The sequence below is a fragment of the Streptomyces sp. NPDC019937 genome (genome assembly GCF_040631655.1).
Taxonomy (GTDB): domain Bacteria; phylum Actinomycetota; class Actinomycetes; order Streptomycetales; family Streptomycetaceae; genus Streptomyces.
This window is the reverse complement of record NZ_JBEYAL010000011.1, coordinates 113,051-227,010: the sequence shown is the minus strand read 5'-3', so window position 1 is coordinate 227,010 and position 113,960 is coordinate 113,051. Positions and strand designations below refer to the sequence as shown.

Genomic DNA, 113,960 nt, shown 5'->3' with positions numbered 1-113,960 from the left:
CCCGCTGGGCATCAGTCAGTGACAACGGCGGAATCTTCGGACCCGGACGACTCATACCGAACCAACGACAAACCTCCGACTCAGGTCACTAGCCGGCCCGCGCCGTGAACGCCGCGTACGCGGGCTCGTCGAAGAGGACGAAGCGCACCTCTTCGACGGCCGTGTCCGCGGCGCGGACCGTCTCCACCGCGATCCGGGCGCCGTCGTCCATCGGCCAGCCGTAGATCCCGGTGGAGATCGCAGGGAACGCCACCGTCCGGGCGCCCAGTTCGTCCGCGACGCGCAGGGACGCGCGATAGCAGGACGCCAGCAGGCCGGAGCGGTCCTCGGTGGCCGACCACACCGGGCCCACGGTGTGGATGACCCAGCGGGCGTCGAGCCGCCCCGCCGTCGTGGCCACGGCCTGACCGGTGGGCAGCCCCTTGCCGTAGTGGGAGGCGCGCAGGCTCCGGCAGGCGTCGAGGATCTCGGGCCCGCCCTTCCGGTGGATCGCGCCGTCCACCCCTCCGCCGCCGAGGAGGGAGGAGTTCGCCGCGTTCACGATGGCGTCGGCGTGCTGCGCGGTGATGTCGCCGTGGACGAGGGTGATGGTGGTCATGGCTCCATCGTGGGCCACGGCCGGTCGGTCCGTCCCGGTGTCAGGCGGCCACGCCGAGGGCCGCCGTGTGCGCCTCCAGGCGCTCGGCGGTGAGCGCGGTGGCCGCCGCGTCCTCGCGCGAGGTGGCGATGACCAGGGCCCAGCCCGCCAGGGTGTGGGCGCGCTGGTGGAGGGCGGCGACATGGGCCGGGTCGGCGGCGGCCGCGGTGGGTTCGGCGCGCAGCGGGGCGCGGCCGTCGCGCAGCCGTACGACCTGGCCGGCCAGGCGCTCGGCGGCCTCGTCCAGGGCCGGGTCCGGGGTGAGGGCGCGCAACTCGTCGGTCACGGTCAGCAGCGCGGTCAGATGTCCGGCGAGCCGAATGTCCAGCTCTTCCTCGCGGGAGCGGTGCGGGAAATCGGGCTGGGGCTCGGCCATGGAGTGGACCGACTTGGTGCGGATCGGCTCGTACATGGATGGCCTCCAAACGTTCAGGAGGCCATCCTAACTTGGACGCCGTCTAAAGTTGAGTCTTCTACAGATATCCGGTCACGGGATCCGTCGGGATCCGGCTCAGGGCTGGCCGTAGCCGTCGAGGAACCGCCCGATCCGGGTCACCGCGTCGGCCAGGTCCTTCTTCGCCGGGAGGGTGACGATGCGGAAGTGGTCCGGCTCCGGCCAGTTGAAGCCCGTACCGTGCACGATCATGATCTTCTCGGTCCGCAGCAGGTCGAGCACCATCTGCCGGTCGTCCTTGATCTTGTAGACCTTGGGGTCCAGCTTCGGGAACGCGTACAGCGCGCCCTTGGGCTTCACACAGCTCACGCCCGGGATCTGGGTCAGCAGCTCGTACGCCGTGTCGCGCTGCTCCAGCAGCCGTCCGCCCGGGAGCACCAGGTCGTTGATCGACTGACGGCCGCCGAGGGCGGTGGCCACCGCGTGCTGGGCGGGCATGTTGGCGCACAGCCGCATGTTGGCGAGGATCGTCAGCCCCTCCAGATAGCTGGCGGCATGGGCCTTGGGGCCGCAGACCGCGAGCCAGCCGCTGCGGTAGCCCGCGATGCGGTACGCCTTGGAGAGCCCGTTGAACGTGAGCGTCAGCAGGTCCGGGGCGATCGCGGCGGTCGGGGTGTGGGTGGCGCCGTCGTAGAGGATCTTGTCGTAGATCTCGTCGGAGCAGACGATCAGCTGGTGGCGACGGGCGATGTCGGTGATGCCGCGCAGCATCTCTTCGCTGTAGACGGCGCCCGTCGGGTTGTTCGGGTTGATGATGACGATCGCCTTGGTGCGGTCGGTCACCTTGCGCTCGATGTCGGCGAGGTCCGGCAGCCAGTCCGCCTGCTCGTCGCAGCGGTAGTGGACGGCCGTGCCGCCGGCGAGCGAGACCGAGGCGGTCCACAGCGGATAGTCGGGGGAGGGGACGAGGACCTCGTCGCCGTCGTCCAGCAGCCCCTGCATCGACATCTGGATCAGCTCGGAGACGCCGTTGCCGAGGAAGATGTCCTCGACGTCGAGGTGGATGCCCTGGGTCTGGTAGTGCTGCATCACCGCGCGCCGGGCGGAGAGCAGGCCCTTGGCGTCGCCGTAGCCGTGCGCGCCGCCGAGGTTGCGCAGCATGTCCTCGAGGATCTCCGGAGGGCATTCGAAACCGAACGTCGCCGGGTTGCCGGTGTTGAGCTTGAGGATGCGGTGACCCGCTGCCTCCAGTCGCATCGCCTCCTCAAGAACCGGGCCACGGATTTCGTAGCAGACGTTGGCGAGCTTCGTGGACTGGATCACCTGCATGTCGGCCACCTTACGGCGGAGCACCCGGCCACGCTCGGTGTTTTTCGCCACGTGGACGGTGTACGGGATCGCTCCCGGGTCCGGCCGGGAGCGTCGCGCCCCTGCGGCGCTCATCGGTAACGAGTGAGTTACCCCCGTTAATTTTCGCGAACGAGGGGTTGGCCTGGGCGGAACCGATGGCTATCGTTCACGCACCTCACCCAATCGTTCAGCTGAACGAAACGAGCCGGGAAGGCGTCCCGTCCATGTCCGAGACCTCCCACCGAACAGACCCCGGGGCGGCCCGGATACCCCGGCGGTCGGTGCTCGCCGCGGCGGCCGCGGGCGGCGGCGCCCTCGCCGGATCCGCCCTGCTGACCGGCTGCTCCGGTGCCGCGTCCGCGTCCCCGACCGAGGCCGTGCCCACCCGCGGCCCGGCCGGTCGCCCCGACCGCGGCGGCACCCTGCGCATCGCCCGGCCGCCCGCCTCCGACGCCGAGACCCTGGACCCGGCGAGCGCGCTGTCCGCGTACGAATACCTCGGCGCCCTCTACAACCGGCTCGTCCGCGTCGACAAGGACGGCAAGGTCGCCCCCGACCTCGCCGAGTCCTGGGAGCCCGACGCAAAGGCGACCACCTGGACCTTCCGGCTGCGCCGCGGCGTCACCTTCCACGACGGCTCCGCCTTCACCTCCGCCGACGCCGCCTACACCCTGCGGCACATCCTCGCCACCGCGACCGCCTCCCCGCAGGGACCGGTGCTCGCCCCGCTCGTCGATCCGAAGCGGCTGCGCACCCCCGACCCGCACACCCTCGTGGTCCCGCTGAAGAGCCCGCACGCCGAGTTCCCCAGCCTGCTCACCCACTACAACTGCTACGTCGTCCCCGACGGCAGCGCCCGCTCCATCGGCCGCACCGGCATCGGCACCGGCCCCTTCAAGCTGGCCTCCTTCACCTCCGCCGGGCCCGGCCGGGTCGTGGCGTACGAGGACCACTGGGCCGGGCGCCCGGTGCTGGACGCCATCGAATTCTTCTCCGTCGCCGACATGCAGGCCCGGGCCAACGCCCTGCTCGCCGGCCAGGTCGACCTGCTCTCCCAGACCAACCTCGACTTCGCCACCGCCCGCGTCATCGCCGCCTCCAGCCGCGCCACGATCGCCCGGTCCAAAAACGCCCAGTGGTACGTGCTGCCGATGCTCACCACCGAGAAGCCCTTCACCGATGTGCGGGTCCGGCAGGCCATGAAGCTCGCCTACGACCCCGAGCACATCCGCAAGGTCGCCCTCCAGGGCGCGGGCACGCTCGGCTGGGACAACCCCGTACCGCCGAACGACCCCGCCCACGTCGCCGCCCACCCCGCCCACGACCCCGAGCGGGCGCGCCAACTGCTCAAGCGGGCCGGGCACGAACGGCTCGCGGTGGACCTCTACACGTCCTCCTACGACCCGATCTTCACACCCATGGCCCTCGCCTACCAGGAGTCCGCGGCCCGCGCCGGGATCCGCGTCCGGATCAGGACCGCGGCCGCCGACTCGTACTACACCCAGATCTGGATGAAGAAGCCGCTCATGGCCACCTACTGGTACACCGGGCGCCCCATCGACCAACTCCTCAACCAGGTCTTCCGCGGCGGCTCCTCCTACAACGAGACCGCCTGGTCGGACAAGGAGTTCGACGCGCTCCTGGACCGGGCCCGCCGCGAGACCGACGACGGCCGCCGCCGCGAGCTGTACGGGCAGGCGCAGACCCTGGTGATCGAGCGGGGCGGGGCGATCACCCCGATGTTCGCCGACCGGCTCACCGGCATCTCCCGGAAGGTGCGCGGCTACGCCGAGCACGGCTTCGAGTTCGACTACCGCGGCATCGGCCTGAAGGGGGCGTGAGACGCGTGTTCACCTTCATCGCCCGCCGCGTCGTCGCCGCGTTCGGCACCCTGCTGCTCTCCTCCGTCATGGTCTTCCTGGCCGTCCAGGCGCTGCCCGGCGACGTCGCCACCCAGGTGCTCGGCAAGGACGCCACCCCCGACGCGGTCGCCGCGCTGCGCAAGCAGATGGGGCTCGACCAGCCCGCCTGGGAGCGCTACGCCGACTGGATCAAGGGCGCCCTGCACGGCGACTTCGGCACCTCGCTGGTCACCACCAAGCCGGTCGGGAGCGAGGTCGCCCAGTACCTCGGCAACTCCGCCCTCATCGCCGTCGTCACCGTCCTCTTCGCGGTCACCGGCTCGCTCGTGCTCGGCATCCTCGCCGGGCTCTACCGCGACCGCTGGCCCGACCACGTGATCTCCACGGTCAGCCTGGTCGGGATGTCCATCCCCGAATTCGTCGTGGCCACCCTGCTGGTGCTCGCCTTCTCCGTCACCGTCCCCGTGCTGCCCGCCGTGGTGCTGTACGGGCCGGGCGCCTCCATGGGCGAACTGCTCCCCGCCGTCTGGCTGCCCGCCGCCTCGCTCGCGATCGTGATGGCCGCGTACATCGTGCGGATGGCCCGTACGTCCGTCATCGACGTCATGGCGGGCGAATACGTCACCACCGCCCGACTCAAGGGGCTGTCCACCTGGCGCGTGGTCACCCGGCACGCCCTCCCCGGCGCGCTGCTGCCCACCCTCCACGTGATCGCGCTCAACGTGGCCTGGCTGATCGGCGGCGTCGCCGTCGTGGAGAACGTCTTCAACTACCCCGGCATCGGCAAGCTGCTGCTCACCTCCGTGCAGAACCGCGATCTGCCCGTCATCCAGGCCATCGCCCTCATCAGCGCCGTCGTCTACGTGGTCTGCAACCTCGCCGCCGACCTCGGCTCCATGGCCCTCAACCCCAAGCTCCGCACCCGAGGAGGGAGGATCCGATGAGCGTGCTGAAGACGCCTGCCGCGGCCCCCGTTCCCGCGCCGTCCGCCCGGTCAGGGGGCCCCGGCTCCGCGGCCGCCCGCGCCTGGCGCACCGTACGCACCTCCCGCCCCGCCGCCATCGGGCTCGCGATCGTCGCCGTCCACCTCGTGATCGCGCTGTTCGCCCCGCTGCTCACCCCGTACCACCCCACCGTCGGCGACGCCTCGCACGCGCTGCTCGGCCCCAGCGCCGACCACTGGGCGGGCACCGACCAGTACGGCCGCGACGTGCTGACCCGGGTGCTGTACGGCGGGCGGTACGCGCTCGGCGTCTCCGTCACCGCGACCCTCCTCACCATCGCGCTCGGCACCGTCCTCGGCTGCGCGGCCGCCCTGCGCGGCGGCTGGCTGGACGATGTGCTGATGCGGATCCTGGACGCGGTGCTGTCCATCCCCGCGATCCTCGTCCTGCTGGTCATCGTCACCGCGCTGGGCACCGGCTCCGGGGTGATCGTGCTGGCCATCGGCGTCATCTGCGTCCCCCAGGTGGTACGGGTCGTCCGCGGCGCCGCGCTCGCCGTCGTCCCCCAGGACTACGTCACCGCGGCGCGCGCCCGCGGGGAGGGGACCTGGGCGATCCTGCGCCGCGAGGTGCTGCCCAACATCACCGACGTGGTGTGCGTCGAATTCGCCATGCGCGCCTCATGGGTCGTGCTGCTGATCTCCTCGCTGTCCTTCCTCGGCTTCGGCGCCGACCCGCCCACCCCCGACTGGGGGCTCATGGTCTCCGAGAACCGCACCGCCATCACCGTCGTACCGCTGGCCAGCCTCGCGCCCATCATCGCCCTGGCCACCCTCGTCGTCGGGCTCAACCTCGCCGCCGACGGGCTGTCCAAGGCGTGGGGCGTCGACCGCATCCGGGAGGGCTCCTGATGAGCGCCATCGTCTCCGTCACGGGTCTCGGCGTCGCCTACCGGTCCGGTGGGCGGGAGATCCCCGTCGTCCACGACGTGAGCTTCGACCTGTCGCCGGGGGAAACCCTCGCCCTCGTCGGCGAGTCCGGCAGCGGCAAGTCCACCGTCGCCGCGACGCTGCTGGCCCACCTGCGGCACGGCTCACGGCTCACCGGTGGCACGGTGCGGGTCGACGGGCGGGACGTCTTCGCCCTCCCGCCGCGCGAACTGCGGCGGCTGCGCGGCGGTACGGTCGCCATGATCGCCCAGAACGCGGGCCAGGCCCTCACCCCCTCCATGCGCGTCGGACGGCAGATCGCCGAGGCCGGCGGCGACACGCCGGTCACCGACCTCCTCGAACAGGTCCGGCTGCCGCGCCCCGCAGAACTCGCCCGCCGCTACCCGCACGAACTCTCCGGCGGACAGCAGCAGCGCGTCGCCATCGCCATGGCCATCGCCACCCGCCCCAAGGTGCTCGTCCTCGACGAGCCCACCACCGGACTCGACGTCCTCACCCAGCGCTCCGTCCTGGACCTCGTCGGCTCCTTGCGCGACGAACTCGGCCTCGCCGCCGTCCTCGTCAGCCACGACCTGGGCGTCGTCGCGCGGATGGCCGACGAGGTGTGCGTGCTGCGCTCGGGCCGGGTCGTCGAAGCCGCCCCCACCCGGCGGCTCTTCGCCGCCCCCGCCGACCCCTACACCCGCCGCCTGCTCGCCAGCGTCCCCCGGCTGTCCGACACCGGGCTCGCCCTCGTCGGCGAGGACGGCACACGGGAGGTGCGTCCGAAGCGGCCGGTGCCGTCGGACGCGGGTCAGGCGGTGGACGTCCGGGACGTCACCATCGACTACGGCTCCTCGCGCGCCGTCCACGGCGTCTCCTTCCAGGTGCGGCGCGGCGAGGTGCTGGCCCTGGTCGGCGAGTCCGGCAGCGGCAAGTCCACCCTGGCGTGGGCGCTCGCCGGACTGCGCGCCCCCTCCGGCGGTGCCATGACCCACGACGCCGGTGACCTGGGAGCACCCGGTGACCTGGGCGCCTCCGCGCGGCGGCGCCCCCTCGAGCTCCGGCGCAAGATCCAGCTCGTCTTCCAGAACGCCGACACCTCGCTGAACCCGCGCCGCTCGGTCGGCGACGCCGTACGGCGGCCCCTGCGCTTCTTCGGCGCCGCCGGTTCGCGCGACGAGGCGGCTTCGCGGGCCCGCGGGCTCATCTCCGACGTCCGCCTCGACCCCGACTTCGCCGACCGGCTCCCCGCCCAGCTCTCCGGCGGCCAGCGGCAGCGCATCGGCATCGCGCGGGCGCTGGCCGGTGAGCCGGACGTGCTGATCGCCGACGAGATCACCACCGCGCTCGACGTCTCCGTCCAGGCCGACGTGCTGCGCCTGCTGGACGATCTGCGCCGCGAGCGCGACCTGGCCTGCCTCTTCATCAGCCACGACCTGGCGGTGGTGCGGGGGATCGCCGACCGGGTGGTGGTGCTGCGGCACGGCGTGGTGGTGGAGGAGGGTCCGACGGACGCGGTCTTCGCGGATCCGGGCCACCCGTACACGCGGCAGTTGATGGCCGCCGCGCTCGAACCCGACCCGGACGCGGAGCCTGTGGTCGAGGCGGCCGACGACTGGTCCGACGCCGCCGAGCCGGGCGAGGTCTGGGACGAGCTGGGCGACGGCCACCGGGTCCGCAGATGGCGGACTGCGGCGGTCGTGGGTGACTGAACCATGGGGCGCCGTCGTGGGTGAGCCCCAGCTCGTTGCCGTAACCATCAATTGAGGAACCCCGACGGTGAGAGCCCGGTCCGCGAGAGCGGCGCCGGTTGAGTGCGCAAAAAAGGGAGAAGCGTGAGGTACCGCGAGACGTTCGACCGTGAGGTGCGGGTCGAGGACGTATGGATTCCGACCCGCGACGGAACGCGGCTGCACGCCCGCATCTGGCGGCCCACGGACGCGGAGACCGCCCCCGTACCCGCCCTGCTGGAATACCTCCCGTACCGCAAGAGCGACTGGACCGCCCCCCGCGACGCCCAGCGTCACCCCTGGTACGCCGGCCACGGCTACGCCTCCGTACGCGTCGATCTGCGCGGCAGCGGCGACTCCGAGGGCGTGATGCGCGACGAGTACGACGAGACCGAGCTGGCCGACGGCGTGGACGTCGTCAACTGGCTGGCCGAGCAGCCGTGGTGCACCGGCAAGGTGGGGATGTTCGGGATCTCCTGGGGCGGGTTCAACTCGCTGCAGATCGCCGCCCTGCGCCCCGAGCCGCTGAAGGCGATCGTGACCGTCTGCTCCGCCGACGACCGTTACGACAACGACGTCCACTACATCGGCGGCGCAGTCCTCGGCATCGACATGCTCGCCTGGGCGGGCACGATGCTGGCGTTCACGGCCCGCCCCCCGCACCCCGCCTCCGTCGGCGAGGACCGCTGGCTGCCGATGTGGCGGGAACGGCTCGACGCGCTGGAGCCGTATCTGCACACCTGGCTCGCCCACCAGGAGCGGGACGCGTACTGGCGGCACGGCAGCGTGTGCGAGGACTACGCGGCGGTCGACGCCGCCGTGCTCGCGGTCGGCGGCTGGGCCGATCCGTACCGGGACACCGTGCTGCGCCTGGTGGAGCACCTCGACGCGCCGGTGCGCGGGCTGATCGGCCCCTGGTCGCACCAGTACCCGGACCGGGGGCTGCCGCCGGGCCCGGCGATCGGGTTCCTCCAGGAGACGCTGCGCTGGTGGGACCACTGGCTGAAGGACGAGCCGACGGGCGTCATGGACGAGCCGCTGCTCCGCGCCTGGATCAACGACCCGGTGCCGCCCGCCACCTCGTACGAGACGATGCCCGGCCGCTGGGTCGGCGACGATGCCTGGCCCGCCCCGTCTGTGACCTGGGACGAACGCCCCCTCGGCGGCTCATCCGAGGAGCCGGTGATCGTACGCTCCCCGCTGCACACCGGCCTCGACGCGGGCCGCTACTTCCCCTTCGGCAACGCCACCGATCTGCCGCCGGATCAGCGCGAGGAGGACGGCCGTTCGGTGTGCTTCGACTCGGCACCGCTCACCGAGCGGGTGGAGATCCTGGGCCGCCCCCGCGTACGACTGCGGCTCGACAGCGCGACCCGGCGCGCCCATGTCATCGCGCGCGTCTGCGACGTGGCGCCCGACGGCTCGTCCACCCTCGTCACCCGTGGCGTGCTCAACTTGATGTCCCGGCACGGCCGGGAGCAGGCGGTGGAGTGGGAGCCGGGGCGTTACGAGGACGTCGAGTTCGAGCTGAACGGGACCGGCTACGCCTTCCCGCCCGGGCACCGCGTCCGGGTCGCGATCTCCGACGCCTACTGGCCGTGGGTCTGGCCGCACGGCGAGCGCGGGCAGCTGACCGTACGGCCCGGCGAGAGCGCGCTGCTGCTGCCCGTACGGGACCCGGGCGCGGACGCGGCGCGGGCGCCGATCACCTTCGAGGAGCCCGAACAGGCCCCGCCGCTCGCGGTCACCGTCGAGACCCCGGCCGAACCCCGCCCCGAACGCACCGTCACCCATGACGTCGCCACGGGCGAGTGGGTGCTGGACGTGGACCCCAACTACGGTGGTTCGCGCACCTACCCGGACGGGCTGCGGTACGAGGAGAGCGCCCGCGAGACGTACCGCATCCGCTCCGGCGAACCGCTGTCGGCCGTGGCAAGCTCGCGGTGGACCATCCGGCTGCGGCGCGACGGATGGGACGCGGAGATCCACACCGCGACCGAACTGCGCGCCACGGCGGACGAATTCATCATGGACAGCAGCGTCGAGGCACGGGCGAACGGAGAGACAGTGGCCAACCGCGCATGGCAGCAGACGATCCCGAGGACGTCCGCGTGACGTCGTCCTCCGATCGGCCTTCCGACCGCCGCCCCCCGCGCCGCGCCGTCGCCGCCTCGGCCCGCACCCGGCAGCCGACCGAGGTACGGCGCCGACTGATCGTGGAGGCCGCCGTTCCGCTGATCGCGGAGCGGGGCACCGCGGGGGTCGGGGTGCGCGAGGTCGCCGCCGCGGCGGGGGTGTCGGTCGGCACGGTCACGTACCACTTCGGGAGCGTGCAAGAAGTCCTCTCCGAGGCGATGGTCCTGCACATAGAGCGCTACTACGCCGCCCTCACCGAGGCCGCCGACCACGCCACCAGCGGCGCGGAGGGGCTGCGGCTGCTCATCGACGCGCTCTTCACGGACGACACGGACCAGCACTGGCGGATGTGGTTCGACTACTGGAACGCGGGCGAGCGCGACCAGACCTTCGCCCGCGGCCAGGCCGAGCGGTACGAGAGCTGGCACGGCGAGATCCGGTCGCTGGTGGAGCGGGGCTGCGCCGAGGGCGACTTCCGCTGCGAAGACCCGGCGGACTTCACCTTGCGCTTCTCGGCCCTCGCCGACGGCCTCGCCCTGCGGCGGCTCCGGCAGGTCCCGGCGCTGAGCGTCGAGGACGCGCGACGGCACCTGTGGCGCTTCGTGGAGGCGGAGCTGGCCGGCCGCTGAGCTGGAGGTCTCAAGCTCCCCCTGGGTCCCATTTGTCCGCCGCGCGGGGGATACTGGCGCAATCGACTACGGGGGGCGAGCCACGTGAGGCAGGAGCCGGACCTCGGAAAGCTCGGACCCGTACCGCGGCGCTTTCGCCGCTCGGTGCGCGGGGTGGTGGGCCTCGCGTGTTTCCTCCTCGCCCTGTTCTGCTGGGTTTCCGCGGCTTCGTTCTGGCGCATTCGATGTGAGCACGAGCGCGGCGGAACACCGCCGCGCTCGCGCTCCGGTGGCCGAAGGCCGGAAGATCAGCCTGCGCAGAGGGTCACCTTGACCGTGTCACCGGTGTCCACGGTCTGCGGGCGGTGGGGGCTGACCCCGATCACCGAGCCCGGCTTGCAACTGCCGGTCGCCGCCTTGGCGTACTCGCCCTTGACGCGCATCTTGAGGAACTGCACTCTGACCGTCTCCTGGCTCCAGCCACCCATGTCGATGGGGAGGGTGGCGCCGTCGTCGAACTTGTAGAGCAGAGTGGTGTCGGCGGCGGCTGCGGTGGCGGTCGTCATGGCGGCGGACTCAGCATGCGTCGATCCCTCCCGCACGTGACGCGGGCGGGGTGGCATAGTCGTCCCGGGCCAGGGCGTAGACGGTGCAGGGGCGGTCGAGGACGGTGTCCTCACGCAGCGGGGTGAACCCGAGGCGGTGGGCGACGGCCACCGAAGCGTCGTTGCCGTGGTGGATCATGGCGGTGATCTGCTTGAGCCCCAGGGTGCCGAAGCCCCACCGCAGAACGGCTCGGGCCGCCTCCATGGCGTAGCCCCGGCCCCAGTGCGCGCGGGCGAAGGTCCAGCCGATCTCGGTTTCGCCGAACTCCTCCCACCAGTTCAGGCCGCTGCGCCCGATGGCCTCACCGGTGCTCCTCAGCTCGACCGCGCACAACCCGTGGCCGCGCTGCGCCCACTGCCGCTGGATGGCCCCCAGACGCGCCGCCGCCTGCTCCGGGGTATAGCTGCCGACGAACCGGTTGACGTCGTCGTCCGCGTGGAGACGCACCCACCAGTCGGTGTCGGCATCGGTGAGCGGGCGCAGCCGGAGGCGTTCCGTTTCGATCACTGCCGACAGGTCCTCTCGCTGATGTCTGCTCATGGCACGGAGACGATGAGCGTACGGCGCCCTGTTGCTCGGTGGGTACGGCGCCGAGGCGTGCGCGGCGGCACTCGACTGGGTTCGCCGCGTGTGGTCCCCGGCGGCACTCGACTGGGTTCGCCGCGTGTGGTCCCCGGCCACACCGTCCGGGAAGCTGGCCTCATGATGAACAAGGCTGGTGGGGTTCGAGGTCAGTCGGTTTGCCCAGGAAAGTACGCACGGGTCGAGAGGGAGAGGCGCTTTTTGCTGGGCGAGGCTCCAGCGCCGTCATCGGCGACAGTCACCCGTGTGATCACCGATCGGTATCTGGTCGGAACACGTCTGCGGCTTCGACGGGCTGATCTCTCAGACGGAGGTCGCGAATTAAAGCTGACCCAAAAAGTGCCCATCCCTCATCCGGGCGCTGTTCAGGGCCTGATCACGAACACCTACTTGTCGCCGGCCGAGTACGACCTGCTCGCCTCACTGCCGGCCGCGGTGCTGTCCAAGACGCGTTTTAGCGTGCCTCCCCTGGGCGTCGACGTTTTTGACGATCCGCTGCACGGCTTGGTCCTGGCGGAGGCTGAGTTCGCCACAGATGAGGAGGCGCAGTCCTTTGTGCCTCCTCCGGCGTGCGTGGCCGAGGTGACCAACGATGTTCGCTTCACTGGAGGCTGCCTTGTCGAGGCCTCTCGGCAAGACGTGCTGGGGTGGCTGACGGAGTACGGGATTCGGCCAGAGTGACATAGACGGATGGCATTCCCCGTCAGGGCCCAAGGCGAGGACTCTTCCTCGACGCGGCGGCTGCCTTGTCCTCACAGCCGCTGAACATGTCGAACGGGCACCTGGGCGGCGCGGGCTCACTTGCTCTGGACCGGCGGGCAGTAGCCGGTGTCCGAGCCGATGCTGTTGATGGTGGCGTTGTCGCGGGGGTCGTTGCCGTAGTCGATCTGGTTGGTGCACTTGGTGTTGGGGTCGGCGGGGACGCCCTTGGACGTGTCGCCCTTCTGGACCGGCGGGCAGTAGCCGGTGTCCGAGCCGATGCTGTTGATGGTGGCGTTGTCGCGGGGGTCGTTGCCGTAGTCGATCTGGTTGGTGCACTTGGTGTTGGGGTCCGCGGGGATGCCCTTCGACGCGTCGCCCTTCTCGGGCGCCGGGCAGGTCCCGGTGTCCTCACCGATGGAGTTGATCTCGGCGTTGGAGCGGGAGTCACCCGCGTAGTTGATCTGGTCGGTGCACTTCATGCCGGACTTCTTGGCGGTGCCCGACGACGCGTCGTTGGCGGAGCCCCCGGTCTCGCTCTTGGCTTCGGGGGAGTGCGGGGCGCTCGCGGAGGCGGACGAGTGGGGGGCGGACGACGAGGCGCTGTCGTTGCCCTGACAGGCCGTGAGCCCGAGCGCGGCGACGGCGATCACCATGGCGGAGGCGGCCCTGCGGGCGGTGCGGGAGCGGCGAAGCGTGGTGGTGTGCGACATGTTCTTGTCCGTTTCTCTCTCATCGCTCGAAGTGGTGCTTCGGGCTCGTGAGAACAAGACTGTCGGCCGCCGCTGTCGAACCGTCGCCGTACTGCTAACGCCCGGCTAACGCTCCCGGACGCATGGCGTGAGCGCCTGACCGGGAGAGCCGGCGCGACCGGCTCAGGCGACGGAGACGGTGATCAGGACCGGTTCGGCCGTACCGGCGTCGCGGAGGGCGTCGGCGAAGACCTCCGCCGTCCACGCGGCGGCATCCGGGGACCACTCGTGGGCCCCGCACCGGAAAGCCAGCTCCTGTCGCATCCCCTCGGCCTGCACCTCCCCGGCCAGAGGCCGCGCCAGCCCCGTCTCTGTGCCGGGGGCGTCGGCCGTCTCGATGTTCATCCGTTCGTACACCCGCGCCCGCGCCCCCTCGCATACCTCGTCCGCCCGGCCGCACAGCCCGGCCGAGGGCCGCGCCGACACCGTCACCGCGAGCCGGGCCGCGCCGTCCGGGTCGGCAAGGGCGAACCAGTCGGCCACGGTGGCCAGTTCGGCGCGGACATCCGCCGTGCCGTGAAGCGGTACGAGCGCGTGCAGACCGGTCAGGCGAACGGCGCCGACGCGGCGCAGCGCGTCGGCGAGGACGGTCACCACGGGCAGCAGCGGCAGCCGCCGTCCGCGCGCCCGCCCCGGGAGGCGGGCCTGCAGCCACGCCAACTCGCGCACCCGGCCGTCCTGGGTCCAGTCGCCCCCGGCGTCGTTGTGCTCCCACAGTTCCGCGTTGGCCGCCGCCGCCCGGCCGAGCAGAGTCGAGCTGAAGCCGTACGCGGTGGCCCGCTTGGTGGCCAGGCTGAAGACGTCCTCGTCGAGGTCGTATGCGGCGCTCGCGCGCTCGAACCAGGGATGCCGGACCAGAGTCCCGTGCAGCCCCACGATGAGCGTGGGGTCGTTGGCGGCCCCGCGACCGGCATCCCTCATGTCGTCTCCTCGGTGGCTCAGAGGCCGCAGCGAACCGTCACGGCCTTGGTGACCGCCTTCTCAGGCGAGTCGCTGACGCCAATGATGTCCACGTCGATCAGACTGCGCCACTGCCGCTTCTGCGCGTTCGCGCAGGTCTTGCGGACATTCGCCCGGCGAGAGCTGCCGCCGCCCGACTTGACGGTCTTCTGGCCCTTCGCCACCGAGCGCCACCGGCCGCTTCCCTTCTTCATCTGCAGCCAGATGGTCACCTTGGCCTTGGTGCCCGCCCCGCTGACCTTGATCCACCAGCCGTGGGCGGACGCGGTCCTGGGCGGCGTGCTGGAGACGTGAACGCGGTCACCGTTGGTGATGTACGTCCCGACCTCGGACGGTGCGGCAGGCGCGGCCATCGCCGGTGTGGCCGTCAGGCCCCCGGCGATGAGCGCGGCCGACGCGGTTGATACGAGAAATATGCGCATGCGCATGAAACTTCCCCCTGTTGTTCCCCGTTTGATGTGTGATCTGATGGGTTGTCGCCACACGGAGGCAATGGTTACTCGTGAGTCATGGGGCGGACAACGGAATTTGTGGAGCAGCAGGCGCCCGCTCGGCGCCTTCGCCCGTCTTGTCGGCACCGCCATCGTCATCGTGTGTGGGCAAGCGACTGCCCCGGCTCTCCGCGACCCGCAGTGCGTCGCGCAGTGCTTCGCACAGCCGTTCTGCGAGGAAGCGGACCTCCCGGACGTCGACCTTCCGTTCATTGAGCAGCGCGTCGGCGTGGCCGAGGAGTTCGGCGCCCATGGACAGTTGAAGGTCCTCGATCTCATCCGCCCTCCGGCTCAAGCGGCTGCTGTCGCTGTGCGTTGACAGGAAGCACGGTTTGCCTTCGGGGCTGGACCACGGCAGTAGCCGTAGGCCGTTTGTCGCGGTCACCGCGTCACCTCCCCGACCGCGAATGGGGGGATGTACGGAGGTGCCGGGTCCGTGTCCCAGAGGATCGGCACGCGATCTTCGACCGGGACGCGCGGGAGGTGAAGAGTGGGCGTGTCGCTGCACCGGAAAGGATGCGGCCGACGGGTCGGGGGCAGGGGAGACTCCGGAAGTGCCACGAAGGTGGGGCGAGTGGCGAGGTACGCCGCGCCATGTCGGCCCCGACGAGGGGTGATCAGTTCGTGCAGCCTCCGCAGTACCGTTCGGGCGGTACTCTTCCGCATGTTGACGCTCCTCTTCAGCGTTGGCCATGCCCCGGGCCGTGTGCAGCGGTCGCGGGGGTCTTGCTTGGCACGGGAATGCCGTCTCAAGAGCTTCGAGCCTGAGGACATGCAGCGGAACCACGAACAGGGAACCCCGCTGGTTGATTTGGGGAACCCCGCTCCGGGGCCGGGGATAGTCTGAGAAGAGATCCCTGCCGTCCCTGCTAGGTGGCCCATGGACGAACGCGAGACACGACGCAGCGACTATCCACTGACGATTCCTGGCGTGCTGTTACAGAGCGAGGCCATGCAGCGCGCATGCGCTACCCGGGACTTCCGAGAGATCTTCCGACTCGTCAATCGGCGCACCGGGGCAAGCCATGCCGCCATGGCGGCGGCCATCGGGAAAATGACCAGCTCCCGCGTGAGTGACATCATCCGAGGCGTTCGTGGCATCCGAGGGCACGAGGTCATCGAACGTGTGGCCGATGGATTCGGAATCCCAGGCGAGATGTTGGGCCTGCCGAGACGGGCATGGGAGGGCTCCCCGCGGGGAATTGACGGCAATGACAGCAATAGCGTCGAGAAGGTGATCGCTCCAGAGCTGGAAAACTCTGACAGTCTCGTACCCGGAACGTCAGGGCATGGGGAGGTGGTGTCTGTGGACCGCCGCGCTTTCGTTTCTGCGAGTGCCGCTGCACTGGCGGTAGGTCCCATGGCCGCTGCGCAGTTGGACCGGGGTCGACGCGTCATTCAAGCTCTTGACGTGATGGGCAGCGATAGCCCTGACGCCGTCGCCGACGGTCTCGGCGAACTTGTCGACCACTACGCCCATTCGATTTCCGCTATGCCGCCATCGGAGATGTACGACGAAATTCTGATGGTCAGGTCGTACGCAAACAGATTTCTCGAAGTTGGCGGGACTGTGCGGCAGCGTAAGGATGTAAACCTAGCCGCTGGATGGCTGTCTTGCTTGCTCGGCATCGCGGCGTGCGATATGGGGGCCCATGCATCTGCCCACCTCTGGTGTGCTGATGCTGAGCGTCGAAGCAAAGAGGTAGGGAAGCCGGAACTCGCGGGCTGGTCCATGTGGACCAGGTCCATGATCGCCTTCTATCAGGGGCGGCCGCGTCAGTCGATGGCACTTGCTTCTCAGGGGCAGGCGGTCACCGTGACGGGCACGGTTATTCACGCCAAGCTCGCTGCACAAGAAATGCGGACAGCGGGAATGGTCGGCGACGCCGAGGGAATGGAAAAATCCTGGCGCTACGCCGCGAAGGCAATGAAGAATCTGCCATCCGACGCGAAGGCGGCCGGAGTCTTCTCCATCCCTTCGGCGGAAGACCCGCCATACACGGCAACTTCCCTGATGTTGCTGGGGCGATTCCGAGAAGCTGTGTCGTCGACGAAACGGATAATTGAAACGCACTACCCTCGTGTACGTCCGCAGGGTGAACATCCTTCCGGGTATGCTCGCGCTCTCCTTGTCCTGGCCCTTGCTCAGGCCGGAATCGGGCGCCTTGATGAGGCTGTTTCAGCTGCGCATTCTGCCCTCATTGACAACCGGCCCGCATGGCCGACCGTGGTTCTTGCTGGGAAATTTAACCAGGTCCTCCAACGAGATTTCGCTGACGCCCGACAGGCTGCCGAATATCGTTCTCGATTTCGGGAGGTTTCCAGTCACCTCATAATTCACAGCGACTGACTAGCCAACATCTTCAAGGGGGCGTGAATGAACAGCGAAGACCTGGACCTCGGTCAGATTGATGAAATCACGAAATTCGTGGACATCGAGGCGCCGCCACCGAAGGGGTTGCCGACTGCTCATCTCGTCTTCGGGACCAATCAGGCTAAGCCTATTGAGATCGCAGCCGAACGATACCACCAGGGTCTGGCTCCGCTCATTATCGCAACTGGCGGTGTCAATCGCCACAACGGAATTGTGGAGGGGCGCGACATCCGCAGGCTGCTCATTGAGCGCGGTGTTCCTGGGGCCGTCATTCGCTGTGAGGATCAATCTGTTAACACTTGGCAGAACGTGGAACTCGCTCTTCCTTACTTACGTGAAGCCCTGGAGTTCGGATTGAGAATTGTGGCCATCGGTAAGTGGTATCACCGTCGCACAGTTCATTCCCTTGCGACTCTACTCCCTGAGATCGGCCCCTTTTATGCCGTCTCCTGGGAGCCCGTGTACGCGGGCAGACTTGTCACCCGATCCGATTGGCCATCCATCCTGGAGGGCAAACGGAAGGTTATCCGGGAATGGGAGGAAGTGTCTCGCCGAGTCGGCGATGGAAGCTTCCGTGAAGCAGATCGAATTGACGGTGCTTGGTGCTGCTGAACCAAGGCGTGATGTCACGGATCGCCGTGGCCGGAGTCGAGGACGCGCGACGGCATCTGTGGCGCTTCGTGGAGGCGGAGCTGGGCGGCTGAGGGCGCGGTGCGACCGGCTCAGGCGACGGAGACGATGATCAGTACCGGCTCGGCCTCACCGGCGGGGCGGAGGGCGTCGGCGAAGACCTCCGTCGTCCAGGCGGCGACGTGGGGCGACCATTCGTGGGCTCCGCACCGGAAGGCCAGGGCCTGCCGCATCCCCTCGGTCTGCACCTCTCCGGCGAGCGGCAGCGCCAGGCCGGGCGGTGAGCCGGGGGCGTCCGCTGTCTCGACGGTCATCCGCTCGTACACCCGCGCCGGTGCCCCCTCGCACACCTCGGCCGCCCGGCCGGACAGCCCGGCCGAGGGCGCACCGATACCGTCACCGTGAGCGTGCCATATCCACCGGCTACCCGAACTCCGGCAGGAGGCCCGAAGAAGCAGGGGCGGGGGCTCTGTCGGGTGACTGAAAGGCCGGGCTGCGGGGCCGTCCAAGGGTCGTAAGAGCCGCTTTCGGAGGGCCGGGTGTTTTCGCGGCCGGGGTGTCTCCCGCTTGTTCTGGTTGTCGATTCTCGCGATACAGTGCGGGGTCAAGGACTCAATATTATTTATCGATCTGGAAGCTTGCCGGACCATCGGTCCCGGCACAAGGACATGCACGGCTTCCGAGTCCACACCCGTGAATTCGTTCAGAAACCTTTCTGGAGACACACTCGATGAAGCTCGCCAAGCGACTCGTCCTCACCACCACGGCTCTCGCCGCCGTGGCCACCGGCACGCTCTTAAGCGCGACGACAGGCCAGGCCGCGGCCTCGCAGCCCGCCCGCTCCGGCGTCGACGCTCCCGCCGCGTTGAAGGTCCCCGACGGCAACCGGCTCACCGGCGTCTTCTCCGCCAAGGGTGTCCAGACCTACACCTGCACCGACGGCGCCTGGAAGTTGCTGGAGCCCGCCGCCACCCTCTCGGCCAAGAACGACCGCTCCCACCGTCCCGTCGCCCTCCACTCCCGCGGCCCCGTCTGGGTGTCCACGCAGGACGGCAGCGCCGTCAACGCCACCTCCGTGGCCAACTCGCCCAGGACCGGCACCATCCCCGAGCTTCTCCTGAAGGCAACCGCCACTCGCGGCACCGGGGTCTTCGCCGAGGTCTCCTACGTCCAGCGCCTCGACACCCGTGGCGGTGTCGCCCCCACCACCGCCTGCACCGGTACCGACCAGATAGGCGTCCCCTACTCCGCCACGTACGCCTTCTACAAGCCGGCCAACTGATCCGCTGAGGAGCGACGGCAGGGGCCCTCGGGATGGTTTCGAGGCGCCCCTGCCCCGCTGTTCGCCCGGCGGCGACGCTCGGCAGGCGTCAGTCCTTGCCGGGAGCGACGCGGCGTACCGCACGTCCCGCCAGGGTGTCCGTGCGGCGGCCGTCCTCGATGACGAAGCGGCCGTCGATGAGGACGTGGGGGATGCCGGTCGGGAGGGTGCGGGGGGTCTCGAAGGTGGAGCCCGCGGCCACCGTGTCCGGGTCGAAGAGGACGAGGTCGGCGCGGTAGCCCTCGCGGACCTGGCCGCGGTCGGGGAGGCGGAGGCGGGCGGCGGGGCGGCCGGTGAGGTGGGCGACGCACTCCTCCAGGGACAGGGCGCCCAGTTCGCGGACGTAGCGGCCCAGGTACTGGGGGAAGGTGCCGTACGCCCGGGGGTGGGGCTTCGCGCCGTGCAGGATGCCGTCGCTGCCGCCCGTGTGGACGGGGTGCTTCATGATCGCCTGGACGTTCTCCTCGTGGCCCACGTGCTGCAGGATCGTGGGGCCGAGGCGGTCGTCCAGGAGCAGGCGGCGGGCGGTGGTCCAGGGGGCCTCGCCGTGTTCGCGGGCGCTCGCGGCGACCGTCTTGCCGATGTAGCCGGTGAGGGACGGGTCGTTCACGCCGGAGATCTCGATCGTGTCCCACTCGATCGGCACGCCGTGGCAGCCGTCCGCCCCCTCCACCTCGACCACGTGCCGGATGCGCTCGGCCGTCGCGTCGTCGCGCAGCCGCTCGAGGATCGCCTCGGGGCCGCCCTCGGCGGCCCAGCTGGGGAGCATGGCGGCGAGGGTGGTGCAGCCGGGGAGGTAGGGGTAGGTGTCGAGGGTGATGTCGGCGCCGTCGGCGAGGGCGGTGTCGAGGAGGGCGAGGAGTTCGGGGGCGCGGCCCTTGTTGACGCCGAAGTTCATGGTGGCGTGGGCGAGGTGGAGGGCGCAGCCCGCCTCGCGGGTGAGGGCCACCATCTCCTCGTACGCGCGCAGGGCGCCCGCGCCGTAGGAGCGGTGGTGGGGGCAGTAGTAGCCGCCGTACGCCGCGACGACCCGGCACAGCTCGGTGAGTTCGGAGTCGGTGGCGTACATGCCGGGCGTGTAGGTGAGCCCGGAGGACAGGCCGACGGCGCCCTGGTCGAGTCCCTCGGCCACCAGCTGCTTCATCCGGGCGATCTCGGCGGGCGTCGCGTCGCGGTCCTCCCAGCCGAGGGCGAGCATGCGGACGGTGCCCTGGGGGATGAGGTACGCGGCGTTGACGGCGATGCCCCGGCCGTCGAAGCCGTGGTCGAGCCGGTCCAGGTACTCGCCGACGGTGCGCCAGGTGAAGTCGATGTCGGAGCCGTCGCCGTTCCAGCCGGTGATGGCGGTACGGATCTGGGCGAGCGTGCGGTCGTCGACGGGGGCGTAGGACAGGCCGTCCTGGCCGATGACTTCGAGGGTGACGCCCTGGGCGGCCTTCGCCGAGTGGTCGGGGTCGCGGAGCAGCGCGAGGTCGCTGTGCGCGTGCATGTCGATGAAGCCGGGGGAGAGGGCGAGCCCGTCGGCGTCCACGACGCGGCGGGCGGTCGGCCGCGCGCCGCCGCCTTCGCGGACGACGGCGGCGATCCGTCCGCCGTCCACGGCCACGTCGGCCCGGTAGGCGGCACCGCCGGTGCCGTCGATGACGCGCGCGTCGCGGATGACGAGGTCCATCAGTCCCCTTGCCTCTCTCACAGTGGGTGCTGCCGGTGGCCTAGAAGAAGGTGCGGATGTAGTCCGTGACCGTGCCGTCCGCCTCCGCCAGCGGGATCATCTGCCACTTGTCGAAGCTGGTGCAGGGGTGGGAGAGGCCGAGGGCGACCCAGTCGCCGACCTCCAGCTGGGCGCCCTCCGCGACCGTGACCCAGGCGTGCTGGTCGGAGAGGCTGGTGACGACGAGACCGTGGGCGGGGCGGACGGAGCCGTCGCGGGCGGAGCGGACGAGCTGGGGCTCGGGCATGTGGAGGTCGTACGCGGCGTCCCGCTTGCCCGCGTTGAGGAACGCCTGCCCGGGTTCGGGGCTGGAGACGACCTGGGCCCAGAGGCGGAAGGCGGGCTGCAGATCGCCCTCCTCCGGGATGCGGTTGAAGGGGGTGATGTGCCGGTAGTGGCCGTCGTCGTGGGAGACGTACGCGCCCGAGCGCAGCAGCTTCAGGACGGGCCGGGAGAGCGCGGGCAGCTCGGCGAAGACGTCGGCGACGGCGTCGAACCAGGCGCTGCCTCCGGCGCTGACGACCACCTCGTCCACGCCGTCGAAGCGGCCGGCGGCGTCGAAGTCGGCGGCGAGCGCGGTGAGGCGGCGCAGCCAGGCCCGTACCCGCCCGCCGTCCGCCTTCGGCACCTCGCCCTCGTACCCCGCGACGCCGACCAGCCGCAGCGTCCCGGCGGCGGCCACCGCGTCGGCGACGGCGGCGCACTCGGCCTCGTCGCGGACCCCGGTGCGGGCGCCCTCGCCCGCGCCCAGCTCGACCACGACGTCGACGGGCCGTCCGGCCCCGGCCTCGCGGAGGGCCGCGTCCATCAGCTCCACGCCGCGCGTCGAGTCGACGTAGCAGACGAAGCGGAAGCCGGGGTCGGCGTCGAGTTGGGCGGCGAGCCAGTGGAGGGCGGCGGCGTCGACGACCTCGTTGGCGAGGAAGATCCGCTGGATGCCGAAGGCCCGGTAGATCCGCACGTGGGAGGGGACGGCCGCGGTGATGCCCCAGGCGCCGTGGGCGAGCTGGCGCTCGAAGAGCTGCGGGGCCATGGAGGTCTTGCCGTGCGGGGCGAAGGCCAGGCCGTGGGCGGCGGAATAGCGCTCCATGGCGAGGAGGTTGTGTTCCAGGGCCTCGGCCGACAGGGCCAGTACGGGGGTGGTGAAGCCGCCGGTGAACAGGGAGCGGCGCTCGGCGGCCAGCTCGCCCACGGTGCGGCCTCCGGCGTCCGGCGGCAGCCCCTTGAAGCGGTGGTCGACACGCTCCTCGGCGAGCCGGGCGACGGCCGGGTGCGCGGCGGGGCGCACGCGCTGGTCGGCGGCGCGCTCGCTGTGGTCGGTGGCCATGGAGGTGCCTCCCGTACATTTCTGGTTGCATTCTCTGCAACGTTCATTGCGTATAACGCTTAGCGCTGTTTAACATCCGGCCAAGCACCGGGTCAACGGTGTGCCCTACCCAGACGCGCAAGGAGCGAGACTGATCGTGCGCCCAGCCCCGAGTGTCGACGTCGTGTGCCTCGGCGAGTCGATGGTGACCTTCGTGCCGTCCCGGCCGGGCCGCTTGGCGGAGGTGCCCGCCTTCGCGCGGGGGATCGGCGGCGCCGAGTCCAACGTGGCGTGCGGGCTGGCGGGCGCGGGGCACAGCGTGCGCTGGATCAGCAGGGTCGGTACGGACGGATTCGGCGACCATCTGCTGACGGAGATCGCGGCGGCCGGGGTGGACGTCTCGTGCGTCCAGCGCGATCCGCGCCGCCCCACCGGCATCTACTTCCGCACGGCGGGCGAGCGGGCGGTGGAATCGGGGGCTCCCGAGTCCGGGGCTCCTGAATCCGGGGCTCCCGAAGACGACGGCGAGCAGCCGCTGGCCGAGGTCGTCTACTACCGCGCCGGATCCGCCGCCGCGGCCATGTCCCCGGCGCTCATGCCGCACGAGGAGACCTGGTCCGGCCGGGTGCTCCACCTCACCGGCATCACCGCCGCCCTCTCCGCCGACTGCCTCGCCCTGATGCGCGAGCTGACCACCCGCGCCCCCGGCCGGCCGCTGGTCTCCTTCGACCTCAACTACCGCGTCTCGCTGTGGGAGGACCCGGAGCGGGACGAGGGTCCTGACGTGCTGCTCGACCTCGCCCGCGGCTGCGACGTGGTCTTCGTCGGCGAGGACGAGGCGGAGGCCGCCTGGGGCATACGCGGCGGCGCCGCCGCGATCCGCGAGGCCCTGCCCGAACCGGAGGTGCTGGTGGTCAAGCAGGGCGCCACCGGGGCCACCGCCTACGCTCGCGGGGACGACGGGGCCGACACCGTCACCTTCGCGCCCGCCCTGCGCGTGGACGTCGTGGCCCCGGTCGGGGCGGGCGACGCCTTCGCCGCGGGCTTCCTCTCCGGCACCCTGCGCGGCCTGCCCGTCGCGCAGCGGCTGCGCCACGGCCATCTGATGGCGGCCGCCGCCCTCACCGTCCCCGGCGACCTCGGCACCCCGCCCTCCCGCGCGTACGCCGACCGTTTGGTGACCCTGGACGACGCCGCGTGGGGCACACTGCGATTCGGCCCCGGCTGGGCAGACCCGGCGCACTCGGGGTCCGATACCACGGTGGTGGAGGTCATCGACTCATGAGCCAGACCGTCGACCGAGCGCTGAGCATCCTGCCCCTGCTGGCGGAGGGACCCGCCAATCTGGAGCAGGTCGCCTCGCGGCTCGGCGTGCACAAGTCGACCGCGCTGCGGCTGCTGCGCACGCTGCACGAGCACGGCATGGTCTATCGCCAGCAGGACCAGCGCTACCGCCTCGGGGCCCGCCTCTTCGCGCTCGCGCAGGAGGCGGTGGAGAACCTGGACGTACGGGAGATCGCCCACCCCCATCTGGTCGCGCTCAACGAGCGCTGCGGACACACCGTGCACCTCGCGGTGTACGAGGAGAACGAGGTCCTCTACATCGACAAGGTGGAGAGCCGCTACCCGGTCCGGATGTACTCGCGGATCGGCAAACCCGTCGCGATCACGGTCGCGGCGGTCGCCAAGCTGCTGCTGGCGGACCTGCCGGAGCCCGAGCGGCGGGCGCTGGCCGAACGGCTTCCGTACCCGGCGTACACGTCCCGTTCCACCCCGAACGCCGCCGCGTTCCTGCGGGAGCTGGAGACTGTGCGGGAGCAGGGCTGGGCCACCGACCTCGGCGGCCACGAGGAGTCGATCAACTGCGTCGGCGCGCCCATCCGGGGCGCGGACGGCCGGGTCGTCGCCGCGTGCTCGGTGTCGGCGCCGAACGTCGTCGTCACCGCGGACGAACTCCTCACCCTGCTGCCCATGGTGCGCGGCACCGCGGAGGACATCAGCCGGGAGTACTCGGGCGGCGCCCCGGCCCGGCCGACCCACGAACCAACCGACGAAGCACCCGAAGCAACACCCGAGAAGAGAGCCGAGGAACCCTCCTCATGACCGAGAAGCTGAACAAGACCGCGATCACCCCGGCCACGCACACCGCCCCGCCCGCGAAGTTCTCGCACGGCGTCAAGAAGGGCAACATCCTCCAGGTCGCCGGTCAGGTCGGCTTCGGCCCCGCGGTCCCCGGTCAGGCCCCCGCCCCGGTCGGGCCGAGCCTGCGCGAGCAGACCCTGCAGACCCTGCGCAACGTGCAGTCCGTGCTCGAAGAGGGCGGGGCGAGCTGGGAGGACGTGATGATGATCCGCGTCTACCTCACCGACACCGGCCACTTCGCCGAGTTCAACGAGATCTACAACGAGTTCTTCGCGGACCTCAAGGAGGCCCCGGCGGCCCGTACGACGATCTACGTCGGCCTCCCCGCCGGGCTGCTCGTCGAGATCGACGCCCTCGCCGTCCTCGGCTGAGCAGGCCCCCGATACGCCCGGGGCGGGCGGCGCCCGTAACCCGCCCGCCCCGGGATCCCCACCCCCCACCGTCGTCGTCGCCGGGACCAGACCACTGATCACCCGCACCTCGTTCTCCCCCGCGCGCGGCCCCCCGCCGTGCGGCGCTGCGCCCTACCCACTTTCCGGAGTCCCCATGCTGCTCGCAGCCGCGCCCGCTGCCGAGACCCCACCCCACACCGGTGGTCTGCTCGCGATCATCCCCGGCACCGCCGGTCTGCTGACCGTGGCCGCCCTGGGCATCGCCCTCCTCCTCTACCTGATCATCAAGGTCCGGCTGCAGCCCTTCGTGGCGCTGCTCGGTGTCTCCATAGCCGTCGGCCTGGCCGCCGGGCTCTCGGTCACCGAACTCTTCGGCACCGTCCAGAAGTCCGACGCCGTCTCGCTGATCGAATCCGGTATGGGCGGCATCCTCGGCCACATCGCGATCATCATCGGCCTGGGCACCATGCTCGGCGCGATCCTGGAGGTCTCCGGCGGCGCCGAGGCGCTCAGCTCCCGCCTCCTCGGCTTCTTCGGCGAGAAGCGCGCCCCGCTCGCCATGGGACTGACCGGCCTGATCTTCGGCATACCCGTCTTCTTCGACGTCGGCATCTTCGTCCTGGCGCCGATCGTGTACGCGGCCACCAAGCGCAGCGGCAAGTCGATCGTGCTGTACGCGATGCCGCTGCTCGCCGGGCTCTCCATGACCCACGCCTTCCTGCCCCCGCACCCCGGCCCGGTGGCCGCGGCCGGGCTGCTCCACGTCGACCTGGGCTGGGTCATCCTGATGGGCATCCTCGTCGGCATCCCGTCCGTGATCGCCGCGTGGGCGTACGCCGCCTGGATCGGCCGGCGGATCTTCGTCCCCGTACCGCAGGACATGGTCGAGGCGGCGGAGGAGTCCCGGGAGGCGGTCGCCGCCGAGCAGCGGGCCGCGGGCGGCGGAGCCGGGGAGCGGCCGGTGGCGGTGGGCACGGTCCTCGCCATCATCGGTACGCCGCTGGTCCTCATCCTCTGCGCGACGTTCTCCTCCATCGCGCTGGACCCGAGCACCGGGCGCTCGGTCATCGAGTTCTTCGGCCACCCCTTCGTGGCGCTGACGATCGCCCTGCTCCTCGCGTACTACCTGCTGGGCATCCGGCGCGGCTGGTCCCGCCAGTCCCTGGAGACCGTCTCCACCGCCTCCCTCAAGCCGGTCGGCAACATCATCCTGGTCGTCGGCGCGGGCGGCGTCTTCGGCGCCGTCCTCAAGGGCAGCGGCGTCGCCCAGGCCCTCGCGGACGCCTTCGACAGCGCGGGCCTGCCGGTCATCCTGCTGTCCTGGCTGATCTCCGTGGTGCTGCGGGTCGCCCAGGGCTCGGCGACGGTCGCCATCGTCACCACCGCGGGCATCGTCTCCCCGATGCTGGCCTCCGGCCACTACTCGCAGGCCCATCTGGCGCTGGTCATCATGGCGATCTCGGCGGGCTCGATCTTCGCCTCGCACGTCAACGACGGCGGCTTCTGGATGGTGGCGAAGTACTTCGGGATCTCCGAGCGGGACACGCTCAAGTCGTGGACCGTGCTGGAGTCGGTGCTGTCGGTGGCGGGCTTCGCGGTGGCGGGCCTGCTGAGCCTGGTGATCTAGCCACGGGAACGCCCCGGGGCGGGGCCGCGCCCCGGGGCTCCCCGGCCGGTCAGGCCGTCGCGCAGTACTGCGCCTCCTTGCCGATCGACCGGTACATGCAATCCGCGTTCTCCAGCAGTTGCAGCACCGCGTCCTTGTTACGGCTCGTCTCGCGGTCGATCACCTCGTCCGGCGGGTAGAAGCCGCCGGCGCCGCTGGAGGACGGGTACATCTCGAAGGTGTACGCGAACACCTTCTGACTGCCCCACAGCCAGTCGTCGATCGTGCCGTCCGTGATGTAGAGGTCGCTCGACTGCTCGGGGGTGTAGCCGTTGCTCGCCGCCATCTTCTTGCCGATCGCGGCGAACGCGTCACGGTCGTCCTTGGTCATCCCGGTCGCGGTGTCGTCGTACGTCCACCCGAACGGCCACAGCACCAGCTCGCTGTAGGTGTGGAAGTCGATGGCGGCCTTGAGCTGCTGCTTGCCGCCCACGACCCGGCTGCGCGCGAAGTCCGCGACGACCTTGACCTCGGGGGCCGACTCGCCCTTGGCGCCGCGGTAGGTCTCCGAGCCCGCGGAGCCGGAGGAGCCGCCGCAGCAGCCCCACTTGTAGTCCCAGTTGCGGTTGAGGTCGGTGCCGATCGAGGAGGAGCCGGAGTTGGGCTGCCGGTTCTTGCGCCAGCTGCGGTAGCGGCCGGTCGCGATGTCGTACTCGCCGCCGTCCGGGTTGAGGTCCGGGATGATCCAGATCTCCCGGCCGTTGACGATGTCGGTGATGCGGGAGTCGGTGCCGTAGCCGTCGGTGAGCTGGTGCACCAGATACAGCGCCATCTCCACGGTGAGGTGCTCGCGCGCGTGCTGATGGTGGGTGAACAGCACCTCGGGCTCGGCCTCGTCGGTGGCCACGTTGTCGCTGATCTTCAGCGCGACGATGTTCCGGCCCTCGTACGACTTTCCAATGACGCGCTTGCTCAGAATGGCGGGGTACTTGGCTACGGCCGCGTCGATCTCGGCGTTCATCTCGGCGTAGTTGTGGTACTTCGCGTCCGTAGAGGGAAAGTCGAACGGCACGGCGTCCCGGCCCGCACCGCGATCGGCCGGGCCCGGCAGCGCGGTGAGCCGGTAGCCGAGCCCGCGCAACCGCCTGACCTGGGCGGCGTCGGCGGTGACGACGACGGAGCGGGCGTCGGTCTCGTCGATGGAGACGCCGGTGGCGGCGACGGCGGAGCGCTGGGCGGGAGTGGCCGGGCCCGCGACCTCGTACTGGCGCACGTTCTCATCGGCGGCGCGGGACGCCGGGCCGGAAGCCGCGCCGGCCGAGGCGGCACGCCCGGGGGCCGGATCGTCGGCCTGGGCCGCGATCGGGGCGGCGAGGGCGAGGGACAACAGGGCGGCGAGGGCGGTGATCCGTCTGCCGCGGGTGCGAAGTCGCATACATGCTCCTGGGGGGTGAGAGGCGAGCGACTGCTGCGCCAGTGTTCGGCCATGCGCATGACATGGTCAAGGGCGGGAAATGGTCGAAGCCGAAGGAACTTCTCATCGAGGGAAGGAACCCCCCCTGTGAACAGACCTCTCGTCGGCGCGCTCTCGGCCCTCTTACTGGGCGGCGCGACCCTCGTGGGTGTCGGCGCCGCCCCGGCGGCCGCCTCCTCCTCCCACCCCCAGGCCGCGCAGGCGGTCGACTTCGCCGGAACGGTCGCGCTCAGCGACTGCTCCGGCTCGGTCGTACGGACCGCGAAGTCCGCCGACACCGACCCCGCGCTCGTCCTCTCCAACGGCCACTGCCTGGAGAGCGGCTTCCCGAGCGCGGGAGAGGTGATCGTCAACCAGTCGTCGAGCCGCAGCTTCACCCTGCTGAACAGCTCCGGCGGGAACGCGGGCACGGTACGGGCGAGCAAGGTCGCGTACGCGACCATGACCGACACCGACGTCTCGCTGTACCAGCTGACCTCGACGTACGCCCAAATACAGCAGAGGTACGGCATCAAGGCCCTGCAACTGTCCGACAGCCGCCCGGCCCAGGGCACCAGCATCAAGGTGGTCTCCGGCTACTGGAAGAAGATCTACTCCTGCACTATCGACGGATTCGCATATCGTCTTAAGGAAGGCGACTGGACCTGGAAGGATTCGGTCCGCTACACCTCCGCCTGCAACACGATCGGCGGAACGTCCGGTTCGCCCGTCGTCGACAGCGCGACCGGCACGGTCCTGGCCGTGAACAACACGGGCAACGAGGACGGGGCGCGGTGCACCCTCAACAACCCGTGCGAGGTCGACGAGAGCGGCGCGGTGACGGTCCGCAAGGGCATCAACTACGCCCAGCAGACGTACGGCATCACCAAGTGCGTGACCACCGGGAACAAGATCGACCTCAGCCTCGCCGGATGCGCGCTGCCCAAGCCGTGACAGCCATGACGTAAGGCCGGGGGGGAAGACCCCACCACGGTCCGGGGGCGGGCGCCAGTGCGCCCCCGGACCGCTCGCACAAAGCTGAGGACCCTTGTCACGGCGTCAGAAACGAGGGTCCTCATGCGAAGAGCGCGCATTGCGCCGAACGTGGCAGCCGCCTGCGCCGCGTTACTGCTGCTTCCCGCCGCCGCGGCGGTCCCGGCCGCGGCGGCCACCCCGCGGGCGGCGGTCGCCCCGGCCGCGCACGGCCGGGGCGCGCTGGTGTCCGCCGAACCGCTGTACACGCTGGCCGCCCCGGGCCAGGTCGCCGCCGAGCTGCGCACCGGCGGGTTCGACGCCGGTGCGGTCCGCTACGGCGTCGACGCGTACCGGCTCGTGTACCGCACCGTCGACGCGCACGGCCGCCCCACCACCGCGAGCGGGCTGCTCGCCCTGCCGCGCGGGCGGGACGGCAGGCTGCGCGCGGTCTCCTTCGCGCACGGCACGGGGGTCCACAAGAGCGACGCGCCCTCGATGCAGCGCCACGGCTTCCTGCCCGGGCCGCCCCTCACCTACGCCTCGGCCGGCTTCGCCGCCGTCGCGCCCGACTACCTCGGCATGGGCACCGGCCCCGGGCTCCACCCCTGGATGGACATCCCCTCGGAGACCACCGCCTCCCTCGACATGCTGCGCGCCGCCCGCGCCGTCGTCCCCCTGGAGCGGAAGGTGGCGGTCACCGGCTTCTCGCAGGGCGCCTCGGCCGCGCTGGGGCTGGCCCGGTCGCTGCGGGCGGGCGAGGACCGCTGGTTCCGGCTGGGTGCGCTGGCGCCGGTGAGCGGGGCGTACGACTTCGGCGGGGCGGAGCTGGAGGCGCTGCTCGGCGGGCGGCTGGAGCCCAAGTCGAGCGTGCTGTACGCCGCGTACACGCTGGTCGCCTTCAACCGGCTGCACGCTGTGTACGACAGCCCTGAGCAGGTGTTCGAGGGCGACTACGCCCCGCACATCGAGTCGCTGTTCGACGGTGAGCACACCGGGCGGCAGCTGATGGACGGCACCCCGGAGACGCTGGACGACCTGCTCACCGACGAGGGCATGCGGCTGCTCGCCCATCCGACGGGGGAGTTCGCCGCGGCGCTGCGGACGGCCGACAGCGTGTGCGCCGACTGGGCACCGCGGGTGCCGACGCGGCTGTACATGGCGGGCGGGGACGAACAGGCCGCGGTGGAGAACACCGCGTACTGCCGGACCGCGCTGCGGCGCCACGGGGCGGACGTCCCGGTGGTCGACGTCGGCCCCGTCGACCACCAGAAGTCCCGCCACCTCGGCTCGAACGTCGCCGCGACGGCGTCGATCGTCCGCTGGCTCAGCGACCTGTCCTAGTCACGCCAGGCCGTGGACGTGCGGGCCGACCGCCTTGGACCAGGCGTTGCCCGCCGCCGCGTCCCAGTTGGTGGACCAGGTCATCGCGCCGCGGATGCCGGGGTAGGTCCTGGCGGGCTTGAAGCTGCCGCAGCCGGTGCCCTTGGCGAGGCAGTCGAGGGCCGCGCCCACCACGGACGGTTCGACATAGCCGGAGCCGGCGCCCTTGGGTGACGCGGGGACGCCGATGCCGACCTGGGACGGGTCGAGGCCGCCTTCGAGCTGGACGCAGGCGAGGGAGGTGAGGAAGTCGACCGAGCCCTGGGCGTAGACCTTGCCGTCGCAGCCGTTCATCGAGCCGCTGTTGTAGTACTGCATGTTGACGACGGTGAGGAAGTCCTTGATGGCCAGGGCCGTCTTGAAGTACTCGGTGGACGTCGACTGCATGTCGATCGTCTGGGGCGCCATCGTCACCACGACGTCGCTCTTCTTGTCGTGGACGGCCTTGAGCGCCTTGGCCATATAGGTCGCGTTGAGGCCGTTCTCGAGGTCGATGTCGACGCCGTCGAAGCCGTATTCGTCCATCAGAGCGGTGATGGAGGCGGCGAAGGCGTTCGCCGAGGCGTCGTCGCCGACCGAGACGGTGCCGTTCTGGCCGCCGACGGAGATGATGACCGACTTGCCGGCCGCCTGCTCGGCCTTGATGTCGTCCTTGAACTGCTGCTCGCTGCCGTAGCCGAGCGCCGGGTCGAGGCGGAAGTCGACGGCCCCCGGGGAGCCGGTCGCGTCGGCGAAGGCGACGGCGATGATGTCGTAGTCGTCCGGGACGTCACGCAGCTTCTGCACGGTCGCGCCGTTGTCGAAGTTCTGCCAGTAGCCGGTGACGGCGTGCTTCGGTACGGCGGCGCCCGCCGCGTCGGCGGTGCCGGTGGACACCAGCCCGCCGGCGGCGAGCGCGGCGACCGCCGCGATTCCGAGCAGCCTCTTCCTGATGTGTGCGCGTGCCACGACAGCCTCCGAGCGTGGGGGGAAAGGGAGGTGGTGCCTGTGCGCGTCCAGGGGCCCCTGAGGCGTGCGACCAAGGTGGTCCAGACCAATGCGGTTGTCAAGGCCATGGCGTAAATGGCCGGACGGGGGCCGCGTGGGGGCCGCACCGTTACCAGGAGGGTGTAACTCTGAGGAACTGTTCTCTCACGCGGCTTTCGTGGATAAAGTGACGATGCACCAGCCAGGGGCAGTTCACGAACTGCGGCCGCCGCCGCTCGGCGACGACGTGAGACGGGGTAGCCGACGTGCCCACCGCGATAGCAGTCACCAGCCGTGAGCTGGTGCTTCCACCGCCCGACGGGCAGACCCCGTCGGCCGTCGTGCTGCGGCCGCCGGAGGAGCAGTCGCTGGACGACGCGCTCGCCGAGGTCGGGGCGCTCCTGGAGTACCAGGGCTATCTGGTGGCGCTCTATCCCGCCGGCACCCCGCCGCCCTTCATCCGCAGGCTGCACACCGTGCGCTCGGTCCTGGAGAGCGACCGGATGGCGCTGTGCCCGCTCGAACTTCCCCCGCTGGCCGTCGCCGTCATCGCCCGTCAGCTGCGGCAGCTGTCCGTCTCCGACATCAGCCCGGGCGTGCTGGCCTGTTCCGCCCGGCTGCTGGCGCACTACGTGCACGCGGGCGCGCTGCTCGGCAGCGTCGCCAAGCTGGACCGGGTGCCGGTGAGCCTCACCTCGCACGTCAAGTCCTGGATGCCGGGCGCCCAGTTCGCCGTGCTCGCGCACCCCGAGCCGCAGCTGGTCAAGGTGGGCGGGGGCGGCGCGCTGCCCGGGCCCGCGTTCGCCACCCACATGACCGTCGCGCGCGGCCAGCTCACCAGCCACGGGCATGGGACGGCCCCGCGCGACGACTGGGTCAGCGGGGCGCTGGCGCCCTCCTGGGGCGTCGGGGACGTCCAGGAGGTGCCGCTGCCCGCCGAGTCGGCGCGCTGGTGGGGCACCTCGAAGCTGATCGAGTTCGCGGCGGCCATCCCGGACCTCTCCGTGCTCTACCAGCTCGTGGCGTCCGTACGGAGAGAGGAGTGCCACTGGTGCGGCTTCGAACTCATCGGGGACCGCTGCGCCTTCTGCTCCTGTCCGGTGCCGCGCGGCGATGAGATTCCCGCCCTGACCCAGTCCGCCGAGCGACCCGCCCTGACCAGCCGGTAAACGTCCCCACTCACGAGGTTGTCCGTCCATGAATTCTCGCCAGCGACGCGGAGTCATCCTGCTGGTCCTGTCGGTCCTGTGCGCCGGTGGCGCGTTCGCCGGGGTGCTCTCCGTCGTCAACGACGTGGAGTCGAAGGTCGGCCCCGAGACGACCGCGTACAAGCTGAAGGGGAACATCGAGGCGTATCAGGCGCTGAACGCGGGGGACTTCGAGAAGGTGTCGATGCCCGAGCGCTGGGTGCCCTCCACCGCCGTCACCGATCTGTCCGAGGTGCGCGGCAGGATAGCCGCGACCAAGCTCAGCCGGGGATCGCTGCTCCAGACGGACATGATCGCCGACCGGCCGGCGCTGAAGGCCGGGCAGCAGGAGATCGCCATCATGATCGACGCCGCGACGGGCGTCGCGGGCAAGATCACCCCCGGTGCGAAGGTCAACATCTACGCCACCTTCGAGGGCAAGGCGCAGGGCGAGGAGTCGGTCTCCAAGCTGATCGTCGACGAGGCGGAGGTCATCGACGTGGGCAAGCTGTCCGCGCTGAAGCCGGACGAGGACGATCAGCGGCGCGTCGACCAGGCGGTGCCGATCACCTTCGCGCTCGACACCAAGGACGCGCAGCGCGTCGCGTACGCCGAGTCCTTCGCCTCACACGTACGGCTCGCCCTGATCGCCCCCGGCGCGGACGCCCCCGTCGCGCCGCGCGAGCGCACCTACACCCTCGACGGCGACAAATGACGGAAGAAGAGTGAGGAGGTGCCGCGGTGACGATCAGAATCCTCCCGGCCGTCGGTGACCCCGACGCGGCCCGCGCCATCGGCGGGCTGCTCGGCCAGCTGCCCGGCGTCGAACCGGCGGCGCCGGTGGGCGACTCGACCCGGCTGCTGGACACCCTCGCCGCGCTGGCCGCCGCCTCCCTGGAGGAGCTGCCGGAGGTCGTCCTCGTCCATGAGCGGATCGGCCCGTCGCCCGCCCTGGAGCTGATCCGCGAGGTGGCGCTGCGCTTCCCGGCGGTGGGCGTGGTGCTGGTCACCGGCGACGCGGGACCGGCCCTGTACTCGGCCGCCATGGACGCGGGCGCGCGCGGCATCGCGGGGCTACCGCTGTCGTACGACGAGCTGGCGGCCCGCGTCCAGGCCGCCGCCCAGTGGGCCACCGGCGTACGGCGCCACCTCGGTGGCGGCGGCGACGCGGCCGCCACCGGGCCGGGCGGCACGCTGGTCGCCGTCGCGGGCGCCAAGGGCGGGGTCGGTACGACGGTCACCGCCGTCCAGCTGGCGCTGGCCGCGCGGGCGGCGGGCCGCACGGTCGCCCTGGTCGACCTGGACCTCCAGTCCGGCGACGTGGCCTCGTACCTCGACGTCCAGTTCCGGCGCTCCATCGCCGATCTGGCCCAGATCACCGACATCTCGCCGCGGGTGCTCCAGGACGCGGTCTTCACCCACCACACCGGGCTCGGGCTGCTGCTCGCGCCGGGGGAGGGGGAGCGCGGCGAGGAGGTCACCGACCGGGCGGCCCGGCAGGTGATCGGCGCGCTGCGGACCCGGTTCGAGCTGGTGGTCGTCGACTGCGGTACGCAGATGACGTCGGCGGGCGCCGCCATCGTCGAACAGGCCGACACCGCGCTGCTGGTGACCACCCCGGACGTGGTCGCGGTGCGGGCCGCCAAGCGGATGGTGCGGCTGTGGGACCGGCTCCAGATCCGCAAGGCCGAGGAGACCGTGACCGTCGTCAACCGGCACACCCGCAGCGCCGAGATCCAGCCGCAGCTGGTCGCGCGCGCCACGGGTACGGCGGTGGCGCGGACGGCGATCCCGGCGGGGTTCAAGGAGCTGCAGCCCGCCGTCGACTCCGGCCGCATGCAGGACCTGGACGCCAAGTCCGCCGTCAAGCAGGCACTGTGGGGGCTCGCCGGGGAACTGGGCCTGGTGGACGGGGAGCGGGGCACGCCCCCGCCCGGCCGCCGCGCCGCCCACCGGGGCGGACACCACCAGGGCGCGCACGGCGGCCAGGGCAGCCAGGGCTCCCAGGGCGGCGACCGCACGCTGCCCGGGCTGCGGCGGCGCCGCGCCATAGGAGCGGGGGCGGACGACGACGGGGGCGACGCGGGCCCGGGGACGGACGCGCTGAACGAGATCCCCCCGTCCGCCACCGGCCGCTTCCTGCGCAAGCGGGGCGGCGACCGAGGCCAGGTGACGGTCGAGTTCATCGGCGTCCTGCCGCTGGCCCTCATCGTGCTCGCGGTGGTCTGGCAGCTCGTCCTCGTCGGCTATACGTACTCGCTCGCGGGCAACGCGGCCGACAAGGGCGCCCGGGCGGGCGCGGCCAAGGGCGCCGCCGCCTGCCAGGCCGCGGCGCAGGACGACATCCCCGGCTCCTGGAGCGCGGAGATCGACTGCCCCGGCGCGGGCGACGGCGCGGTGTACCGGTCGACGGTGAAGCTGAGCGTGCCGATCCTGTTCCCGGGCGCCGCCGACTTCCCGTGGACGGTGACCGGTTCGGCGGGCGCCGCGGACGAGACGGACACCATGGCGGGCGCGGGGCAGTGAGGGGGCGTACGGCGATGACCCGTTGGAGGACCAGGCGCGACCGGGGCTCGGCGTCGATCGAATTCCTCGGCTTCCTGCCGATCCTGATCCTCGTCGCGCTGGCCGCCGTCCAGCTGGGGATCGCCGCGTACGCCGTCCAGCAGGCGGGCACGGCGGCCCGGGCGGCGGCGCGTACCGGCTCGCTGGACGAACCGGGCACCCCGGACACCGCCGGGAAGGCGGCGATCAGCGGCTGGCTGGCGGGCGGGACCAATATCAGCGGCGGCGACTGCGGCGGCGGCGAGGCACACGCGACCGCGACGGTGAACATCCCCTCGGTCATCCCCGGTGTCAGCGACTTCGGCAGCGCGGAGAGGAGCGCCACCATGCCGTGCGACGACGGACAGCTCCAGGCGGCGGGAGGACGGCCATGAGCCTGCGGTCCCGGATCAACGCGCCCGAGGGGCCCGCGGAGGGCCGCCAGGACGGGCATCTCGTCGCCGTCTACCGCGCCAAGCTGCTGGAGGAGATCGACCTCGCCGAGATGTCCTCGCTGGCCGCCGCCGAGCGCCGGACCCGGCTGGAGCGCGTGCTGGGCCACATCATCAGCCGCGAGGGCCCGGTGCTGTCCACCGGCGAACGCTCCCAGCTCATCCGCCGGGTGGTGGACGAGGCGCTGGGCCTCGGCGTGCTCGAACCGCTGCTGGAGGACGCCTCCATCACCGAGATCATGGTCAACGGACCGGACCAGATCTTCGTGGAGCGGGCGGGCCGGGTCGAGCTGGTGCCCGTCCGGTTCGCCTCCGAAGAGCAGCTGATGCAGACCATCGAGCGCATCGTCTCCACCGTCAACCGGCGGGTGGACGAGTCGAATCCGATGGTCGACGCCCGCCTGCCCTCCGGTGAGCGGGTCAACGTGATCATCCCGCCGCTGGCGCTCACCGGCGCCACCCTCACCATCCGCCGCTTCCCGCGCGCTTACACTCTCAGCGAGCTGATCGGCATGGGCACGCTGGACGAGCAGATGCTGATGCTGCTGGCGGCGCTGGTGCGCGGCAAGTTCAACGTCGTCGTCTCCGGACCCACCGGCTCCGGAAAGACCACGCTGCTCAACGCCCTCTCCGGGCTGATCCCGGATGGCGAGCGGATCATCACCGTCGAGGACGCGGCCGAACTCCAGCTCCAGCAGACCCACGTCATCCGGCTGGAGTCCCGGCCGCCCAACGTCGAGGGCAAGGGCCGGATCACCATCCGCGACCTGGTCCGCAACTCGCTGCGGATGCGCCCCGACCGCATCATCGTCGGCGAGGTGCGCGGCGGCGAGACCCTCGACATGCTCCAGGCCATGTCCACCGGTCACGACGGCTCGCTCGCCACCGTCCACGCCAACAGCGCCGAGGACGCGCTGATGCGGCTGCAGACCCTCGCCTCGATGTCCGATGTGGCGATCCCGTACGAGGCGCTGCGCGACCAGATCAACAGCGCCGTGGACTGCATCGTCCAGCTCGTCCGGCACGCCGACGGCTCCCGCCGGATCAGCGAGATCGCGCTCCTGGACAGCCACGGCCACGAGGAGTACCGCATCGCCACCGTCTGCCGCTTCGACGCCCAGCCCATGGGCGCCGACCGGATCGTGCACGGACGGTTCTCCTACTTCCCGCTCCCGGAGCGGGTGGCGGAGCGGCTGCGGCTGGCCGGTGAGGCGGTGCCGCCCGCCTTCGGGGTGGCCGCCTTCCCGGCGCAGCTGACCACGCGGGGCGCCGCGTACGACACGGGCGCGTACGGCGCGCGGGATGGGAGGTAGCCGGATGGACCGGCTCGCGACGCTGACCCTCGGTGCGACGCTGGTGTGCGGCGCGCTGGGCGTCGCCGGGGTGCACACCTACGCCCGGGGTACGGACCGGCAGCGCGCGCTGATCGACCGGCTGTCGGAGTCGGGGGCGGCGGAACCGTCCCGGCGGCCGCGCCGCTTCGCCCGCGTGGACCGGCGGCTGCGCACCACCTCCATGGGGCGGCGGCTGGAGCTGCGGCTGGCGGCGACGGGCCTGGACATCACCCCCGGCGAGTTCTTCGTCTACACGGCCGCGGCGGCGGCCGGGCTGTGGCTGCTGGCGGCGTCGCTGCTGGCGTCGTTCTTCGGCCCGATCGCGGCCGTCATCGCCGTCTGGTCGGCGTTCGGGTTCCTGGGCTGGCAGCGGCAGAAGCGCATCGAACGGTTCATCAACCAGCTGCCCGAGCTGTCCCGGATCCTGGCCAACGCCACCCAGGCCGGGCTGGCGCTGCGTACCGCGCTGAGCATGGCGGCGGACGAGATGGAGGCCCCGGCGGGCGAGGAGCTGTCCAAGGTCTCCGACAAGCTGTCCGTGGGGCATTCGATCGACGACGCGCTGGGCGAGCTGGCGGAGCGGCTGCCGTCGCGGGAGCTGGTGGTGCTGGTCACCACGCTGGTGCTGTCCAACCGCGCGGGCGGGACCGTGGTCAGCTCGCTGCGCAACCTCACCCACACGCTGGAGGAGCGCAAGGAGACCCGGCGCGAGGTCCGCACCCAGCTGTCCCAGGTGACCGTCACCGCGTATGTGGTGCCGCTGATGGGCATCGGGACGCTGCTGCTGATGAACCGGATCGCACCGGGTTCGCTGGACCGCATGACCGGGTCCATCTGGGGGCAGGCCGCGGTGATCGGGGCGTTCGCCCTGTACGGGATCGGCTTCTTCCTCATCCGCCGCATGTCGAAGATCGACGTCTGACCGGGGTAGTGGGCATGGGTTTCGGAGTTCTGCTGGCGCTGGCGGCCGGGCTGTCGGTCGCGGGCATCGCGTACGGCATCGCGCTGTACCGCAGCGAGGCCAAGCTGCCGAGCGACCTCGCGGTCGCGCTGGAGGTCGGGGCGACCCGTACGAACGCGGTCGGCTCGGCCGTCGACCGGCTCGGCATGCGCTACGCCCCGCTGGTGCTGCGGCTGATGGGCGACAAGCGGGTGGCCCGGGTGCGCCGCCGGATCGATCTGGCGGGCCATCCGGGCGGGCTGACGGTCGACCGGTACGCGGCCCGCCGGGCGGTGTACGGGATGCTCGGCTTCGGCGGCGCGCTGGTCATGCTGCTGAAGGGCCAGCTGCTGCTGGCGCTGCTGATGGTGGTGTTCGGGCTGTTCTGGATCGAGGTCGGGATCTGGGCGGCGGTGCGGGAGCGCAAGGACGCGATCGACCGGACCCTGCCCGACTTCCTGGACGTGCTGGCGGTCGTGGTGAGCGCGGGGCTCGGTTTCCGGCAGGCGCTGGACCGGGTGTCGGAGAAGTACGAGGGCCCCTGGGCGGATGAACTCCGCATCACGCTTCGGCAAATGGACATGGGGGTCAGCCGGCGCCAGGCGTTCGAAGAACTGCGGAAGCGGAACGACTCGGAACAGGTCGCCCAGTTCGTCACGGCGCTGCAGCAGGGCGAGGAACTGGGCGCTCCGATCGTCGAAACGCTGATCGCCATCGCGAACGACATGCGCCGTACGGACGCCCAGAACGCCCGGCGCCGCGCCGCCCGCGCCGTCCCCAAGGCGACCATGGTCATCACCACCTTCATGGTGCCCGGGACGATGGTGCTGCTCGTGGCGGGGTTCTTCATCGGGTCCGGCACGGACTTCGGTTCGATCACGGGAGATTGACGGTCATTTGGGCGAATATGCTTCGCGATCGCAATCGGGTGTGGGACAGTCGTCGACGGTGAACTCCTCGGCGGCGGGAGGGGGTGAGACGGATGGGCCGCGGCGAACGTCCGCGCACAGGGTTCGAACACCGTGTATCGGGAAGGCAATCCCCCCTGGGACACTGTTCCGAGGCGGCTGTTTCGGCGTACTTTGCTCGTGTCGCGAGCGACGCCACGGGGGCCCAGTCGCCGGACCAGAGTGGGACGGCCACCCATGGAGGGGAACACGATGGGGAAGCGCGTTATGGGGAACGACCGGGGGCAGACCTCGATCGAGTACCTGGGGATCATTGCCGTGGTGGTCGCCATCGTCCTGGTGCTGTCGACGACGGACTTCGGAAGCATGATCGCGAACGCGATCTCCGACAAGATCTCTCAGGTCGTCGGCATCTGAGCGAGCGCGTGAAGGCTCGCGGATACCGCGGCAGCGACACCGGGCAGGCCTTTCCGATCTACATCACCGCGGTCGCGGCCCTGCTCTTCCTCGCCCTCGCCTTCTTCGCGGTGGGCCAGGCCGGGGCCACCCGCAACGGCGGACAGACCGCCGCCGACGCGGCCGCCCTCGCCGCAGCCCAGGACTATCGCGACCAGTTGGGCACGGCGCTGCTGAAGGCCGTGACGGACGGCAGCGCGCTGGAGGACCTGCTGAACGGGCGGGGGATCGGCGCGGGTGACGCGTGCGAGCAGGCGGAGTGGTTCGCGCAGCAGAACGGCGCGGACCTGACCGAACCGCGCTGTGCCCCGGGCTATCTGCCCACTTCCTTCACCGTCTGGGTCACAACGCAGAAGCCGGTGGGCAAGACCGTCATCCCCGGCACGGAGAGCAAGTACGGGAAGGCGACGGCCAAGGCGGTCATAGGCCCGCGCTGTACGCTCCAGCCGCCCGACGAGCCGACGGCCTCCCCGAGGCCGACTCCGTCGGGCGACGAGAACGGAGGCGACGGCGGCGGCGGCGACGGCGGCGGGGACGAGAAGCCCTCGGTGTCGCTGAGGTGTGACGGCAGGGACGTGACCATCGACCCGGCGCACCCGGAACTCTTCCCCGACGTCAAGGACCTGTTCTCCGTGCACCTTGCCGACTGAGCGACGGACGAGTAGACGAGCAAAGGACAGCGAGCGATGAGCATTCGGCACACGACGAAGGCCCGGAGGGGGGCTGCCGCGGCGGCGCTCGGAGCGGCCCTGGCCCTCGCCGTGGCCGGGTGCGGCAGCGGCGACGACGGCGGGAAGGACAGCGGCTCCCCGCAGAAGTCACCCGCGGTCAGGACCGATGACGGGCAGGGGGAGACGGAGCCCGCCGCGGACTCCAAGAAGGTCATCGGCGAGATGAAGGGGCCGAAGAACATCGTCGTCAGCCTCCACTCGGCGGTGCGCGACAGCGGCGGATTCGTCACCGTGAACGGGACGGTGACCAACCGCGGCAGCATGCTGTTCAACCCGGTGGACTGGCGCTCCACGGAGGTGGAGTTGGCCAAGTCCCGTTCGTCCGTGTCGGGCGCGTCCCTGGTCGACGCGAAGGGCAAGAAGCGGTATCTCGTGCTCCGGGACACCGATGGCCAGTGTCTGTGCACCACCGGGCTGTCCGGGCTCAAGCCGAACGAGAGCCGCCCGTTCTTCGCGCAGTTCCCGGCTCCGCCCAAGAGCGTCACGGAGGTCGACTTCCAGCTCCCGACCATGCCGTCCGTCAGCATCAAGCTCTCCGGGTGAGCCCCGCCATGACGTCGACACGTACGACAGCCCGCCGCGCCGTACGGTACGGCCCGGCCCTGGCCGCCCTCGCGCTCGTGCTCACCACACCGGCGCTCACCGCCCCCGCCCGCGCCGACAGCGGCCCCGGCGCCCCCGCCGACACCAGGCCGCCCCTCAAGATCGACGCCGGCGACCCCGATCTGCGGATGCCCGAAGGCGCCAAGCTCGCGGCCGGGCGGGTCCTGGACATCAAGTCGGTCGTCGAGACGGACGACGGCGACGAGCGGCGCGAGGACACCAACACCAAGGTGAGCTTCGCCCTCCAGGCCGAGGTGCTGTTCGGCAAGGACAGCGCGAAGCTCGGCGCCGAGGCGAACGCCCGTATCCAGGACATCGCGGACGAGGCGAAGCGGCAGCACGCGAAGAGCGTGCGGGTCTTCGGCTTCACCGACAACCTGGGCTCGGCCGCGCACGGCCTCGAACTGTCCCGGAAGCGGGCCGACGCGGTGCAGCAGCGGCTGGCGGACAGCCTGGACTCCTCGGTCGCGTACCAGATCCGCGGCTACGGCGAGCAGTACCCGATCGCGGACAACGCGACGGAGGAGGGCCGCAAGAAGAACCGCCGCGTGGAGGTCAGCTTCCCGCGCGGTGCGTAGGGGGTTGCGCGGGGGTGTCTCCCCCCACCCCGCCCCTTCCCGTCCCAAGGGCTCCGCCCCTGGACCCCGGCCGCGAGCGGCGGAGCCCCGCCGGGCCCGGTTCGTGGCTCGCGCGCGCTGGGGGAGTTCGAGGAGCGGGGTCCAGGGGCGGAGCCCCCGAAACGGGGGGCCGGGGGCGCCCCCGGTTCGGGGAGGGGCGGGGTGGGGGAGAGACCTCCGCCGAACCGTGCCGCATCATGGAGCACGTCGCCCCACCCCGCGCGGGAGTACCCCCTGAATACCACCGTCGCCGAGATCCTCGCCGTCACCCTCCTCCTCGCCGTACTGGCCTTCGCCGTCGCCCGCCCCCGCGGCTGGCCCGAGGCGGTCGCGGCGGTGCCCGCGGCCGCCGTCGCGGTGGCGGCCGGGGCCGTGACGCCGGCGGCGGCGTGGGAGGAGACCCGGAGCCTGCTGCCCGTCGTCGGGTTTCTGGCGGCGGTGCTGCTGCTGGCGCAGATGTGCGCGGACGAGGGGGTGTTCGAGGCGGCCGGGCAGGCCGTGGCGCGGGCCTGCCGGGGGCGTACGGACCGGCTGCTGGGCGGGGTGTTCGCGGTGGCGGCGCTGGTCACCGCCGTGCTGAGCCTGGACGCGACGGTCGTCCTGCTGACGCCCGTGGTGTTCGCGACCGCGACCCGCCTCGGCGCCCGCTCCCGGCCGCATGTCTACGCCTGCACCCATCTGGCGAACTCCGCGTCGCTGCTGCTGCCGGTCTCCAACCTCACCAACCTGCTCGCGCTGGAGGCGAGCGGACTGTCGTTCACCCGGTTCGCCCTGGTCATGGCCCCGGCCTGGCTGGTGTCGATCGCCATCGAATTCGTGGTCTTCCGCCGCTTCTTCGCCGCGGACCTGGCCGCCGGGACCGCGAAGCCGCCGCCCGCCGAGTGGCCGCGGGTGCCGGTGTTCGCGCTGACCGTGCTGGGGCTGACCCTGGCCGGGTTCGTCGTGACGTCGCTGGTCGGGCTGGAGCCCGCGTGGGCCGCGGGGGCGGGGGCGCTGGTGCTCGCCGTACGGGCGGTGCGGCGGCGGACGACGACGGTACGGGGCGTGGTGGGCGCGGCGGGCCCGTTGTTCTGCCTGTTCGTGCTCGCCCTGGGCGTCGTGGTGCAGGCGGTCCTGGACAACGGCCTGGAGGCGGCGCTGTCCCGGGTGCTGCCGGTCGGCACCGGGCTGCCCACGCTGCTCGCGATCGCGGCCGTGGCGGCCGTGCTGGCGAACCTCGTCAACAACCTCCCGGCCACGCTGGCGCTGCTGCCGATCGCGGCCGGGGGCGGCCCGGGCCCGGTCCTGGCCGTGCTGATCGGGGTCAACCTGGGCCCCAACCTCACCTACGTCGGCTCCTTGGCCACGCTGCTGTGGCGGCGTATCGTCCGCCACCACGGGGCCGACGCCGACTCCGGGCTGGGTGAGTTCACCCGCCTCGGGCTGCTCACCGTGCCGACCACGCTGGTGGCGGCGACGGTGGCGCTATGGGCCATGCTGGCGACGCTATGAGGGACTCATGATCGTGCTCATCTGGATCGCCGAGGGCACCTGGCGGTCCGCCGTGGACGCCGCACGCGACCAGCTGCCCGCCGAGGGCGACACCGAGATCCGCCTGCTGTACGTCACGGACGACCACGTGGCGGGCGCCGCGCACGGCGCCTTCGCGGGGCTGCTGGGCCGGGGCGGCCACGGGCGGGATCCGGGCGACCGGGTGGAGGAGGTGGCGACGGCCGCCGCGTCGGAGCTGCTGGACGCCGCCGCCGAGCGGCTGGACCGGCCGGTGACCCGGCTGCACCGGCACGGCCGGGTCGAACACGAGGTGGTGCGGGAGGCGGACGGCGTGGACCTGCTCGTCGCCGCGCGCGACGGGGACCGCGACCGGCTGGGGCCGCACAGTCTGGGGCCCGCCGCGCGCTTCGTCGTGGACCACGCGCCCTGCGCCGTCCTGCTGGTGTGGCCCGCGGCCGCGCCCGGCATCGAGTCGCTGCCGCCACCGCCGCCCTGATCACACAGGACCCTCGCGGGTCAGAGGCGGGTCAGGACTCGATCCAGTTGTGCGCCTGGGCCAGCTCGATGACGCGCCGGCGCACCTGCTTGATCTGGTCGGCGGTGAGGCTGCCGCCCATGTCGACCAGCGTCTCGGTCAGCTCCTGCCGGAACTCGCCCACGGAGAGCACATCGCACATGGTGTCGTCGCCGGAGTCCGGCGCGGGGGAGGACCGCACGATGGGGGCCGCGGCGCGCTCCAGGATGCGGACCTCGGACGCCTTGGGGCCCTTGTCGCCGTACTCGGGGACGAACCGCACCTTCGAACCGGGCTGGAACAGGTGCTTCTCGTCCAGGAGGTCGTTCGCGTGCATGAACACGTCCTCGCCGCCGTCGTCCGGGGCGATGAAGCCGTAACCGCGAAACTCGTCGAACCGCAGAATCTTGCCCGTCGTCGTCAACGTGCCACCCCTACCCCTGTACCTCTACCTCATGTACCTCATCGAACAGCGAGCTCAGCGTACATAAGGCGGCTGAGCCGAAGAAGGGCCGGGGTCGAGGGCGACCCGGGTGCCCCGCCGCAGGCCCCAGCGCTCCATCGCCCCCGCCTCCGCCTCCAGGACGTGGCGCGCACGCGGCCGCGGCAGCCCGAGCCGCCCGGGGCGCAGGGTGGTGACGGCCAGCACGGTCAGCCGCCGGTCGAGATAGGCGACGTCGATGGCGAAGCGCATCCGGAAGGTGTGCACCCCGCTCGCGGGGGTCAGCAGGATCGCGCCGGTCAGCCCGTCCCGGCCGAGCAGCCCGCGGGACCGGGCGCGGTAGGAGGCGGCGATCTCCAGCGGCACGTCGACCGGCACTCCGAGCCGTACGTCAAGCGGCACGTCGACCGGCACGTCGAGCCGTACGTCGACCGGCACCTCGACCGGTGTGTCCCGCAGTACGCGCAGCGTTCCGGTGCCGTCCCGCCAACGGCCCATGCCCGTCCCCTTCACCACCCGTCGTCCATCCTTGGGTTGAGTGTTCCACCAAGCGGTCCCCCGGGCCCGCCGCTTCCGTAGGCTCGGGCCGTGCAACCGCTGCTGATCGCCCTCGCCGCCGCGTACGGCGCCGCCGCCGGGCTGCTGGTGCCGCGTCCGCTGTACCGGCTGGCGGTCGAGCCCGAGGAGCCGTGGCGCGCGGACTGCCCGCGCGGGCACGCGCTCACCGGCCCGGCCCGCGGCTGGCTGGGCCCCGCCCGCTGCCCCCGGTGCGGGGACGGCGGGCGGCGGTACGGCCCGGGGCCGGCGCTGCCCGCCCTGCTCACCGCGCTGGTGTGCGCGGGCCTGGCGGCGGCCACCGGGGCGCGCCCCGAGCTGGCGGTGTGGCTGCTGCTCGCCCCGCCCGCGGTGCTGCTGGCCGGGGTGGACCGGGCGGTGAACCGGCTGCCGGACGTGCTGACCCTGCCGATGGCGGGCGCCGCGGCGGCGCTGCTCGGCGTCGCCGCGCTGCTGCCGCACAGCGCCGGGTCCTGGCCGCGGGCGCTGCTGGGCGGGGTGGTGCTGGGCGGGGCGTATCTGGTGCTGTTCCTGATCAACCCGCGCGGCATGGGCTTCGGCGACGTCAAACTGGCGCTGACCCTCGGGGTGGCCCTCGGCTGGTACGGCTGGGCCGTGCTCTTCTGGGGCGGGTTCGCCGGGGTGCTGCTGGGGTCGCTGTACGCGATGGCCCTGGTCCTGGCGCGGCGAGCGGGCCGCGGGACGCCGCTGGCGTTCGGCCCGTTCATGATCCTCGGCGCGGGCGCGGGGCTGGTACTGGGGGCGCTCGGCACCGGATGACGCCCCACCCGATCGGCGCCGCGCGCATCCTCACCCCCGCCGATGCATGGACAACCGCTCACGAAGGGTTATGGTGGAAACCCCCCCTCGGGCCGGTCCGTACTCCCCCCCACGGACCGGCCCGCTCTATTACGGGGTCAGCGCGGTGCGCGAGCGACACCCAGCCCACACGGTCCGTCACCCACCGTGACGAAGGCGGGGGTCGCGTAGGGCCCCGTACGTCTGTCCGGTCGTCCGATACCCCGTCCGACCGGCTCGGTTAGCCACCCCCGCCGCCCCGCAGTAGGGTGCTGCCCTTGGGGCGGACAGCCATGGCGAGCCATGCAAAGCACTGAGGGGCTGGAAGACGTGAAACTGCGCGACCTGGTGTACGGGCTCTATGCACGCCGGGTGGAAGGTCGCCTCGACCACGACCAGGTGCCCAAGCACATCGGGGTCATCCTCGACGGCAACCGCCGCTGGGCCCGCGCCTCCGGCGGCACCACCGAGCAGGGTCACCAGGCGGGGGCCAGCAAGATCCGGGAGATGCTGGGCTGGTGCAGTGAGACGGACGTCGAGGTCGTCACGCTGTGGATGCTCTCCACCGACAACCTGGACCGCCCCGAGAAGGAGCTGAAGCCGCTCCTGAACATCATCGAGGGCGCCGTGCGCGACCTGGCCGCCGACGGCCGGTGGCGGGTGCACCACGTCGGGAACCGGGACCTGCTGCCCTCCCGTACCCAGACGGTCCTCAAGGAGGCCGAGCGGGACACGGAGCACATCGACGGCATACTGGTCAACGTCGCCGTCGGCTACGGCGGCCGCCAGGAGATCGCCGACGCGGTGCGCTCGCTGCTCCTCGACCACGCCGCCAAGGGCACGTCGTTCGAGGAGCTGGCCGAGGTCGTCGACATCGACCTCATCGCCGAACACCTGTACACCCGTGGTCAGCCCGATCCGGACCTGGTGATCCGCACCAGCGGCGAGCAGCGGCTGTCGGGCTTCATGCTGTGGCAGAGTGCCCATTCGGAGTATTACTTCTGCGAAGTTTTCTGGCCCGCCTTCCGGAAGGTCGACTTCCTCCGCGCCCTGCGTGACTACGCGGCGCGGCACCGCCGCTACGGCAACTGATCGCCTTATCCCACAAAGCAGTTCACCGGCCGGGGCCGGACGCGAGACGGCGTCCGGCCCCGGCCGCCGTTTGGCACGCTCGTTCCACAACGTTCATGTACGGGCCGTCATATGCCGTTGCATGGCCGCGCACCTTCGAGGGAATATCCCTTCCAGGTCGACGCCCTGTTCCACTGTCCAGTGGGTGTCGAACTGCCAGCGGACGGCATCGGGCCGTTCGCCCGGGAGGCCCTTTGCACACGGACGACTGTGCGGATCGTGCGTATGACGCGGAGGGCCGGCGCTCGGCCCGTTCCGTGGAGCCTGAGCCCGGTCCGCTCCCCGTCTACGACGGGGACACCTCACTCCCGCGACGCCGTCGCACCCCAACCTCTCCCGAGGGGGTTCGTCCACCCGTGGTGACCAGCAAGAAACGCCGCGAGCACGACCGGCGCACCTATGTCCTCGACACCAGCGTCCTGCTTGCCGACCCAGGCGCCATGGCCCGTTTCGACGAGCACGAAGTCGTGCTGCCGGTCGTCGTGGTCACGGAGCTGGAGGCCAAGCGGCACCATCCGGAACTGGGGTATTTCGCCCGGCAGGCACTGCGCCTGCTGGACGAGTACCGCATCCGGTACGGCCGTCTGGACGCTCCGATTCCGATCGGCGACCTGGGCGGCACCCTGCGCGTCGAGCTCAACCACTCCGACCCGGGAATCCTCCCCGCGGCCTTCCTGACCCACGGGGGCCGGGTGGGGGACAACGACGCGCGGATCCTCGCCGTCGCCCGGAACCTGCAGGCCGAGGGGTACGACGTCACCGTCGTCTCGAAGGATCTGCCCCTGCGCATCAAGGCGTCCTCGGTGGGGCTGCTCGCCGAGGAGTACCGCGCGGAGCTGGCGATCACCGACTCGGGCTGGACGGGGATGGCGGAGCTGGCCGTCTCCGCCGAGCAGGTGGACGACCTGTTCGCCGCCGAGACCGCGTACATCCCCGAGGCGGCCGAACTGCCCGTGCACACCGGACTGGTCCTCCAGTCCGAGCGCGGCAAGGCGCTGGGCCGGGTCACCCCGGACGGGCAGGTGCGGGTGGTGCGCGGCGACCGGGAGGCGTTCGGCATCCACGGGCGCAGCGCGGAGCAGCGCATCGCGCTGGATCTGCTGCTGGATCCCGAGGTGGGGATCCTGTCGATGGGCGGCCGGGCCGGTACGGGCAAGTCGGCGCTCGCGCTGTGCGCGGGCCTGGAGGCGGTCCTGGAGCGGCGGCAGCACCGCAAGGTGATGATCTTCCGTCCGCTGTACGCGGTGGGCGGTCAGGAGTTGGGCTATCTGCCCGGCAGCGAGGCCGAGAAGATGAGCCCGTGGGCTCAGGCGGTCTTCGACACGCTGTCCGCGGTGACCAGTTCCGAGGTGATCGAGGAGGTGGTGGAGCGCGGCATGCTGGAGGTGCTTCCGCTCACCCACATCCGCGGCCGGTCGCTGCACGACGCCTTTGTGATCGTCGACGAGGCGCAGTCGCTCGAACGGAACGTCCTGCTGACCGTTCTGTCCCGAATCGGCGCCAACTCCCGCGTGGTGCTCACCCATGACGTGGGGCAGCGCGACAACCTCCGCGTCGGGCGGTACGACGGGGTGGTGGCGGTCGTGGAGAAGCTGAAGGGGCATCCGCTCTTCGCGCACATCACCCTCAACCGCTCGGAGCGATCGCCGATCGCGGCCCTGGTGACCGAAATGCTGGAGGACGGCCACATCTGAGCCGGTTGAATCCGGTACGTCGGCAAACGCGCCGCACGGAAAGGCCAAAGAGCCTAACTGTGCGGCGCGTTCACGCGCGTGGATTTCCAGAAACCCTAGGGTGTAAACGGGGTGTGAGCTTTCGCACCTCCCGGGGAATTGCCTTCCGGCATCCGTGTCCGGCAGTGTGTGGGTTCTGTCAGGCCCCGCATACGGCACACCAGTACCCCCAGCGGTACAGAACCACAGCAGTACCAGAACTGAAGAGAGTTCGCCGTATGCCGCCCGAGCACCTTGCGGCCCTCCCTCGGGAGGACGCACCGGGCCAGCGCCTCCCGTGACCAGCCTTACCCGTCGAGCAGTACCGGGGACGGAACAAGGGGAGGCCAGCGTCAGGGGCACGATTGGCGCCCGCGAGGTCACCTAAGCGGGCGATGCTGGAAGGAAACCGAGTGAGCCGGATTTCGGTCCGGGGATTCGCAGTGGCCTCGGCCACCGCGGTCACCACTGTGGGCGCCGTCGTCGGTGTCGCCGCGGGTGGCGGGCAGCAGCAGAGCCCGTCCGACCCGATCGAGGCGACCGCCGCCGACTCGACGCTCCTTGCGGACATACCCGCCGGCCAGCAGGCCGTGGCGCAGACAGCATCCCTGACGCAGCAGGCGGACGTGCAGTCCACCGCGGCCGACGCGGAGGCTAAGAAGTCCGCTGAGGAGGCGGCCCGCAAGCAGGCAGCCCAGGACGCGAAGGCCAAGAAGGCCGCCGCGGACAAGGCGGCCGCCGAGAAGCTGGCCAAGGAGCGCGAGGCAAAGAAGAAGCAGGAGATCGCGAGCCGTTCGGCGACGCGTGACTCCGGCGCCTTCCCGGTCAAGGCCTCGTACTCCATCGCCGACGTCCAGGCCATGGCCCGGCAGATGGTTCCGGGCGACCAGTTCCAGTGCTTCAGCAACATCGTGGACCACGAGAGCGGCTGGAACTACCAGGCCACCAACCCGTCCTCGGGTTCGTACGGTCTGGTGCAGGCGCTGCCCGCGTCCAAGATGGCCTCGGCCGGTGCCGACTGGAAGACCAACCCGGCCACGCAGATCAAGTGGGGCCTGGGCTACATGAACGACCGCTACGGCAGCCCGTGTGAGGCCTGGTCGTTCTGGCAGGCCAACAACTACTACTGACCGGTCCGGGCCTTCCGGCCGCTCGGTAACAGAGCTTCGCGAAACCCCCGTCCGCCAGGTCGGGGGTTTCGCGCGTCCGGAGCCGGTAACGTCATGCCGACGACCACGGGGGAACCGGGGGTAGGGAAAGCTGAATGTCCAGATTGCCAGAGTGGGTCGGCAGGTTGGGGGCCGGTCTGACGCGGCTCGCCGCACGGCTCGAACACGAGGAGGCCGCGGCACGGGGTGAGGAGGGCGGCGGCGCGGGCGCCGGCCGGCCGCCCGGGCCCGCCGGGGGCCCGGAGCCGTCACCGCACCGCCCGGAGCCGCCGTGGGAGCCGCATGCCCCCGGCGAGGCGCACACCCCTGGCGAACCGCACGCGCCCGGCGAGCCGCAACCGCGGGAGCCCCACGAGCCGCCGCGTGAAGGGCACGCGCCGGACGAGCCGCAGGAGCCGTCCGAGGTGCCCAGCGTGCCCGCCCCGCCCGCCTACGCCCCCGCCGTCGCCCCCCGTCCCAAACCGGCCGAGGCCGTCCCCTGGGGCGTGCGCGTCGCGGCCGAAGCCGGATGGCGGCTGCTGGTGCTGGCCGGGACGCTCTATGTGCTGATGCAGGTCATCAGCTCCATCCAGCTGGTCGTGTTCTCCTTCACCATCGCCCTGCTCATCACGGCCCTGCTGGAGCCCACCGTCACCCGGCTGCGCAACCGGGGTGTCCCGCGCGGGCTCGCCACGACCATCACCTTCATCGGCGGCTTCATCGTCATGGGGCTGGTCGTGTGGTTCGTGGTGTGGCAGGTCATGGAGAACGTCGGCGAGCTGTCCGACAAGCTCCAGGCCGGTATCGACGATCTGCGGCGCTGGCTGCTGCACAGCCCGTTCCACGTGACGGAGAAGCAGATCAACCACGTCGCCAAGAGCCTGCGCGAGGCCGTCGGCTCCAACACCGAGGAGATCACCTCGGCCGGGCTCGAAGGCGTCACGGTCGTCGTGGAGGTGCTGACCGGCATCCTGCTGACCATGTTCAGCACGCTGTTCCTGCTGTACGACGGACCGCGGATCTGGGGCTGGACGCTGGGGCTCGTCCCGGCGGCGGCCCGGCCGGGCGTGGCGGGCGCGGGTCCGCGCGCCTGGGCCACGCTGACCGCCTATGTGCGCGGCACGGTGATCGTGGCCCTCATCGACGCGATCTTCATCGGCGTGGGGCTGTTCTTCCTCGACGTGCCCATGGCCGTGCCGCTCGCCGTCTTCATCTTCCTCTTCGCCTTCATCCCGCTGGTGGGCGCGGTGGTCTCCGGCGCCCTCGCCGTCATGGTGGCGCTGGTCACCCAGGGCGTCTTCACGGGGGCGATGGTGCTGGTGGTGGTGCTGGCGGTGCAGCAGATCGAGGGCCATGTGCTGCAGCCGTTCATCCTCGGCCGCGCGGTGCGGGTCCACCCGCTCGCCGTGGTGCTCTCGGTCGCGGGCGGCTCGCTGATCGGTGGCATCGGCGGCGCGGTGGTGGCCGTACCGCTGGTGGCGGTCGTCAACACGGTGGTCGGCTATCTGCGCGCGCACAGCAGCGAGAGGGCCCTGCGCGCCGCCGGCCCGCGCCCGCACGGCGCCACCGTCGTCTCCACTGCGCCGGTGCGGCGCCCGGGTGAGGACGGCGGGTAACTCCCGTGGCCACGAACGCGAAGGGGCGCCCCACCGGATCGGTGGGGCGCCCCTTCGCGTGTCGGTGGCGCGGCCGTCAGCCGTCAGGCGTTGGCGGCCAGGACGCCCTCGGCGTCCAGGGTGGCGCCGACCGCCTGCAGCACTGCGGCGATCTTGAAGGCTTCCTGGACCGTCTCGCGGTCCACGCCCGCCTTGCGGAGCACCTGCTCGTGCGAGTCCAGGCACATGCCGCAGCCGTTGATCGCGGAGACCGCGAGCGACCACAGCTCGAAGTCGGTCTTGTCCACGCCCGGGTTGCCGATGACGTTCATCCGCAGACCCGCGCGCAGGTTGCCGTACTCCGGGTCGGACAGCAGGTGCCGGGTCCGGTAGTACACGTTGTTCATCGCCATGATGGCGGCCGCCGACTTGGCGGCGGTGTACGCCTCGGGCGACAGGTTGGCCTTGGCCTCCGGCTCCAGCTCGGTCAGCACCCGCGGCGAGCGCGAGGCGATCGCGCAGGCCAGCACGGTGCCCCACAGCTGCTGCTGCGGAAGCTCGGAGTTGCCGATCACCGAACCGAGGTTCAGCTTCAGGTCCTTGGCGTAGTCCGGCAGGGCGGACTTCAGGGCGTCGAGTGCCATGTCAGTTCACCTCACTCGCCGGAGAGGAGCGCGACCGGGTCGAGGGTGTCCTCGCCCTTGCTCCAGTTGCACGGGCACAGCTCGTCGGTCTGCAGGGCGTCGAGCACCCGCAGGACCTCCTTGGGGTTACGGCCCACGGAACCGGCCGTCACCATGGTGAACTGGATCTCGTTGTTCTGGTCCACGATGAAGACGGCGCGCTGCGCGAAGCCGTCCTCGCCCTCGATGCCCAGGTCGCGCATCAGCTCGTGCTTGGAGTCCGCCATCATCGGGAAGGGCAGGTCACGCAGGTCGGCGTGGTCCTTGCGCCAGGCGTGGTGGACGAACTCGGAGTCGCCGGAGAAGCCCAGGATCTGGGCGTCACGGTCCGCGAACTCCTCGTTCAGCTTGCCGAAGGCCGCGATCTCGGTCGGGCACACGAAGGTGAAGTCCTTGGGCCATGCGAAAACGATCTTCCACTTGCCCTCGTAGGTCTTGTGGTTGATCTGCTCGAACTCCTGCCCGCTCTCCAGCGAGACGCAGGCGGTCAGGTCGAACTCGGGGAACTTGTCACCGACAGTGAGCACGTTTCTCCTTGCAGCTTTCGCGTGGGAGGGACCCTTTGTGGGGGTTTCCCGGGGTTGGACGATCTCTACCCTGGCACACTCCACATTGATCAGTGAAATAGCTAGACTCGCTGAAGTTGATTGGAGGTGGCTATCAGTGGCCGCGACAGTGACCCCGCCCGGAAAGCCGCGGCAGCCGAGCTTGTCCCAGCTCAAGGCGTTCGCCGCGGTCGCCGAGCATCTGCACTTCCGGGATGCGGCGGCCGCCATCGGGATGAGCCAGCCCGCTCTTTCGGGCGCCGTCGCCACCCTGGAGGACACGCTCGGAGTTCAGCTGCTCGAGCGTACGACCCGCAAGGTGCTGCTCAGCCCGGCGGGTGAACGGCTGGCCGCGCGCGCACGCTCCGTACTCGCCGAGGTCGGTGCGCTGCTGGAGGAGGCCGATGCGGCGCGGGCGCCGTTCACCGGGGTGCTGCGGCTCGGGGTGATCCCGACGGTGGCGCCGTATCTGCTGCCGACCGTGCTGCGGCTGGTGCGCGAGCAGTATCCGCGCCTGGACCTCCAGGTGCACGAGGAGCAGACCGCCTCGCTGCTGGACGGGCTCGCCCAGGGGCGGCTGGACCTGCTGCTGCTCGCGGTCCCCCTCGGCGCCCCGGGGGTGGTGGAACTGCCGCTGTTCGACGAGGACTTCGTCCTGGTCACGCCGCGGGACCACTGGCTGGGCGGGCGTACGGACATACCGCGCGAGGCGCTGGGCGAACTGGATCTGCTGCTGCTGGACGAGGGCCACTGCCTGCGCGACCAGGCCCTGGACATCTGCCGCGAGGCCGGCCGCACCGACGGCGCCCCGGTGACCACGACCGCCGCCGGGCTCTCCACACTGGTGCAACTCGTCGGCGGCGGGCTCGGGGTGACGCTCCTGCCGCGTACCGCGCTACGGGTCGAGACCGGCCGCAACGACGAGCTGGCCACCGGCGACTTCGCCGACCCGGCCCCCACCCGCCGCATCGCCCTGGCCATGCGGGCCGGGGCCGCGCGGGCGGAGGAGTTCGAGGCCCTGGCCGCCACGCTCCGCGAGGCGGTGCGGCCGCTGCCGGTGCGCGTCGCGTGCTGACGCGCCGCCGCGGCGGGGGTTCCTCCTCCCCGCCGCGACGGCGTGTTCTTCCCGGCGTACGGGGCTACTCGGTCCGCAGGCCCTCCGGGCGCATCATGCGCCACAGCGGCGGCAGGCTGACCAGGGTCACCAGCAGGATGACCCCCGCGCCGATGCCGGTCATCGCGGCGAGCCCGGACCAGTCCACGACGATCCCCTGACCGACCATCTTCAGCAGCAGCACGCCCAGCGCCAGCCCGCCCGCGATCGACAGCGCGAGACCCAGCACCACCGGTACCGCGGTCTGCCACAGGATGGACCAGCTCAGCGTGGTGCGCCGGGTGCCGAAGGCGACCAGGACCGACAGCAGCCGCTTGCGGTCCCGCAGTTGCTCCAGAGTGGTCACGATCATGCTGGCGCCGATGAGCAGCAGCGTCGCGGAGGCGCCGATGAACAGGGCGTTGCGGATCGTCTGGAACTCGGACGTCTGCGAGGTGCTGCTGAGCTGTATCACGTCCAGCGCCGGGCCGATCCCCGCACTGGCGTTGCGCACGTACTCGGCGGCGTCCGGCACCTTCGGGTCCAGCCGGATCATCGCCTGCGCCTGGGCGTCCGGCAGGTCGGCGATGTCGAAGGCGCCGGGGGTGGCGAGGATGCCGCGGGCCGTGGCGCCGGTCGGGTCCTTCCTGGGCTTCACCTTCGTGGCCGAACCGGGGATCGTCCACGGCTTCTTCTGGTCGGGCGAGGGCAGGTGGTCGTCGCGGAAGGTCAGACCGACCTGTGCGCCCGGCTTCACGAAGCGGTCTTCGGGCGCCAGGTAGCTGTCGTCGCCGTCGATGACGAAGACGTCGCCGTCCCGGCAGCTGGTGATGCGGGCCACCTCGCGCAGCGCGGGGCAGTCGGCGACGGTGAGGGAGTCGGTCGGGATGTCCGCCGGATCCTTCTTCTTGCTGCGCGCGTCGGAGACCATGTCCAGGGTGATGCCGAGCACGCTGCGCACGCCCTTGGTCGCGCGGAGCCGCGCGAAGGCGTCGTTGGCCTGGGCGCCGTTGTCCACCTTGGCGTTCAGGATCAGCTCGGCGCGGTTCGGGTCCTGGCCGGTCTCCTCGGTGCTCTGGGCCTCCACGCTGGCGAAGAGCATCTGGAGCGCGATGGCCCCGGCGACCGCCACCGTGATGCCGCTGACCGCGCGCGCCGCGGTGCCGCTGCTGAGCTGGAGCCGGCGGGTGGCGAGCTGCCAGGGCACCGGGCCCTTGCCGAAGCGTTCCACCACGGCCTCGACCAGCCAGGGCAGCAGCGCGGTGAGGCCGATGAGCAGCAGCACGGCACCGGCCGCGGCCTGGTAGATCCGGAGGTCGCCGCCCGAGCTGTCCGCCCCGAAGCCGCCCGCGAGCGGCAGCAGCAGCCCGATGCCGAGGACCGGCAGCGCCAGCCGCCACCACAACCGCCGCCGCTTGGGGGTGGCATTCCGTACGACGCCCAGCGGCTCGATGGCGATGGCGCGCAGGGCGATGAGCGTGACGGCGACGGCCGACGCGGGCACGATCACCGCGATCGCCAGGGCGAGCGGGAGGGCGGGCGTGATGTCGGAGGTGTAGAAGCTGAGGTTCCCCAGCGACGCACCGCCGACGGATTCCCGCAGCAGGAGGAAGAGCGCGGCGCCGACCGCGAGCCCGAGGACCGAGCCGAAGAGCGACTCACCCGCGGCGATCCGCCGCGTCATCTGGGTGTCGGCGCCGACCAGCCGCAGCGCGGCCAGCCGTCGGTCGCGCCGCTCGCCGCCGAAGCGGGCCGCGGTGGCGATGAAGATGAGCACCGGCAGCAGCAGCACCACACAGCCCACGACGACCAGCAGCACCAGCGCGGGGTCCAGTTCGTCCCCGCTGGTGTCCGTGGCCCCCCAGCGCTCGATGCGGTAGTCGGAGGTGACGTGGTCGAACTGCTTCTGGGTGATGCCCGCGTAGTAGCGGAGTTCGGTGGGCCCGGACAGCCCGCTGTCGCCGATCACACCCGCGGTGCGGTAAGGGAAGCGGTCCCGGAGCAGCTTGCCCTCGTCGGAGTCGAGCAGCTTCTTCAGCGCGGGCGAGACCCACATCTCCCCGGCGGCCGGAACGCCGCTGATGCCCGGGGGGTGGGGCGGACGGTCGCCGTCGGGCGCCATCACCATGCCCTGGATGTCCTCGTCGCGGAAGTCGGTGTTCGCCTGGGCGAGGCGGATCGTGCCCGGTCCGGCCTTCGGCTCCTCCCCGAAGCCGAAGGCGGCGATGGCGTTGGTCCGCTCGTTGCGCGCGGAGTCCATGCTGGGCACGGAGGCGGCGAACAGCAGCAGCGTGACGCCGAGGCCGACCCCGACCGCCGTCATGATCGTCCGGGCCCAGCTCTCCCGTCCGCCGTTCACCGCGAACCGGGCGCCCATGGCGAGGTCCGCGGCCCAGCGGGCGACGCCGACGCGGCGCGGCGGCACGGGAGCGGGGGTGGGGGCGGGCGACTGGGGCGGTACGGCCGTCAGGGTCGCCCGGCCGGTGTGGCCCTCGTCGGCGCCGGTGTGGCCGTCGGCACCGTTGGGGCCCTCGTGGCGGCCGCTCATCGGATGCCCGCCATGTCCCGCGCCTTGCCGTCGCGCACGACGACCTCGCGGTCGGAGTACGCGGCGACCCGCGCCTCATGGGTGACCAGGACGACCGCCGTACGGGTCTCCCGGGCCGCCTCGGTCAGCAGCTCCATCACCCGCTCCCCGTTGAGGGAGTCCAGCGCGCCGGTCGGCTCGTCGGCGAACAGCACCCGCGGCCCGGTGACCAGCGAACGGGCGACCGCGACGCGCTGCCCCTGACCGCCGGAGACCTCGCCGGGCCGCTTGGCCGCCACATCGGCGACCTCCAGCCGCTCCATCCAGGACAGCGCCCGGGCCTCGGCCTCCTTGCGCTTGACCCCGTTCAGCCGCAGCGGCAGCGCGACGTTCTCCACACTCGTCAGCTCGGGGACGAGCTGGCCGAACTGGAAGACGAAGCCGAACTCGCCGCGGCGCAGGCTGCTGCGCTCGCCGTCCGACATGGCGGACAGCTCACGCCCGCTGTAGTGGACCGAACCGGAGTCCGGCCGGACGATCCCGGCCAGGCAGTGCAGCAGCGTCGACTTGCCGGAGCCGGAGGGGCCCATCACGGCGACGACCTCGCCGGGGTGGATGGAGAAGTCCGCGCCGTCCAGCGCGGGGGTGGGGCCGTACGACTTGTGCAGGCCGTCGGCTATCAGCAGGGATCCCGCCGGAGTCATGAACGCACCGCCTTGGCGAGTGGGGCGAGGCGGGCCGCGGTGAGCTCAAGCCAGCGCAGATCGGCCTCGAGGTGGAAGAGGGCGTGGTCGCAGATGAGTTGGTCGCTCAGGTCGCCGCCGCGCTTGCGCTGCGTCAGCTCGCGCATCAGCCGCAGATGCTCCGCGCGCTGGACGTCGAGCAGATCGGCGGCGTCGCGCCCGGTGAGCAGCGCGAGGACGACCTTGGTGTAGAGGACCGACTGGAGGTACGGCTCGGGCTTCTCGGGCTGCGCGAGCCAGTGCTCCACATCGGTGATGCCCGCGTCGGTGATCGCGTAGCGCTTGCGCTCGGGACCGCCCGCGTGCTCGATGCCGTCGACCTCGACGAGTCCGTTCTTCAGGAGCCGGGACATGGTCGAGTAGACCTGTCCGTAGTGCAGCGGGCGGTCGTGCCCGAACTTCTCGTCGAAGGCGCGCTTGAGGTCGTAGCCGTGTCGTGGACCGGACTCCAGAAGTCCGAGCAGGGTGTGGCCGATTGACATGCGCGGCACTCTACACGATGCGTATACATCGTGTGTATAGATGCCGTGAGTAGTGTGTCTTCGCAGGTCAGGCGCTTGCCGCGGGTTACGGTGCGGTCCGGCCCCCGGATTCGCCGTCCTCGGCCCCGTCCCCGCCCGCCGCGCGCGGCGGGCGGCCGCGGCGGGGGATCGGGCGGGCCGTGCCGGGCAGCCGGCCCGCGTCGAAAAGCGCCTTGCGCAGCAGGAACTCGATCTGCGCGTTGGTGCTGCGCAGTTCCTCGCCCGCCCACCGGGCGAGGGCGTCGTACACCGCGGGGTCGAGCCGCAGCAGCGTCTGCTTGCGCTGCCGCCGCGGCTGCCGGCCGGCCGCGCCCTCCTCTTGTCGCTCCGTCACTGGTAGAGCGTGCCGGTGTTGAGGACGGGCTGCGGGGCGCGGTCCCCGCACAGCACCACCATCAGATTGCTGACCATCGCCGCCTTGCGCTCCTCGTCCAGCTCCACGATCTGCTCTTCGGTGATACGGGCCAGCGCCGCCTCGACCATGCCGACCGCGCCGTCCACGATCTGCCGCCGGGCGGCGACCACCGCGCCCGCCTGCTGCCGCTGGAGCATCGCGGAGGCGATCTCCGGGGCGTACGCGAGGTGGGTGAAGCGCGACTCGATGATGCGCACCCCGGCCGCCTCGACCCGGGCGTGCAGCTCGACCGCGAGCTTCTCGGTGATCTCCTCGGCGTTGCCGCGCAGCGACAGGCCGTCCTCGTCATGGGCGTCGTACGGGTACTCGATGGCGATGTGGCGCACGGCCGCCTCGGTCTGGGTGGCGACGAACTCCAGGAAGTCGTCCACCTCGAACATCGCCTGCGCGGTGTCCTCGACCTTCCAGACCACGACGGCGGCCAGCTCGATCGGGTTGCCGTAGGCGTCGTTGACCTTGAGCACCGCGGTCTCGTGGTTGCGCACCCGGGTGGAGATCTTCTCCCGGCTGGTCAGCGGGTTGACCCAGCGCAGTCCGTCGGTGCGGATGGTGCCGCGGTAGCGGCCGAAGAGCTGGACGACCCGGGCCTCGCCCGGCGCGACCATGTTCAGCCCGCACATGGTGATGATCGCGGTGAGGATCACCACGATCCCGGCGACGATCAGCACCGTGGATCCGGCGCCCTTGTGGTCGGCGGCGACGGCGGCCCCGGCGAGGATCAGCCCGACCCCGGCGACCAGCCCGGCCAGGCCCAGCAGCAGGGCGAGGCCGCCGCTGATGTTCTGGGCGGGCCGCTCCCGTACCTGTGGCTCCGGGATGGCCGGTATGTCGGCGGTGGGGGTGGTGGTGTCGGTCATGGGGGCCCCGTTTCTGCTTCGTGGATGTCTAGCAAAGTGATAACACATTTATGTCCCCGTGCAACCCCCGGCCGTACTGGACCGTCAGTTCCCGTGAGAGACGTGCTCTTTGTCACGTACGGAAAAAGCTTGATCGATGAGTATTTGCCGGTAGTTGCGGTGCTAGCTTCATGAGCTGGGCTGGGGGGCGGGTATGGACTGGAGCGGCGGGAGAGATGGGTAGAGCGGACGAGCGGCGGGCGCGGCAGAAGGGCGCACGCAGGGCCAAGAAGGCCGCCAAGAAGGGGGGCATACGCCGGTTCTTCACCTGGAAGATGGTGCTGGCCTACTTCGTCGGGCTGGGTGTCCTGGGAGTCGGGGCGTTCTTGATCCTGTACTTCAGCGTGCAGGTGCCTCCCGCCAACGCCGAGGCGCGGGCGGAAGCCAACATCTACAAGTACAGCGACGGCTCGATCATGGCGAAGGAGGGTGCGGTCAACCGCGAGTCGGTGCCGCTGTCCAAGATCCCCAAGAAGGTGCAGCACACCTTCGTCGCCGCCGAGAACAAGGACTTCTACACCGACTCCGGTGTGTCCTTCTCCGGCACCGCGCGCGGTCTGATCAACACCGCCCTCGGCCGGGGCAAGCAGGGTGGCTCGACCATCACCCAGCAGTTCGTCAAGAACTACTACCTCAGCCAGGAGCAGACGGTCAGCCGTAAGCTCAAGGAGCTGGTGATCTCCCTCAAGGTCGACCAGGACAAGTCCAAGGACTACATCCTCCAGGGCTACATCAACACCAGCTACTACGGCCGCGGCGCCTACGGCATCCAGGCCGCCGCCCGCGCGTACTACAACAAGGACGTCGACAAGCTGACGGTCGCGCAGGGCGCCTATCTCGCGGCCCTGCTCCAGGCCCCCAGCCAGTACGACTATTCAACGGCGGGTCCCAACGGCAAGAAGCTGGTCGTGGCCCGCTGGAACTACATCCTCAACAACATGGTCGAGAAGGACTGGCTGTCCAAGAGCGAGCGTGACGGGCTGACGTTCGACAAGCCCATCGCGGCCCGCCCCATCCCCGGGCTCGACGGCCAGACCGGCTACGTCATCGAGGCGGCCAAGAAGGAGCTGTACAAGGCGGGGGTCAGCGAGAACGAGTTCCAGGCCGGCGGCTGGACGGTCACCCTCAACATCGACAAGAAGAAGCAGAAGGCGCTGGAGAAGGCGGTCCGCACCGAGCTGACGGACAAGCTGGACCCGAAGGAGCGCCAGGTCGACAAGGACGCCCAGGTCGGCGCCGTCTCGGTGGACCCCAAGACCGGTGGCATCGTGGCGATGTACGGCGGCGCGGGCTACACCGAGCACTACACCAACAACGCGACCCGCTCCGACTACCAGCCCGCCTCCACCTTCAAGCCCCTCATCCTGGCCTCGGCCTACGAGAACGGCTCGACCACCCAGAGCGGCACGCCGATCACGTCCAAGACCCTCTACGACGGCACCAGCAGGCGGCCGGTCAAGGGCAGCGACACCGCCTTCGCCCCGCCGAACGAGGACAACAAGTCCTACGGCCCGATCAACGTCCAGAAGGCGATGAACAAGTCCGTCAACTCCGTCTTCGCGCAGATGGCGGTGGACGTGGGACTGAGCAAGGTCAAGAACACGGCCATGGACCTCGGCATGGTCGGCGACGTGAAGAACGGCTTCGACGTGCGCCCCGCGATGTCGCTGGGCGTGATGGGCGCCAGCCCCAAGGAGATGGCCGGGGTCTACGCGACCCTCGACAACCACGGCAAGAAGGTCACCCCGGCGTTCGTGAAGTCGGCCCAGAAGGGCGAGGACCAGCAGGCCGACCTGCCGGACCCGACCAACGGCCAGGCGATCAGCCGGGGCGCGGCCGACTCCGTCACCCAGGTGCTCACCGGTGTGGTCGACGACGGCACCGGCCAGGCCGTGCGCACCAAGGGCCAGGAGATGGCGGGCAAGACCGGCACCTCGGACGACAACAAGTCCGCCTGGTTCACCGGCTACACCCCCGACCTGGTGACCTCGGTCGGCATGTTCGGCGAGAGGGAGGGCAAGGGCACGCAGGTCTCGCTCAAGGGCACGGCCGGCGGTGGCCGGGTCAACGGTGGTGACTTCCCGGCCAGGATCTGGTCCGCGTACATGGGCAGCACCCTGAACGGCGACTCGACCACGAAGTTCGATCTGGACACCGAGCTGAACAACGTCGCGCCGACGACATCGGCAACGACGGAGGACGAGGAGACCCCGACCACGTCCGCGACGCCCACGGAGGACGAGAGCGCGACCCCGAGCAAGAGCGCGACCCCGGAAGACACGCCCACCGCCCCGACCACGCCCGCGACGCCGTCGACCCCGCCGTCCACGCCGTCGTCTCCGCCGGCGTCGCTGCCCACCGGGCCGATCACCCCGCCGGGCAATGAGGACGGCGGTGGCGACCAGGGGCAGAGCCTGGGCTGACCGCCCCGCCCGGCAGAGACGTCCCCGAGCCGCCTGGCACCTTCCCGCACGGAAGGTGCCGGGCAGCTCAGTTCGGCATGGCCAGTTCGAACCAGACGACCTTGCCCGTGGACAGCCGGGTCGCGCCCCACCGGCGGGCCATCCGGTTGACCAGGTACAGCCCGCGGCCGCCCTCGTCGGAGGGCCGGGCCTGGCGCAGCCGGGGCAGCTGCGGCACGTCGTCGCCGACCTCGCAGCGCAGCACGTCGGTACGGAGCAGGCGCAGGGTGATGGGCCGCTCCGCGTACCGTACGGCGTTGGTGACCACCTCGCTGACCAGCAGCTCCACCGCGTCCGTCAGGTCCTCCAGGTCCCAGCGGGCCAGCGCACGGCGGGCCAGGCGGCGGGCCTGCCCGGCGGTCTGGGCCTTGGGGTCCAGGAACCAGTACGCGACGTCGCTGGGCGCGATGCCCTCGAAGCGGGCCGCGAGCAGCGCCACGTCGTCGTCGCGGTCGCCGGGCCCGAGCATGTCCAGCACCTCGTCGCACAGCGGCTCCAGCGGCGGCGGGTTGGGGCCGGTGAGCCGGGCGGTGGCGGTCAGCCGCTCGCGCAGCTGCTCGATCCCGGTCCACACGTCGCGCATCCGCGACTCGACCAGGCCGTCGGTGTAGAGCATGAGGGTGGCCCCGGCGGGCGCGTCCAGCTCGACCGCCTCGAAGTCGACGCCGCCGACCCCGATCGGCGCCCCCGGCGGCACCCGCAGCACCTCGGCGCGGCCGCCGCGGTGCAGCAGCAGGGGCGGCGGATGGCCCGCGTTGGCGACCACGATGCGGTGCGCGACGGGGTCGTAGACCGCGTACAGGCAGGTGGCCATGCGGTCGGTGCCGAGCCGCTGGGCCTGCTCGTCGAGGTGGTGCAGCACCTCCTGCGGCGGCAGGTCGAGCCCGGCCAGGGTCTGCGCGGTCGTGCGCAGCTGGCCCATGATCGCGGCCGAGGTCATGGAGTGGCCCATCACGTCGCCGACGACCAGCGCCACCCGGTTGCCGGGCAGTGGGATCGCGTCGTACCAGTCGCCGCCGACCCGCGCGGTCTCGGCCGCGGGCAGATAGCGGCTGGCCAGCCGGACGCCGGTGGGCTGGGGCAGCGAGTCGGGCAGCATGGTGCGCTGCAACTCGTCCGCGATGTAGACCTCGCGCCCGTACAGCACCGCCTTGTCGACGCCGAGCGCGGTGTGGGTGGCCAGCTGGGCGGCGACCAGCAGATCGTCCGGTTCGAACGGCGGCCGGTCCGGGCGGCGTACGAACACGGCCGCGCCGATCACCCGGCGGCGGCCGCGCAGCGGGGCCAGCACGGTGCGCTGGCCGGTCGCCACCGACGGCCCCTCGCCGAGGAGTTCGGGCAGCGCGGCGCGGGCGGCCTGCGAGTCGCCGAACACCGGCCGCACCCCGCGCAGCACCTCGGCCAGCGGGCCGCCCGCCTCCACCTCGCACAGCTCGGCGGCGGGTCCGCCGCCCACGGCGGGCGCCAGATCGGGCTGCGAGGACATCAGCGGCAGCCGTCCGCTCTCGGTGTCCGGGTCCAGCGGGATCCGGTCGGTGCGGCGCAGCCGCAGCACCACCGGGCCGACCGGGCGCTCGTCGCCGACCGGCAGCGGATCGCGCAGATAGACCAGGATCGCGTCGGCGAAGGTGGGCACGGTGGCCCGGCACAGGCCGAGCACGATCTCGTCGAGGTCGATGCCGCGCGCGATGCGCCGCGTCGCCGCCCCGACGAACCGCAGCCGGTCCCCGCTCCGGTCCCGCACGGCGGCGGCGCCGTCGGCGCCGGGCGCGGTCGAGGGCGGCACGGCGGGCATCCCGCCCTCGGGCGTGGTGTACGCGACCTCACCGGCGGCCGCGCCCGCGCCCGCCGACGTGCCCCCGTCCGGCTGCGCCGGGGCCGGGTGTTCGCCCGCCGTGGTGCTGGGGGCGCCGTCCCGGGCCCCGGGTCGGCGCGCCGCGCCTGAAGCGGCATTGCGGTCCGCGTCCCACACAGGCTCGCCCTCCGGTGTGCCGTGCTCCGGCTGCTCGCTCTGCGCCGTGCTCCGGCGCTGCGTCCCGTCACCGGCGCGCTTGGTCCCTCCGCCGCGCGGCGTGCCCCCGCCCGAGCGCGGCGCGGCCTTGCCGCGGCCGCGGCGACCGGGCCGTGGCCGGGCGTCTCCCCCGGCGCCGTCCGGCTCCGGGTCCGGGGCGTCGCCGGGGCCCGGGGCGGCCGACGGGCCGTCCGCGGGGAAGGCGGGACGCGGCCGGCCGCCGCCCGGCTCCTGACCGGGGGCGGCCGTCTGCCGCACGGCGGTCCGCGGGTCCGGGACCGCGCCGTGCGCGTCCTCGGGCATGCCCGAGGCGGCGGCAGGGGTGGCGGCCTGTCGCCTGTTGTGGGAGGTGGGGTGCTCCGTCACGCGTGGGTTTCCATCCGTCCGGGGCCGTGCGCCCCCGTCTCGTCGGGGGCGCACCGAGTGTCAGGCACGTCGTCGGCAGTTCAGATAGAGCTGGATCTCGGGTGGTACGTCCGTGCTGGCCGGGGCGTACGCGTGCGAGTCCTCCCCGGCGATCTCGAAGCCCGCATCGGTCACGACCTGTCGAAGTTCTTCCCGCAGATAACCCGATACCCGGACCGAGTTGCCGAGGAACGGGATGGCGAAGTCGTCGACGTCCGCCTCGACCATGCCGAGTCCCAGCAGTCCTCCGGGTCTCAGTACGGCGTGGAGGGCGCGCAGGGCGTACGGGATCTCCGGGCGGGGCAGCAGCAGCAGCGAGAAGTAGGCGGTGATGCCGTCGAAGGGGCCGAGTTCCCGGGAGCCCCCGGGGCCGTACCGGCCGCCGACCCTCAGGTCGACGATGTCCACGTGGTGGAATGCGGCGTCCGGGACGTTGTCCCGGGCCAGCTTCAGCATCCCCGGTGAGATGTCGATGCCCGTCACCCGGTGTCCGGCCTCCGTCAGCTGACGGGCCGTGGGAAGTCCCGTACCGCAGCCGACGTCGAGCACGTGGGACCCGGGCGGCAGCGTGTCGGCCAGCCATTGACCGGCCGCGACCTGGCCTTCCTTGTGGGGGAAGGCGTCGTCGTACCGGTCGCCTATGGCGTCGAACGCCTCTGCCTGACCGCTGCGGTCGAGGGCCAGGCGGTCGAAGTCCTCATAGCCCGCATAGCCGTCGCCGTAGTCGTCCTCACCGCTCACGACTCCCGCCCCTCCTGTGACATTGCGTCAGATCGTGCGCATCGTCCGTGAGTTGCGCCTATGTCTTGTTTCCCGCATGTGCAGTGTTCCGGACGACGATCCTACGTTTGAAACACGGGGACACAGCAAGAGGTTCAGGACCTCGAGTGCGCCGACGTACGCCCCCTGTCGATACGGTCCCAGTCCGCCGGGAGGACGGGGACCGTCCACGACGGGTCCGGGCGCCACTCCTCCCACCCCTCCCGGAACGGAGCGTCCCAGGAGTCGATGAGCCGCATGGCGGCCCGGCCCGCCGCCCATACCCGCTCTGCCTGTTCACCGGGCATCAGACCGGCCCGCTGCGCCTGCGCGAACTCGTCCTCGTCCTTCCATTCCCAGCTCCGGTCCGGGTAGACCGCGATGTCCAGGAAGTGGTCCTCGGAGTCCACCCCGCCGCTCCAGCGGGCCAGCGGCTCCTCCAGGTTCACGTACCAGTTCTTGAAGCGCCAGTCGCGCTCCCAGAACAGCCACACCGACCAGGGGTCGCCGGGCCGGGCGAGCTTGAGTACCCCGGTGCCGAACCACTGGGACAGCGCGGTGACGCGCGGCTTGGTGTAGCGCGTGGACAGCGGCTCGCGGTGCACCTGCGTACCGTCCGCGAGCTGCGGCTTCACACACGCCGTGCCGGGCGCCAGCCAGACGGCCAGCAGCTCGGGGGAGTCCCGGACGACGGTCACCGGACGGCAGATGTGAATGGCGTCGGAGGCGTTGGCGCGATAACGCCAGAGGATGTGATCCCCTGGCGCCCATCGGGCGCCGCCCGCCATGCCCCTCGTCTCCGCGATGTCCGCTGTCATGAGCAGATCTTAGGTGCGACGGGGCCGCCGTGCCGTGACCTATGCCGCACGCACAGTACAACAGGGGCTTACGGATGCGTCATGCGCAGCACGTCCAACGCCTCGTCCAACTGCTCCCGGGTCAGCAGCCCGCGCTCCACATAGCCCGACTCCAGCACCACCTCGCGGATGGTCTTCCGCTCGGCCAGGGACTTCTTGGCGACCTTCGCCGCCTCCTCGTAGCCGATGTAGCGGTTGAGCGGGGTGACGACGGACGGCGAGGACTCGGCGTACTCCCGGGCCCGCTCCGCGTTGGCCGTGATCCCGTCGATCGTGCGGTCCGCCAGCAGCCGGGAGGCGCTGGTCAGCAGCCGGATCGACTCCAGCAGATTCTTGGCGATCACCGGGAGCATCACGTTCAGTTCGAAGTTCCCGGCGGCCCCGGCCGTGGCGACGGTCGTGTCGTTGCCGGTGACCTGGGCCGCGACCATCAGGACGGCCTCGGGGATCACCGGGTTGACCTTCCCCGGCATGATCGACGAACCGGGCTGCAGATCGGGCAGCGCGATCTCGGCGAGACCGGTGCGCGGACCAGACGCCATCCAGCGCAGATCGTTGGCGATCTTGGTGAGGCCGACCGCGATGGTCCGCAGCTGGCCGGACGTCTCCACCAGCCCGTCCCGCGCTCCCTGCGCCTCGAAGTGGTTGCGGGCCTCGGTCAGCGGCAGCCCGGTGGCCCGGGCCAGCTCGGCGATGACCGCGGCCGGGAAACCGGGCGGGGTGTTGATGCCGGTGCCCACGGCGGTGCCGCCCAGCGGCAGTTCCGCCAGCCGGGGAAGCGCGGCGCGCAGCCGCTCCACCCCGTAGCGCACCTGCGCCGCGTAGCCGCCGAACTCCTGGCCCAGCGTCACCGGCGTCGCGTCCATCAGATGGGTCCGCCCCGCCTTGACCACCTCGGCGAACTCGGCCTCCTTGCGCTCCAGCGCCTCGGCCAGGTGCTCCAGCGCCGGGATGAGGTCGGCGGTGACGGCCGCGGTGGCGGCGACGTGGATGGAGGACGGGAAGACGTCGTTGGACGACTGGCTCGCGTTCACATGGTCGTTGGGGTGCACCGGGCGGCCCAGCCGCTCGGTCGCGAGGGTGGCCAGCACCTCGTTGGTGTTCATGTTGGACGAGGTGCCGGAGCCGGTCTGGAACACGTCCACCGGGAAGTGATCGTCCCAGCGGCCCTCGGCGACCTCCGCGGCCGCCTCCGCGATCGCCGCGGCCATGTCCTCCTCCACCACGCCCAGCTCGGCGTTGACCGCGGCCGCCGCGGCCTTGATCCGGGCCAGCGCCTCGATGTGCGCCCGCTCCAGGCGCTGCCCGCTGACGGGGAAGTTCTCCACCGCGCGCTGGGTCTGCGCCCGCCACTTGGCGTGCGCGGGCACCCGCACCTCACCCATGGAGTCGTGCTCGATCCGGTAGCTCTCTTCGGTCATCAGGACACCTCCGTGCACGACAGCGTTGTCTTTCCCCGCCGTCTTCCCGCACCGCCGGGGACGGAGCGGTGAGGTGGGTCACCGTACGGCCTCCGGGGCGCGCGGGGCCTCCACCTCACCGGTGCGCTTGAGCTTCTGCCAGGGCAGCAGGGCGCCGGTGGCGGCCGTCACGCACGAATGCAGCAGCACCAGGTACATCAGCTGGCGGTAGACGATCTGCTGGAGCGGCAGTACGGCCAGCACCCGGTACCGCTCGCCGTCCAGCCGGAAGGCGTACGCCGCGCCCAGCAGCTGCACCAGCAGCAGCGCGCCCCACGCCGCGAGCGACCGCACCGGGTCCACGAAGATCACCCCGTACAGGGTGAACAGGTCGATCAGCGGCGCGAACAGCGGGGTGAGGATCTGGAAGAGCACCACCAGCGGCAGCCCCACCCGGCCGAACCGCCCCGAGGGCCCCCGGTCGACCAGCGCGCGGCGGTGCTTCCACAGCGCCTGCATGGTGCCGTAGCTCCACCGGTAGCGCTGCTTCCACAGCTGGCCCAGGGTGCCCGGCGCCTCGGTCCAGGCGCGGGCGCGCTCCTGGTACACCACCTGCCACCCGGCCCGGTGCAGCGCGATGGTGATGTCGGTGTCCTCGGCCAGGGTGTCGGCGCTCATGCCCCCGGCGTCCAGCAGCGCGCGGCGGCGGAAGGCGCCGATCGCGCCGGGGATGGTCGGCATGCAGCGCAGCAGGTCGTACATCCGCCGGTCGAGGTTGAAGCCCATCACGTACTCGATGTGCTGCCAGGCGCCGATCAGCCGATGGCGGTTGCCGACCTTGGCGTTGCCCGCGACGGCGCCGACCCGGGAGTCGGCGAAGGGGCGGACCAGCTCCCGGATGGTGGTGGGCTCGAAGACGGTGTCGCCGTCCATCATCACGATCAGCTCGTGGCGGGCGTTCGCGATGCCGTTGTTCAGCGCGGCGGGCTTGCCCGCGTTCGGCTGCCGCAGCACCCGTACGTCGGGCAGCCCCATCGCCTCCACGATGTCCCCCGTGCCGTCGGTCGAGCCGTCGTCCACCACCAGGATCTCGACCGGATGGGTCGAGGCGGCCAGCGAGTTCAGGGTGTGGGTGATGCATTCCTTCTCGTTGTACGCGGGCACGATGACGCTCACCGGGTCGCCCACCTCCTGCACCAGGGTGTAGCGGCGCCGGTCCCGGGTGCGGCGGTGCCACCAGGCCAGGCCCAGCATCAGCAGCAGCCGCCCGAACACCGCGAAGCCGACGACCCCCAGCAGCCCGACGAGCACCGGCAGCGCGTGCTGGGTGGCCAGCGCGGCCCAGATCAGCGTCCGGCCCTCCCACACCCGCAGGGCGGGGGCCGGGTGGTTGGCGCTCTTGGCGCCGAGCGCGCCGGTGATGGTGGTGAAGGAGTAGCCGCGCGCCGCCATCCGGTGGATGTAGCGCTCCAGGGCCTTCACGGTCCGCGAGCGGTTGCCGCCCGCGTCGTGGAAGAGCACGGAGGCTCCCTTCGTGCCGCGCGGGGTGGCGTTCTGGACGATCTCCTCGACCGGGGGCCGCCGCCAGTCCTCGCTGTCGGTGTCCACGAACGCGCTGACGTACCCCTTGGCGCCCACCTGCCGCTGCACCGGCCAGGTGCGGTCGTCCAGCGCGGAGACCTCCGAGGCGTACGGCGCCCGGAACAGCGAACTGGTGACACCGGCCGCGCCCGCCAGCGCCAGCTGGGACTGGGCCAGTTCGCGGTTCATCCGCTGCTTGTCCTGGTAGGACAGGTCGACATGGGAGAAGGTGTGCACGCCGATCTCATGACCGGCGGCCACCATCCGGCGCACCAGCCCCGGATGGCGCACCACCATCTGGCCCAGCACGAAGAACGTCCCCGGCACGTGGTGCTTGCGCAGCACGGCCAGGATCTCCGGGGTCCAGCGCGGGTCCGGTCCGTCGTCGAAGGTCAGCACGATGGTCTTGGCGGGGATGGGGTGTTCGGTCGCCTTTCCCTTCCGGCCGAAGGTGATGACCGGGCCGCCGCCGCGCAGCCGCTCGGGGACGCTGCGGTACGAATGCGCGGCGTGCACCCGGGCGTCGTTGCCGATCTCGGCGTACAGGTAGCCGTCCAGCAGCAGGGCGCAGACCAGCGCGAGGAGCGTGGCCAGGGCCAAGGCCATCCGGGTGCGGGATGCCCGGGACGCCCGGGACGTGCGGAGCTTGCGGGACTTGGCCGGCCTGTCGCCGGGCGTCCTTCCGGGCGTCTTCCTGCCGGTTGTCGGGAGTCTGCGGCGGCGTGGCCGTGGCAGCTTCGGCGGTCTGCCGCCGCTCATGACACCCCGCCGCGGAACGACGTGAGCGACTGCCAGTCGATGCCCGTGGGCAGGGCCGGTCCCCACGCCGGGGTCCCGGGCTCGTTCACCGGGCGTTCGGCCTGGCCGTTGCCGGGGTTCCGGGGACGGTCGGGGCCCGGCTCTGCGGGCTTGGCGGGCTTGGCGGCCGGGGGCTTCTTCACCGGGTCGGGCGCCGGGCCCACCGGCTTCCGGGGCGCCGGGCGCGCGGGCGAGGAGGCGGGCTTGTGGTGCCGCGCGTGATGCGGCGCACGGCCCGGCCGGTGGGCCGCGGACCGCCGATGCCGCGGGGCGTGGTGCGCGCGCGGTCCGTGGCCGGAGCGCGCGGGATGCGCCGCGCGCGCGGGCCGCACGTCGCGCGCCGGGGACACGCGGTGCGGCTGGGGCGGCGCGGGGCGGGCGAGCGCGGTGGGCATCCGGGCGCTCGCGGGGCGTACGTCCGCGGGGGCGTGCGGCCGGGGGCGGTCCGGGCCGCCGTCCGGGGCGTACCGGTCTTCCGACGGATGCTCACGCATGCCCGAACGCCCGCCGAAGGGCCCCTCAGGGGCGCTCCCCGGCTCCCGGCCGAACGCCTTGGTGGTGACGGGGTGACTCGGGATCAGCGTCTCGGGCGCGATGGCCGTTCCGCCCGCGAAACCCACCCCGAGGACCGCCGAATAGCCGAAGCAGACGGCTCCCGCGAGCGCGCCCGCGTGCCGTACCAGCCGGCCGCGGCGCCCGGAGAGGTCCACGAACACGGGCCCCTTCCCGGCCACGTCGGAGCGGACGGGACGCGAGGGCGCACGCTCGGCCACATCTGACTGAGGATCCATGCGTGAGAGGCTAGTCCAGAAAATACGACATACAACCTATGTGTCAAACATGCGGTGTGTCATAGTTCGTTACTTTTCATCGGATGTGCAAGGTTGGCGGAGAGGCCGGACCGGAAGCTGGAGCGGAAGGAAGAGCGCGTGCGATTGAAGGCCAGCCCCCGCATGAGCGGAATCGCCATGGCCGGAGCCGTGCTCTGCGCCACCGTCGCCGTCTGGGCGGGCAGCGAGAAGCCGTCCGAGCCACAGCGGGCCGCCTCGCCCGCCGCCCCCCGCCCGGCGGCGCCGCCCCCCGCCGACTTCGTGCCGTACGTCAGCGCCTGGGCCGGCTCGCGCTACGACATGCCCGCCGCGGCGGCGCGCGGCATCAAGGAATTCACCCTGGGCTTCGTCGTATCGGGTGACGGCTGCGCCCCGGCGTGGGACAGCGGCATCCCGTTCGACGACCCGGCGCTGACGGCCCGTATCGAGGCCACCCGGCGGGCCGGCGGCGACGTACGGATCTCCTTCGGCGGCGCCGACGGCACGGAGCTGGCGACGGCCTGCGAGGACGCCTCACAACTCGCCGCCGCGTACACCGAGGTGATCGAGCGTTACGGGATCATCCGGGCCGACTTCGACATCGAGGGCGACGCCCTCGACGACGCGGCCGCCACCGCCCGCCGGGCCCAGGCCATCGCCCTCGTCCAGCGCACCCACGAGGGGCTGAACGTCTCCTTCACGCTGCCCGCCATGCCGGACGGGCTGACGCCGGACGCCCTCGCCCAGCTGACAGCGGCCCGGCAGGAGGGCGTCACCGTCTCGTCGGTCAACGTCATGGCCATGAACTACAGCGGCGACCACACCGGCGACATGGGCCAGTACGCCATCCAGGCGGCCACCGCCGCCCACGAGAAGGTCCGCGGGGTGCTCGGGCTGTCCGACGCGGCCGCGTGGAAGACCCTCGCCGTGACGCCGATGATCGGGGTCAACGACGTGACCGGCGAGGTCTTCACGCTGGAGGACGCGGCCGGACTCGCCCGCTTCGCGGCCCGCAAGGGCATCGGGCGGCTGTCGATGTGGTCGGCGGAACGGGACCGCCCGTGCGCCCGCGAGGACGCCGGTGCCGACGACACCGGCAGCGATACGGACGCCGATACGGACGCCGATACGGACTCCGGTACGGGCGACTCCGGCGCCGCGGCCCCCGAACAACCCGCCGCCACCGCCCCCAGCACCTCCTGCAGCGGCATCCCCCAGCGCCTGGGCGCCTTCGAGGCGGCCCTGTCCGGCTGACGGCCGAGAGGCGGGCAGGCGGACAGGCGGACAGGCCGACGGCCCCGGCCGGAAGCCGGGGCCGTCAGAGGTGGTGGGTGCCGGTCAGGCGCCGGGACGGACCGGGATGCTGCTCACGAACGGCTGCGAGGGACCCGGAACGCCGGCCTCGATGGCCGCCCTCGCATTGCTCGGCCCCGGGGGCCTCCCAAGCTTCGGGCGCCTGCGCCGGACTCCGTCCGTCGGGCGAGGTGCCGCACCGGTCTCCGGCCGAGGTCCGGCTTCAGGCGCCCGGGCGGACCGGGATGCTGCTCACGAACGGCTGCGAGGGACCCGGATCCGTGAAGAAGTCGTTCCCCTTGTCGTCCACCACGATGAACGCCGGGAAGTCCTCCACCTCGATCTTCCAGACCGCCTCCATGCCCAGCTCCTCGTACTCCAGGACCTCGACCTTCTTGATGCAGTCCTGCGCCAGCCGCGCCGCCGGGCCGCCGATCGAGCCCAGGTAGAAGCCGCCGTGCGCGTCGCACGCCTGGGTGACCTGCTTCGAGCGGTTGCCCTTGGCCAGCATCACGAACGAGCCGCCCGCCGCCTGGAACTGCTCCACGTACGCGTCCATCCGGCCCGCCGTGGTCGGGCCGAACGAGCCCGAGGCGTAGCCCTCCGGCGTCTTGGCCGGGCCCGCGTAGTAGACGGCGTGGTCGCGCAGGTACTGCGGCATCTCCTCGCCCGCGTCCAGCCGCTCCTTGATCTTCGCGTGCGCGATGTCGCGGGCGACGACCAGCGGGCCGGTGAGCGAGAGCCGGGTCTTGACCGGGTGCTTGGTCAGCTCGGCCCGGATCTCGTCCATCGGCCGGTTCAGGTCGATCCGTACGACGTCGCTCTCGTCCAGGTTCTCGTCCGTCGTCTCGGGCAGGAAGCGCGCCGGGTCGGTCTCCAGCTGCTCCAGGAAGACGCCCTCCGGCGTGATCTTCGCGAGCGCCTGGCGGTCGGCCGAGCAGGAGACGGCGATCGCGACCGGGCAGGACGCGCCGTGCCGCGGCAGCCGGACGACCCGTACGTCGTGGCAGAAGTACTTGCCGCCGAACTGCGCGCCGATCCCGATCTTCTGCGTCAGCTCGAAGACCTTCTCCTCCAGCTCCTTGTCCCGGAAGCCGTGCCCGGTCGGGGAGCCTTCGGCGGGCAGCTCGTCCAGGTAGTGGGCGGAGGCGTACTTCGCGGTCTTCAGCGCGTACTCGGCGCTGGTGCCGCCGACCACGATGGCCAGGTGGTACGGCGGGCACGCGGACGTGCCCAGCGAGCGGATCTTCTCCTCCAGGAACTTCATCATCGATGCCTCGTTCAGCACCGCCTTCGTCTCCTGGTAGAGGAAGGACTTGTTCGCCGAGCCGCCGCCCTTGGCCATGAAGAGGAACTTGTAGGCGCCGCCGTCGGTCGCGTACAGCTCGATCTGCGCGGGCAGGTTGGAGCCGGTGTTCTTCTCGTCCCACATGGTCAGCGGGGCCATCTGGGAGTAGCGCAGGTTGAGCTTGGTGTACGCGTCGTAGACGCCGCGCGACAGGGCCTCCTCGTCACCGCCTTCGGTGAGCACGTTCTGGCCGCGCTTGCCCATGACGATGGCGGTGCCGGTGTCCTGGCACATCGGCAGCACCCCGGCCGCCGCGATGTTGGCGTTCTTCAGCAGGTCCAGTGCCACGAAGCGGTCGTTCGGGCTGGCCTCGGGGTCGTCGAGGATGCGGCGCAGCTGGGCGAGGTGATCGGGGCGCAGATAGTGCGAAATGTCGTGCATCGCCTCGGCCGCGAGCGTGCGCAGCGCCTCCGGCTCGACCTTGAGGAAGGTACGCCCGTCGGCCTCGAAGGTGCTCACGCCCTCGGAGGTCACCAGACGGTACGTCGTCCGGTCTTCTCCCAGGGGCAGCAGGTCCGAATAGGCAAACTCTGGCATCGCGGCCATTCCTTACTCGACGGGGGCTATGGCTGACTTCGTCGACAGCGCGTGGACAAGCGTAGAACGGGGCGGGGGAGTGGCGGCTTGTGAGGTAAGGCTCACTAGGCCCGCCGCCCGCCGCGCCGCCGCAGACCCCTAGTCGCGATCTATCGCGACTGGGTACGCTGAGCGGCGTGGATGAGCAGTCGCAGCAGCCGGTCCCCCTGACGAAATCCGCCCCCGCTCCGGCGCGCGTCGCGGAGACGGAGATCCGCGCGTCCGACGCGGATCGTGACCGGATCGCGGACATCCTGCGGGAGGCCCTGGCCGAGGGGCGGCTCGAACCCGAGGAGCACGCCGAGCGGATCGACGCGGTCTACCGCGCCAAGACCCTCGGCGAGCTGGAGCCCCTGGTCCGGGACGTGCCCGCGGGCCGGGCCCCCGCCGCGGCGGGCCCGTCCGCCGGCGCGGCGTCCGGCCCCGCCGCCGGCCCGGAGAACCTGATCGCGGTCTTCGGCGGCGCCGTGCGCAAGGGCCGCTGGCGGCCCCGCCGCCGTACGCACGCCTTCGCGGTCTTCGGCGCCGTCGAGATCGACCTCACCGAGGCGGTCTTCCAGCAGCGGGAGATCGCCATCCAGGCGTGGGCCGTCTTCGGCGGGGTGGAGATCAGGGTTCCGGAGAACGTCTCGCTGCACGGTTCGGGCTCCGGCGTATTCGGCGGCGTGGACATCGCGGAACAGGAGGCTCCGGACCCCGACGCGCCGGTGATCCGGGTCAGCGGATTCGCCCTCTTCGGCGGGATCGAGGCCAAGCCGAAGCGCGGGAAACGTGTGAAGAACCTGAGGTCATAAGGGCTGAACAGCCGCTGTGCATACGGAATTTCCGGGCGGGACAACCGTGTGCATAAGCGTGCGCACAGCGGGTAAGGCTTGGTGCATCGTCTTCTCGCGCGGCTGATGGGGGTGCACTGGGGGCCGTGGGGCGGGAGACGGGCAAGGGTGAACACCGGAGCCGTCGTCAGGAGTAGACCGTGCTGCAACCGCATCAGCCCCTGCTGGACGCCGCCGTGCCCCCGCAGCGCACCCCCGCTCGGGAACAGGCCGGCCCCTGGCACTCGGAGGCGGTGTGCCGCCGGGATGAGGCCGGGCTGTTCTTCGCTCCGTCCAAGGAGCCCACGGCTGCCCGGTTGTCGCGGGAAGAGGCCGCCAAGCGCGTGTGCGCGCGCTGCCCGGTCATGGTCGAGTGCCGGGAGCACGCGCTGCTCCAGCCCGAGCCGTACGGGGTGTGGGGCGGGCTGACCGCGGCCGAGCGCCGGGTGGTGCTGGCCCGCCGCCGGCGCCGCGAGGCGGAGCTGCAGCGCGCCGTGCGCGTCGCCGCCGCCGGGTGAACCCTCCGGGCCGCCGGCCGGGCCCCGCCGTGCGGCGGAGTCCGGCCCGTGGCGTACGTACGGCCCCGGTGGACGCCGAGCGCCAGGGGGTGTCCAGAGGGTGTCTTCCGGATCATGCCGGGCTCGCGGGCCCTGGCACGCACGCTCGCCGCGTTGTCGTCGTCGCACGCAGCGCCGCTGCGCTCTCCTCCTCCGCCTTGCGATCGCACGCCCCAGGCCCCGCTCCCTGATCCGGCCTGATCGACAAGACACCCCCTAGCGCGGGCGCTCGAAGTCGACCGAGGCGTAGGCGCGCAGCTTGGACAGCCGGTGGGTGGAGTCGATCTGCCGGATCGTCCCGGACTTGGACCGCATCACCAGCGACTGGGTGGTGGCGGTCTCCGCGCGGTACCGCACCCCGCGCAGCAGATCACCGTCGGTGATGCCGGTGGCGACGAAGAACACATTGTCGCCGCTGACCAGATCGTCGGTCTGGAGGACCTGGTCGAGGTCGTGGCCCGCGTCGACGGCCCGCTGCCGCTCCTCGTCGTCCTTCGGCCACAGCTTGGCCTGGATCGTGCCGCCGAGGCACTTGATCGCGCAGGCCGCGATGATGCCCTCCGGCGTGCCGCCGACGCCCAGCAGCAGATCCGCGCCGGTGCCCTCGCGCACCGCCATGATCGCACCGGCCACGTCGCCGTCGGAGATGAACTTGATCCGGGCGCCCGCCTCCCGGATCTCCTTCACCAGGCCCTCGTGGCGGGGACGGTCCAGGACCACCACGGTGACGTCCTCGGGGCTGGACTTCTTCGCCTTCGCGATCCGCCGGATGTTCACCCCGGGCGGTGCGGTGATGTCCACGAACTCCGCGGCCTCGGGGCCGGTGACCAGCTTGTCCATGTAGAAGACGGCCGACGGGTCGAACATGGTGCCCCGCTCGGCGACGGCGAGCACCGAGACGGCGTTGGCCATGCCCTTGGCGGTCAGCGTGGTGCCGTCCACCGGGTCCACGGCCACGTCGCACTCCGGGCCGGTCCCGTCGCCGACGCGCTCCCCGTTGAAGAGCATCGGCGCCTCGTCCTTCTCGCCCTCGCCGATGACCACGACACCGTTCATCGACACGGTGTGGACGAGGGAGCGCATGGCCTTCACGGCGGCGCCGTCCGCGCCGTTCTTGTCGCCGCGGCCCACCCAGCGGCCGGATGCCATGGCCCCCGCCTCGGTGACCCTGACCAGCTCGAGGGCGAGGTTGCGGTCGGGAGCCGCGGGACTGACCTCGAGCTGGGACGGCAGATGATGCTCGGTCATCGGAGCGCACCTTTCTGTACGGCGACGAACCGGAAAGTGAGGGTGCTCATGACCTTATCCGTTCATTGCGAAAGTGAGCAGAGGACCCCACGCATGAGCACGGCCCTGTTGCCGGGTGCCGAGGGGCGATGAGGGACGATAGGGGGCGTGGCAGGTATGCGTGGCAAAGAGACGGTGCGGGACATGGTCCTGTCGCTGACGGTGATTGGTGTCGTCGCGGCGGCCATCTACGTCTTCGGCATTCCGCACGACGACGGTGGCAAGGGCAAGGGCGTCAAGACGGTCGACTACCGGGTGGAGGTGGACACCGCCCGGCGCGCGGCGCCGTACCCGGTCGCCGCCCCGGAGAAGGGCAGCCTGCCCAAGGGGTGGCGCGCGACCTCGGTGACGTACCAGCCCGGTACCACCGAGGACAAGGGCGCGGCCTGGCACCTCGGCTTCCTGGACCAGGACCAGGAGTACATCGCGATCGAGCAGAGCGACGGCAGGCCGGTCCCCTTCATCGAGGAGGTCACCCAGCAGGCGCGGGAGACCAGGACCAAGCAGGAGATCGGCGGCCACGAGTGGGTCCGCTACGAGGGCGACAAGTACGACGCCCTGGTACGTCGCGAACCGGGTGTGACCACGGTCGTCACCGGCACCGCGTCGTACGGGCAGCTCGCGAAGATGGCCGCCGCGCTCAAGGCCGAGAAGGCGGAGAAGCCCGCGAAGGGCTGACCGGACAGCACCGCGCCCCTTCGGCCGGCTTCGCCGAAGGGGCGCGGTGCGGGTCTCGCATCACCTCAGACGGTGGTGACGACCTGCTCGTAGCCCAGACGCGGGAGGCGCGGCTTCCAGGCGTCCTCGCCCGGCTTGCCGATGTTGACGACCATCAGCGGGGTGTGGTCGTCGTCCAGGAACTCCTTCTGCACCCCGGCCGGGTCGAAACCGGTCATCGGGCCGGCCGCGAGACCGGCGGCACGGACGCCCACGATGAAGTAACCGGCCTGCAGCGAGGCGTTGAGAGCCGCGGCCTGCTCACGGTTGCCACGCTCGCCGAAGAAGATGTCCTTGATCTGCGGGGCGTGCGGGAAGAGCGCGGGCAGTTCCTCGTGGAACTCGTTGTCCGCGGCGAGGATCGCGACCAGCGGCGCGGACGCCGTCTTGGGCTGGTTGCCCTCGGCCATGTGCGGAACCAGACGCTCACGCGCCTCGGCGGAGCGGACCAGGACGATGCGCAGCGGCGACTGGTTGAAGGCCGTGGGCGCGTACTTCACGAGGTCGTAGATGGCCTGCACCTGCTCTTCGGAGACCGGCTCGTCGGTGAAGGTGTTGGCGGTGTGCGCCTCACGGAAAAGCAGGTCCTGGGCGGCCGGGTCGAGTGCGAGCGTCATGGTAAACCTCCTGGTCACGGTGGTGATATCGATGTGCGATGCCTCCACTGTACGAGGTTTAGGTTAATCTTCAACTAAAGCCGGGGCAGGGTGCTCCGAATCACAGCCGAAAGCCCCGCCGACCAGCCGGCCCGGATCGCCGCCCCGGCCCCGGGGGACGCCTCACCGGTACCTGGGGGTGCTTGGGGGCGGGCTGAGGACCGTCCGAGCTTCACGGCGCGGGCTCTGCCCCACTCCCAGCCCCGTCGATGCCCGGGATGCGGGCCAGGGGCGGAGATGCCCCGCCCCCAGCCCCTCCGGCGCGCGGGCCCGGCTCCAGGAGCGGAGATGCCTCCCTCCCCGGCCCCTCCGGCGTCCGGAGATGCCGCTCCGGGGTGAGATGCCCCGCCCCCAGTCCTCCCGGCGTTCGGGGCTGGGTTCCAGGGGCGCAGATGCGTCACCCTCCCTGGCCCCTCCGGCGTCTGGAGATGCCGCTCCGGGGGTGAGATGCCCCGCCCCAGTCCTCCTGGCGTTCGGGGCTGGGTTCCAGGGGCGCAGATGCGTCACCCTCCCTGGCCCCTCCGGCGTCTGGAATGCGGCTTCGGGGGCGGAGATGCCCCACCCCAGCCTCTCCGGCGTTTGAGGAGCGGGGTCCGGGGGCGGAGCCCCCACCGGGGGCCGGGGCGGAGCCCCGGGTCGGGAAGGGGCGGGGTGGGGAAAGGTCAGCCCTCCCCGCCACCGTCGCCATCCCCCGAGCGCGCCAACGCCGCGTCCAGCCGCGCCCGCGCACCCTCCAGCCAGCGGCGGCACACCGTGGCCAGCTCCTCGCCCCGCTCCCACAGGGCCAGCGACTCCTCCAGGCTCGTGCCGCCCGCCTCGAGCCGCCGCACGACCTCGACCAGCTCGTCCCGCGCCTGCTCGTAGCCGAGCGTCGTCTCCGCCGCCCCGGCCTTCTCGCCGGCCCCGGCCTTCTGCTCGACCCCGGCGTCCTCGCCGACCCCGGCCGTTCCGTCCGTCTTCGCCATGCCCCTCACCCTATTCAGCCGGTCCGACAGCGGCCCGCACCGTGAAGTCGCCCTCGGCGACCCGCGCCCGCAGCTCCTCGTCCGCCGACACCTCGGCCGCCGCCCGCACCACCGACCCGTCGGCGTGCTGCAGCACCGCATAGCCGCGCCGCAGCGTCGCGGCGGGGGAGAGGGCCACCACCCGGGCCTGGGTGTGCGCCAGCTCCGAGTCCGCCCGGTCGAGCAGATGCCCCAGACAGCGGCGGGCCCGGTCGAGCACCGACGCGATCTGCTCCTCGCGCTCCTCCACCATCCGCTCCGGCTGCCGCAGGCACGGCCGGGCGAGCGCGGCCTCCAGCCCGCGCTCCTCGCGGTCCAGCAGCCCGTTCACACTGCGCAGCGCGCGCTCGCGCAGATGCTGGATGCGCACCAGCTCCTCGCCCACGTCCGGCACGGTCTTCTTCGCCGCGTCGGTGGGCGTGGAGGCGCGCAGATCGGCGACCAGGTCGAGCAGCGGCGAATCCGGCTCGTGGCCGATGGCGGACACCACCGGCGTGACGCACGCCGCGACCGTCCGCACCAGCTGCTCGTCCGAGAACGGCAGCAGGTCCTCCACGCTGCCGCCGCCGCGCGCGACCACGATCACGTCCACCTCGGGCAGCGCGTCCAGCTCCTTGACCGCCTCGATCACCTGCGGCACCGCATGGGTGCCCTGCACCGCGACGTTGCGCACCTCGAAGCGGACGGCGGGCCAGCGCAGCCGGGCGTTCTCCAGGACGTCGCGCTCGGCGGCCGAGGCGCGGCCGCAGACCAGCCCTATCAGCTGCGGCAGGAACGGCAGCGGCTTCTTGCGCTCGGCGGCGAACAGCCCCTCGGCCGCCAGGGCCTTCTTCAACTGCTCCAGCCGCGCCAGCAGTTCCCCGACGCCCACCGGCCGGATCTCGGCGGCCCGCAGGGACAGCTGCCCACGTGGCGCGTACCACTCCGGCTTGGCGTGCACGACGACCCGGGCGCCCTCCGAGACCGTGTCCGCGATCTTGTCGAAGACGGCGCGGAAACAGGTGACGGTGAGCGAGATGTCGTAGCTGGGGTCGCGCAGCGTCAGGAAGACCACCCCGGCGCCCGGCCGCCGGGACAGCTGGGTGATCTGCCCCTCGACCCACACCGCCCCGAGCCGGTCGATCCACCCCCCGATCAGCCGGGACACCTCGCCGACCGGGATCGGCGCTTCCGCGGACGTGTTGACAGCCATGCCCGCGAGCGTATCGGCCACCACCGACAGAGCCCGTCGTCATCGCCCCTACGATGGGGACATGACTGCAACCTCCGCCCGCCGGGTCCTGCTCGCTGCCCCGCGTGGCTACTGCGCGGGCGTCGACCGTGCCGTGATCGCCGTCGAAAAGGCCCTGGAGCAGTACGGCGCGCCGATTTACGTGCGCAAGGAGATCGTCCACAACAAGTACGTCGTCCAGACCCTGGAGAAGAAGGGCGCGATCTTCGTCGACGAGACGGAGGAGGTGCCCGAGGGCTCCATCGTGATCTTCTCGGCGCACGGCGTCGCCCCGGTCGTCCATGAGGAGGCCGCGCAGCGCCGGCTGGCCACCATCGACGCGACCTGCCCGCTGGTCACCAAGGTCCACAAGGAGGCCGTCCGGTTCGCCAAGGAGGACTACGACATCCTCCTGATCGGTCACGAGGGCCATGAGGAGGTCATCGGCACCAGCGGCGAGGCGCCGGACCACGTCACCCTGGTCGACGGCCCGGACGATGTGAAGAACGTCGAGGTCCGCGACGAGTCCAAGGTCGTCTGGCTGTCCCAGACCACCCTCTCGGTCGACGAGACGATGGAGACCGTGGACGCGCTCAAGGAGCGCTTCCCGCAGCTGATCAGCCCGCCCAGCGACGACATCTGCTACGCCACCCAGAACCGCCAGACCGCGATCAAGCAGGTCGCCGCCGAATCCGACCTCGTCATCGTCGTCGGCTCGAAGAACTCCTCCAACTCGGTGCGGCTGGTCGAGGTCGCGATCGGCGCCGGTGCCAAGGACGGCCATCTGGTCGACTACGCCAGCGAGATCGACGAGGCCTGGCTGGAGGGCGTGAGCACGGTCGGCGTGACCTCGGGCGCCTCCGTACCGGACGTGCTGGTCGAGGGCGTCCTGGACTGGCTGGCCGAGCGCGGCTACGGGGACGTGGAGGTCGTACAGCCCATGCAGGAGACCATGACCTTCTCGCTGCCCAAGGAACTGCGCCGGGACCTGCGCGCCGAGGCTGCGACAGCCGCCGGAGCGGCCGCGGCCGCCGGGACGGACGGCGCGGAGCGGTGACCGACGGAAACGGCGGCGGCCTCGCCGCGCGCGTGTTCGGCGTGGACATCGGCGGGTCCGGGATCAAGGGCGCGCCGGTGGACCTGGACCGCGGTGACCTGGCCGAGGAGCGCCACAAGGTGCTCACCCCCCATCCGGCCACGCCCGAGGCGGTCGTGGCCGGGGTGGTGGAGGTCGCCGGGCACTTCGGCTGGGCCGGGCGCCCGGTCGGGGTGACCTTCCCGGGCGTGGTGACGGACGGGGTGACCCTGACCGCCGCCAATGTCGACAAGAGCTGGATCGGCACCGATCTGGCCGGTGTGCTCGGCGAGCGGCTGGGCGCGCCGGTCACCGTGCTCAACGACGCGGACGCGGCCGGGGTCGCCGAGATGACCTTCGGCGCGGGCCGCGGCCGTCAGGGCACCGTGATCGTGCTCACCCTCGGCACCGGCATCGGCAGCGCGGTCTTCACCGGCGGGCGGCTGGTGCCCAACACCGAGCTGGGCCATCTGGAGCTGGACGGCCACGAGGCGGAGAAGCGCGCCTCCACCAAGGTCCGCGAGGATCACGATCTGAGCTGGCCGCACTGGGCGCACCGGGTGCAGAAGTACCTGGCGCACCTGGAGATGCTGTTCTCGCCGGAGCTGTTCGTGATCGGCGGCGGGGTGAGCCGCAAGGCGCACAAGTTCCTGCCGCTGATCGAGGACATCAGGGCCGAGATCGTCCCGGCGCAGCTGCAGAACAACGCGGGGATCGTGGGTGCCGCGATGGCCGCGGCTGCCGCTGCTGACGGCGCCGCCGCTGCCGCCCCATGAGGGCGATCCGGCGGACGAGGACGATCACGGCGGTCAGCAGCGTCCCGGCGTAGAGCCAGCCCGCGTTCAGCGACAGCGCGGTGAAGACGCCCAGCGCCTGACCCGCGAACCCCTCGCTGCCGTCGTTGATCGGCAGCAGCCCGGCCGTGAAGGCGATCGGCACGCCGATCGCCCCCGGGAACAGGTCGGCGGGCCGCACCCACATCCCGCAGCCCGTGCACGCCAGGAGGAAGAACACCCCGTAGGCGGTGTGCGACCCGGACAGCAGCATTGCGTCCAGACAGCCGAAGGCGAGCATCGCGAGCGCGGTCAGCAGTCCCGCGCCCAGGGCGGTGAGCCGGGCGCTGGGCAGCGTGACCGGCCGGTCGCGCAGCGCGGCGGCCGCGCCCCGCAGCCCGCCACGTCCGGCGCCCCGGCGTGCGGCGCCCCGTTCGCCGCCACGTGCCGCCGGGCGCGCGCCGCGCGCCGCGCCGCCCGCGCCCTGGCCGCCGCTCCTGCCCCCGCCCCGGCCCGGGTACGTGTCGTCCGCCGCCGGGCGGGGCGAGGGGGCGGCCGCCCGGCGAGGCGTACGTGTCCTGTAGTACTCCACCAGACCAACGTAGGTGGGCGGAGGGCTGGAATCCGGACTGGGACACGCCCTTCGCGGGACCTTGGCAGTCTGTTCGACTGATTGTCAGCCCGGGAGGGTGACGGTCCGCCCGGACGGGTGACCGGAGGCGGCCCCGTAGACTGGTGGACCGGCCCCCGCGGGGGCCGTGTCCTGTCCTCGCATTCGATCCCGCTCCGGGAAGCTACGGGAAGTCGCCAACGTGTCGCTCACGATCGGAATCGTCGGTCTGCCGAATGTCGGCAAGTCGACCCTGTTCAACGCCCTGACCAAGAACGACGTGCTGGCGGCCAACTACCCGTTCGCCACCATCGAGCCCAACGTCGGCGTCGTGGGCGTCCCCGACCCCCGCCTCGACAAGCTCGCCGAGCTGTTCGGCTCGGCCCGCAAGCTGCCCGCCACCGTCGACTTCGTCGACATCGCCGGGATCGTCAAGGGCGCGTCGGAGGGCGAGGGGCTGGGCAACAAGTTCCTGGCGAACATCCGCGAGTCCGACGCCATCTGCCAGGTCATCCGCGCCTTCAAGGACGAGAACGTCGTCCACGTCGACGGCAAGATCTCGCCCAAGAGCGACATCGAGACGATCAACACCGAGCTGATCCTCGCCGACCTCCAGACCATCGAGAAGGTGCTGCCCCGCCTGGTCAAGGAGTCCCGGATCCAGAAGGACAAGCAGGCCCAGGTCAAGGCCGTCGAAGAGGCCAAGGCCATCCTCGACGAGGGCCGTACCCTCTTCTCCGCCGGCATCGTCCAGGGCAGCGAGCGCGCCGCCCTCCTCCACGACCTGCACCTGCTCACCACCAAGCCGTTCCTCTACGTCTTCAACGTCGACGAGGACGAGCTGACCGACGAGTCCTTCAAGGCCGAGCAGCGCTCCCTCGTCGCCCCCGCCGAGGCGATCTTCCTCAACGCCAAGCTCGAAGCCGACCTCGCCGAACTCGACGACGAGGAAGCCCTCGAACTCCTCCAGTCCGTGGGCCAGACCGAACCCGGCCTCGCCACCCTCGCCCACGTCGGCTTCAACACCCTCGGTCTCCAGACCTACCTCACGGCAGGCCCCAAGGAGTCCCGCGCCTGGACCATCAAGAAGGGCGCCACGGCCCCCGAGGCGGCCGGTGTCATCCACACCGACTTCCAGAAGGGCTTCATCAAGGCCGAGGTCATCTCCTTCGACGACCTGGTCGAGACGGGCTCCGTGGCCGAGGCCCGCGCGGCGGGCAAGGCGCGCATGGAGGGCAAGGACTACGTGATGCGCGACGGCGACGTGGTGGAGTTCCGCTTCAACGTGTAGCGGGTGCGACGCGGGTCGGAAGGGGGTCGGGCGCTCAAGAGCCCGGCCCCCTTCGTCGATCCCCCGTAGGCGGTGGCCGGGCTGGGAGACGAGGGCCGTGGTGGCCGTCGTGGGAGCCGGGGCGCGGGCTGATGATCGTCATGAATGCGGGTGAACCGGATCCCTGTCGGGATAAACGTCCCCGAACTGCAGTTCACCACTTCTAGTGAAGCTCTGGCCGTCAGTTGCTATCGACAACCGTCGGTTGTCAAGCTGTTGCTGACTGTCAACCCTGGGAGTGCACGTGGCCTTTGGTGACCAGCCCGCATACCTCCGTGTCGCCGACGACCTCCGGAAGAAGATCGTCGCGGGCGATCTGCCACCGCATGCCCGCCTCCCCTCCCAGGCGCGGATACGCGAGGAGTACGGGGTCTCGGACACCGTCGCCCTCGAAGCCCGCAAGGTGCTGATGGCCGAGGGCCTGGTCGAGGGCCGCTCCGGGTCGGGCACGTATGTCCGCGCGCAGCCCGTCCCGCGCCGTCTGATGCGTACCGGCTATCGCGCCCGGGGCGAGTCCAGCCCGTTCCGGCAGGAGCAGGGGGACGACCGGGTCAGCGGCACCTGGGAGTCCGGCAGTGAGCAGGAGGAGGCGAGCCCGGAGGTCGCCGAGCGGCTGCGGATCGAGCCGGGCGAGCGCGTCATGCGCACCCGGTATCTCTTCCGGGCGGCGAATGAGCCGGCGATGCTCTCCACGTCCTGGGAGCCGCTGGCCGTCACCGGGCGCACCCCCGTGATGCTGCCCGAGGAGGGGCCGCTCGCCGGGCGCGGGGTGGTCGAGCGGATGGCGGCCGTCGACATCGTGGTGGACAACGTGGCGGAGGAGGTCGGGGCCCGTCCGGGTCTCGCCGAGGAGGTGCTGGCGCTCGGCGGGGTGCCGGGCCATGTGGTGCTCGTGATCTCCCGTACGTACTTCGCGGGCGGCCGGCCCGTGGAGACGGCGGACGTGGTGACGCTGGCCGAGCGCTATCGGGTCGCGTACCACCTGCCGGTGAAGTGACGCGGGTCCGGGGTCGTGTTCACCGCGAGTTGACGTCCGCCCCTGCGCCGTAACGAACCGGCAACACCGCCCCGCGGCCTGCGACATGTGACCGGCCTAGCTTCCTCAGGCGTACCGCCCATGCGCCGAACGACAGGGGAAGCCGCCATGACGGACACGGTCACACCCGAGCAGACGCAGACGGGGGAGCCGCGGCGCAGCTACGCCCGGCTCGCCGCCGACGAGAGCCGCGAGGACTATTCGCTGCGCTACGCGCCGCACTCCTACCGCCGCTGGTCACCGACCATGGTCGCGTCGACGGCGCTCGGCGGCATCGCCTATCTCGCCGACTTCGCGATCGGCGCGTCCATTGTCTTCACGTACGGCTTCACCAGCGGTCTCGCCTCGATCCTCACCGCGGCGACGATCATCTTCCTGACCGGTATCCCGATCGCGCGGGCCTGTGCGACGTACGGGCTGGACATGGATCTGATCACCCGCGGTGCCGGGTTCGGCTACTTCGGATCGACCCTGACCTCGCTCATCTATGCGAGCTTCACCTTCATCTTCTTCGCGCTGGAGGGGTCGATCATGGCGCAGGCCATGCACCAGGCCCTGCACATCCCGCTCCCGATCGGTTATCTGATCACCACTCTGATCGTCATCCCGATCGTCTTCCGCGGGATGGGCGCGCTCGCCAAGGTGCAGGCGTGGACCCAGCCGCTGTGGCTGGTCGGGCTGGTGCTGCCGTTCGTGGTGCTCGCCTTCGAGCGGCCGGACGCCTGGGTCTCGTTCGCCTCCTTCGGCGGTACGGAGGGCGCGGGCTCCGGCTTCGACTGGATCGGGTATGGCCTCGGCACCGGGGTGGCCCTCTCGCTGATCGCTCAGATCGGCGAGCAGGCCGACTATCTGCGCTTCATGCCCGCCAAGACCGAGCAGAACCGGCGGCGCTGGAATCTGGCGGTGCTGGCCGCCGGGCCGGGCTGGGTGGTGATCGGCGCGGCCAAGCAGCTCGGCGGCGCGTTCCTGGCCTTCGTGGCGCTCGGCGCGGTCGGCACGACGCATGCCCTGGAGCCCATCGCCCCGCAGATCGAGGCGCTGAAGCCCTGGCTCGGCTCGGTCGCGCTGCCGGCCGCCGCGCTGTTCGTCGTCGTCTCCCAGATCAAGATCAACGTGACCAACGCCTACAGCGGCTCGCTGTCCTGGTCCAACTTCTTCTCCCGGGTGACCCATCGTCACCCCGGCCGGGTCTGGTACATCTTTCTCAACCTCGCCATCGCGCTGGCGCTGATGGAGATGAACATGTTCGCGGCGCTCAACAAGCTGCTGGGCTTCTACTCCAACGTCGGCATCGCCTGGATAGCGGCGGTCACCGCCGATCTGGTGATCAACAAGCCGCTGGGGCTGAGCCCGAAGTACATCGAGTTCAAGCGCGCGTATCTGTACCCGGTGAACCCGGCGGGGTTCGGCGCGATGGTGATCGCCTCGACGGTGTCGATCATCGCCTTCTTCGGGGTGTTCGGGGAGGTGGCCGAGGCGTTCTCCACCTTCATCGCCTGCGGTCTGGCGCTGGTGCTCAGCCCGCTGCTGGCCTGGCTCACCCGGGGGCGCTACTACCTGGCCCGGCCGAACCCGGTGAACGGGCCGGAGGTGGAGGTGCCGGACATCACCGCCGTCCACACCTGTGCGGAGTGCGAGACGGCGTACGAACTGCCGGATGTCGCCGACTGCCCAGTGCGGGCCGGGGCGGTCTGCTCGCTGTGCTGCTCGCTGGACGCCGAATGCGGCGACGTCTGCCGCAAGGCTCCGCACGGCGCGGCGCCGGTGCTGTTGCCGGTGCCGACGGTGCGCGCGAGCGACGGGTAAGCGCGTAAGAGGGCCGAGCCGGGCAAAGGGCCGGTAATTTATTCGGCTGGTCTTTCTTCGGGGTGCGGCCAACTTGAGCTCGATATGAGCTTGTTGGTCTGTGGGGGGCATCTTCTTCCCTGACCTCCGCTATTCAAAACCCATGCATTCGAATCACTACTCGCGGTGATATCGAAACGGGCGCATTCGGCGATATCACAGCGGAATGGCGGCCTCGGTGAGGGGCGCCGCCGCCGACCGGCCCGTACCGTCTGGCCAGCGAGGCTTCGCCCGGCGTCGCATGCCGTGACGGGTCCGTAGAGGTTTTGCGAAGGCCCTTCCGATGGCGGCCCGCATGCGCTTCGCAAGGCGCGCTCCGTATAAGTGTGTTGCGTATATCACACGCTCTCATTGATAGCTCAGATCGACCTCAAACCCGTAAAGCGCACTGTTATTTCGCTTGTACGATGGCGCGCGTTTACATCAGGTCAGGGGGGCGAAAGGAGCGTGAGGGGCGTTGAGCACAGAGCAGGGTTCCCACTCGCATTACAAACGGTCACTGGGCACGGTGGCTCTCACCGCGGTGGGCCTCGGTTCGATCATCGGCTCAGGCTGGCTCTTCGGCGCCGCGCGGGCCGCGGCGCTGGCGGGCCCGGCCGCCATCTTCGCCTGGGTGATCGGTGCGGCGGTCGCCCTGACCATCGCCCTGACGTACTCCGAACTCGGTTCGATGTTCCCCAAGGCCGGCGGCATGGTGCGGTACGGCCAGTATTCGCACGGCTCGCTGGCCGGCTACCTGGCGGCCTGGGCCAACTGGATCGCGATCGTCTCCGTCATCCCCGGTGAGGCGACCGCGTCCGTCCAGTACATGAGCTCCTGGGACTTCGGCTGGGCCAAGGCGCTGTACGACGGGAAGGAGCTGACCGGGAGCGGTGTCGCGCTCGCGTCCGTGCTGCTGGTCTTCTACTTCTTCCTCAACTGGTTCGCGATCACCCTCTTCGCGAAGACCAACACCGCCATCACGGTCTTCAAGGTCGTCGTGCCCACGCTGACCGCGGGTGCCCTGCTGATGTCGCACTTCGACACCGGCAACATCACCGGCAACGGCGGCTTCACGCCGAACGGCTGGAACTCGGTGTTCACCGCCGTCGCCGTCTCCGGCATCGTCTGGGCGTACAACGGATTCCAGTCGCCGCTCAACATGGCGGGCGAGGCCCGCAACCCGGGCAAGTCGCTGCCCAAGGCCGTCATCAGCTCCATCCTCATCGCGCTGGCGATCTACGTGGCCCTGCAGATCGCGTTCCTGACCGCCGTCCCGGCGGCCGACCTCGCGCACGGCGGCTGGGCCAAGCTCTCGTACAACTCCCCGCTCGCCGACCTCTCCCTCGCCTGGGGGCTGAACTGGCTGGCGCTGCTGCTGTACGCGGACGCCTTCGTCTCCCCGTCCGGCACCGGCATGATCTACGCGGCCACCACCTCCCGCATGGTCCAGGGCGTCCAGGAGAACGGTCACCTGCCCGGCGTCTTCGGCAAGGTCGATCCGAAGACCGGCATTCCGCGCCCGGCGCTGGTGCTCAACCTGGTGATCGCCTTCGCCTTCCTCGCGGTCTTCCGCGGCTGGGGCTCGCTGGCCGAGATCGTCTCCGTGGCGACCGTCATCTCGTACATCACCGGCCCGGTCGCCGTGATGTCGCTGCGCAAGCTCTCCCCGGACCTGCCGCGCCCGGTGAAGCTGCGCGCGATGCCGGTCATCGCGCCGATCGCGATGGTCTTCGGCTCGCTCGTCCTCTACTGGGCCCGCTGGCCGCTCACCGGCAAGGTCATCTTCATCATGGCGATCGGCCTGCCGATCTGGGCCTGGTACGAGCTGCGCAAGCCGTGGGCCGAGCTGAAGCCGCATCTGGCGGCCGGTGCCTGGATGGTGACGTACCTGCTGGTCATGGCCGCGGTGTCGTGGGCCGGTGGTACGGAGTTCGGCGGCCGCGGCTATCTGCCCGAGGGCTGGGACATCCTGGTCGTCATCCTGCTCGCCCTCGGTTTCTACGTCTGGGGCGTGCGCAGCGCATGGCGCAATCCCACGCTGCTGCAGGCCGAGCGCGAGCTGGCCGAGACCACGGTCGAGGAGCTGACCGGCGATGCGGATCGGGAGAAGGTTTCCGCGCGCGGTTGAGGACGTGGCCGGATGCGTGCCTCGTTGTGAGAACACGTATCCGCTGCGTGAAGGTAGGGCGTAGGCTCGGGCATATGCGGAACGGGATTTCCTTGACGGTGTCGCCCAGACGCGTGCCCGGGTGCGCCACAACGGAGGGGGCGGAGAGATGAGTGACGGCAACACTGTGCTGCCATGGCTCGTCATCCGCCAGGACGGCAACGGCAACCGCTATCGCGTCGGCCGCTACGCCACGCGTACGGAGGCCCAGGAGGTCGCCGACCGGCTCGAGGCCCAAGGGCAGGAACAGCTCTACGTCGTCGAGCGGACCGCCGCGACCGGGCACGCGGGCTGACGCCGCCCGTATCCACACAAGCCGCCCGCACCCCCGCACATGGCCTTGCCGCCGGCGGGCCGGAGTCTCCCGTTCGTCCGGGCGGGAGAATCCGGCCCGCCGGGCTCCGCGCGGCACCCCCTAGAGTGCGGGCATGACGGTGCGCGTGGTGGTGGGCGGAGCGGTGTTCGACCGGGGGCGGCTGCTGGCCGCGCGGCGCAGCGCCCCGCCCGAGCTGGCCGGGCGCTGGGAGCTGCCCGGCGGCAAGGCCGAGCCCGGTGAGACCCCGCCGCAGGCCCTGGTGCGGGAGCTGCGCGAGGAACTGGGCGTCGAGGTCGAGCCGTTGGAACCGCTGCCCGGCGAATGGCCGCTGAAGCCCGGCTATGTGCTGCGGGTGTGGACCGCCGCGCTGCGCTCCGGCGAGCCGCGTCCGCTGGAGGACCACGACGAGCTGCGCTGGCTCACCCCCGACCGGGTGGACGAGGTCGACTGGCTGGATGAGGACCGGCCCGCGGTCGCGGAGGCGGTCCGGCGGCTGCGCGCCGCGGAACACCTCCATCCGCGCGCCCGCTGAACCCCTTTCAGCTCCTTCGGTCCCACGGGGACGGCCCCGGGGCGGTACGCGGGGCAGGATCCCGGGTATGGGTGGCCCGATCGGGCTGCGTGTGTACGCCCGTCGCGAAACCGGCGCGCCGCGTTCCGTGCCGAGGGGCCGGGGTGTCGGGCCCCGCGGGACCGGGCCGGAAAAACCGTGTGGTTCGAGCTGCCTCTCCCCGGTTAGGAGTGTGGGGGAGCGCTGATCTTGAGCGCTTCATCAAAAGCCGGGACGGAAACGGATTGCGGGCTGAGATAGTGCTGTGATCGTGAAGACCGTACTCCGGATGGCCGTGGTGCTGGATACTCGGCTATCTGTAGCCGGTTGGAGCACCTGAGCCGGAGGGGACGGGCGCATGAGCGAGAAGCCAGCGGGGGCGGATATCCCCGAGGGGACGGTTGGTTCGCAGGTGTCGCCAGTGTCGCAAATGTCGTCGATGTCCGGACTGGTGTCAGGGTCGGCGCCGGGGCCGATGTCCGACGTGTGGCAGAGCAGTTCGCCCGGATCGATCTATGACTACATCCGCGTGGCTTCCTTCTCGCTGGGGACCGACGGCCGCATCACACAGTGGAGCGAACGCGCGGCCGAGCTGCTGGGACTGACGGCGGCCCAGGCCGTCGGCAAGGATCCGGTGGAGGCCTTCGTGCCAGCTGAGCTGCGGGAGACCGGCCGCCGCAAGGTCGCCGACATCCTGGACGGCCGGGAGTGGACCGGCCTGGTCCCCTTCCGTAGCCCGCAGGCGCCCGGCGGAGTCGGCATCGCCGAGGTGTATGTGATGCCGAGCCAGGACGAGGACGGGGAGCGCACCGCGCTCTGTCTGGCCGTCGATGTGGGCGCCCTGCGCGGACTGGAAACCGATCTTGCCGCCTCACAGGCCGTTTTCGGTCAATCTCCGCTTGGATTCTTTCTCTTCGGTACAGATTTGCGCATGCTCCGGGTCAACGACCGCTTTGCGGAGGTTTTCGGCCGCCCGGTCGAGGAGTACCGCGGCGCGACCGCGCACGATCTGCTGCCCCGGGGCGAGGCCGACCGGCTCGCCGCCGCCCTGCGCCAGGTCCTGGACAGCGGAAGCTCGCTGACCGACATGCCGATCATGGGTGCCGTCCCCGGCAGCCAGGACCGCCGCCGCTGGTCGGTGTCGCTGTACCGGCTGCACAGCGGATCGGGCCGCCCCATCGGCGTCGCCGGGCTCGCCACCGACGTCACCGGCCGCCGCCGCGCCGAACAGGAGGCCGCGGGCGTACGCCGCAACCTGGCGCTGCTGAACGAGGCCGGGGCCCGAATAGGCACCTCGCTCGACCTGGAGACCACCGCCCGCGAACTCCTCGACGTGGCCGTCCCGCAGTTCTGCGACCTGGCCTCCGTCGACCTCTACCAGGGGCTGCTGTCCGGCGACGAGACCCCGCCCGGGCTCGCCGACGGCAGCGCCGAACTGCGCCGCGTCGCCTTCGCCAGCGCCGTCTCCGACGGCCCCGTCGCCTTCGGCGACGTCTACCGCACCGACGACAGCGGCCAGGGCGAACTGCCCAAGCCCATCGAGGTCGGCGAGGTGCACCGCTACCCCTTCCACTCGCTGTGCGCCCACGCCCTGCGCACCGCCCAGGTCCGGGTCGTCACCGGCCGCGACGGCGGTGAGAGCCCGGAACTCGGCGCCATACTGCAGTCCACCCTGCTGGTGCCGATGGTCGCCCGCGACACCGTCGTCGGCCTCGCCCAGTTCTCCCGTACGAAGGGCAGCGAACCCTTCGGCGAGCGGGACCGGGCGCTCGCCGTCGAACTGGCCGCCCGCGCCGCCGTCTCCATCGACAACGCCCGGCTCTACCGCAGAGAACACGAGCGCGCGCTGATCCTGCAGCGCAGCCTGCTCCCGCCCGGCGACCCGGAGGCCGCCGGGCTCGACATCGCCTGCCGCTATCTGCCGGGCAACGCGGCCACCGAGGTGGGCGGCGACTGGTTCGACGTCATCGAACTGCCCGGGCACCGCACCGCGCTGGTGGTCGGCGATGTGATGGGGCGCGGCCTGCGGGCCGCCGTCGCGATGGGCGAGCTGCGCACCGCCGTCCGCACCCTCGCCCTGCTGGACCTGGAGCCCGCCGAGGTGCTGTCCGCGCTGGACGAGATCGCCCGGGGGCTGGGCGCGCCCGGCGGCTCGAACGCCGGGGCGCGGGCCGCGGGACGGTCCTTCGACGGCTCCTCCGACCTGTCCGAGGTCTACCTCGCCACCTGCGTGTACGCCGTCTACGACCCGGTCACCCGGCGCTGCACCTTCGCCAACGCCGGCCATCTGCCGCCCGCCCTGGTCGAACCGGGGGAGGGCGCCCTGCTGATGGAGGTGCCGCCGGGGATGCCGCTCGGCGTCGGCGGCGAGCCCTTCGAGGAGATCGAGGTGGAGCTGCCGGACGGGGCGCTGCTGGCCCTCTACACCGACGGCCTGGTCGAATCCCGCGACCACGCCCTGGACGAAGGGTTGCAGGATCTCCGTACGGCACTGTCCACGCACGAGGGCGCGGGCAGCCCGGACAGCTCGCTGGAGGACATCTGCGACCACGTCCTGAGCAGCCTCGACACCCACCACGGCGAGGACGACATCGCCCTGCTCATGGCCCGGGTGCAGGGCCTGCCGGCCGACTCGGTCGGCGACTGGAAGCTGCCCAGCGACCCGCAGTCGGTCGGGCGGGCCCGCGAACTCGCCCGTGAGCAGCTGGAGTCCTGGGGCCTGGACGGCCTGGTCGACACCACCGAGCTGCTGGTCAGCGAGCTGGTGACCAACGCGCTGCGGTACGGCGAGGGCGAGATACGGCTCCGGCTGCTGCTGGACCGGACGCTGGTGTGCGAGGTCTGGGACGGCAACCTGGTCCAGCCGCGGCGGCGGCGCGCCCGCGACACCGACGAGGGCGGCCGCGGGCTGCAGCTGGTCGGTCTCCTCAGCGCGGGCTGGGGCAGCCGCCGCACCCCGCACGGCAAGACCGTCTGGTTCGAGCTGGCCCTCCCGGACGGCGAGTCCTCGGGACCGGACTCGGTGGAAGCGCTGCTCAGCCTCTGGTGAGGAGCGGCCGCGGGCCCGCGTCACCACGGGCCCGCAGCGGGAACACGCCCTAACCCTCCCGGCGGCGGATCTTGTTGCCCAGCCAGACCAGTGGGTCGTACTTGCGGTCCACGGCCCGCTCCTTGAGCGGGATCAGCGCATTGTCGGTGATCTTGATCTGCTCGGGGCAGACCTCCGTGCAGCACTTGGTGATGTTGCAGTACCCGAGCCCGTGCTCGTCCTGGGCCGTCCGCTTGCGGTCGATCCCGGCCTCGCCCGCCGCGTCCAGCGGATGCATGTCCAGCTCCGCGACCCGCATCAGGAAGCGCGGGCCCGCGAAGGCCTCCTTGTTCTGCTCGAAGTCGCGCAGCACATGGCAGGTGTCCTGGCACAGGAAGCACTCGATGCACTTGCGGAACTCCTGGGAGCGCCCCACGTCCTCCTGCCGCATCCGGTACTCGCCCGGGCCCAGGCCCTCGGGCGGGACGAAGGACGGCACCTCCCGGGCCTTGGCGTAGTTGTAGGAGACGTCCGTGACCAGGTCACGGATGACCGGGAAGGCCCGCAGCGGGGTCAGGGTGATCGTCTCGTCGCGGCCGAAAACCGACATGCGGGTCATGCACAGCAGCCGCGGCCGTCCGTTGATCTCGGCGCTGCACGAGCCGCATTTGCCCGCCTTGCAGTTCCAGCGGACCGCCAGGTCCGGTGCCTGGGTCGCCTGGAGGCGGTGGACGATGTCCAAAACGACTTCGCCCTCATTGACCTCGACGCGGAAGTCCCGCAGACCGCCGCCGTCCACATCGCCCCGCCACACCCGGAAGTGGGCCTCGTACGCGCTCACTGGGTCAGCTCCTCGTCCGTCAGGTACTTCACCAGCTCGTCCTTTTCGAACAGGTTCAGCAGGTCGGGCCGGATGGGCGGCGTCTCGCGCCGCTCCAGCCGGATCTGCCCGCGCCCGGGGTCGGGCGGCGCGGCGAGACCGGCGGCGGGGTCGGCGAGGCGGCAGATCAGGTTGATCCGGCGCCATTCGCGGTCCATCGCGGGACAGTCGTCGCGGGTGTGGCCGCCGCGGCTCTCGGTGCGCTCCAGGGCGGCGCGCGCCACGCACTCGCTGACCAGCAGCATGTTGCGCAGGTCGATGGCCAGGTGCCAGCCGGGGTTGAACTGCCGGTGGCCCTCGACCCCGGCGCGCCGCGCCCGTACCCGCAGGGCCGCCAGCCGGTGCAGCGCGTCCTCCATCTCCCCGGCCCGCCTGATGATGCCCACCAGGTCGTTCATGGTCTGCTGCAGCTCCTGGTGCAGCGTGTACGGATTCTCGGCGGGACCGGCCGGGCCGCCGGACGGCTCCTCGCCCAGGGACGGTACGTCGCCGTCCTCGGCGCTGAACGGCCGCAGCGCCTCGGCCGCCGCCAGGTCCAGCTGGGCGTCGTCGGGCACCGGGCGGGAGCCCGCCTCGGCGGTCTCCCGCGCGTACCGGGCCGCGTAGAGCCCGGCGCGGCGGCCGAAGACCAGCAGGTCGGAGAGGGAGTTGCCGCCGAGCCGGTTGGAGCCGTGCATACCGCCGGCGACCTCGCCCGCGGCGAAGAGGCCGGGGACGCCGTTCGCGGCGGCGGTGTCCGGGTCGACGTCCACCCCGCCCATCACGTAGTGGCAGGTCGGGCCGACCTCCATGGGCTCGGCCGTGATGTCGACGTCGGCCAGCTCCTTGAACTGGTGGTGCATGGACGGCAGCCGCCGCTTGATCACCTCGGCGGACATCCGGGTGGAGACGTCGAGGAAGACACCGCCGTGCGGGGAGCCGCGGCCCGCCTTGACCTCGGAGTTGATCGCGCGGGCCACCTCGTCGCGGGGGAGCAGCTCGGGCGGGCGGCGGTTGTGGTCCGGGTCCTCGTACCAGCGGTCGCCCTCGTCCTCGGACTGGGCGTACTTCTCCTTGAAGACGTCCGGAATGTAGTCGAACATGAACCGCTTGCCCTCGCTGTTGCGCAGCACCCCGCCGTCCCCGCGCACCGACTCGGTGACGAGGATCCCCTTGACCGAGGGCGGCCAGACCATGCCGGTCGGGTGGAACTGCACGAACTCCATGTTGACCAGCGGGGCCCCGGCGAGCAGGGCCAGCGCGTGACCGTCGCCGGTGTACTCCCAGGAGTTGGACGTCACCTTGAAGGACTTGCCGATGCCGCCGGTGGCCAGCACCACGGCGGGGGCCTCGATCGCGAAGAAGCGGCCGGATTCGCGCTCGTAGCCGAAGACCCCGGCGACCCGCTCGCCCGCCGCGTCCTTGACGATGCGGGTGACCGTGCACTCCTGGAAGACCTTCAGCCGCGCCTCGTAGTCGCCGGTGGCGGCCTTGTCCTCCTGCTGGAGGGAGACGATCTTCTGCTGGAGGGTGCGGATCAGCTCCAGCCCCGTACGGTCCCCGACGTGGGCGAGCCGCGGGTACTCATGGCCGCCGAAGTTCCGCTGGGAGATCTTGCCGTCCGGGGTGCGGTCGAAGAGCGCGCCCCAGGTCTCCAGCTCCCAGACCCGGTCCGGGGCCTCCTGGGCGTGCAGCTCGGCCATCCGCCAGTGGTTGAGGAACTTGCCGCCGCGCATGGTGTCGCGGAAGTGCACCTGCCAGTTGTCGCCCGCGTTGACATTGCCCATGCTGGCGGCGATGCCGCCCTCGGCCATCACCGTATGGGCCTTGCCGAACAGCGACTTGCAGATGACGGCGCAGCGCATGCCCTGTTCGCGTGCCTCGATCGCGGCCCGCAGCCCGGCGCCGCCCGCGCCGATCACGACCACGTCCCAGGCCTGCCGTTCGACTTGCGTCATCGTTGAAGGCACCTCTCCTAGAAGAACCGGGGGTCGTCGAACGCGCCGCTCGCCAGCAGATACACATAGAAGTCGGCGACGGCGACACTGATCAGCGATGCCCAGGCCAGCTGCATGTGGCGCATGTTGAGCGAGCTGACCCAGCCCCAGAGCCGGTAGCGCACCGGGTGCCGGGAGAAGTGCTTGAGCCGGCCGCCGACGATGTGCCGGCAGGAGTGGCAGGAGAGGGTGTACGCCCAGATCAGCGCGATGTTGGCGAGCAGCACCAGGGTGCCCAGGCCCATGTGGCCCCACCGTCCGTGCTGGTCCCGGAAGGCGAGCACGGTGTCATAGGTGAGGATTCCCGCGACGATCACCGCGAAGTAGAAGAAGTAGCGGTGGATGTTCTGCAGGATGAGCGGGAAGCGGGTCTCGCCGGTGTAGTTGGCGCGCGGCTCGGCGACCGCGCAGGCCGGTGGTGAGGCCCAGAAGCCCCGGTAATACGCCTTGCGGTAGTAGTAGCAGGTCAGCCGGAAGCCGAGCGGGAAGATCAGGATCAGCAGGGCGGGGGACAGGCCCCACCACGCGCCGAAGATCTCCCAGTTCGCGCCGCCCTTCATGGGTACGCAGTTCTGCGCGACGCAGGGCGAGTAGAAGGGGGAGACATACGGCTCGGCGTAGTAGTTGTCGCCTGCGAAGGCCCGCCACGTCGAGTAGACGACGAACGCGAACAGCCCGGCGGCGGTGACCGCGGGCGCCAGCCACCAGCGGTCGGTCCGCAGATGACGGGCGGGAATGGCGGCGCGCGACGGGCTGTGCACGCCGCTCGTGGCCGCTTCGCGTTCGGACGGCGTGGCGGCTTGGGGGTCGGTGCCAGTGGCCAAAGGAAACTCCGCTGTGGAGTGGTGTGGGGGACGGTCGGGCGCGGACCCGTCGGGCCGGGTGGGCGCCAAGCGACCCCTTCTAAGGAGCGTGGCGGTCGCGCGCGCCGAGACCCTCGTCGTCGACGTCCGACCACAGCGCGCTGTTGTAGGGCGCGTCGGGGACCGGAACCATCTCGGGGCGCGGCCGCTCCGTGCCGGGGGCCGTATCGCGCAGCAGGGCGAGACTCTCGCGCAGATGGTCCGCGTCGGTGCGGACCCGTCGTATCTCCAGTCCGCCGGCGCCGACCCGGTCTTCGAGCCGGGTGACGGAGCGGACCAGATCGTCGAGACAGCGTTGGACGGCCGTCAAGTCGTCGTTCAAGGACATGACTTGCCCTCACTTCCGCGGTTGCGGTTGGCGGCGCTCATGCGACAGCGAGTGTTACGCGTCACAGTCCTGGTTGGGAAGGGATCTGCCGCGATTCGCGGAGTCACCGGCGTGATCACGCCGCCGTGCGCCGGGGTGCGCGCCGGTCGGATGGAGCCGGTCGGGTGATCCTGTCCCCTCCATGGCCGTCCCGAGGGTGCTGTCTCATGATCCGTCGCTTTGAGTAAGGAGTATATGCGACAAGCGTCAAAATGTGCGAAATGCGCTCAATAACGGCACACCCCGGAGGTCACGAGCCATGTCCATCGACAAGCGACGCTGCGCCGTGCTGCTCGCCGCGGGAGTGCTGCTGCCACTGCCCGTCCTCACCGGATGCAGCTCGGGCGACGACGACGCCCCGCCGTCGCCCGCGGCCCGGGACATCGCCCCGGCCTCCCGCGCGCAGACCGCCCCCGGCGGCACGCTGCGCTGGGCGCTCGACGCCCGGCCCGCGACCTTCAACGCCTTCCAGACCTCCGCCGACGCCGGCACCGAGCGGATCGCCGGAGCGGTGCTGCCCGCGCTCCACACCCTCGACGCCCGCGGCCGTCCGCAGCTCAACGGCGACTACCTGGAGTCCGCCGAGGTGGTCTCGCGCGAGCCCAAGCAGGTCGTGGTCTACAAGCTCAACCCCAAGGCGGTGTGGAGCGACGGCCGCCCGCTCGGCGCGGAGGACTTCTCCGCCCAGTGGAAGGCCCTGCGCGGCACGGAGAACGCCTACTGGACCGCGCGCAACGCCGGATACGACCGCATCGCCAGGATCCAGCCGGGCGAGAAGGCCCACGAGGTCAAGGTCACCTTCGCCAAGCCCTACACCGACTGGCGGTCGCTGTTCACGCCGCTGTACCCGAAGAGCGTGATGAGCGACCCGGCCGTCTTCAACGCCGGGGCCCGCAAGGGGCTCGCCGTCAGCTCCGGCCCGTTCACGGTCCGCGAGGTGAAGGACACCTCCGTCACCCTCGTACGGAACCCCCGGTGGTGGGGCGACCGGGCCCGGCTGAACCGGCTGGTCTTCGAGGCCGTCCCGGCGGGCGAGCGGGCCGCCGCCCTGATCGACGGGGCCGTCGACATGGCCGAGGTCGACCGGTCCACCGCGCGCCGCGTCCAGGCCGCGGCGCCCGCCGCGAAGGGGGCCGCCGGGGCCAAGAAGCTTCACCCCTCGGGCAAGGCGGGCGCGCCCAGGCTGGAGACCCGCGCCCAGGAGGCCGCGGACGCCACGCGCGACCGGGCGGAGGCCGAGAAGGCGCCGCCGGGATCACGGCGCTCGCAGACCGTGGCCCTGCGCCGGTACACCCTGCGCGCGGCGCTGGACCCCGCGTACACGCAGCTCGCCATCAACGGTGCCAAGGGCCCCCTCGCGGATGAGCGGGTGCGCCGCGCGGTGGCCCGCGCGATCGACCGCGAGGCGCTGGCCAAGACGGTGCTGAAGCCGTTCGGGCTGCCCACCGAGCCGCTCGGCAACCATCTGCTGATGGCCGACCAGAAGGGGTACAAGGACCACAGCGGCGCCCTCGGCGGCCCCGACGCCCAGGCCGCGCAGTCCCTGCTCGCCGACGCCGGCTGGCGCCCCGGCGGCTCGTCCGCCCGGCAGAAGTCGGTCGACGGCAAGACGGACGACCGGGGACGGCAGGCGAGCCCCACCGCGGAGAAGACCGGCAAGGCGGGCGATCCGGCCCCCGCCGCGGGCGACGCGCGCCGGTCCGGGCGCTCCCACCCGGCGGTCGTGCAGAAGAAGGGGCGGCCGCTCGTGCTGCGCTTCGTCGTCCCGTCCGACTCCGGCGGCGCCTCGCTGCGCGCCGTCGGGACGCGCATCGGCCGGATGCTGGAGGAGATCGGCGTCCGCACCGAGATCACATCGGTGAAGAGCGACTCCTTCTTCAAGGACCACATCGCCACCGGCAAGTACGACCTGGCCCTCTACTCCTGGCCCGCCTCCGCCTACCCGGCGACCGACGGCCGCCCGATCTACGCCAAGCCCCAGCCCGCCGCCGACGGCTCGCTGGTGGTCGAGCAGAACTACACCCGGGTCGGTACGGACCAGATCGACCAGCTCTTCGACGAGGCGCTCACCGAGCTGGACGGCGGCGCCTCGCGCGCCCTGGTCGGCCGGGCGGACGCCCGGATCTGGGCGGCCGCCGGATCGATTCCGCTCTACCAGCCGCCGCAGCTGGTCGCGGTCCGCAAGACGGTGGCCAATGCCGGAGCGTTCGGCTTCGCCACCCCCCGCTACCAGGACATCGGCTTCCGCAAGTAGGCGCGAGAGCCTGCGGGAGCAGGCGCGAGGGCGTGCGGGACGGCGGGGGGACGGGTGGCGGCACCCGTCCCCCCGCCGTCCCCTTACCATGGGGTGGAGCCGTGGCGTAAGCAGCCCGGCGGAAAGGCGCGCCGGACAAAGGAGCGCGCTGCCACCCACGAAACCGGGAGAAGCGCGCTCGTATGCCCACGCGCCACGATATTCGTAACGTCGCCATCGTCGCCCACGTCGACCACGGCAAGACGACCCTCGTCGACGCCATGCTCAAGCAGGCCGGTGCGTTCGCCGCGCACCAGCATGTGGACGACCGGGTGATGGACTCCAACGACCTGGAGCGCGAGAAGGGCATCACCATTCTCGCGAAGAACACCGCCGTGAAGTACCACCCGGCGGACGGCAGTGACCCCGTCACCATCAACATCATCGACACCCCCGGCCACGCCGACTTCGGCGGTGAGGTCGAGCGCGGTCTGTCCATGGTCGACGCCGTGGTGCTGCTGGTGGACGCCTCCGAGGGCCCGCTGCCGCAGACCCGCTTCGTGCTGCGCAAGGCGCTGCAGGCCAAGCTGCCGGTCATCCTGTGCATCAACAAGACGGACCGCCCGGACTCCCGGATCGACGACGTCGTCAACGAGACGTACGACCTGTTCCTGGACCTGGACGCGACCGAGGAGCAGATCGAGTTCCCGATCGTCTACGCCTGCGCCCGGGACGGCATCGCCTCGCTGACCAAGCCGGAGGACGGCACCGTCCCGGCCGACAGCGACAGCCTGTGGCCGTTCTTCGTCACCCTGCTGGAGACCGTCCCGGCGCCGGAGTACGACGCGGCCGCCCCGCTCCAGGCCCACGTCACCAACCTGGACGCGGACAACTTCCTCGGCCGCATCGCGCTGCTCCGCGTCGAGCAGGGCGAGCTGAAGAAGGGCCAGACCGTCGCGTGGATCAAGCGCGACGGCACCATCTCCAACGTCCGCATCACCGAGCTGATGATGACCGAGGCGCTCACCCGCAAGCCCGCCGAGGTGGCCGGGCCCGGGGACATCTGCGCGGTCGCCGGCATCCCGGACATCATGATCGGTGAGACCCTGGCCGACCCCGAGAACCCGATCGCGCTCCCGCTGATCACCGTCGACGAGCCGGCCATCTCGATGACCATCGGCACCAACACCTCGCCGCTGGTCGGCAAGGGCGGCAAGGGCCACAAGGTCACCGCCCGGCTGGTGAAGGACCGCCTCGACAAGGAGCTGGTCGGTAACGTCTCGCTGCGCGTGCTGCCGACCGAGCGCCCCGACGCCTGGGAGGTGCAGGGCCGCGGTGAGCTGGCGCTGGCGATCCTGGTCGAGACGATGCGCCGGGAGGGCTTCGAGCTGACCGTCGGCAAGCCCGAGGTCGTCACCAAGGAGATCGACGGCAAGGTCCACGAGCCGATCGAGCGCCTGACCATCGACGCGCCGGAGGAGCACCTGGGCGCCATCACCCAGCTGATGGCGACCCGCAAGGGCCGCATGGAGACCATGACCAACCACGGTTCCGGCTGGATCCGCATGGAGTGGATCGTGCCGTCCCGCGGCCTCATCGGCTTCCGCACCGAGTTCCTGACCCAGACCCGCGGCACCGGTATCGCGCACTCCATCTTCGAGGGCCACGAGCCGTGGTTCGGCGAGCTGCGCACCCGTAACAGCGGCTCCCTGGTGGCCGACCGCTCGGGCTCGGTGACCGCGTTCGCGATGACCAACCTCCAGGAGCGCGGTGTGCTGTTCACCTCGCCCGGCACCGAGGTGTACGAGGGCATGATCGTCGGCGAGAACTCGCGCGCCGACGACATGGACGTGAACATCACCAAGGAGAAGAAGCTCACCAACATGCGGTCCTCGACCGCTGACGTGACCGAGTCCCTGGTGCCGCCGCGGCTGCTCTCGCTGGAGCAGTCCCTGGAGTTCTGCCGCGACGACGAGTGCGTCGAGGTGACCCCGGAGACGGTCCGCATCCGCAAGGTCGTACTGGACCAGAAGGAGCGCGGCCGCGCCGCGTCGCGCGCCAAGCGCTGAGGTCCGCCTCCGTACGCCCCCGGCAGCCCGGGCTTCCGCTTCTCGCGGGGCCCGGGCTGCCGTCGTATCAGGAAGGTGCCAGTCAAACGGTTATCCGGCGAGGGGCGTCCGGATATCGGAGATCGGGCTCCGCATGATGTGTTAACAGTCCGTTTCGCGTGTGTCTGTCTGCGGCAGTTTTGTCCGGATTTCGAAGCTCCGCGCGTAGATGATGTGACCAAAGCGAGACCCATAAAGTGTGGTTTACGTGGCTGGCGTGCTCAATCATGGGGTCCATTGAGCTCGGGTCAACGGGTCGAACGCTGTGGGGAGCGGGGACCTGCGAGCACATCTGGGGGGTCCGGTCCCTTTCGCTGTCAGGGGTGTCAGCGCATCTCCGGACACCCCTCTCGAAGCAGCAGAGGACTCCGGAGGAGGCAAACCCATGCGTGGTGCCCAGAGCGCCAAGTGGGTCGCGATGGCCGCGGTCGTGGCGATGGCCGCGACCGCTTGTGGTGGCGGCGACAGCAAGGACGACAGCAAGGCTGCCGTCGACCCGAACGGTGTGTACACCTATCAGGACGTCGAGCCACAGAACCCGCTGATCCCGACCAACACCAACGAGGTCGGCGGCGGGTACATCCTGAAGAACCTCTTCCGTGGCCTGGTCGACTACGACGTCAAGGGCAAGCTGCGCAATCAGGTCGCCCAGAGCGTCGACTCGCCGGACAACCAGCACTTCACGGTGAAGCTGAAGAAGGGCTGGAAGTTCCACAACGGCGAGCCGGTGACGGCCAGCTCCTTCGTGGACGCCTGGAACTACGGCGCGGACGCCAAGAACGCCCAGCTGAACGCCTCGTGGTTCGCCGACATCAAGGGCTTCGACGAGGTGCACCCGGAAAAGGGTGACCCGAAGGCCGACAAGATGTCCGGGCTGAAGGTGGTGAACGACAACGAGTTCACCATCGAGCTGTCGCACCCGGTTTCCACCTTCAAGGACCGGCTCTTCTACGACGCCTTCTTCCCGCTTCCCAAGGCCTTCTACAAGGACCCGAAGAAGTTCGGCGAGGCCCCCATCGGCAACGGCCCCTACGAGGTCGACGGCAAGTGGGAGCACAAGGTCCAGTTCAAGGTGAAGAAGTACGCCGGGTACCAGGGGGTGGACAAGCCCAAGAACGGCGGCATCATCTTCAAGTTCTACAACAAGGATGAGAGCGCCTACAACGACCTGGTCTCCGACAAGCTGGACATCATGTACCAGGTCCCGCCGTCGTCGATCAACGTCTACAAGACCGACCTGGGCGACCGCTCGGCCGACCAGATGTTCGGCGGCAACACCACCATCGCCTTCCCGATGTACGACAAGGCGTGGAGCAAGCCGGAGAAGGCCAAGGTGCGTCAGGGCCTGTCCATGGCGATCGACCGCGAGACCATCACCAAGACCGCGCTGAAGGGCTCGAAGGACCCGGCCGACGGCTGGACCCCGAAGGTCGTCGAGGGCTACCAGCCCAACGCCTGCGGTGAGTACTGCAAGTTCGACCCGAAGAAGGCGAAGCAGCTCATCAAGGAGGGCGGCGGCGTCCCCGGCGGCAAGATGACCATCGCCTACAACGCCGACGGCGGCAACAAGGAATGGGCCGAGGCGGTCTGCAACGACATCAAGCAGAACGCCGGCGTCCCCTGTGAGGCCGACCCGCGCGCGACCTTCCAGCAGCTGCGCACCGAGATCACCGACAAGAAGATGACCAGCGCGTTCCGGATGGCCTGGGTCCAGGACTTCCCGAACATCTCCAACTTCATCTCCGAGCAGTACCGCACCGGCGCCGGCGCCAATGACTCCGGCTTCAGCGACAAGAAGCTCGACAAGCTGATGGAGCAGGCCGACTCGGCCAAGACCATCGAGGAGTCCAACAAGCTCTACGCCCAGGCCGAGGCGAAGCTCAAGGACACGATGCCCTCCATCCCGCTCTTCTTCGACCACACCAACGGCGGTCACTCCAAGAACGTCCAGAACGTCAAGTTCGACACGTTCCGCCAGGCGATCTGGACCGACGTCGAGGTCAAGAAGTAGTCGAGAGGCTTGCAGTGACGTAGCCCCGGTGACCGTCCGTCCCCCGACGGGCGGTCGCCGGGCGCGTCGGCGACAGGAGGACACCCATGGGGCGATACGTCGCGAGGCGACTGCTCCAGATGATCCCGGTCTTCATCGGGACCACACTGCTCATCTTTCTGATGGTGTATTCGCTGCCCGGCGATCCCGTCAAAGCGCTCTTCGGCCCGCGGGCATCCGACCCCGCCACGGTCGCGAGACTGCGCCATCAATTCGGTCTGGACAAGCCCCTGCTGACCCAGTACTGGGACTACATCACCGGGCTGTTCCGGGGTGACTTCGGGCAGAGCTTCACCGGCCGCCCGGTCGCCGACCTGATGGCCGACGCCTTCCCGGTCACCATCCGGCTCGCGCTTCTCGCCTTCGGAATCGAGATCCTCATCGGCGTCAGCCTCGGTGTGGTGACCGGCCTGATGCGCGGCAAGTTCCTGGACCGGTTCGTGCTGGTGTTCACCCTGATCGTGACCTCGATCCCGGTGTTCGTGATCGGCTTCGTCACCGTGTTCCTGTTCGGGCTCAAATGGAAGGTCATCACCCCGACCGTCCAGGACTCCATGGACATCGGGCAGCTCTTCGCGCCGGCCCTGGTGCTGGGTGCCCTCTCGCTGGCCTACGTGTCCCGGCTCACCCGGACCACCGTGGTGGAGAACCTGCGCGCCGACTACATGCGCACCGCCCTCGCCAAGGGGCTGCCGCGGCGCCGGATCATCGGCGTCCATCTGATGCGCAACTCGCTCATCCCTGTCGTCACGTTCCTCGGCACCGACCTCGGCACCCTCATGGGCGGCGCGATCGTCACCGAGGGCATCTTCAACATCCAGGGCGTGGGCAACACCCTCTTCCGGGCCATCCAGACCAGTGAGGGTCCCACCGTCGTCGGCATCGTGACCGTGCTCGTGCTCGTCTACCTGCTGAGCAGCCTGGTCGTCGACCTGTTGTACGCAGTCCTGGACCCGAGGATTCGCTATGCCTGAGAAAACTCTGGCCCCCGAGGCCGGCCCCGTATCGGCGGCAGCCGAAGCGCCCCTGCCGGGCGGCAGCGAGATCACCAAGCCACGCAGCCTGGGCCAGGACGCCTGGCGCGAACTGCGCAGCAACCCCATCTTCTGGGTCTCCGCCGTGCTGCTGGTGCTCTTCCTGCTGATGGCGGCCCTGCCCAGCCTGTTCACCAGCACCGACCCGGGCTACGCCGATCTGCGCAACCACTACCTCGGCAAGCCGGCGTGGGGGCACTTCTTCCAGTCGGACTGGTTCGGCTACAACGGCCAGGGCCAGAGCGTCTACGCCCGGACCATCTACGGCGCCCGCGCCTCGGTCATCATCGGCGTCTGCGTGACCCTCGGGGTCACCCTCGTCGGCGGTGTGATCGGCATGTTCGCGGGATACTTCGGCGGCTGGATCGACACCCTGCTCTCCCGGCTCACCGACATCTTCTTCGGCATCCCGCTGCTGCTCGGCGGCATGGTGCTGCTGCAGGCGTTCACCCACCGCACCATCTGGACCGTGGTGCTCGCCCTCGCCACCTTCGGCTGGATGCCGCTCGCCCGCGTGATGCGCGGCGCGGTCATCACCCAGAAGCAGGCCGACTTCGTGACGGCGGCCCGGGCGCTGGGCGCCGGCACCGGCCGCATCCTGCTCCGGCACATCCTGCCCAACGCCCTCGCCCCGGTGATCGTCGTGGCCACCATCGCGCTCGGCGGCTTCGTCTCCGCCGAGGCCACCCTTTCCTACCTGGGCATCGGCCTGCAGTCGACGGTCTCGTGGGGCGTGGACATCTCGGACGCGCAGAACGTACTGCGGGACGCCCCGCACGTCCTGCTCGTCCCGGCCACCTTCCTGAGCCTGACCGTGCTGTCGTTCATCCTGCTCGGCGACGCGGTGCGCGACGCCTTCGACCCCAAGCTGCGCTGAGGGAGGCGTACGTGACCACCATCGAGAAGACCGGCGCGGAGCCCTCCGCGCGCGTCGAGGACAACGGCGGCCCGCTGCTGGAAGTCCGCGACCTGCACGTGGAGTTCCACACCCGGGACGGCGTCGCCAAGGCCGTCAACGGCGTCAACTACTCCGTCAGCGCGGGCGAGACCCTCGCCGTGCTCGGCGAGTCCGGCTCCGGCAAGTCCGTGACAGCGCAGGCCATCATGGGCATCCTGGACATGCCGCCCGGCAAGATCCCGCAGGGCCAGATCCTCTTCCGCGGCGAGGACATGCTCACCATGAGCGCGGAGGACCGCCGGAAGATCCGGGGCCGCCGGATCGCCATGATCTTCCAGGACGCGCTGTCCTCGCTGAACCCGGTGCTCTCCGTCGGCTACCAGCTCGGCGAGATGTTCCGGGTCCACCAGGGGCTGTCCAAGAAGGACGCCAAGGCCAAGGCCGTCGAGCTGATGGACCGGGTCCGCATCCCGGCCGCCAAGGAGCGGGTGAACGACTACCCGCACCAGTTCTCCGGCGGTATGCGCCAGCGCATCATGATCGCCATGGCGCTGGCCCTGGAGCCGGACCTGATCATCGCCGACGAGCCGACCACCGCGCTCGACGTGACCGTCCAGGCCCAGGTGATGGACCTGCTCGCGGAGTTGCAGCGCGAGTACAACATGGGCCTGATCCTGATCACCCACGACCTGGGCGTGGTCGCGGACGTCGCCGACAAGATCGCGGTGATGTACGCGGGCCGGATCGTCGAGACCGCGCCCGTGCACGAGCTGTACAAGCGCCCCGCCCACCCGTACACCAAGGGGCTGCTCGACTCCATCCCGCGGCTGGACCACAAGGGCCAGGAGCTGTACGCGATCAAGGGCCTGCCGCCCAACCTGCTCAAGATCCCCACGGGCTGCGCCTTCAACCCGCGCTGCCCGAAGGCCCAGGACATCTGCCGCACCGAGGTCCCGCCGCTGGCGTCGGTCACCGAGCAGGACGGCACCGAGCTGCCGGGCCGTGGCAGCGCGTGCCACTTCTGGAAGGAGACCATCCATGGCTGAGACGGAGAAGAACGACAAGGCCGTGGAACCGGCTGACGCGGCCCCCGCCGACGCCACTCCCAACGTCACCGAGGTGACGACGGTCGACGTCGCCACCGAGGACGAGGCCGTGGCCGCCCTCGACGCCCATGTCGACCGCGGGGAGCCGATCCTCCAGGTGCGCAACCTGGTCAAGCACTTCCCGCTGACCCAGGGCATCCTCTTCAAGAAGCAGGTCGGCGCGGTCAAGGCGGTCGACGGCGTCTCCTTCGACCTCTACCAGGGCGAGACGCTCGGCATCGTCGGCGAGTCCGGCTGCGGCAAGTCCACCGTCGCCAAGCTGCTGATGACCCTGGAGACCGCCACCGCGGGCGAGGTGTTCTACAAGGGCCAGGACATCACCAAGCTGTCCGGGCGCGCGCTGCGGGCCGTCCGCCGCAACATCCAGATGGTCTTCCAGGACCCGTACACCTCGCTCAACCCCCGCATGACGGTGGGCGACATCATCGGCGAGCCGTACGAGATCCACCCCGAGGCCGCGCCCAAGGGCGACCGCCGGCACAAGGTGCAGGAGCTGCTGGACGTCGTCGGTCTCAACCCCGAGTACCTCAACCGCTATCCGCACCAGTTCTCCGGCGGCCAGCGCCAGCGCATCGGCATCGCCCGCGGCCTCGCGCTCAACCCGGAGATCATCATCTGCGACGAGCCGGTCTCGGCGCTGGACGTGTCGGTGCAGGCGCAAGTCATCAACCTGATGGAGAAGCTGCAGGACGAGTTCAACCTGTCCTACATCTTCATCGCCCACGACCTGTCCATCGTCCGCCACATCTCCGACCGGGTCGGCGTGATGTACCTGGGGAAGATGGCCGAGATCGGCACCGACGCCGAGATCTACGACCACCCGACCCACCCGTACACCCAGGCCCTGCTGTCCGCCGTCCCGGTCCCCGACCCGGAGTCGCGGGAGGGCCGGGAGCGCATCATCCTCACCGGCGACGTCCCCTCCCCGGCCAACCCGCCCTCCGGCTGCCGCTTCCGCACCCGCTGCTGGAAGGCCGAGGACAAGTGCGCCAAGGAGGTGCCGCTGCTCGCCATCCCCGAGCGCTTCGCGGGCACGGACTCCCTCGCGGCGCACGAGTCGGCGTGCCACTTCGCCGAGGAGAAGGACGTGGTGCACGCGTAACGGGCACCGCTCGCCGATGGGCGCCCGGCCAGTGGCCGGGCGCCCATCGGCGTCTTCCCGGCTCCTCCCGTCGCGCGCGTTGTTTGAATCGATTAAAGATTTGGAACAGACGCTTGAAGCGCGGGGAAACTTAGGCCACAGTGACATAGAAAGCGCTTGCCGAGCGCGGGACGTACCGCTCGGCTCGCGCTTCACCAATGACGTTTCACGGGTGCGTCTCCCGGTGCCACCGGGCCGCCGCCACGGACAGCGGTCACCGGCGTGCGCGCCGCCCGGCCCTGGGGTGTCATGAGGATCTGAGGCGATCTTGGACCGGATCCTCGGGAGGCGCCATGCGCGGAGCCCAGCACGTCCTGCGTGCCCGGTGTGTGCTGTGCGCCCTCTGCGTGACCGCCGTCCCGGCCGTCGCGGGCTGCGGCGGCGGCTCCGGCCCGGCCGAGGGCATCGTCCGCTCCTCCTGGGGCGATCCGCCGAACCCGCTGGAGCCCGCCAACACCAACGACGTCCAGGGCGGCAAGGTCCTCGACATGATCTTCCGGGGGCTCAAGCGGTACGACCCGGCCACCGGTGAGGCCGAGGACGCGCTCGCGGACCGCATCACCACCGACGACCAGCGCACGTACGCCGTCACCATCAAGAAGGGGCGGCGCTTCGGCAACGGCGAGAAGGTCACCGCGAAGTCCTTCGTGGACGCCTGGAACTACGGGGCCCTGCTCGACAACAAGCAGCGCAACGCCTACTTCTTCGAGTACATCGAGGGGTACGACAAGGTCCACCCCGCCACCGGCCGCCCCACCGCCCGGACCCTCTCCGGGCTGCGGGTGACGGGGGAGCGGACCTTCACCGTCCGGCTCACCCAGAAGTTCTCCTCCTGGCCCAAGACGCTCGGCTACAACGCCTACGCGCCGCTGCCCCGCGCCTTCTTCACCGACCACGAGGCCTGGCTGAGGAAGCCCGTCGGCAACGGCCCCTACCAGGTGCGGTCGTACGACAAGGGCGCGGTCATGAAGCTGCGGGCCTGGGGCGGTTATCAGGGCCCCGACAAGGCCCGTAACAAAGGGGTCGACCTCCGCGTCTACACCGACAGCAACACCGCCTACACCGATCTCCAGGCGGGCAACCTCGATCTGGTGGACGACGTCCCGGCCCAGCAGCTGAAGTTCGTCCGCTCCGACCTCGGCAACCGCTACATCAACCGGCCCGCCGGGATCATCCAGACCCTCACCTTCCCCATGTACGACCGGGCGTGGAGCGGGCCCGCGCGGGCCAAGCTGCGCCGCGGCATCTCCATGGCGATCAACCGCGCGCAGATCACCGACCGGATCTTCCGCGGCACCCGCACCCCCGCCACCGACTGGACCTCCCCGGTGCTGCGCCGGCAGGGCGGCTACCAGCCCGGGTTGTGCGGGGACGCCTGCACCTACGACCCGGACCGGGCGCGCAAGCTGATCCGGGAGGGCGGCGGGCTGCCCGGCGGCCGGATGACCATCACGTACAACGCCGACACCGGCTCCCACAAGGACTGGGTCGACGCCGTGTGCAACAGCGTCAACACCGTGCTGCGCAGCGACCGGGCGTGCGTCGGCAAACCGGTCGGCACCTTCGCCGACTACCGCAACAAGATGGCCGGGAAGCGGATGACCGGCCCGTTCCGGGCGGGCTGGCAGATGGACTACCCGCTGATCCAGAACTTCCTCCAGCCGCTGTACTACACGGACGCCTCCTCCAACGACGGCCACTGGAGCAGCGCCGGCTTCGACCGGCTGGTGAACCGGGCCAACGCCGCCCCCGCCGACACCGCGGCCATCACCGCCTTCCAGGACGCCGAGAAGATCCTCGCCCAGCAGATGCCCGCGATCCCGCTGTGGTACCAGAACGGCAGCGCGGGCTACGCCTCCCGGCTCCACGACGTGACGCTGAACCAGTTCAGCGTGCCCGTCTACCACCAGATCAGGGTCGGCTGAGCCATGAGCCGCTATGTGCTGCGGCGGCTGCTGCAGATGATCCCGGTCTTCCTCGGCGCCACCTTCCTGATCTTCTTCATGGTCTACGCGCTCGGCGACCCGGTCGCCGCCCTGTTCGGCGACAAGGCCCCCGACCCCGCCACGGCGGCCCGCATCCGCAAGGACCTCTACCTCGACGAACCGCTGTGGAGCCAGTACGTCCACTACATGGGGCAGGTCTTCGGCGGACACTTCGGCACCGCCTTCAACGGACAGCCCGTCACCGAGCTGATGGCCGGGGCCTTCCCCGTGACCCTGCGGCTCACCGCCGTCGCCGTCGTCTTCGAGATGGCGCTCGGCATCACCCTCGGCGTGCTCGGCGGACTGCGCCGCGGCCGGGGCCTGGACACCTCGGTGCTGCTGCTCACCCTGGTCGTGGTGTCCATCCCGACGTTCGTCAGCGGCACCGTGCTGCAGTACCTGTTCGGCGTGCGGTGGGGCTGGGCCCGGCCGTCCGTCGCGCCCGAGGCGCCGTTCACCGAACTGCTACTGCCCGGCGTGGTGCTGGGGCTGGTGTCCCTCGCGTACACCACCCGCCTCACCCGGACCTCGCTGGTGGAGAACGCCCGCGCCGACTACGTCCGTACCGCCGTCGCCAAGGGGCTGCCGCGCCGCCGGATCGTCGTCCGGCACCTCCTGCGCACCTCGCTGATCCCGGTGGTGACCTTCATCGGCACCGATGTCGGCGCGCTCATGGGCGGGGCCATCGTCACCGAGCGGATCTTCAACATCCATGGCGTGGGCTACCAGCTCTACCAGGGCATCCTGCGCCAGAACTCGCCGACCGTGGTCGGCTTCGTCACCATCCTGGTGATCGTCTTCCTGCTCGCCAATCTGCTCGTCGACCTCCTCTACGCCGTGCTCGACCCGAGGATCCGGTATGCCTGAGCCCTTTGAACCCCTTGAGTCTTGTGAAACGTGCTCCGATACGCCCTCGGACCAGCCGGTGGACCTCGCCGCCACCGGCACCGCGACCCTGCGCGGCGGGCCGCGGAGCCGACCGTGGCGCCGCCGCCCCCTCCCGCGCCTGCGCGTGCGCCCGAGCCGCGCCGCGCGCCGCGCGGCCGCCGCGGGCCCGGGGCAGGGCTCCCGCGGGCTGTGGTCCGACGCCTGGCACGATCTGCGCCGCAACCCCGTCTTCGTCCTCTCCGCGCTGGTCATCCTCTTCCTCGTCACCATCGCGATCTGGCCGCAGCTGATCGCGGACGGCAATCCGTACCAGGGCAACCTGGCCAAGGCGCAGGACGGCCCGGCCCCCGGCCACCCCTTCGGCTTCGACCTCCAGGGCCGGGACGTCTACACCCGCACCGTCTACGGCGCCCGCGCCTCCATCACCGTCGGCATCTGCGCCACCGCGGGCGCCGCGCTGCTCGGCAGCGTGCTCGGCGGCCTCGCCGGATTCTTCGGCGGCTGGTGGGACGCGCTGCTCTCGCGGATCGCCGACGTCTTCTTCGGCATCCCGATCCTGCTCGGCGGGCTGGTCTTCCTGTCGGTGGTCACCAGCGGTTCGGTGTGGCCGGTGGTCGGCTTCATCGTGCTGCTGGGCTGGCCGCAGATCTCCCGTATCGCCCGCGGCTCGGTGGTCACCGTCAAGCAGCAGGACTACGTGCTCGCGGCGCGCACCCTCGGGGCGAGCAACGGCCGGATGCTGCTGCGCCACATCGCGCCCAACGCCGTCGCCCCCGTGATCGTCGTCGCGACCATCGCGCTCGGCACGTACATCGCGCTGGAGGCCACCCTGTCCTTCCTCGGCGTGGGGCTGAAACCGCCCACCGTCTCCTGGGGCATCGACATCTCGTCCGCGTCCACCCAGATCCGCAACGCCCCGCACATGCTGCTGTGGCCCGCGGGCGCGCTCAGCATCACCGTGCTCGCGTTCATCATGCTCGGCGACGCGGTGCGCGACGCCCTCGACCCGAAGCTGCGCTAGCCGTGGCCCGCCTGCTGGACGTACGGGACCTGCGCGTCGCCTTCCGCACCCGCGACGGCGTCGCCGAGGCCGTCGGCGGGGTGAGCTACGCCGTCGACGCCGGGCGGACGCTGGCCGTGCTGGGCGAGTCGGGGTCGGGGAAGTCCGTCACCGCCCAGGCCATCATGGGCATCCTCGACTCCCCGCCCGCCTTCGTCACCGGCGGCAAGGTGTTCTTCCAGGGACGCGATCTGCTCACCCTCGGCCGCGAGGAGCGCCGCCGGATCCGCGGCGCCAAGATGGCGATGATCTTCCAGGACGCGCTGTCCGCCCTCAACCCGGTGCTCCCGGTGGGCGCCCAGCTCGCCGAGATGTACCAGGTGCACCGCGGCATGTCGCGCAAGGACGCCCGGGCGCGGGCCGTCGAGCTGATGGACCGGGTCCGCATCCCGGCTGCGGCGGCGCGGGCCGGGGACTATCCGCACCAGTTCTCCGGCGGGATGCGCCAGCGCATCATGATCGCCATGGCGATCGCGCTGGAGCCGGAGCTGATCATCGCCGACGAGCCGACCACAGCGCTCGACGTCACCGTCCAGGCCCAGGTCATGGATCTGCTGGCGGAGCTGCGCCGCGAGTACGCCATGGGGCTCATCCTCATCACCCACGACCTGGGCGTGGTCGCCGACGTCGCCGACACCATCGCCGTGATGTACGCGGGCCGGATCGTGGAGACCGCGCCGGTGCGCGACCTGTACCGGCGCCCCGCCCACCCGTACACCCGCGGGCTGCTCGACTCCATCCCGCGCGTGGATCAGCGGGGCGGCGAGCTGTACGCGATCAAGGGGCTGCCGCCCAGCCCGCTCGCGCTCCCCCCGGGCTGCCCGTTCAGCCCCCGCTGCCCGCGCGCCCGCGATCTGTGCCGCACCGACCGGCCGCCGCTGTACGAGGTGACGGACACCGGGGCGACGGACGCGAAGGCGGGCGGGCGGGCCAGCGCCTGCCACTTCTGGAAGGAGGAGCTGCATGGCCTCGACCCCCTCGACCCCCTCGGCACCGCCGGTACCGTCGGCCCCCTCGGCGGCTGACCCGGCCCCGCCCGTCCTCGAAGTACGCGGCCTCGCCAAGCTCTATCCGCTCACCCGCGGCGTCCTCATCAAGCGGCGGACCGGCGCGGTGCGGGCGGTCGACACGGTCTCCTTCGACCTGCGGCGCGGCGAGACCCTCGGCGTCGTCGGCGAGTCCGGCTGCGGCAAGTCCACCCTCGCCCGGCTGCTGGTCGGCCTGGAGCGGCCGACCGCCGGTTCGATCCGCTACCGGGGCGAGGACATCGCGCGGCTGTCCGGGCGCGCCCTGCGGGCCGTTCACCGCAACATCCAGATGGTCTTCCAGGACCCGTACACCTCGCTCAACCCCCGCATGACGGTGGCCGACATCGTCGGCGAGCCGTACGAGATCCACCCCGAGGCCGCCCCCAGGGGCGACCGCCGCCGGGCGATCCAGGACCTGCTGGACGTCGTCGGCCTCGACCCCGAGCACATCAACCGCTATCCGCACCAGTTCTCCGGCGGCCAGCGCCAGCGCATCGGCATCGCCCGCGGCCTCGCCCTGCGCCCCGAGATCATCGTCGCGGACGAGCCGGTGTCGGCGCTGGACGTCTCGGTGCAGGCGCAGGTGGTCAACCTGCTCGAACGCCTCCAGGACGAATTCGGCCTCGCCTACGTCTTCATCGCCCACGACCTGTCCGTGGTCCGGCACATCTCCGACCGGGTCGCCGTGATGTACCTGGGCCGCTTCGCGGAGACCGGCACCGGCACCGAGATCTACGACCATCCGACCCACCCGTACACCCAGGCCCTGTTGTCCGCCGTCCCCGTTCCCGACCCCGAGGCCCGCGCCCGCCACCGGCGCATCCTGCTCACCGGCGACGTCCCCTCCCCGGCCGACCCGCCCACCGGCTGCCGCTTCCGCACCCGCTGCTGGAAGGCGCGGCCCCACTGCGCGGCGCAGACGCCGGCGCTGGCGGCGCCGCCGGACCTGACGGGCGGCGCCGCCCACCCGTCGGCGTGCCACTTCGCGGAGGAGCGCGCCCCGGTCGGCTAGGGGGTGGCCGGGCGCCTACGATCCGGACCATGCCGCAGAACGACCTCCAGCGCGCCGTCGACTTCCGGCTGCTCTTCGCCCGCCGCCAGTCCGCCGAGGTCAGGCCGGTGCCGGGCGGGTTCCTGGTACGGCACGACGGTTACGCGCGCTCGCACGAGCACAACCAGATCCACATCGACGGGCCCGTCGAGCCGACGCGGCTTCCGGCCGTCGCCGACGCGGCCATGGCCGGGATGCCGCATCGCCGGATCACCGTGTACGACGACCGGCTCGGGCTCGCCGCCGCGCCGGCGCTGGCCCTGGCGGGGTACGAGCACGGGGTCGAGGTGGTCATGACCCACACCGGGCCGGTGCCGGAGCCGGAGCGGCACGACGTCATGGAGCTGGACCTGGGGCCCGCTCCGTACGGCCCGCTGTGGCGGGCCCTGGCGGCGCAGCAGCGCCGGTGGATGCCGGACGCGGACGAGGAGACGGTGCGCCAGCTCGTGGGACGGCGCGAGGCCCGGCGGAACGGGGCCGAGGCGGTGTCCTTCCTGGCCGCCCACGAGGAGAACGGCGACGTCGTCGCCTGGGCCGACCTCTACCTGGAGCCCGCCGACGGCATCGCCCAGATCGAGGAGGTGGCCGCCGCCGAACCCTTCCGCCGCCGCGGCCACGCGAACGCCGTGCTGTCCGGCGCCCTCCGGCGCGCGTCGGCCGCCGGCTGCGCCCTGCGCTTCCTGGTGGCCGACGGCGAGGACTGGCCGCGGCTGTGGTACGCCCGCCGCGGCTTCGTCCCCGTCGGCCGCGCCCACGTCTTCTCGCGTTTCCGCTGAGGGCCCGCGCCGCCCGTCAGCGGCCGGCGAGGAGCCCGAGCGTGTCGATCACGCGGTTCGAGAAGCCCCACTCGTTGTCGTACCAGGCGACCACCTTGATGTGGCGGCCGTCGACGCGGGTGAGGGCCGAGTCGAAGATGGCCGAGGCCGGGTTGCCGGTGATGTCGGACGACACGAGCGGGTCGTCCGAGTACTCCAGGACGCCGGAGAGCGGGCCCTGCGCCGCCGCCCGGTACGCCGCCAGCACGTCGTCGCGCGTCACGTCGCGGGCGACGGTCGTGTTGAGCTCGACGATCGAACCGACCGGCACCGGCACGCGGATCGAGTCGCCCGACAGCTTGCCGTCGAGGTTCGGCAGCACGAGGCCGATCGCCTTGGCGGCGCCCGTCGTGGTCGGCACGATGTTGACACCGGCGGCGCGGGCGCGGCGGGCGTCCCGGTGCGGGCCGTCCTGGAGGTTCTGCTCCTGCGTATAGGCGTGCACCGTCGTCATGAAGCCGTGCTCGATACCGGCCAGCTCGTCGAGGACCGCGGCCAGCGGCGCGAGCGCGTTGGTGGTGCAGGAGGCGTTCGAGACGATCGTGTGCAGCTCCGGGTCGTACGCGTCGGTGTTGACCCCGTAGGCGAGCGTGACGTCGGCGCCGTCCGACGGGGCGCTGACGAGGACCTTCCTCGCGCCCGCGTCGAGGTGGGCGCGGGCGGCCTTGGCCGAGGTGAAGCGGCCGGTGGACTCCAGCGCGACATCGACGCCGAGTTCGGACCAGGGCAGCAGCGCCGGATCGCGCTCGGCGAGCACCTTGACGCGCCGGCCGTCGACGACGAGGGTGTCGCCGTCGACGGTCACCGGGCGGCCGAGCCGGCCGGCCGTGGAGTCGTAGGCGAGGAGCCGGGCGAGGGTGGCGGGCTCGGTGAGGTCGTTGACGGCGACGATCTCGAGGTCGGTGTCGCGTTCGAGCAGGGCGCGCAGCACGTTGCGCCCGATGCGGCCGAATCCGTTGATGGCGACGCGAGTCATGAATGCCCCTTGGTGTCTCTGCGGCTCTGGGTTCGTCACCAGCCTCGCGGGCGGAATCCGGTGGTGGCAGTGGCGTGAGCGCCACGGTTCACAAGGATCGCGCCACGGGGCTATTCGCCCAGCGTGAAGGTGCGCCGGTACTCGCTCGGCGTGGTGCCGAGGATGCGCTGGAAGTGGAGCCGCAGATTGGCGCCGGTGCCGAGCCCGACATCGGCGGCGATCTGCTCGACGCTCCGCTCCGAACGTTCCAGCAGCTCACGGGCCACGTCGATGCGGGCGCGCATGACCCACTGCATCGGGGTGTACCCGGTGTCCTCGGCGAAGCGCCGCGAGAACGTGCGCGCCGAGACGGCCGCGTGCCGGGCGAGGGTTTCGAGGCTGAGGGGCTCGCCGAGCCGGTGCAGCGCCCACTCCCGGGTCGCGGCGAACCGCTCGCCCAGCGGCTCGGGCACGCCGCGCGGCACGTACTGCGCCTGACCGCCGCTGCGGTAGGGGGCCGCGACCAGCCGCCGGGCCGCGTGATTCGACGCCGCCACCCCGAGGTCGCCGCGCAGAATGTGCAGACACAGATCGATCCCCGAGGCCGCACCGGCGGAGGTCAGCACGCTGCCCTCGTCGACGAACAGGACGTTCTCGTCGACCTGGACGAGCGGATGCTTCGCCGCGAGCGCCCGGGTGTAGTGCCAGTGCGTCGTGGCGCGCTTGCCGTCGAGCAGGCCCGTGGCGG

103 protein-coding genes (1 of these 103 cut by a window edge) are annotated in these 113,960 nt (G+C 71.1%); 62 read left to right on the top strand and 41 right to left on the bottom strand.

Annotation, left to right across the window (positions count from 1 at the left end):
* Positions 1-88: 88 nt before the first annotated feature.
* From ABZ562_RS14170 to ABZ562_RS14160, 3 genes are all read right to left on the bottom strand, one after another.
* Positions 89-598, bottom strand: coding sequence for an O-acetyl-ADP-ribose deacetylase (locus ABZ562_RS14170; protein WP_361477965.1), 510 nt, complete (start codon positions 596-598; stop codon positions 89-91).
* A gap of 40 nt (positions 599-638) precedes the next feature.
* Positions 639-1,049, bottom strand: coding sequence for a hypothetical protein (locus ABZ562_RS14165; RefSeq protein WP_361477962.1), 411 nt, complete (start codon positions 1,047-1,049; stop codon positions 639-641).
* A gap of 99 nt (positions 1,050-1,148) precedes the next feature.
* A complete protein-coding gene (locus ABZ562_RS14160) occupies positions 1,149-2,360 on the bottom strand; it encodes a pyridoxal phosphate-dependent aminotransferase (RefSeq protein WP_361478007.1) in 1,212 nt (403 codons plus the stop codon).
* Between the two features lie 245 nt (positions 2,361-2,605).
* Here ABZ562_RS14160 and ABZ562_RS14155 point away from each other — a divergent pair, with 245 nt between their 5' ends.
* From ABZ562_RS14155 to ABZ562_RS14130, 6 genes are all read left to right on the top strand, one after another.
* Entirely contained in the window at positions 2,606-4,222 is a 1,617-nt protein-coding gene (locus ABZ562_RS14155) for an ABC transporter substrate-binding protein (protein ID WP_361477959.1), read from the top strand.
* 5 nt (positions 4,223-4,227) lie between these two features.
* Entirely contained in the window at positions 4,228-5,187 is a 960-nt protein-coding gene (locus ABZ562_RS14150; RefSeq protein WP_361478004.1) for an ABC transporter permease, read from the top strand.
* Positions 5,184-6,098: an ABC transporter permease gene (locus ABZ562_RS14145; protein WP_361477956.1), complete on the top strand. Its 915-nt coding sequence runs from the start codon at positions 5,184-5,186 to the stop codon at positions 6,096-6,098. The genes ABZ562_RS14150 and ABZ562_RS14145 overlap by 4 nt, the downstream gene beginning before the upstream one ends.
* The gene (locus ABZ562_RS14140) at positions 6,098-7,831 is read left to right on the top strand and encodes an ABC transporter ATP-binding protein (RefSeq protein ID WP_361477953.1); all 1,734 of its coding nucleotides are present in this window, start codon (positions 6,098-6,100) and stop codon (positions 7,829-7,831) included. Before ABZ562_RS14145 ends, ABZ562_RS14140 begins: the two co-directional genes overlap by 1 nt.
* A 123-nt stretch (positions 7,832-7,954) precedes the next feature.
* Positions 7,955-9,964: a CocE/NonD family hydrolase gene (locus tag ABZ562_RS14135; RefSeq protein WP_361477950.1), complete on the top strand. Its 2,010-nt coding sequence runs from the start codon at positions 7,955-7,957 to the stop codon at positions 9,962-9,964.
* Positions 9,931-10,614 carry a TetR family transcriptional regulator C-terminal domain-containing protein gene (locus tag ABZ562_RS14130; protein ID WP_361477947.1) on the top strand — a complete coding sequence of 228 codons (684 nt, stop codon included), beginning with the start codon at positions 9,931-9,933 and terminating at the stop codon, positions 10,612-10,614. The genes ABZ562_RS14135 and ABZ562_RS14130 overlap by 34 nt, the downstream gene beginning before the upstream one ends.
* A 287-nt stretch (positions 10,615-10,901) precedes the next feature.
* Here ABZ562_RS14130 and ABZ562_RS14125 read toward each other — a convergent pair whose 3' ends face one another.
* Together ABZ562_RS14125 and ABZ562_RS14120 are read right to left on the bottom strand one after the other, a co-directional pair.
* Positions 10,902-11,159, bottom strand: coding sequence for a hypothetical protein (locus ABZ562_RS14125; RefSeq protein WP_361477944.1), 258 nt, complete (start codon positions 11,157-11,159; stop codon positions 10,902-10,904).
* Positions 11,160-11,169: 10 nt separating this feature from the next.
* The gene (locus tag ABZ562_RS14120; RefSeq protein ID WP_361477941.1) at positions 11,170-11,739 is read right to left on the bottom strand and encodes a GNAT family N-acetyltransferase; all 570 of its coding nucleotides are present in this window, start codon (positions 11,737-11,739) and stop codon (positions 11,170-11,172) included.
* Positions 11,740-12,027: 288 nt separating this feature from the next.
* Between ABZ562_RS14120 and ABZ562_RS14115 the strand changes: the two genes are divergently transcribed.
* On the top strand, positions 12,028-12,462 hold the full coding sequence (locus tag ABZ562_RS14115; RefSeq protein ID WP_361477938.1) for a hypothetical protein: 435 nt from the start codon (positions 12,028-12,030) through the stop codon (positions 12,460-12,462).
* Positions 12,463-12,578: 116 nt separating this feature from the next.
* Here ABZ562_RS14115 and ABZ562_RS14110 read toward each other — a convergent pair whose 3' ends face one another.
* From ABZ562_RS14110 to ABZ562_RS14095, 4 genes are all read right to left on the bottom strand, one after another.
* On the bottom strand, positions 12,579-13,193 hold the full coding sequence (locus ABZ562_RS14110) for a hypothetical protein (protein ID WP_361477935.1): 615 nt from the start codon (positions 13,191-13,193) through the stop codon (positions 12,579-12,581).
* Between the two features lie 162 nt (positions 13,194-13,355).
* Positions 13,356-14,153 (bottom strand): hypothetical protein, encoded by a 798-nt coding sequence (locus ABZ562_RS14105; RefSeq protein WP_361477932.1) that lies wholly within the window; start codon positions 14,151-14,153, stop codon positions 13,356-13,358.
* Positions 14,154-14,170: 17 nt separating this feature from the next.
* The gene (locus ABZ562_RS14100; protein WP_361477929.1) at positions 14,171-14,620 is read right to left on the bottom strand and encodes a hypothetical protein; all 450 of its coding nucleotides are present in this window, start codon (positions 14,618-14,620) and stop codon (positions 14,171-14,173) included.
* 79 nt (positions 14,621-14,699) lie between these two features.
* Complete coding sequence (locus ABZ562_RS14095; RefSeq protein ID WP_361477927.1) at positions 14,700-15,068, bottom strand: hypothetical protein; 369 nt, start codon at positions 15,066-15,068, stop codon at positions 14,700-14,702.
* A 495-nt stretch (positions 15,069-15,563) separates the two neighbouring features.
* On the opposite strand from ABZ562_RS14095, the gene ABZ562_RS14090 reads away from it, so the two are divergent.
* Positions 15,564-17,033: a transcriptional regulator gene (locus ABZ562_RS14090; RefSeq protein ID WP_361477924.1), complete on the top strand. Its 1,470-nt coding sequence runs from the start codon at positions 15,564-15,566 to the stop codon at positions 17,031-17,033.
* A 27-nt stretch (positions 17,034-17,060) separates the two neighbouring features.
* Positions 17,061-17,669, top strand: a complete 609-nt coding sequence (locus ABZ562_RS14085; RefSeq protein WP_361477922.1) for a YdcF family protein — start codon at positions 17,061-17,063, stop codon at positions 17,667-17,669.
* Positions 17,670-17,779: 110 nt separating this feature from the next.
* Here ABZ562_RS14085 and ABZ562_RS14080 read toward each other — a convergent pair whose 3' ends face one another.
* On the bottom strand, positions 17,780-18,001 hold the full coding sequence (locus ABZ562_RS14080; RefSeq protein ID WP_361477919.1) for a hypothetical protein: 222 nt from the start codon (positions 17,999-18,001) through the stop codon (positions 17,780-17,782).
* A 416-nt stretch (positions 18,002-18,417) separates the two neighbouring features.
* Between ABZ562_RS14080 and ABZ562_RS14075 the strand changes: the two genes are divergently transcribed.
* Positions 18,418-18,969 carry a DUF3455 domain-containing protein gene (locus tag ABZ562_RS14075; RefSeq protein ID WP_361477917.1) on the top strand — a complete coding sequence of 184 codons (552 nt, stop codon included), beginning with the start codon at positions 18,418-18,420 and terminating at the stop codon, positions 18,967-18,969.
* Positions 18,970-19,057: 88 nt separating this feature from the next.
* Here the strand turns inward: ABZ562_RS14075 and ABZ562_RS14070 are convergent, their stop codons facing one another.
* Positions 19,058-20,680, bottom strand: coding sequence for a D-aminoacylase (locus tag ABZ562_RS14070; protein ID WP_361477914.1), 1,623 nt, complete (start codon positions 20,678-20,680; stop codon positions 19,058-19,060).
* Positions 20,681-20,720: 40 nt separating this feature from the next.
* A complete protein-coding gene (locus ABZ562_RS14065; RefSeq protein ID WP_361477912.1) occupies positions 20,721-22,046 on the bottom strand; it encodes an alanine racemase in 1,326 nt (441 codons plus the stop codon).
* A gap of 181 nt (positions 22,047-22,227) precedes the next feature.
* Between ABZ562_RS14065 and ABZ562_RS14060 the strand changes: the two genes are divergently transcribed.
* The 4 genes from ABZ562_RS14060 to ABZ562_RS14045 all read left to right on the top strand — a co-directional run bounded on the left by ABZ562_RS14060 (position 22,228) and on the right by ABZ562_RS14045 (position 26,186).
* A complete protein-coding gene (locus tag ABZ562_RS14060) occupies positions 22,228-23,310 on the top strand; it encodes a sugar kinase (RefSeq protein WP_361478001.1) in 1,083 nt (360 codons plus the stop codon).
* Entirely contained in the window at positions 23,307-24,128 is an 822-nt protein-coding gene (locus tag ABZ562_RS14055; protein ID WP_361477909.1) for an IclR family transcriptional regulator, read from the top strand. The genes ABZ562_RS14060 and ABZ562_RS14055 overlap by 4 nt, the downstream gene beginning before the upstream one ends.
* Complete coding sequence (locus tag ABZ562_RS14050; RefSeq protein WP_361477906.1) at positions 24,125-24,538, top strand: RidA family protein; 414 nt, start codon at positions 24,125-24,127, stop codon at positions 24,536-24,538. The genes ABZ562_RS14055 and ABZ562_RS14050 overlap by 4 nt, the downstream gene beginning before the upstream one ends.
* A gap of 175 nt (positions 24,539-24,713) precedes the next feature.
* Entirely contained in the window at positions 24,714-26,186 is a 1,473-nt protein-coding gene (locus ABZ562_RS14045; protein ID WP_361477903.1) for a gluconate:H+ symporter, read from the top strand.
* 49 nt (positions 26,187-26,235) lie between these two features.
* Here the strand turns inward: ABZ562_RS14045 and ABZ562_RS14040 are convergent, their stop codons facing one another.
* Positions 26,236-27,600, bottom strand: coding sequence for a M14 family metallopeptidase (locus ABZ562_RS14040; protein WP_361477900.1), 1,365 nt, complete (start codon positions 27,598-27,600; stop codon positions 26,236-26,238).
* 126 nt (positions 27,601-27,726) lie between these two features.
* Here ABZ562_RS14040 and ABZ562_RS14035 point away from each other — a divergent pair, with 126 nt between their 5' ends.
* Both ABZ562_RS14035 and ABZ562_RS14030 read left to right on the top strand, forming a co-directional pair.
* Positions 27,727-28,572, top strand: a complete 846-nt coding sequence (locus tag ABZ562_RS14035; protein WP_361477897.1) for a serine protease — start codon at positions 27,727-27,729, stop codon at positions 28,570-28,572.
* Positions 28,573-28,722: 150 nt separating this feature from the next.
* Complete coding sequence (locus ABZ562_RS14030) at positions 28,723-29,934, top strand: lipase (RefSeq protein ID WP_361477894.1); 1,212 nt, start codon at positions 28,723-28,725, stop codon at positions 29,932-29,934.
* Here the strand turns inward: ABZ562_RS14030 and ABZ562_RS14025 are convergent, their stop codons facing one another.
* A complete protein-coding gene (locus ABZ562_RS14025; RefSeq protein ID WP_361477891.1) occupies positions 29,935-30,921 on the bottom strand; it encodes a chitinase in 987 nt (328 codons plus the stop codon).
* Positions 30,922-31,205: 284 nt separating this feature from the next.
* Here ABZ562_RS14025 and ABZ562_RS14020 point away from each other — a divergent pair, with 284 nt between their 5' ends.
* The 13 genes from ABZ562_RS14020 to ABZ562_RS13960 all read left to right on the top strand — a co-directional run bounded on the left by ABZ562_RS14020 (position 31,206) and on the right by ABZ562_RS13960 (position 42,698).
* Complete coding sequence (locus ABZ562_RS14020) at positions 31,206-32,108, top strand: hypothetical protein (RefSeq protein ID WP_361477888.1); 903 nt, start codon at positions 31,206-31,208, stop codon at positions 32,106-32,108.
* 28 nt (positions 32,109-32,136) lie between these two features.
* Positions 32,137-32,841 (top strand): Flp pilus assembly protein CpaB, encoded by a 705-nt coding sequence (gene cpaB / locus ABZ562_RS14015; protein ID WP_361477885.1) that lies wholly within the window; start codon positions 32,137-32,139, stop codon positions 32,839-32,841.
* A gap of 26 nt (positions 32,842-32,867) precedes the next feature.
* Complete coding sequence (locus ABZ562_RS14010) at positions 32,868-34,652, top strand: P-loop NTPase (RefSeq protein WP_361477881.1); 1,785 nt, start codon at positions 32,868-32,870, stop codon at positions 34,650-34,652.
* Between the two features lie 14 nt (positions 34,653-34,666).
* Positions 34,667-35,065: a TadE/TadG family type IV pilus assembly protein gene (locus ABZ562_RS14005; RefSeq protein WP_361477878.1), complete on the top strand. Its 399-nt coding sequence runs from the start codon at positions 34,667-34,669 to the stop codon at positions 35,063-35,065.
* A complete protein-coding gene (locus tag ABZ562_RS14000; protein ID WP_361477875.1) occupies positions 35,062-36,435 on the top strand; it encodes a CpaF family protein in 1,374 nt (457 codons plus the stop codon). Before ABZ562_RS14005 ends, ABZ562_RS14000 begins: the two co-directional genes overlap by 4 nt.
* A 4-nt stretch (positions 36,436-36,439) precedes the next feature.
* On the top strand, positions 36,440-37,378 hold the full coding sequence (locus tag ABZ562_RS13995; RefSeq protein ID WP_361477872.1) for a type II secretion system F family protein: 939 nt from the start codon (positions 36,440-36,442) through the stop codon (positions 37,376-37,378).
* Positions 37,379-37,392: 14 nt separating this feature from the next.
* Positions 37,393-38,286: a DUF5936 domain-containing protein gene (locus ABZ562_RS13990; protein WP_361477869.1), complete on the top strand. Its 894-nt coding sequence runs from the start codon at positions 37,393-37,395 to the stop codon at positions 38,284-38,286.
* Between the two features lie 270 nt (positions 38,287-38,556).
* Positions 38,557-38,721 carry a hypothetical protein gene (locus ABZ562_RS13985; RefSeq protein WP_199830888.1) on the top strand — a complete coding sequence of 55 codons (165 nt, stop codon included), beginning with the start codon at positions 38,557-38,559 and terminating at the stop codon, positions 38,719-38,721.
* Between the two features lie 8 nt (positions 38,722-38,729).
* Positions 38,730-39,410 carry a pilus assembly protein TadG-related protein gene (locus ABZ562_RS13980; protein WP_361477865.1) on the top strand — a complete coding sequence of 227 codons (681 nt, stop codon included), beginning with the start codon at positions 38,730-38,732 and terminating at the stop codon, positions 39,408-39,410.
* 36 nt (positions 39,411-39,446) lie between these two features.
* Positions 39,447-40,034 (top strand): hypothetical protein, encoded by a 588-nt coding sequence (locus ABZ562_RS13975; RefSeq protein WP_361477862.1) that lies wholly within the window; start codon positions 39,447-39,449, stop codon positions 40,032-40,034.
* Between the two features lie 8 nt (positions 40,035-40,042).
* Positions 40,043-40,672, top strand: coding sequence for an OmpA family protein (locus tag ABZ562_RS13970; protein ID WP_361477859.1), 630 nt, complete (start codon positions 40,043-40,045; stop codon positions 40,670-40,672).
* 273 nt (positions 40,673-40,945) lie between these two features.
* Positions 40,946-42,202 carry an SLC13 family permease gene (locus ABZ562_RS13965; RefSeq protein WP_361477998.1) on the top strand — a complete coding sequence of 419 codons (1,257 nt, stop codon included), beginning with the start codon at positions 40,946-40,948 and terminating at the stop codon, positions 42,200-42,202.
* 7 nt (positions 42,203-42,209) lie between these two features.
* The gene (locus ABZ562_RS13960; protein ID WP_361477856.1) at positions 42,210-42,698 is read left to right on the top strand and encodes a universal stress protein; all 489 of its coding nucleotides are present in this window, start codon (positions 42,210-42,212) and stop codon (positions 42,696-42,698) included.
* A gap of 31 nt (positions 42,699-42,729) precedes the next feature.
* On the opposite strand, the gene ABZ562_RS13955 is transcribed toward ABZ562_RS13960, so the two are convergent.
* Entirely contained in the window at positions 42,730-43,140 is a 411-nt protein-coding gene (locus ABZ562_RS13955) for a cold shock domain-containing protein (protein WP_361477853.1), read from the bottom strand.
* Positions 43,141-43,194: 54 nt separating this feature from the next.
* Positions 43,195-43,656 (bottom strand): DUF192 domain-containing protein, encoded by a 462-nt coding sequence (locus tag ABZ562_RS13950; RefSeq protein WP_361477850.1) that lies wholly within the window; start codon positions 43,654-43,656, stop codon positions 43,195-43,197.
* Positions 43,657-43,746: 90 nt separating this feature from the next.
* Here ABZ562_RS13950 and ABZ562_RS13945 point away from each other — a divergent pair, with 90 nt between their 5' ends.
* The 5 genes from ABZ562_RS13945 (at position 43,747) to ABZ562_RS13925 (ending at position 50,118) form a co-directional block, all read left to right on the top strand.
* Entirely contained in the window at positions 43,747-44,493 is a 747-nt protein-coding gene (locus ABZ562_RS13945) for an A24 family peptidase (RefSeq protein ID WP_361477847.1), read from the top strand.
* 348 nt (positions 44,494-44,841) lie between these two features.
* Positions 44,842-45,603: an isoprenyl transferase gene (locus ABZ562_RS13940; RefSeq protein ID WP_361477995.1), complete on the top strand. Its 762-nt coding sequence runs from the start codon at positions 44,842-44,844 to the stop codon at positions 45,601-45,603.
* A gap of 395 nt (positions 45,604-45,998) precedes the next feature.
* Positions 45,999-47,336, top strand: a complete 1,338-nt coding sequence (locus ABZ562_RS13935; RefSeq protein WP_055548223.1) for a PhoH family protein — start codon at positions 45,999-46,001, stop codon at positions 47,334-47,336.
* A 413-nt stretch (positions 47,337-47,749) separates the two neighbouring features.
* Complete coding sequence (locus ABZ562_RS13930; protein ID WP_361477844.1) at positions 47,750-48,484, top strand: transglycosylase SLT domain-containing protein; 735 nt, start codon at positions 47,750-47,752, stop codon at positions 48,482-48,484.
* A gap of 134 nt (positions 48,485-48,618) precedes the next feature.
* A complete protein-coding gene (locus ABZ562_RS13925; protein WP_361477841.1) occupies positions 48,619-50,118 on the top strand; it encodes an AI-2E family transporter in 1,500 nt (499 codons plus the stop codon).
* An 83-nt stretch (positions 50,119-50,201) separates the two neighbouring features.
* Here ABZ562_RS13925 and ABZ562_RS13920 read toward each other — a convergent pair whose 3' ends face one another.
* Both ABZ562_RS13920 and ABZ562_RS13915 read right to left on the bottom strand, forming a co-directional pair.
* Entirely contained in the window at positions 50,202-50,741 is a 540-nt protein-coding gene (locus ABZ562_RS13920) for an alkyl hydroperoxide reductase (protein WP_361477838.1), read from the bottom strand.
* A gap of 11 nt (positions 50,742-50,752) precedes the next feature.
* Complete coding sequence (locus tag ABZ562_RS13915) at positions 50,753-51,307, bottom strand: peroxiredoxin (protein ID WP_055548216.1); 555 nt, start codon at positions 51,305-51,307, stop codon at positions 50,753-50,755.
* Between the two features lie 136 nt (positions 51,308-51,443).
* Here ABZ562_RS13915 and ABZ562_RS13910 point away from each other — a divergent pair, with 136 nt between their 5' ends.
* Complete coding sequence (locus ABZ562_RS13910) at positions 51,444-52,400, top strand: LysR substrate-binding domain-containing protein (protein WP_361477834.1); 957 nt, start codon at positions 51,444-51,446, stop codon at positions 52,398-52,400.
* Positions 52,401-52,464: 64 nt separating this feature from the next.
* On the opposite strand, the gene ABZ562_RS13905 is transcribed toward ABZ562_RS13910, so the two are convergent.
* The 5 genes from ABZ562_RS13905 to ABZ562_RS13885 form a co-directional block, all read right to left on the bottom strand.
* Positions 52,465-54,966 carry an FtsX-like permease family protein gene (locus ABZ562_RS13905; RefSeq protein WP_361477831.1) on the bottom strand — a complete coding sequence of 834 codons (2,502 nt, stop codon included), beginning with the start codon at positions 54,964-54,966 and terminating at the stop codon, positions 52,465-52,467.
* On the bottom strand, positions 54,963-55,649 hold the full coding sequence (locus ABZ562_RS13900) for an ABC transporter ATP-binding protein (RefSeq protein WP_361477828.1): 687 nt from the start codon (positions 55,647-55,649) through the stop codon (positions 54,963-54,965). Before ABZ562_RS13900 ends, ABZ562_RS13905 begins: the two co-directional genes overlap by 4 nt.
* Positions 55,646-56,170 carry a PadR family transcriptional regulator gene (locus tag ABZ562_RS13895; RefSeq protein WP_361477825.1) on the bottom strand — a complete coding sequence of 175 codons (525 nt, stop codon included), beginning with the start codon at positions 56,168-56,170 and terminating at the stop codon, positions 55,646-55,648. Before ABZ562_RS13895 ends, ABZ562_RS13900 begins: the two co-directional genes overlap by 4 nt.
* Before the next feature lie 85 nt (positions 56,171-56,255).
* The gene (locus tag ABZ562_RS13890) at positions 56,256-56,543 is read right to left on the bottom strand and encodes a hypothetical protein (RefSeq protein WP_361477822.1); all 288 of its coding nucleotides are present in this window, start codon (positions 56,541-56,543) and stop codon (positions 56,256-56,258) included.
* Positions 56,540-57,481 (bottom strand): SPFH domain-containing protein, encoded by a 942-nt coding sequence (locus tag ABZ562_RS13885; protein WP_361477819.1) that lies wholly within the window; start codon positions 57,479-57,481, stop codon positions 56,540-56,542. Before ABZ562_RS13885 ends, ABZ562_RS13890 begins: the two co-directional genes overlap by 4 nt.
* 215 nt (positions 57,482-57,696) lie before the next feature.
* Here ABZ562_RS13885 and ABZ562_RS13880 point away from each other — a divergent pair, with 215 nt between their 5' ends.
* Entirely contained in the window at positions 57,697-59,943 is a 2,247-nt protein-coding gene (locus ABZ562_RS13880) for a transglycosylase domain-containing protein (protein WP_361477816.1), read from the top strand.
* 67 nt (positions 59,944-60,010) lie between these two features.
* On the opposite strand, the gene ABZ562_RS13875 is transcribed toward ABZ562_RS13880, so the two are convergent.
* The 6 genes from ABZ562_RS13875 to ABZ562_RS13850 form a co-directional block, all read right to left on the bottom strand.
* On the bottom strand, positions 60,011-62,359 hold the full coding sequence (locus ABZ562_RS13875; protein WP_361477813.1) for a SpoIIE family protein phosphatase: 2,349 nt from the start codon (positions 62,357-62,359) through the stop codon (positions 60,011-60,013).
* 60 nt (positions 62,360-62,419) lie between these two features.
* A complete protein-coding gene (locus ABZ562_RS13870) occupies positions 62,420-63,139 on the bottom strand; it encodes a methyltransferase domain-containing protein (protein WP_361477810.1) in 720 nt (239 codons plus the stop codon).
* 134 nt (positions 63,140-63,273) lie between these two features.
* Positions 63,274-63,975: a DUF402 domain-containing protein gene (locus ABZ562_RS13865; protein WP_361477808.1), complete on the bottom strand. Its 702-nt coding sequence runs from the start codon at positions 63,973-63,975 to the stop codon at positions 63,274-63,276.
* 68 nt (positions 63,976-64,043) lie between these two features.
* A complete protein-coding gene (locus ABZ562_RS13860; protein ID WP_361477805.1) occupies positions 64,044-65,435 on the bottom strand; it encodes a class II fumarate hydratase in 1,392 nt (463 codons plus the stop codon).
* A gap of 78 nt (positions 65,436-65,513) precedes the next feature.
* Entirely contained in the window at positions 65,514-67,601 is a 2,088-nt protein-coding gene (locus ABZ562_RS13855; RefSeq protein ID WP_361477802.1) for a bifunctional polysaccharide deacetylase/glycosyltransferase family 2 protein, read from the bottom strand.
* Between the two features lie 149 nt (positions 67,602-67,750).
* Positions 67,751-68,584, bottom strand: a complete 834-nt coding sequence (locus ABZ562_RS13850; protein ID WP_361477799.1) for a hypothetical protein — start codon at positions 68,582-68,584, stop codon at positions 67,751-67,753.
* A gap of 138 nt (positions 68,585-68,722) precedes the next feature.
* Between ABZ562_RS13850 and ABZ562_RS13845 the strand changes: the two genes are divergently transcribed.
* A complete protein-coding gene (locus ABZ562_RS13845) occupies positions 68,723-69,856 on the top strand; it encodes a chitinase (RefSeq protein WP_361477796.1) in 1,134 nt (377 codons plus the stop codon).
* A gap of 262 nt (positions 69,857-70,118) precedes the next feature.
* Here ABZ562_RS13845 and ABZ562_RS13840 read toward each other — a convergent pair whose 3' ends face one another.
* Complete coding sequence (locus ABZ562_RS13840) at positions 70,119-71,780, bottom strand: fumarate hydratase (protein WP_361477793.1); 1,662 nt, start codon at positions 71,778-71,780, stop codon at positions 70,119-70,121.
* Between the two features lie 206 nt (positions 71,781-71,986).
* On the opposite strand from ABZ562_RS13840, the gene ABZ562_RS13835 reads away from it, so the two are divergent.
* Positions 71,987-72,613 (top strand): DUF1707 domain-containing protein, encoded by a 627-nt coding sequence (locus ABZ562_RS13835; protein ID WP_361477992.1) that lies wholly within the window; start codon positions 71,987-71,989, stop codon positions 72,611-72,613.
* A gap of 179 nt (positions 72,614-72,792) precedes the next feature.
* Entirely contained in the window at positions 72,793-73,149 is a 357-nt protein-coding gene (locus tag ABZ562_RS13830) for a WhiB family transcriptional regulator (RefSeq protein WP_361477790.1), read from the top strand.
* A 255-nt stretch (positions 73,150-73,404) separates the two neighbouring features.
* Here ABZ562_RS13830 and glpX read toward each other — a convergent pair whose 3' ends face one another.
* Positions 73,405-74,436 (bottom strand): class II fructose-bisphosphatase, encoded by a 1,032-nt coding sequence (glpX, locus tag ABZ562_RS13825; protein WP_361477787.1) that lies wholly within the window; start codon positions 74,434-74,436, stop codon positions 73,405-73,407.
* A 156-nt stretch (positions 74,437-74,592) separates the two neighbouring features.
* Here glpX and ABZ562_RS13820 point away from each other — a divergent pair, with 156 nt between their 5' ends.
* Entirely contained in the window at positions 74,593-75,153 is a 561-nt protein-coding gene (locus ABZ562_RS13820) for a DUF4245 domain-containing protein (RefSeq protein WP_361477990.1), read from the top strand.
* A gap of 65 nt (positions 75,154-75,218) precedes the next feature.
* On the opposite strand, the gene ABZ562_RS13815 is transcribed toward ABZ562_RS13820, so the two are convergent.
* The 3 genes from ABZ562_RS13815 to xseA all read right to left on the bottom strand — a co-directional run bounded on the left by ABZ562_RS13815 (position 75,219) and on the right by xseA (position 78,044).
* Positions 75,219-75,809, bottom strand: coding sequence for a malonic semialdehyde reductase (locus ABZ562_RS13815; protein WP_361477784.1), 591 nt, complete (start codon positions 75,807-75,809; stop codon positions 75,219-75,221).
* A 701-nt stretch (positions 75,810-76,510) separates the two neighbouring features.
* Complete coding sequence (locus ABZ562_RS13810) at positions 76,511-76,813, bottom strand: exodeoxyribonuclease VII small subunit (protein ID WP_361477781.1); 303 nt, start codon at positions 76,811-76,813, stop codon at positions 76,511-76,513.
* Positions 76,814-76,823: 10 nt separating this feature from the next.
* Positions 76,824-78,044: an exodeoxyribonuclease VII large subunit gene (gene xseA, locus ABZ562_RS13805; RefSeq protein WP_361477778.1), complete on the bottom strand. Its 1,221-nt coding sequence runs from the start codon at positions 78,042-78,044 to the stop codon at positions 76,824-76,826.
* A 61-nt stretch (positions 78,045-78,105) separates the two neighbouring features.
* Between xseA and ABZ562_RS13800 the strand changes: the two genes are divergently transcribed.
* Both ABZ562_RS13800 and ppgK read left to right on the top strand, forming a co-directional pair.
* A complete protein-coding gene (locus ABZ562_RS13800; RefSeq protein WP_361477775.1) occupies positions 78,106-79,119 on the top strand; it encodes a 4-hydroxy-3-methylbut-2-enyl diphosphate reductase in 1,014 nt (337 codons plus the stop codon).
* Entirely contained in the window at positions 79,116-79,913 is a 798-nt protein-coding gene (ppgK, locus tag ABZ562_RS13795) for a polyphosphate--glucose phosphotransferase (RefSeq protein ID WP_361477772.1), read from the top strand. The genes ABZ562_RS13800 and ppgK overlap by 4 nt, the downstream gene beginning before the upstream one ends.
* Here ppgK and ABZ562_RS13790 read toward each other — a convergent pair.
* Positions 79,807-80,502, bottom strand: a complete 696-nt coding sequence (locus ABZ562_RS13790) for a DUF6542 domain-containing protein (protein WP_361477769.1) — start codon at positions 80,500-80,502, stop codon at positions 79,807-79,809. The two genes, ppgK and ABZ562_RS13790, sit on opposite strands and share 107 nt — an antisense overlap.
* A 220-nt stretch (positions 80,503-80,722) precedes the next feature.
* On the opposite strand from ABZ562_RS13790, the gene ychF reads away from it, so the two are divergent.
* From ychF to ABZ562_RS13755, 7 genes are all read left to right on the top strand, one after another.
* Positions 80,723-81,811, top strand: coding sequence for a redox-regulated ATPase YchF (gene ychF / locus ABZ562_RS13785; protein WP_361477767.1), 1,089 nt, complete (start codon positions 80,723-80,725; stop codon positions 81,809-81,811).
* A 283-nt stretch (positions 81,812-82,094) separates the two neighbouring features.
* The gene (locus tag ABZ562_RS13780) at positions 82,095-82,847 is read left to right on the top strand and encodes a GntR family transcriptional regulator (protein ID WP_361477764.1); all 753 of its coding nucleotides are present in this window, start codon (positions 82,095-82,097) and stop codon (positions 82,845-82,847) included.
* Between the two features lie 147 nt (positions 82,848-82,994).
* Positions 82,995-84,692, top strand: coding sequence for a hypothetical protein (locus ABZ562_RS13775; RefSeq protein ID WP_361477761.1), 1,698 nt, complete (start codon positions 82,995-82,997; stop codon positions 84,690-84,692).
* Positions 84,693-85,188: 496 nt separating this feature from the next.
* Positions 85,189-86,841 (top strand): APC family permease, encoded by a 1,653-nt coding sequence (locus tag ABZ562_RS13770; RefSeq protein ID WP_361477758.1) that lies wholly within the window; start codon positions 85,189-85,191, stop codon positions 86,839-86,841.
* Between the two features lie 148 nt (positions 86,842-86,989).
* Positions 86,990-87,175 carry an SPOR domain-containing protein gene (locus tag ABZ562_RS13765; RefSeq protein WP_361477755.1) on the top strand — a complete coding sequence of 62 codons (186 nt, stop codon included), beginning with the start codon at positions 86,990-86,992 and terminating at the stop codon, positions 87,173-87,175.
* Between the two features lie 133 nt (positions 87,176-87,308).
* Positions 87,309-87,728, top strand: a complete 420-nt coding sequence (locus ABZ562_RS13760) for a (deoxy)nucleoside triphosphate pyrophosphohydrolase (protein ID WP_361477752.1) — start codon at positions 87,309-87,311, stop codon at positions 87,726-87,728.
* Between the two features lie 457 nt (positions 87,729-88,185).
* Entirely contained in the window at positions 88,186-90,795 is a 2,610-nt protein-coding gene (locus tag ABZ562_RS13755; protein ID WP_361477749.1) for a SpoIIE family protein phosphatase, read from the top strand.
* A gap of 49 nt (positions 90,796-90,844) precedes the next feature.
* Here ABZ562_RS13755 and ABZ562_RS13750 read toward each other — a convergent pair whose 3' ends face one another.
* From ABZ562_RS13750 to ABZ562_RS13735, 4 genes are all read right to left on the bottom strand, one after another.
* Positions 90,845-91,615, bottom strand: a complete 771-nt coding sequence (locus tag ABZ562_RS13750; protein ID WP_361477746.1) for a succinate dehydrogenase/fumarate reductase iron-sulfur subunit — start codon at positions 91,613-91,615, stop codon at positions 90,845-90,847.
* Positions 91,612-93,591, bottom strand: a complete 1,980-nt coding sequence (locus ABZ562_RS13745) for a fumarate reductase/succinate dehydrogenase flavoprotein subunit (protein ID WP_361477743.1) — start codon at positions 93,589-93,591, stop codon at positions 91,612-91,614. Before ABZ562_RS13745 ends, ABZ562_RS13750 begins: the two co-directional genes overlap by 4 nt.
* A gap of 17 nt (positions 93,592-93,608) precedes the next feature.
* Entirely contained in the window at positions 93,609-94,454 is an 846-nt protein-coding gene (locus tag ABZ562_RS13740) for a hypothetical protein (RefSeq protein WP_361477740.1), read from the bottom strand.
* Between the two features lie 79 nt (positions 94,455-94,533).
* On the bottom strand, positions 94,534-94,821 hold the full coding sequence (locus ABZ562_RS13735; protein WP_361477738.1) for a hypothetical protein: 288 nt from the start codon (positions 94,819-94,821) through the stop codon (positions 94,534-94,536).
* A 298-nt stretch (positions 94,822-95,119) separates the two neighbouring features.
* On the opposite strand from ABZ562_RS13735, the gene ABZ562_RS13730 reads away from it, so the two are divergent.
* The 13 genes from ABZ562_RS13730 to ABZ562_RS13670 all read left to right on the top strand — a co-directional run bounded on the left by ABZ562_RS13730 (position 95,120) and on the right by ABZ562_RS13670 (position 112,218).
* Positions 95,120-97,114: an ABC transporter family substrate-binding protein gene (locus tag ABZ562_RS13730; protein WP_361477735.1), complete on the top strand. Its 1,995-nt coding sequence runs from the start codon at positions 95,120-95,122 to the stop codon at positions 97,112-97,114.
* A 182-nt stretch (positions 97,115-97,296) separates the two neighbouring features.
* Positions 97,297-99,162: a translational GTPase TypA gene (typA, locus tag ABZ562_RS13725; RefSeq protein ID WP_361477732.1), complete on the top strand. Its 1,866-nt coding sequence runs from the start codon at positions 97,297-97,299 to the stop codon at positions 99,160-99,162.
* A 424-nt stretch (positions 99,163-99,586) separates the two neighbouring features.
* A complete protein-coding gene (locus ABZ562_RS13720) occupies positions 99,587-101,212 on the top strand; it encodes an ABC transporter substrate-binding protein (protein WP_361477729.1) in 1,626 nt (541 codons plus the stop codon).
* Between the two features lie 86 nt (positions 101,213-101,298).
* A complete protein-coding gene (locus ABZ562_RS13715; RefSeq protein ID WP_361477726.1) occupies positions 101,299-102,225 on the top strand; it encodes an ABC transporter permease in 927 nt (308 codons plus the stop codon).
* Positions 102,218-103,162, top strand: a complete 945-nt coding sequence (locus ABZ562_RS13710; RefSeq protein WP_361477723.1) for an ABC transporter permease — start codon at positions 102,218-102,220, stop codon at positions 103,160-103,162. Before ABZ562_RS13715 ends, ABZ562_RS13710 begins: the two co-directional genes overlap by 8 nt.
* Positions 103,163-103,173: 11 nt before the next feature.
* Positions 103,174-104,229, top strand: a complete 1,056-nt coding sequence (locus tag ABZ562_RS13705; RefSeq protein WP_361477720.1) for an ABC transporter ATP-binding protein — start codon at positions 103,174-103,176, stop codon at positions 104,227-104,229.
* Positions 104,222-105,391 (top strand): dipeptide ABC transporter ATP-binding protein, encoded by a 1,170-nt coding sequence (locus ABZ562_RS13700; protein WP_361477718.1) that lies wholly within the window; start codon positions 104,222-104,224, stop codon positions 105,389-105,391. The genes ABZ562_RS13705 and ABZ562_RS13700 overlap by 8 nt, the downstream gene beginning before the upstream one ends.
* A 332-nt stretch (positions 105,392-105,723) precedes the next feature.
* A complete protein-coding gene (locus ABZ562_RS13695) occupies positions 105,724-107,355 on the top strand; it encodes an ABC transporter substrate-binding protein (protein ID WP_361477715.1) in 1,632 nt (543 codons plus the stop codon).
* A 3-nt stretch (positions 107,356-107,358) separates the two neighbouring features.
* The gene (locus ABZ562_RS13690; protein ID WP_361477712.1) at positions 107,359-108,282 is read left to right on the top strand and encodes an ABC transporter permease; all 924 of its coding nucleotides are present in this window, start codon (positions 107,359-107,361) and stop codon (positions 108,280-108,282) included.
* Positions 108,275-109,324, top strand: coding sequence for an ABC transporter permease (locus tag ABZ562_RS13685; protein WP_361477709.1), 1,050 nt, complete (start codon positions 108,275-108,277; stop codon positions 109,322-109,324). Before ABZ562_RS13690 ends, ABZ562_RS13685 begins: the two co-directional genes overlap by 8 nt.
* A gap of 2 nt (positions 109,325-109,326) precedes the next feature.
* On the top strand, positions 109,327-110,388 hold the full coding sequence (locus tag ABZ562_RS13680; protein WP_361477706.1) for an ABC transporter ATP-binding protein: 1,062 nt from the start codon (positions 109,327-109,329) through the stop codon (positions 110,386-110,388).
* Positions 110,327-111,403, top strand: coding sequence for a dipeptide ABC transporter ATP-binding protein (locus ABZ562_RS13675; RefSeq protein WP_361477703.1), 1,077 nt, complete (start codon positions 110,327-110,329; stop codon positions 111,401-111,403). Before ABZ562_RS13680 ends, ABZ562_RS13675 begins: the two co-directional genes overlap by 62 nt.
* 29 nt (positions 111,404-111,432) lie before the next feature.
* On the top strand, positions 111,433-112,218 hold the full coding sequence (locus ABZ562_RS13670) for a GNAT family N-acetyltransferase (protein WP_361477700.1): 786 nt from the start codon (positions 111,433-111,435) through the stop codon (positions 112,216-112,218).
* 16 nt (positions 112,219-112,234) lie between these two features.
* Here ABZ562_RS13670 and gap read toward each other — a convergent pair whose 3' ends face one another.
* Positions 112,235-113,233: a type I glyceraldehyde-3-phosphate dehydrogenase gene (gene gap / locus ABZ562_RS13665; protein ID WP_361477697.1), complete on the bottom strand. Its 999-nt coding sequence runs from the start codon at positions 113,231-113,233 to the stop codon at positions 112,235-112,237.
* Positions 113,234-113,343: 110 nt separating this feature from the next.
* On the bottom strand, positions 113,344-113,960 hold the 3' portion of the coding sequence (locus ABZ562_RS13660) for a helix-turn-helix domain-containing protein (RefSeq protein WP_361477694.1). It continues 340 nt past the right edge of the window; only the last 617 of its 957 coding nucleotides appear in the window; the start codon falls outside the window, past its right edge; it ends in the stop codon at positions 113,344-113,346.

Bases quoted from the DNA above. Each gene is read 5' to 3' on its own strand.
- gap (WP_361477697.1), bottom strand. From the start codon at position 113,233: ATGACTCGCGTCGCCATCAACGGATTCGGCCGCATCGGGCGCAACGTG.
- ABZ562_RS13975 (WP_361477862.1), top strand. From the start codon at position 39,447: ATGAGCATTCGGCACACGACGAAGGCCCGGAGGGGGGCTGCCGCGGCG.
- ABZ562_RS13990 (WP_361477869.1), top strand. From the start codon at position 37,393: ATGGGTTTCGGAGTTCTGCTGGCGCTGGCGGCCGGGCTGTCGGTCGCG.
- ABZ562_RS14100 (WP_361477929.1), bottom strand. From the start codon at position 14,620: ATGCGCATGCGCATATTTCTCGTATCAACCGCGTCGGCCGCGCTCATC.
- ABZ562_RS14080 (WP_361477919.1), bottom strand. From the start codon at position 18,001: ATGACCGTCGAGACAGCGGACGCCCCCGGCTCACCGCCCGGCCTGGCG.
- ABZ562_RS13700 (WP_361477718.1), top strand. From the start codon at position 104,222: ATGGCTGAGACGGAGAAGAACGACAAGGCCGTGGAACCGGCTGACGCG.
- ABZ562_RS13850 (WP_361477799.1), bottom strand. From the start codon at position 68,584: ATGGATCCTCAGTCAGATGTGGCCGAGCGTGCGCCCTCGCGTCCCGTC.
- ABZ562_RS13690 (WP_361477712.1), top strand. From the start codon at position 107,359: ATGAGCCGCTATGTGCTGCGGCGGCTGCTGCAGATGATCCCGGTCTTC.
- ABZ562_RS14140 (WP_361477953.1), top strand. From the start codon at position 6,098: ATGAGCGCCATCGTCTCCGTCACGGGTCTCGGCGTCGCCTACCGGTCC.
- ABZ562_RS13775 (WP_361477761.1), top strand. From the start codon at position 82,995: ATGACGGACACGGTCACACCCGAGCAGACGCAGACGGGGGAGCCGCGG.
- ABZ562_RS13745 (WP_361477743.1), bottom strand. From the start codon at position 93,591: ATGACGCAAGTCGAACGGCAGGCCTGGGACGTGGTCGTGATCGGCGCG.
- ABZ562_RS14160 (WP_361478007.1), bottom strand. From the start codon at position 2,360: ATGCAGGTGATCCAGTCCACGAAGCTCGCCAACGTCTGCTACGAAATC.
- ABZ562_RS14000 (WP_361477875.1), top strand. From the start codon at position 35,062: ATGAGCCTGCGGTCCCGGATCAACGCGCCCGAGGGGCCCGCGGAGGGC.
- ABZ562_RS14125 (WP_361477944.1), bottom strand. From the start codon at position 11,159: ATGACGACCGCCACCGCAGCCGCCGCCGACACCACTCTGCTCTACAAG.
- ABZ562_RS13760 (WP_361477752.1), top strand. From the start codon at position 87,309: ATGACGGTGCGCGTGGTGGTGGGCGGAGCGGTGTTCGACCGGGGGCGG.
- ABZ562_RS13930 (WP_361477844.1), top strand. From the start codon at position 47,750: ATGCTGGAAGGAAACCGAGTGAGCCGGATTTCGGTCCGGGGATTCGCA.
- ABZ562_RS13880 (WP_361477816.1), top strand. From the start codon at position 57,697: ATGGGTAGAGCGGACGAGCGGCGGGCGCGGCAGAAGGGCGCACGCAGG.
- ABZ562_RS13985 (WP_199830888.1), top strand. From the start codon at position 38,557: ATGGGGAAGCGCGTTATGGGGAACGACCGGGGGCAGACCTCGATCGAG.
- ABZ562_RS13800 (WP_361477775.1), top strand. From the start codon at position 78,106: ATGACTGCAACCTCCGCCCGCCGGGTCCTGCTCGCTGCCCCGCGTGGC.
- ABZ562_RS14085 (WP_361477922.1), top strand. From the start codon at position 17,061: ATGAACAGCGAAGACCTGGACCTCGGTCAGATTGATGAAATCACGAAA.
- ABZ562_RS13765 (WP_361477755.1), top strand. From the start codon at position 86,990: ATGAGTGACGGCAACACTGTGCTGCCATGGCTCGTCATCCGCCAGGAC.
- ABZ562_RS13730 (WP_361477735.1), top strand. From the start codon at position 95,120: ATGTCCATCGACAAGCGACGCTGCGCCGTGCTGCTCGCCGCGGGAGTG.
- ABZ562_RS14090 (WP_361477924.1), top strand. From the start codon at position 15,564: ATGGACGAACGCGAGACACGACGCAGCGACTATCCACTGACGATTCCT.
- ABZ562_RS13960 (WP_361477856.1), top strand. From the start codon at position 42,210: ATGATCGTGCTCATCTGGATCGCCGAGGGCACCTGGCGGTCCGCCGTG.
- ABZ562_RS14005 (WP_361477878.1), top strand. From the start codon at position 34,667: ATGACCCGTTGGAGGACCAGGCGCGACCGGGGCTCGGCGTCGATCGAA.
- ABZ562_RS13860 (WP_361477805.1), bottom strand. From the start codon at position 65,435: ATGACCGAAGAGAGCTACCGGATCGAGCACGACTCCATGGGTGAGGTG.
- ABZ562_RS13995 (WP_361477872.1), top strand. From the start codon at position 36,440: ATGGACCGGCTCGCGACGCTGACCCTCGGTGCGACGCTGGTGTGCGGC.
- ABZ562_RS14110 (WP_361477935.1), bottom strand. From the start codon at position 13,193: ATGTCGCACACCACCACGCTTCGCCGCTCCCGCACCGCCCGCAGGGCC.
- ABZ562_RS14060 (WP_361478001.1), top strand. From the start codon at position 22,228: ATGGTGACCTTCGTGCCGTCCCGGCCGGGCCGCTTGGCGGAGGTGCCC.
- ABZ562_RS13920 (WP_361477838.1), bottom strand. From the start codon at position 50,741: ATGGCACTCGACGCCCTGAAGTCCGCCCTGCCGGACTACGCCAAGGAC.
- ABZ562_RS13900 (WP_361477828.1), bottom strand. From the start codon at position 55,649: ATGACTCCGGCGGGATCCCTGCTGATAGCCGACGGCCTGCACAAGTCG.
- typA (WP_361477732.1), top strand. From the start codon at position 97,297: ATGCCCACGCGCCACGATATTCGTAACGTCGCCATCGTCGCCCACGTC.
- ABZ562_RS14050 (WP_361477906.1), top strand. From the start codon at position 24,125: ATGACCGAGAAGCTGAACAAGACCGCGATCACCCCGGCCACGCACACC.
- ABZ562_RS13865 (WP_361477808.1), bottom strand. From the start codon at position 63,975: ATGACAGCGGACATCGCGGAGACGAGGGGCATGGCGGGCGGCGCCCGA.
- ABZ562_RS14105 (WP_361477932.1), bottom strand. From the start codon at position 14,153: ATGAGGGATGCCGGTCGCGGGGCCGCCAACGACCCCACGCTCATCGTG.
- ABZ562_RS13855 (WP_361477802.1), bottom strand. From the start codon at position 67,601: ATGGCCTTGGCCCTGGCCACGCTCCTCGCGCTGGTCTGCGCCCTGCTG.
- glpX (WP_361477787.1), bottom strand. From the start codon at position 74,436: ATGACCGAGCATCATCTGCCGTCCCAGCTCGAGGTCAGTCCCGCGGCT.
- ABZ562_RS13925 (WP_361477841.1), top strand. From the start codon at position 48,619: ATGTCCAGATTGCCAGAGTGGGTCGGCAGGTTGGGGGCCGGTCTGACG.
- ABZ562_RS13970 (WP_361477859.1), top strand. From the start codon at position 40,043: ATGACGTCGACACGTACGACAGCCCGCCGCGCCGTACGGTACGGCCCG.
- ABZ562_RS13820 (WP_361477990.1), top strand. From the start codon at position 74,593: ATGCGTGGCAAAGAGACGGTGCGGGACATGGTCCTGTCGCTGACGGTG.
- ABZ562_RS14045 (WP_361477903.1), top strand. From the start codon at position 24,714: ATGCTGCTCGCAGCCGCGCCCGCTGCCGAGACCCCACCCCACACCGGT.
- ABZ562_RS13710 (WP_361477723.1), top strand. From the start codon at position 102,218: ATGCCTGAGAAAACTCTGGCCCCCGAGGCCGGCCCCGTATCGGCGGCA.
- ABZ562_RS13720 (WP_361477729.1), top strand. From the start codon at position 99,587: ATGCGTGGTGCCCAGAGCGCCAAGTGGGTCGCGATGGCCGCGGTCGTG.
- ABZ562_RS14130 (WP_361477947.1), top strand. From the start codon at position 9,931: ATGGCAGCAGACGATCCCGAGGACGTCCGCGTGACGTCGTCCTCCGAT.
- ABZ562_RS13840 (WP_361477793.1), bottom strand. From the start codon at position 71,780: ATGCCAGAGTTTGCCTATTCGGACCTGCTGCCCCTGGGAGAAGACCGG.
- ABZ562_RS13670 (WP_361477700.1), top strand. From the start codon at position 111,433: ATGCCGCAGAACGACCTCCAGCGCGCCGTCGACTTCCGGCTGCTCTTC.
- ABZ562_RS13675 (WP_361477703.1), top strand. From the start codon at position 110,327: ATGGCCTCGACCCCCTCGACCCCCTCGGCACCGCCGGTACCGTCGGCC.
- ABZ562_RS14170 (WP_361477965.1), bottom strand. From the start codon at position 598: ATGACCACCATCACCCTCGTCCACGGCGACATCACCGCGCAGCACGCC.
- ABZ562_RS14145 (WP_361477956.1), top strand. From the start codon at position 5,184: ATGAGCGTGCTGAAGACGCCTGCCGCGGCCCCCGTTCCCGCGCCGTCC.
- cpaB (WP_361477885.1), top strand. From the start codon at position 32,137: ATGAATTCTCGCCAGCGACGCGGAGTCATCCTGCTGGTCCTGTCGGTC.
- ABZ562_RS13905 (WP_361477831.1), bottom strand. From the start codon at position 54,966: ATGAGCGGCCGCCACGAGGGCCCCAACGGTGCCGACGGCCACACCGGC.
- ABZ562_RS14065 (WP_361477912.1), bottom strand. From the start codon at position 22,046: ATGGCCACCGACCACAGCGAGCGCGCCGCCGACCAGCGCGTGCGCCCC.
- ABZ562_RS13810 (WP_361477781.1), bottom strand. From the start codon at position 76,813: ATGGCGAAGACGGACGGAACGGCCGGGGTCGGCGAGGACGCCGGGGTC.
- ABZ562_RS13735 (WP_361477738.1), bottom strand. From the start codon at position 94,821: ATGTCCTTGAACGACGACTTGACGGCCGTCCAACGCTGTCTCGACGAT.
- ABZ562_RS13815 (WP_361477784.1), bottom strand. From the start codon at position 75,809: ATGACGCTCGCACTCGACCCGGCCGCCCAGGACCTGCTTTTCCGTGAG.
- ABZ562_RS13685 (WP_361477709.1), top strand. From the start codon at position 108,275: ATGCCTGAGCCCTTTGAACCCCTTGAGTCTTGTGAAACGTGCTCCGAT.
- ABZ562_RS13885 (WP_361477819.1), bottom strand. From the start codon at position 57,481: ATGACCGACACCACCACCCCCACCGCCGACATACCGGCCATCCCGGAG.
- ABZ562_RS14070 (WP_361477914.1), bottom strand. From the start codon at position 20,680: ATGGACCTCGTCATCCGCGACGCGCGCGTCATCGACGGCACCGGCGGT.
- ABZ562_RS14120 (WP_361477941.1), bottom strand. From the start codon at position 11,739: ATGAGCAGACATCAGCGAGAGGACCTGTCGGCAGTGATCGAAACGGAA.
- ABZ562_RS13950 (WP_361477850.1), bottom strand. From the start codon at position 43,656: ATGGGCCGTTGGCGGGACGGCACCGGAACGCTGCGCGTACTGCGGGAC.
- ABZ562_RS14055 (WP_361477909.1), top strand. From the start codon at position 23,307: ATGAGCCAGACCGTCGACCGAGCGCTGAGCATCCTGCCCCTGCTGGCG.
- ABZ562_RS13695 (WP_361477715.1), top strand. From the start codon at position 105,724: ATGCGCGGAGCCCAGCACGTCCTGCGTGCCCGGTGTGTGCTGTGCGCC.
- ABZ562_RS14075 (WP_361477917.1), top strand. From the start codon at position 18,418: ATGAAGCTCGCCAAGCGACTCGTCCTCACCACCACGGCTCTCGCCGCC.
- ABZ562_RS13895 (WP_361477825.1), bottom strand. From the start codon at position 56,170: ATGTCAATCGGCCACACCCTGCTCGGACTTCTGGAGTCCGGTCCACGA.
- ABZ562_RS13715 (WP_361477726.1), top strand. From the start codon at position 101,299: ATGGGGCGATACGTCGCGAGGCGACTGCTCCAGATGATCCCGGTCTTC.
- ABZ562_RS14155 (WP_361477959.1), top strand. From the start codon at position 2,606: ATGTCCGAGACCTCCCACCGAACAGACCCCGGGGCGGCCCGGATACCC.
- xseA (WP_361477778.1), bottom strand. From the start codon at position 78,044: ATGGCTGTCAACACGTCCGCGGAAGCGCCGATCCCGGTCGGCGAGGTG.
- ABZ562_RS14165 (WP_361477962.1), bottom strand. From the start codon at position 1,049: ATGTACGAGCCGATCCGCACCAAGTCGGTCCACTCCATGGCCGAGCCC.
- ABZ562_RS13755 (WP_361477749.1), top strand. From the start codon at position 88,186: ATGTCCGGACTGGTGTCAGGGTCGGCGCCGGGGCCGATGTCCGACGTG.
- ABZ562_RS14040 (WP_361477900.1), bottom strand. From the start codon at position 27,600: ATGCGACTTCGCACCCGCGGCAGACGGATCACCGCCCTCGCCGCCCTG.